At 41.0% G+C, this 103,155-nt stretch carries 69 protein-coding genes and 1 pseudogene; 28 read left to right on the top strand and 42 right to left on the bottom strand.

What is annotated here, in order from left to right:
- Positions 1 to 55 precede the first annotated feature (55 nt).
- Positions 56 to 415 (bottom strand): annotated as a pseudogene (locus KTR06_RS24490) (HEAT repeat domain-containing protein); the annotation flags it as partial.
- A 325-nt stretch (positions 416 to 740) separates the two neighbouring features.
- Between KTR06_RS24490 and KTR06_RS11970 the strand changes: the two are divergent.
- The 3 genes from KTR06_RS11970 to KTR06_RS11960 all read left to right on the top strand — a co-directional run bounded on the left by KTR06_RS11970 (position 741) and on the right by KTR06_RS11960 (position 6,003).
- The gene (locus KTR06_RS11970; RefSeq protein WP_120067625.1) at positions 741 to 2,084 is read left to right on the top strand and encodes an LruC domain-containing protein; all 1,344 of its coding nucleotides are present in this window, start codon (positions 741 to 743) and stop codon (positions 2,082 to 2,084) included.
- Between the two features lie 115 nt (positions 2,085 to 2,199).
- A complete protein-coding gene (locus KTR06_RS11965; protein ID WP_008641726.1) occupies positions 2,200 to 2,892 on the top strand; it encodes a DUF6250 domain-containing protein in 693 nt (230 codons plus the stop codon).
- Between the two features lie 36 nt (positions 2,893 to 2,928).
- Positions 2,929 to 6,003, top strand: coding sequence for a chondroitinase family polysaccharide lyase (locus tag KTR06_RS11960; protein WP_120067623.1), 3,075 nt, complete (start codon positions 2,929 to 2,931; stop codon positions 6,001 to 6,003).
- A 427-nt stretch (positions 6,004 to 6,430) separates the two neighbouring features.
- Here KTR06_RS11960 and KTR06_RS11955 read toward each other — a convergent pair whose 3' ends face one another.
- From KTR06_RS11955 to KTR06_RS11925, 7 genes are all read right to left on the bottom strand, one after another.
- Positions 6,431 to 7,690, bottom strand: a complete 1,260-nt coding sequence (locus KTR06_RS11955) for a DcaP family trimeric outer membrane transporter (RefSeq protein WP_120067621.1) — start codon at positions 7,688 to 7,690, stop codon at positions 6,431 to 6,433.
- A gap of 55 nt (positions 7,691 to 7,745) precedes the next feature.
- Entirely contained in the window at positions 7,746 to 8,690 is a 945-nt protein-coding gene (locus KTR06_RS11950) for a tRNA-dihydrouridine synthase family protein (RefSeq protein ID WP_120067619.1), read from the bottom strand.
- A gap of 210 nt (positions 8,691 to 8,900) precedes the next feature.
- Positions 8,901 to 9,944 carry a DUF5017 domain-containing protein gene (locus KTR06_RS11945; RefSeq protein WP_004310354.1) on the bottom strand — a complete coding sequence of 348 codons (1,044 nt, stop codon included), beginning with the start codon at positions 9,942 to 9,944 and terminating at the stop codon, positions 8,901 to 8,903.
- A gap of 30 nt (positions 9,945 to 9,974) precedes the next feature.
- The gene (locus tag KTR06_RS11940; RefSeq protein ID WP_149952765.1) at positions 9,975 to 11,747 is read right to left on the bottom strand and encodes a RagB/SusD family nutrient uptake outer membrane protein; all 1,773 of its coding nucleotides are present in this window, start codon (positions 11,745 to 11,747) and stop codon (positions 9,975 to 9,977) included.
- 27 nt (positions 11,748 to 11,774) lie between these two features.
- Positions 11,775 to 14,933, bottom strand: a complete 3,159-nt coding sequence (locus tag KTR06_RS11935; RefSeq protein ID WP_217290377.1) for a TonB-dependent receptor — start codon at positions 14,931 to 14,933, stop codon at positions 11,775 to 11,777.
- Between the two features lie 159 nt (positions 14,934 to 15,092).
- On the bottom strand, positions 15,093 to 16,628 hold the full coding sequence (locus KTR06_RS11930) for a sulfatase-like hydrolase/transferase (RefSeq protein WP_217290376.1): 1,536 nt from the start codon (positions 16,626 to 16,628) through the stop codon (positions 15,093 to 15,095).
- Between the two features lie 292 nt (positions 16,629 to 16,920).
- Positions 16,921 to 20,979, bottom strand: coding sequence for a two-component regulator propeller domain-containing protein (locus KTR06_RS11925; protein ID WP_120067610.1), 4,059 nt, complete (start codon positions 20,977 to 20,979; stop codon positions 16,921 to 16,923).
- Between the two features lie 112 nt (positions 20,980 to 21,091).
- On the opposite strand from KTR06_RS11925, the gene KTR06_RS11920 reads away from it, so the two are divergent.
- A complete protein-coding gene (locus tag KTR06_RS11920) occupies positions 21,092 to 21,733 on the top strand; it encodes a carbohydrate-binding family 9-like protein (RefSeq protein WP_118195138.1) in 642 nt (213 codons plus the stop codon).
- A gap of 162 nt (positions 21,734 to 21,895) precedes the next feature.
- On the opposite strand, the gene lpxA is transcribed toward KTR06_RS11920, so the two are convergent.
- The 5 genes from lpxA to KTR06_RS11895 all read right to left on the bottom strand — a co-directional run bounded on the left by lpxA (position 21,896) and on the right by KTR06_RS11895 (position 32,000).
- Positions 21,896 to 22,666 (bottom strand): acyl-ACP--UDP-N-acetylglucosamine O-acyltransferase, encoded by a 771-nt coding sequence (gene lpxA, locus KTR06_RS11915; protein ID WP_117811115.1) that lies wholly within the window; start codon positions 22,664 to 22,666, stop codon positions 21,896 to 21,898.
- A gap of 18 nt (positions 22,667 to 22,684) precedes the next feature.
- Complete coding sequence (locus KTR06_RS11910; RefSeq protein ID WP_120067599.1) at positions 22,685 to 24,076, bottom strand: TolC family protein; 1,392 nt, start codon at positions 24,074 to 24,076, stop codon at positions 22,685 to 22,687.
- 11 nt (positions 24,077 to 24,087) lie between these two features.
- Positions 24,088 to 27,519, bottom strand: a complete 3,432-nt coding sequence (locus tag KTR06_RS11905; RefSeq protein WP_128859161.1) for an efflux RND transporter permease subunit — start codon at positions 27,517 to 27,519, stop codon at positions 24,088 to 24,090.
- 16 nt (positions 27,520 to 27,535) lie between these two features.
- Complete coding sequence (locus KTR06_RS11900; protein WP_004316811.1) at positions 27,536 to 28,711, bottom strand: efflux RND transporter periplasmic adaptor subunit; 1,176 nt, start codon at positions 28,709 to 28,711, stop codon at positions 27,536 to 27,538.
- Positions 28,712 to 28,892: 181 nt separating this feature from the next.
- On the bottom strand, positions 28,893 to 32,000 hold the full coding sequence (locus KTR06_RS11895; RefSeq protein ID WP_151936311.1) for a glycoside hydrolase family 2 TIM barrel-domain containing protein: 3,108 nt from the start codon (positions 31,998 to 32,000) through the stop codon (positions 28,893 to 28,895).
- Positions 32,001 to 32,485: 485 nt separating this feature from the next.
- On the opposite strand from KTR06_RS11895, the gene KTR06_RS11890 reads away from it, so the two are divergent.
- From KTR06_RS11890 to KTR06_RS11875, 4 genes are read left to right on the top strand one after another with little or no spacing between them, the layout of a single operon-like run.
- Positions 32,486 to 35,611 (top strand): TonB-dependent receptor, encoded by a 3,126-nt coding sequence (locus tag KTR06_RS11890; protein ID WP_008776101.1) that lies wholly within the window; start codon positions 32,486 to 32,488, stop codon positions 35,609 to 35,611.
- An 11-nt stretch (positions 35,612 to 35,622) separates the two neighbouring features.
- Positions 35,623 to 37,419 (top strand): RagB/SusD family nutrient uptake outer membrane protein, encoded by a 1,797-nt coding sequence (locus KTR06_RS11885; protein ID WP_217290375.1) that lies wholly within the window; start codon positions 35,623 to 35,625, stop codon positions 37,417 to 37,419.
- Between the two features lie 27 nt (positions 37,420 to 37,446).
- Positions 37,447 to 40,218: a SusC/RagA family TonB-linked outer membrane protein gene (locus KTR06_RS11880; RefSeq protein ID WP_217290374.1), complete on the top strand. Its 2,772-nt coding sequence runs from the start codon at positions 37,447 to 37,449 to the stop codon at positions 40,216 to 40,218.
- An 8-nt stretch (positions 40,219 to 40,226) separates the two neighbouring features.
- Entirely contained in the window at positions 40,227 to 41,882 is a 1,656-nt protein-coding gene (locus KTR06_RS11875) for a RagB/SusD family nutrient uptake outer membrane protein (RefSeq protein WP_004310401.1), read from the top strand.
- 96 nt (positions 41,883 to 41,978) lie between these two features.
- Here the strand turns inward: KTR06_RS11875 and KTR06_RS11870 are convergent, their stop codons facing one another.
- Complete coding sequence (locus KTR06_RS11870) at positions 41,979 to 42,455, bottom strand: HU family DNA-binding protein (protein WP_032847419.1); 477 nt, start codon at positions 42,453 to 42,455, stop codon at positions 41,979 to 41,981.
- Between the two features lie 298 nt (positions 42,456 to 42,753).
- Here KTR06_RS11870 and KTR06_RS11865 point away from each other — a divergent pair, with 298 nt between their 5' ends.
- Positions 42,754 to 43,734: an Rpn family recombination-promoting nuclease/putative transposase gene (locus tag KTR06_RS11865; RefSeq protein ID WP_120067537.1), complete on the top strand. Its 981-nt coding sequence runs from the start codon at positions 42,754 to 42,756 to the stop codon at positions 43,732 to 43,734.
- 124 nt (positions 43,735 to 43,858) lie between these two features.
- On the opposite strand, the gene KTR06_RS11860 is transcribed toward KTR06_RS11865, so the two are convergent.
- Entirely contained in the window at positions 43,859 to 44,470 is a 612-nt protein-coding gene (locus KTR06_RS11860) for a DsbA family protein (RefSeq protein ID WP_004316803.1), read from the bottom strand.
- Between the two features lie 337 nt (positions 44,471 to 44,807).
- Here KTR06_RS11860 and KTR06_RS11855 point away from each other — a divergent pair, with 337 nt between their 5' ends.
- Positions 44,808 to 46,724, top strand: coding sequence for an Ig-like domain-containing protein (locus KTR06_RS11855; protein WP_217290373.1), 1,917 nt, complete (start codon positions 44,808 to 44,810; stop codon positions 46,722 to 46,724).
- Positions 46,669 to 47,544: a DUF3108 domain-containing protein gene (locus tag KTR06_RS11850; protein WP_008770449.1), complete on the top strand. Its 876-nt coding sequence runs from the start codon at positions 46,669 to 46,671 to the stop codon at positions 47,542 to 47,544. Before KTR06_RS11855 ends, KTR06_RS11850 begins: the two co-directional genes overlap by 56 nt.
- 170 nt (positions 47,545 to 47,714) lie before the next feature.
- Here KTR06_RS11850 and KTR06_RS11845 read toward each other — a convergent pair whose 3' ends face one another.
- Positions 47,715 to 48,125: a PaaI family thioesterase gene (locus KTR06_RS11845; RefSeq protein WP_004315530.1), complete on the bottom strand. Its 411-nt coding sequence runs from the start codon at positions 48,123 to 48,125 to the stop codon at positions 47,715 to 47,717.
- Between the two features lie 205 nt (positions 48,126 to 48,330).
- On the opposite strand from KTR06_RS11845, the gene KTR06_RS11840 reads away from it, so the two are divergent.
- From KTR06_RS11840 to KTR06_RS11830, 3 genes are all read left to right on the top strand, one after another.
- Entirely contained in the window at positions 48,331 to 49,533 is a 1,203-nt protein-coding gene (locus KTR06_RS11840) for a glycoside hydrolase family 88 protein (RefSeq protein WP_212133914.1), read from the top strand.
- A gap of 157 nt (positions 49,534 to 49,690) precedes the next feature.
- Positions 49,691 to 51,241 (top strand): sulfatase, encoded by a 1,551-nt coding sequence (locus tag KTR06_RS11835; protein WP_055235786.1) that lies wholly within the window; start codon positions 49,691 to 49,693, stop codon positions 51,239 to 51,241.
- Positions 51,242 to 51,371: 130 nt separating this feature from the next.
- On the top strand, positions 51,372 to 54,233 hold the full coding sequence (locus tag KTR06_RS11830; RefSeq protein ID WP_217290372.1) for a chondroitinase family polysaccharide lyase: 2,862 nt from the start codon (positions 51,372 to 51,374) through the stop codon (positions 54,231 to 54,233).
- Positions 54,234 to 54,372: 139 nt separating this feature from the next.
- Here the strand turns inward: KTR06_RS11830 and cysS are convergent, their stop codons facing one another.
- The 5 genes from cysS to KTR06_RS11805 all read right to left on the bottom strand — a co-directional run bounded on the left by cysS (position 54,373) and on the right by KTR06_RS11805 (position 64,841).
- Positions 54,373 to 55,854, bottom strand: coding sequence for a cysteine--tRNA ligase (gene cysS, locus KTR06_RS11825; RefSeq protein ID WP_211146500.1), 1,482 nt, complete (start codon positions 55,852 to 55,854; stop codon positions 54,373 to 54,375).
- Between the two features lie 230 nt (positions 55,855 to 56,084).
- Positions 56,085 to 56,897 (bottom strand): Cof-type HAD-IIB family hydrolase, encoded by an 813-nt coding sequence (locus KTR06_RS11820; protein ID WP_004315541.1) that lies wholly within the window; start codon positions 56,895 to 56,897, stop codon positions 56,085 to 56,087.
- Positions 56,898 to 57,229: 332 nt separating this feature from the next.
- Positions 57,230 to 59,227 (bottom strand): PL29 family lyase N-terminal domain-containing protein, encoded by a 1,998-nt coding sequence (locus KTR06_RS11815; RefSeq protein ID WP_217290371.1) that lies wholly within the window; start codon positions 59,225 to 59,227, stop codon positions 57,230 to 57,232.
- Between the two features lie 21 nt (positions 59,228 to 59,248).
- Positions 59,249 to 61,855, bottom strand: coding sequence for a DUF4955 domain-containing protein (locus KTR06_RS11810; protein WP_217290370.1), 2,607 nt, complete (start codon positions 61,853 to 61,855; stop codon positions 59,249 to 59,251).
- 145 nt (positions 61,856 to 62,000) lie between these two features.
- Positions 62,001 to 64,841 (bottom strand): DEAD/DEAH box helicase, encoded by a 2,841-nt coding sequence (locus KTR06_RS11805; RefSeq protein WP_074705756.1) that lies wholly within the window; start codon positions 64,839 to 64,841, stop codon positions 62,001 to 62,003.
- 53 nt (positions 64,842 to 64,894) lie between these two features.
- On the opposite strand from KTR06_RS11805, the gene mnmA reads away from it, so the two are divergent.
- Positions 64,895 to 66,034, top strand: coding sequence for a tRNA 2-thiouridine(34) synthase MnmA (mnmA, locus tag KTR06_RS11800; protein WP_074705758.1), 1,140 nt, complete (start codon positions 64,895 to 64,897; stop codon positions 66,032 to 66,034).
- Between the two features lie 241 nt (positions 66,035 to 66,275).
- On the opposite strand, the gene KTR06_RS11795 is transcribed toward mnmA, so the two are convergent.
- A complete protein-coding gene (locus KTR06_RS11795; RefSeq protein ID WP_015532109.1) occupies positions 66,276 to 67,802 on the bottom strand; it encodes a GH3 auxin-responsive promoter family protein in 1,527 nt (508 codons plus the stop codon).
- Positions 67,803 to 67,939: 137 nt separating this feature from the next.
- Between KTR06_RS11795 and KTR06_RS11790 the strand changes: the two genes are divergently transcribed.
- The gene (locus tag KTR06_RS11790) at positions 67,940 to 68,950 is read left to right on the top strand and encodes an ATP-dependent 6-phosphofructokinase (RefSeq protein WP_004315551.1); all 1,011 of its coding nucleotides are present in this window, start codon (positions 67,940 to 67,942) and stop codon (positions 68,948 to 68,950) included.
- Here KTR06_RS11790 and rnc read toward each other — a convergent pair.
- The 3 genes from rnc to KTR06_RS11775 are packed head-to-tail and all read right to left on the bottom strand — an operon-like array spanning position 68,892 to position 71,427.
- Positions 68,892 to 69,947: a ribonuclease III gene (gene rnc / locus KTR06_RS11785; RefSeq protein ID WP_055235806.1), complete on the bottom strand. Its 1,056-nt coding sequence runs from the start codon at positions 69,945 to 69,947 to the stop codon at positions 68,892 to 68,894. The genes KTR06_RS11790 and rnc overlap by 59 nt on opposite strands.
- Complete coding sequence (gene fabF / locus KTR06_RS11780; RefSeq protein WP_008024013.1) at positions 69,913 to 71,175, bottom strand: beta-ketoacyl-ACP synthase II; 1,263 nt, start codon at positions 71,173 to 71,175, stop codon at positions 69,913 to 69,915. Before fabF ends, rnc begins: the two co-directional genes overlap by 35 nt.
- 15 nt (positions 71,176 to 71,190) lie before the next feature.
- The gene (locus KTR06_RS11775; protein ID WP_002558672.1) at positions 71,191 to 71,427 is read right to left on the bottom strand and encodes an acyl carrier protein; all 237 of its coding nucleotides are present in this window, start codon (positions 71,425 to 71,427) and stop codon (positions 71,191 to 71,193) included.
- Positions 71,428 to 71,525: 98 nt separating this feature from the next.
- Here KTR06_RS11775 and purN point away from each other — a divergent pair, with 98 nt between their 5' ends.
- Positions 71,526 to 72,152, top strand: a complete 627-nt coding sequence (purN, locus tag KTR06_RS11770; protein WP_008024015.1) for a phosphoribosylglycinamide formyltransferase — start codon at positions 71,526 to 71,528, stop codon at positions 72,150 to 72,152.
- 84 nt (positions 72,153 to 72,236) lie between these two features.
- Here the strand turns inward: purN and pdxB are convergent, their stop codons facing one another.
- Entirely contained in the window at positions 72,237 to 73,277 is a 1,041-nt protein-coding gene (gene pdxB / locus KTR06_RS11765; protein WP_074705794.1) for a 4-phosphoerythronate dehydrogenase PdxB, read from the bottom strand.
- Between the two features lie 117 nt (positions 73,278 to 73,394).
- On the opposite strand from pdxB, the gene KTR06_RS11760 reads away from it, so the two are divergent.
- Genes KTR06_RS11760 through KTR06_RS11750 form a run of 3 tightly spaced genes read left to right on the top strand, consistent with a single transcriptional unit; the run spans position 73,395 to position 76,171 of the window.
- A complete protein-coding gene (locus KTR06_RS11760; RefSeq protein ID WP_004315555.1) occupies positions 73,395 to 74,000 on the top strand; it encodes a DUF4254 domain-containing protein in 606 nt (201 codons plus the stop codon).
- A gap of 3 nt (positions 74,001 to 74,003) precedes the next feature.
- Positions 74,004 to 75,035 carry a glycosyltransferase family 9 protein gene (locus KTR06_RS11755; RefSeq protein WP_009039118.1) on the top strand — a complete coding sequence of 344 codons (1,032 nt, stop codon included), beginning with the start codon at positions 74,004 to 74,006 and terminating at the stop codon, positions 75,033 to 75,035.
- Between the two features lie 59 nt (positions 75,036 to 75,094).
- Positions 75,095 to 76,171: a glycosyltransferase family 1 protein gene (locus KTR06_RS11750; RefSeq protein WP_032851058.1), complete on the top strand. Its 1,077-nt coding sequence runs from the start codon at positions 75,095 to 75,097 to the stop codon at positions 76,169 to 76,171.
- Here the strand turns inward: KTR06_RS11750 and KTR06_RS11745 are convergent.
- Entirely contained in the window at positions 76,154 to 77,212 is a 1,059-nt protein-coding gene (locus KTR06_RS11745) for a glycosyltransferase family 9 protein (RefSeq protein ID WP_074705762.1), read from the bottom strand. The genes KTR06_RS11750 and KTR06_RS11745 overlap by 18 nt on opposite strands.
- Positions 77,213 to 77,443: 231 nt before the next feature.
- On the opposite strand from KTR06_RS11745, the gene KTR06_RS11740 reads away from it, so the two are divergent.
- Positions 77,444 to 78,355, top strand: a complete 912-nt coding sequence (locus KTR06_RS11740) for a lipopolysaccharide kinase InaA family protein (protein WP_009039121.1) — start codon at positions 77,444 to 77,446, stop codon at positions 78,353 to 78,355.
- Here KTR06_RS11740 and KTR06_RS11735 read toward each other — a convergent pair whose 3' ends face one another.
- From KTR06_RS11735 to KTR06_RS11710, 6 genes are read right to left on the bottom strand one after another with little or no spacing between them, the layout of a single operon-like run.
- On the bottom strand, positions 78,356 to 79,168 hold the full coding sequence (locus KTR06_RS11735; RefSeq protein ID WP_009039122.1) for an FkbM family methyltransferase: 813 nt from the start codon (positions 79,166 to 79,168) through the stop codon (positions 78,356 to 78,358).
- A complete protein-coding gene (locus KTR06_RS11730; protein WP_008641786.1) occupies positions 79,165 to 80,298 on the bottom strand; it encodes a glycosyltransferase family 1 protein in 1,134 nt (377 codons plus the stop codon). The genes KTR06_RS11735 and KTR06_RS11730 overlap by 4 nt, the downstream gene beginning before the upstream one ends.
- A 29-nt stretch (positions 80,299 to 80,327) precedes the next feature.
- A complete protein-coding gene (locus KTR06_RS11725; protein ID WP_009039123.1) occupies positions 80,328 to 81,140 on the bottom strand; it encodes a phosphorylcholine transferase LicD in 813 nt (270 codons plus the stop codon).
- A 16-nt stretch (positions 81,141 to 81,156) separates the two neighbouring features.
- A complete protein-coding gene (locus tag KTR06_RS11720) occupies positions 81,157 to 81,888 on the bottom strand; it encodes an NTP transferase domain-containing protein (RefSeq protein WP_009039124.1) in 732 nt (243 codons plus the stop codon).
- Positions 81,885 to 82,934 (bottom strand): histidinol-phosphate transaminase, encoded by a 1,050-nt coding sequence (locus tag KTR06_RS11715; RefSeq protein WP_004298294.1) that lies wholly within the window; start codon positions 82,932 to 82,934, stop codon positions 81,885 to 81,887. The genes KTR06_RS11720 and KTR06_RS11715 overlap by 4 nt, the downstream gene beginning before the upstream one ends.
- A gap of 1 nt (position 82,935) precedes the next feature.
- Entirely contained in the window at positions 82,936 to 83,745 is an 810-nt protein-coding gene (locus KTR06_RS11710) for a glycosyltransferase family 2 protein (RefSeq protein ID WP_009039125.1), read from the bottom strand.
- Between the two features lie 196 nt (positions 83,746 to 83,941).
- On the opposite strand from KTR06_RS11710, the gene KTR06_RS11705 reads away from it, so the two are divergent.
- Positions 83,942 to 84,925: a glycosyltransferase gene (locus KTR06_RS11705; protein ID WP_009039126.1), complete on the top strand. Its 984-nt coding sequence runs from the start codon at positions 83,942 to 83,944 to the stop codon at positions 84,923 to 84,925.
- A gap of 25 nt (positions 84,926 to 84,950) precedes the next feature.
- The gene (locus KTR06_RS11700) at positions 84,951 to 86,048 is read left to right on the top strand and encodes a glycoside hydrolase family 99-like domain-containing protein (protein ID WP_009039127.1); all 1,098 of its coding nucleotides are present in this window, start codon (positions 84,951 to 84,953) and stop codon (positions 86,046 to 86,048) included.
- 7 nt (positions 86,049 to 86,055) lie between these two features.
- Here the strand turns inward: KTR06_RS11700 and KTR06_RS11695 are convergent, their stop codons facing one another.
- Positions 86,056 to 87,177, bottom strand: coding sequence for a glycosyltransferase (locus KTR06_RS11695; RefSeq protein ID WP_032851059.1), 1,122 nt, complete (start codon positions 87,175 to 87,177; stop codon positions 86,056 to 86,058).
- Between the two features lie 171 nt (positions 87,178 to 87,348).
- On the opposite strand from KTR06_RS11695, the gene KTR06_RS11690 reads away from it, so the two are divergent.
- From KTR06_RS11690 to KTR06_RS11680, 3 genes are all read left to right on the top strand, one after another.
- On the top strand, positions 87,349 to 88,350 hold the full coding sequence (locus KTR06_RS11690; protein ID WP_009039129.1) for a glycosyltransferase family 2 protein: 1,002 nt from the start codon (positions 87,349 to 87,351) through the stop codon (positions 88,348 to 88,350).
- A gap of 154 nt (positions 88,351 to 88,504) precedes the next feature.
- Positions 88,505 to 89,440, top strand: coding sequence for a glycosyltransferase family 8 protein (locus KTR06_RS11685; RefSeq protein ID WP_009039130.1), 936 nt, complete (start codon positions 88,505 to 88,507; stop codon positions 89,438 to 89,440).
- Positions 89,437 to 90,180 carry a glycosyltransferase family 32 protein gene (locus KTR06_RS11680; protein ID WP_009039131.1) on the top strand — a complete coding sequence of 248 codons (744 nt, stop codon included), beginning with the start codon at positions 89,437 to 89,439 and terminating at the stop codon, positions 90,178 to 90,180. Before KTR06_RS11685 ends, KTR06_RS11680 begins: the two co-directional genes overlap by 4 nt.
- A 98-nt stretch (positions 90,181 to 90,278) precedes the next feature.
- Here KTR06_RS11680 and KTR06_RS11675 read toward each other — a convergent pair whose 3' ends face one another.
- The 7 genes from KTR06_RS11675 to KTR06_RS11645 all read right to left on the bottom strand — a co-directional run bounded on the left by KTR06_RS11675 (position 90,279) and on the right by KTR06_RS11645 (position 99,099).
- The gene (locus KTR06_RS11675) at positions 90,279 to 91,265 is read right to left on the bottom strand and encodes a glycosyltransferase (RefSeq protein WP_009039132.1); all 987 of its coding nucleotides are present in this window, start codon (positions 91,263 to 91,265) and stop codon (positions 90,279 to 90,281) included.
- A gap of 15 nt (positions 91,266 to 91,280) precedes the next feature.
- The gene (locus KTR06_RS11670) at positions 91,281 to 92,288 is read right to left on the bottom strand and encodes an NAD(P)-dependent oxidoreductase (protein WP_009039133.1); all 1,008 of its coding nucleotides are present in this window, start codon (positions 92,286 to 92,288) and stop codon (positions 91,281 to 91,283) included.
- A gap of 14 nt (positions 92,289 to 92,302) precedes the next feature.
- Complete coding sequence (locus KTR06_RS11665; protein ID WP_009039134.1) at positions 92,303 to 93,418, bottom strand: acetyl-CoA carboxylase biotin carboxylase subunit family protein; 1,116 nt, start codon at positions 93,416 to 93,418, stop codon at positions 92,303 to 92,305.
- A 1-nt stretch (position 93,419) separates the two neighbouring features.
- A complete protein-coding gene (locus KTR06_RS11660) occupies positions 93,420 to 94,631 on the bottom strand; it encodes an acetyl-CoA carboxylase biotin carboxylase subunit family protein (protein ID WP_009039135.1) in 1,212 nt (403 codons plus the stop codon).
- Positions 94,624 to 95,739, bottom strand: coding sequence for a DegT/DnrJ/EryC1/StrS aminotransferase family protein (locus tag KTR06_RS11655; RefSeq protein ID WP_009039136.1), 1,116 nt, complete (start codon positions 95,737 to 95,739; stop codon positions 94,624 to 94,626). The genes KTR06_RS11660 and KTR06_RS11655 overlap by 8 nt, the downstream gene beginning before the upstream one ends.
- Positions 95,740 to 95,978: 239 nt before the next feature.
- Positions 95,979 to 98,264, bottom strand: coding sequence for a hypothetical protein (locus KTR06_RS11650; protein WP_254306421.1), 2,286 nt, complete (start codon positions 98,262 to 98,264; stop codon positions 95,979 to 95,981).
- Positions 98,265 to 98,613: 349 nt separating this feature from the next.
- Positions 98,614 to 99,099 carry an acyltransferase gene (locus KTR06_RS11645; protein ID WP_009039138.1) on the bottom strand — a complete coding sequence of 162 codons (486 nt, stop codon included), beginning with the start codon at positions 99,097 to 99,099 and terminating at the stop codon, positions 98,614 to 98,616.
- A 571-nt stretch (positions 99,100 to 99,670) separates the two neighbouring features.
- Between KTR06_RS11645 and KTR06_RS11640 the strand changes: the two genes are divergently transcribed.
- Together KTR06_RS11640 and KTR06_RS11635 are read left to right on the top strand one after the other, a co-directional pair.
- Positions 99,671 to 100,168 carry a DUF4143 domain-containing protein gene (locus KTR06_RS11640; RefSeq protein WP_230297202.1) on the top strand — a complete coding sequence of 166 codons (498 nt, stop codon included), beginning with the start codon at positions 99,671 to 99,673 and terminating at the stop codon, positions 100,166 to 100,168.
- A gap of 45 nt (positions 100,169 to 100,213) precedes the next feature.
- Positions 100,214 to 101,767: an ATP-binding protein gene (locus KTR06_RS11635; RefSeq protein WP_055236638.1), complete on the top strand. Its 1,554-nt coding sequence runs from the start codon at positions 100,214 to 100,216 to the stop codon at positions 101,765 to 101,767.
- A gap of 169 nt (positions 101,768 to 101,936) precedes the next feature.
- Here KTR06_RS11635 and KTR06_RS11630 read toward each other — a convergent pair whose 3' ends face one another.
- Positions 101,937 to 102,548, bottom strand: a complete 612-nt coding sequence (locus KTR06_RS11630) for an HU family DNA-binding protein (RefSeq protein ID WP_217290369.1) — start codon at positions 102,546 to 102,548, stop codon at positions 101,937 to 101,939.
- Positions 102,549 to 103,155: the final 607 nt, after the last annotated feature.

The raw sequence follows: 103,155 nt of genomic DNA, 5'->3' as shown, positions 1-103,155 counted from the left end.
TTGCTGTTCTTGAACAGTGAGAAGTATCAATATGACTTTATACCTGAGTAGTTACTACACTCTTGATTTCTGTTAATAGTTGAGTGATAATACGTAATTCATTAGGCTTGGGACGTTTTTTCGTATCATACTGTAATCTGTCTGCGATTTCCTCTTCACTTAATGTGTTAGAATCTAGCGAGATAGATTTCATTTCCTCGTAATATTTGTCGAAAGCTTTGTTGTATCTTCGCTTCTCTTTCCGCCTTTTGAATATACCATATATAATATGGAATAGGAGAAACAAGTACGCAATAATACAAAACATTACCGCAATTGAGCATATTCTTATGATTAAAGGATAGCCAATAAACTTGTAATATATCCAATAGAAATAATATTCTATGTAATCTATACCATACAGTACTTGATCCATTTCCCTTGATATTTAATCTATAAAACTTGTATATTCAAAACAAAAGTTCTATATTTGTTGTATTGAATGTTCTGTCTGATGCAAATATACTAAATAACTTGTATATATTATCCATTGTTTATGAACAGGGCTTTTGAGCTATATTTGAGCTCTTGTGATTATTTTCGATGGAAAGGATTGAAATTACGAATAAGGACGTCTAAAATACTATTAAGCGTTAATTATTTTTTCGATAAGTTAACATATAGGGTTCGGATATGGGTGTGATAAGGTAGAGCTTTCATGGGAAACTAAAACAAACAATAAATTTAAAAATTAGATTAAGATGAAAATTAAAAGTTTGATGTATGTCCTTATGGGGACGATGTTGGTTGTTGCTTGTACAGACAGTAACAATGAAGAGGGGATAGTGGATAATGGAGGAGGAGATGATTACCCACAGTATGTTATTCCGGCAGGGTTTGATTTTGCAACTAGTCGTACTGTCTCTGCTAAAGTTTATTCAAGTAAGCCTGTAGCGGTTGATTTGTATTGGGATTCAGAAAATCAGGAAAGAAGTTTGTTGGTGAGTGGCCTGCTTGTTGATGGAGAGAAAGACTTGGAATTGAATGTGCCTATTCACTGTGCCAATATTTATTTGAAGTATTCTGATGGAACAGATAAAACAGCATCATTTCCGATAAATAGCGTGACTCGGAGTGGCGAGACTGTAGCAATAACTGTACCTGAAGATGCGGTGGCGGTAACTAGTGAGGAAGATGATGGATGGTTTTTCTATCATAATACAGGCGTTGCTATGTTTGAAGACAATTGGCCGATTGAACCAGGTCAAGACAATGATTTGAACGATGTTGTTTTTGAGTACGATTTGAAAGTAACCGAATGTCAGGCTGAAAAATGGTTCGAAGCTGGTCAGGGATATAAAGAAGGATTGAAGTTGACTTTGGATATTCGTGCTAAAGGCGGTAGATATCCTATTAAATTAGGTGTAGTATTAGGTGGCTTGGATAAAAAGTATATAGAGACTGTTGCAACCCGTATTCTTTTGAAAGAAGGACAAGGAAAAGAAACCGAACTTGCTACTGGGGAAATGAAAGCAGAAATGCCTCAACAGCAACTCTTTGGAAAATCGCAATTTTGTAAAGTTACGGTAGACACGGAACACGGTAGTCCGGTTATCATAATGGATGGTTTGAGTGCTTTGGGTGATAATACTAATTTCTTCCAGACTACAAAAGGTTTTATAAATCCGGGACAAGGCATGTTGCGTGCAGAAATTATTTTGGGAGCTAAGGTTCGTACTAGTCTTACTGAAGATTTGGATCAATTGAAAGCTTATCGTGCTCTTATTACTGATACTCATAATCAGAATTTCTTTATTGTGACAAATACGAATAAAGAGATTCACATGAAAGGCTATAGACCTTCTTATCTTTATACTAATTACGAAGCTGATTCAGCCGGTGAAATGATGGAAGGTGTTCCATATTGTAATAAGAATGGTTTTGTTTGGGGAATTAAAGTTCCTGTTGGCGTAAAACATGCTTATGAAAAGGTGCTTTTTGATAACGCTTATCCTGAATTCCGTGCTTGGGTGACTAGCAATGGAGCTGATAACAAGGATTGGTATTTGCATCCGGCTGCTGAAAAAGTGGTAGAAGCTTGGTAATACAAAATCCCGGTCAATACATTATTTGAGATATTTTGTACAATTTGAGCCCCTCTTTTTTCGAAAAGAGGGGTTTCTTTGTATCCGGAAGAATTATTTTTAAACTAATACCGTAATGACGAAGCGATTTTTTATTAGCTACAGTTTGATTACTTTATTTCTCTTGGATAGTGTAGTGCTGTTTGCACAATGCGAAAATGCGTTTGCACAACAATGGAAGATAGAAGATGCATCCCATGCCTTGCAGGTGATAGAACGTACAGATACGTTAGAATTGATCGTGCCGGATGGATTGACTATGTGGTATCAGCAGCGATTGGCGGGGAATTATGAGGTTAGTTACCGCACTTGTATGGTGATGCAAGGAGGGAAGTACGATCGCTTGAGTGACTTGAATTGTTTTTGGGCTGCCAATGACCCTAAATACCCAGATGATCTTTTCACTCGTAGTCAGTGGCGCGACGGCATCTTTAAAAACTACAACACATTAAACCTTTTCTACGTTGGATACGGGGGAAATGATAACTCGACGACTCGTTTCCGTCGTTACAGAGGAGAATATTATGGAGTAGCAGATGACAAGGTGAAACCCTTATTGAAAGAATATACTGATGCCTCTCACTTGCTTGTTCCCAATCAGTGGTATCAGATTCGCATTAAAGTGGAAAAAGGAATCACGACTTATTCTGTGAATGGTGAAGAACTGTTCCGCTATGTTCTTACAGGCGGCGAAGGTGACGGACACTTCGGTCTTCGTCTCTTGCAGAATCATGTCCTGTTTACAGATTTTAAAGTGACTACTCTCTGACTTATATACTGAAAAACCTAATAAGACGATATATCCATGATGAAACAACCTTTTATTAAATTTGGAGTGACAACTCTATTTTCTCTTTTGTGTTCAACATTCCTTCATGCGCAAGTCGTAACAGATGAGCGGATGTTTTCTTTTGAAAAACCGCAAATACCGGATTGTATCACCGCTACCCATTCCCGCCTGTCGGTATCAGATCTGCATTATAAAGATGGAAAACATTCGTTGGAATGGACATTTGAACCGGGTGGTATATTGGAATTCAAGAAAGACCTGAAGTTTGAGAAGAAAGATCCGACCGGCAAGGATTTATATCTTTCGGCTTTTATTGTGTGGGTTTATAATGAAGTGCCTCAGAATGCGACTATTGAGTTTCAGTTTCTGAAAGACGGCAAACGATGCACATCTTTCCCTTTTGGTATTAATTTCAGTGGTTGGCGCGCTGCATGGGTCTGCTATGAACGTGATATGCAAGGCACACCGGAAGAAGGCATGAATGAACTCCGAATTATTGCTCCAAATTCAAAAGGAACCCTTTTCATCGATCATTTGATTACGGCTACTAAGGTTGATGCACGTCAACAGACGGCCGATCTGCAAGTCCCTTTTGTCAATGCCGGAACCACCAACCATTGGCTGGTGATTTATAAACATTCTCTTTTAAAGCCGGATATTGAACTAACTCCTGTAGGCAACAAGCAACGGGAAGAGATGCAACTGTTAGAGAAGCGTTTTCGTGATATGATCTACACGAAGGGCAAGATCACAGATAAAGAGGTTGAGAATATTCGCAAGAAATATGATTTCTATCAGATCACTTACAAAAACGGTCAGGTTTCGGGAGTACCTATCTATATGGTACGTGCCGCCGAAGCTTATGAACGAATCATTCCGGATTGGAACAAGGATATGCTCACTAAGATGGGTGTGGAAATGCGTGCTTATTTCGATCTGATGAGAAAAATAGCTGTTGCATATAATAATAGTACGGCGAAACCGGTGATTCGGGAAGAAATGAAGAAGAAGTTCTTGGCAATGTACGATCACATAACCGATCAGGGCGTGGCTTATGGTAGTTGTTGGGGAAATATCCATCATTACGGGTATAGTGTTCGCGGCCTGTATCTGGCATATTTCTTGATGAAAGATGTGCTTAGAGAAGCAGGCAAACTCCAAGAAGCCGAACGGACATTACGCTGGTATGCGATTACTAACGAAGTGTATCCCAAACCGGAAGTTGACGGAATTGATATGGACTCTTTCAATACGCAGACCACAGGGCGTATTGCCAGTATTCTAATGATGGAAGATACACCGGAGAAATTGCAATACTTACGGTCTTTCTCTCGTTGGATTGATTATGGTTGCCGTCCTGCACTGGGGTTGTCCGGTTCATTTAAAGTGGACGGAGGTGCTTTCCATCATCGCAATAACTATCCGGCTTATGCCGTAGGCGGACTGGATGGGGCAACAAACATGATTTATCTTCTTAGCCGGACGGAATTTGCTGTTTCCAAGTTGGCTCATGAAACGGTGAAGAATGTATTGCTGACCATGCGCTTTTATTGCAATAAACTGAATTTCCCTCTTTCTATGTCCGGTCGTCATCCGGATGGAAAAGGTAAACTGGTTCCTATGCATTTTGCCATGATGGCTTTAGCCGGTTCTCCCGATGGAAAGGCGGAATATGATAGTGAAATGGCTTCTTCTTATCTTCGTTTGATTTCAAATTCGGGCGTTGAGAATGATGCTCCCGAATATATGCCCAAAGTTTCAAATGCTGAAGAACGCAAAGCGGCAAAGCTTCTGATAGAGAAAGGTTTCCGTCCGGAACCGGATCCGCAGGGGAATATAGCAATGGGCTATGGTTGTATCTCTGTTCAACGTCGCAGTAACTGGTCTGCCGTGGCCCGTGGACATTCCCGTTATTTATGGGCGGCTGAACATTATTTGGGAGCGAATTTATATGGTCGCTATCTGGCACACGGCAGTTTGCAGATATTGACTGCTGCACCGGGGCAGACAGTGACTCCGGCCACTAGTGGTTGGCAGCAGGAAGGTTTTGACTGGAACCGTATCCCGGGAGTTACATCTATTCATTTGCCGTTGGAACAATTGCAGGCTAAAGTACTCAATGTAGACCGTTATTCGGGAATGGAAGAAATGCTTTATTCGGATGAAGCTTTTGCAGGCGGATTGTCTCAACAGAAGATGAATGGTAACTTCGGAATGAAGTTGCACGAGCACGACAAGTATAACGGATCGCACCGGGCACGTAAATCTTACCATTTCATCGATGGAATGATTGTCTGCCTTGGATCGGATATTGAAAATACAAATACGGAATTCCCCACTGAAACGACTATCTTCCAATTGGCAGTCACAGATAAGGCGGGACATGACTATTGGAGAAATTATCAGGGAGATAAGAAAGTATGGGTAGATCATTTGGGAACAGGTTATTATGTTCCGACAGCCATTCGGTTTGAGAAGAACTTCCCTCAACATTCGCGAATGCAGAATACGGGAAAGGAAACAAAGGGTGATTGGGTTTCTTTGGTTGTAGATCATGGAAAGGCACCAAAAAACGGAAGGTATGAATACGCTGTTTTGCCTCAAACGAATGAAACCGCGATGAAGAAGTTTGCAAAAAAGCCAGCTTATAAAGTATTACAGCAAGATCGGAAGGCGCATATTGTAGAGTCCGCTTCTGAGCAGATTGTTTCTTATGTATTGTTTGAAACTCCTGAAACAACGTTGCCGGGTGGTCTGTTGCAACGTGTGGATACTTCCTGCCTGGTTATGACTCATCAAGAATCTGCTGATAAGATTAAACTGACGGTAGCACAACCTGATTTGGCTTTGTATCGCGGTCCAAGTGACGAAGCGTTTGACAAAGACGGGAAGCGGATTGAACGTAGTATCTACTCTCGTCCGTGGATTAATAATGGAAGTAGTGAAATACCAGTGACTGTGACCATAAAAGGCCGATGGAATGTGGAAGAAACTCCCTATTGTAAAGTAGTCTCTTCCAATGAAAAGCAAACAATCTTGCGATTCAGTTGCAAAGATGGCGCTAGCTTTGAAGTGGAACTGAAGAAATAAGAGTTATACAGTTAGGAGATATCCTGTTTGCCTTTGTAGAAACAATAGTTTCAAAGCTTTGAAACTGTTGTTTCCAGCCGCGGAAACTTTGGTTTCTACAAGGAGAAACTTTGGTTTCAAGCGTATGAAACTTTAGTTTCAAGGCTTGAAAACAAAAGTTACGTGCCTTGAAACAAAGGTTGTATATTAATGAAATAAATATAACTGCTTGAACTCTCGGAATGAATGTCTCCGGTTTATGAAATGTAGTTAGTCTGTTTGTAAGCGTCTCCGCAATGCCGTCTTGCCTTTATTTCCAGTGACAGCAATATTGCTGTCATAATGCTGTCACCGATTGCTGTCACAATGTTAATCGTTTATAATCAAATTATTAGGCAGTGATCGGTGACAGGTGACAGATATATAATCAAAATATTTGTGTAGAGGGTTAGAACATAAACATGGCAACAGCAACAATACGGTTGTTGCATACGGCATGAGTATCTCTGATTTTTCCATTGGAGGCATTAAGTGAACCATACCATGCAGAGCTTAAGGTATATTCCAATCCGAATTTCCAATGGGGAACATTGTAGGTCAGTTCAGCGCCTGCTGTTACTAACTGGTCGAGGTTTGTTCCCGTTCCATACACTTGAGCGTCAGTTCCGTTCGGGGCATATAGTGCATCGCTTGTTCCCAGATTTTTAGCATATCCTACAAAAATACCAGGTTTCCATTTCTGTCCGTAGACAACATTCAACCAAGAGCTGGAGAAACGTATTGGAGTATATTTCTGTTCTCCGGTGTGCTCGTTGACTGACTTAATGCCGAATCCGCCTAATCCGGAAGCTTGTGTAAGATTGGAACCCAATACACTTTTTGCGGCAATGAACCAGGCTTTATGGGTGTATTTCGCATGGGCCTCGTAAGAAAGGGTAGTTATGCGTTCGTCTATTTTATATTTATCTCCGTTTGCTCCCAAGGCATTTGTGCGTGGCTTTAATGATAACAATTCAATGCCGACACCTGCCAATAAACCGTCTTTCTTGTAGTCAGCTCCTACATATATCTCCGGAATGCAACCATTTTTCAAGTATTCATGACTTTTTTTGCTTTCTTTCGGTTTGTCAGGATTGATACCTTGTGAGGTGTATTGTGATTGCCACACTGCTGCTCCGGTAAGTTGGAAATTTTTGTTTGTATAGCGATAACGAATTTGTGGCGCACGGCTGAAAGGTTGGAACGGTGCTCCTACGGAAAGATTAAGAATCTGCGGCGATACATCTCCAAATAACGGATGCCAAGTTTGCCCGAGCAATACAGCCGATTTTCCCCAATCCAGATTCAAATAAGCATGGCGGAGTCTAATGACCGAATAAGAAGTCCCTGTACCACGGAAGTCGACCTCTACTTTGGCAGATGTCTTGGCTGTTCCCAGCTTCGGACCGGCAACGTCTACTCCGAGACGTGAATACAAGGTATAGAAGTTACTGTTAGGAGTTGAGTTCAAATCATTCCCGTCCGGATCACGTACCTTATCTTTCGGGTACATATAGAACAACCCGTCTACGGTCTCTTCATTGGCACGACTATTGTAATAGAAATCAGTACGAATTTGTCCGTAGAATTTGAACTTGAAATCCTTCATTTGTGCGAAACTGCCTGATACAGTTATCAGACAAAGAAATAATAGAATGTATTTTTTCATAATGTGCTTGTTTATAAACGGGCGCAAAATTACATAAAATTACCGGTTTATCAGTTTATCGTTGATTAAAAAAGGCTAGAATCGCCTGATTATATTTATTGAGACTTCCGCTTTTATGAATTGCTTTCAGTAATTTTCTGTCTGCTTGTGGCGTCAGATATTCCCAGAAAGTTTTCATCTTGTTTAGAAGCTGTTCGTCTCCTCCTTCCAACTGTTCTGCATATTGAGTGTATACAGATGTATGCATCGAATGAAATTTTTCCCTCATTTCATCGGCGGTTAAGATTCGATTCTCTTTATACTCCAAAGCCAGAGCCGGATTGGCAAGCAGTCCCCGCCCAATCATAATGCCTGCCAATGCCGGAAATTGTTTCTGGATACGTTGGATATCCTCCAAAGAATGAATGTCTCCGTTATAGATAAGCGGATGCTTGCATACCTCCTGGAAGGCGGAGAATCCTTCCAGGTTTACTTCCCCTTTATATTGCTGTTTCCCTAATCGGGGATGCATGGTTACTTGCCGCAAAGGTAAGTCGTTGATGATAGGTGCCAAGTGAAGACATTCATCCGGATTTTCCCATCCTAATCTCATCTTTATTGAAAAGCTGATTTCCGGATACTTCAAAACAAGATTGAGCAATTCCTTCACTTCTTCCGGATAAGGAAGAATGCCGGAACCATTGTGGCGTTTGGTTAATATGGGAAAAGGACATCCCATATTAATGTCGGCTTCCTTATATCCCTTTTCAATGAATAGGGATAAAATCTTCTCAGCCTTTTCAGTAGAAGGGGCTATCAGCTGGGGAATCAGATGCGAAACCTGATTATTCCCGGGTTCGATTCCCCGGATGTCTCTATGGCGGAAGCTGCCTTTTTCGAGTCGTACAAATGGAGTGTAATAAGTGTCTATACCTCCAAAGCAGGCAGCATGAGCATTACGGTAAATTACGTCGGTGTAACCTTGTAATGGGGCAAAATGAATAGGAAGAGTCTTTTGCATTGTTTTTATTTTTGTGCAAACTTATATATAAATGTTGATTTATACGCCAGTTGAATAAAGAAAAATATTTCTCTGTGAAGAATGAAGATATGGAAAAAGTAAAAGAGAGGAACCTCGCGGACCCTCTCTTTTTAATGTTAAATTGATTAAAGTCTGATTTTTATAAACGTTTTCTATGATTGAAGGTTAGAAAAATTGGGGGATATACTATTATTCTACAACGTTTATAGTCAGTTCACGTACTACTTGACCACCTTGATGGACGTAGTTTGCATTGTTGGCTACGAAGGTAGCGGTGTATGTTCCGGCCTCCTCGTAGGTATGTGAGTATATCTCTAATGATTGCGAGATATTCTTGATGGCTACACCGGCGTCAGGATCGCAGGAACCATTGAGTAAGAGTGGTTCGGAGATTAGCCAACTATTTTTTAGTGTAGTTCCAGCCGCAGAGCTGGATACTATTATTTCCGTCGGTATAACTGTTTTCCAAAATCCGGGTACACCACCATCAACTGCTCCATACTCTCTGTCTTTAACTTTGTCCGATTGCTGGTCACTTTCATTATTTACAATGTTTAGTGGTGTGAAACCTAGATTTTTTGCATAGACAGTTTCTGATTTATTATTATTAAAAGCCAGTTCTATGCGTATATTGTTAAAAGTAAATTTAGGTTGTCTAACAGTACCGTCCTGACCGCCTTTGTAATGGAAAGCAATGGTGATTTGTTTTCCAAGATAAGACGCTAGATTTTTAGTGTATGGATATGATTTAGTATTGCTTTCTACTTTCACCGGCAATTCGTCTGTTGGTATTAAATATGTCCAGTCAAATCCTTCTACAAGTTGCTTATCTGCTTCAAAGTTATTCTTGGCCATTCCCGGAAAATTATCGGAAATGAAAATGTCTAATGCAGTTTGCGGGGTGTTTTTGGGTGGTGCGTCATATTGGGCGATCATATCGAAATTAATTTCACATTTTTCAATATCCTCTATTTGCATCTCTGTCCGATTGCGGAATCTATATTCATGGTCAATTTCTCCACTGAAGAATGTTATAAAATCAGGGTCACCATCAAAGCTGAACGTTACAGGGCTTCCTTTCTTTACAGTCACAGTTTTGCCATCGAAGCTGACATTGCTGTCTGTCACCACACCCACTTCCATTGCTGTTTCTTCTTTTAATTCCTTGTCGCATGAAGCCAGGGATAGTCCGGCAAAAGCGATAGTCATCAAACTTTTATATATTGTTTTCATGTCCTTTTCTTTTTAAAGTTATTAAGAGAATTACCAACCCGGATTATTCGTCTTGATAGCACCGTTTGATCCTATTTCATTGGCAGGAATCGGGAAATAATTGTAAGACTTCGGAATATTGAAGTAAGTATATACATTGATTCCGAACTTCCAGGATTCGTCAGCCTGTGCCTTGTCCACTTGTTCTTGCATCAGTTTGTAATAGTCTCCCCAACGGATCAGGTCGAAACGGCGTGTGTACTCGAAACAGAGTTCCATTGCACGTTCGTCTTTGATAGCTTTGCGGAAGCTCTCTTCATCCAGATTTGCTGCAAGTTTTTTGATTCCTGCACGTTCTCTTACTGTATTGATACATTCATAAGCCAGATCATTAGGACCATGGTTGACTTCATTTTCAGCTTCTGCAATCATCAGCAAAATGTCAGAGTAACGGAGAAGAGGGAAGTTGATGGAAGTATCGTTTTTACTCTTCTTGTCTGCTTCATATTCTCTACGATATTTGGCGGCAGCCCTGTTGCGGTTCTTATTGGCATCGTTCTTCGATTCACGATCACCGTAAGTAGACCCCGGCTCTGTTTTACCATAGCTGAAGGATTTATCCCAGTATTGTTGTTCCACTTCATCTCTTTTTCCCTTTACAAATTCACGACCGTCCACCGGAGTACCTTCTCCTGCTGACTGGGTGTAAGTGAATGGAGCAATATTCCAGTTGCAACGGTCAATGTCATCGTTTGCTTCATACAATTCCAGCAGTTTAGGAGTATTCCAGATAAAAGCGTATGCATAGCCCGGATCACCTTTACCAGTGATGGATGCTTTGGAAGAAAGGTCCTTACCCTGAATGCCGATAATATTACCGATTCTACCTTCTGCACGTACATCCGTCGAACGGTTACCTGCAAATTCTACTTCCCAAATACTTTCATTAGCCTTGGCACCATCCTTATTGAGAGCAGTGTTATACTTATCAGAACAAATGTCGATAAAGAAGTCCCAATATTTGGCAGTTAGTGAATGACCCTCATTCTTGACTAACTGTGCATAGTAACTTGCTTTTTTGAAATATTCTGTAATCTCGGCACTAGTCGTGTTGTTAGCCAAACCCACTTCCTTGTCACGTTTAGGTTCACCGGCCCGGAACATATATACACGCGCCAACATTCCCCAAGCAGCCGATTTGGAAACACGTCCCGGTAAATAGTTCAAATCTTGAGCAGATTTGAGATCCTCGGCAGAACCATACATCTCTTTGATGATAAAATCATAAATCGTCTGTTTGTCCGTACGTGGAATGGAGAGGTTATAGGCATCTTCTGTAGAAGTAGTCTTGAAAGGTACATCTCCCCAACATTCTACCAAAGTAAAATAATAGAATGCGCGTAAGAAACGGGCTTCGGCTTTGTACTGCTTGCGGGTATCGTCGTTCATATCGGGCACTGCATCAATATTTTCCAGGAAAATATTGGCTCTGTTGATGCCGGAGTATAATGTGTACCACAATGCTGCAACGGCCGGATCACTTGTGTTGGCATTGTTACAGATCAACCCACTTTTGTTAGGTCCGCGGTTGGCACCACCATAGTGTCCCAGATCGTCACCTCCTACAAGGTATAAGAACTCATTTCCGTAGAAGGAACTTTGTCCCAGAATGGCATAGGTTCCTGTCAGCCAAGAGGTAGCGTCCGCTTCATTTTTGAAGAAGTTTTCAGGAGTGGTGTATGTCGGGTCTTTTTCCAAGAAATCGCAGGAAGTCAGGTTAAGTCCGACAAGAAGTGATATGATGATTATTTTTATTGTTTTCATATACGTAATTGTTTGAAGGATGATTGATTAGAAACCTAAGTTTATACCAAAACTGATAGAGTAGGCTCTCGGATAAGCGGAGAAGTCCAGTCCCGGAGTCAGTGCGCCTTCACGGATAGATACTTCCGGGTCGTAACCGGAATACCCTGTACATGTCCATAGATTCTGACCGGCAACGAATACGCGTGCATTGTCTATCTTCCATTTCTTGGTCAGTTGTTTCGGCAGTGTATATCCTAAAGACACGGTCTTCAGACGAAGGAACGAACCATCTTCGATAATACGTGTAGAGAACACTTTGTTAGAACCGGAGTCGGTAGCTCTCGGAATATTACTTTCCGGATTTTCCGGTGTCCAGCGGTCTGCGTAACTTGCGTATTGGTTCAAGTCACGTGTTTTATTGCTGTTCTCGAAGAACAGGCGGTTGGCATTCAATACATCGTTTCCATACGACCATTGGAAGAAGATGCTCAAGTCAAATCCTTTGTATTCGAAATTGTTGGTAAATCCGCCCGTATGTTTCGGCATACCGTTACCGATCATAGTGCGGTCGTTATCGTCGATGATACCGTCACCATTCAGGTCTGCGTATTTCGGCATACCCGGTTGTGTATTACTTTCGGAAGAGAAATACGGAACATTGCGTTTCAGTGTATATGTATCACCTACTTTGTCGAAATCTTCGTATTTGTATGTACCTTCGTAGATGAATCCGTACATCATTCCCATCGGATAACCCACTTTGGCAATGTAGCTGTATTGAGAGTTATAGTTCTGGTCAAATTTGGCTGCACTCAACAGAGAAGATTGGTTTTCGGCCAATTCTAATACTTTGTTCTTGTTGAATGCGATATTAAAGTTAGTAGTCCATGAGAAATGACGGTTCTTGATATTGGTTGTGTTCAATGTGAGCTCGATACCTTGGTTGCGTACCTTTCCTACATTCTTCATGGCACTGAAATAACCGGAAGAGGTGGGAAGTGCAGTATTCAGCAACAAATCACGAGTCGTTTTACGATACCAGTCTACGGTTAATCCGATGCGTTCGTCCAGGAAGCCTAAGTCCAGGCCTAGGTTCCACTGTTCGGTAGTCTCCCATTTCAGTTTTCTGTTTCTTAAGGAAGTGGGCACTGTACCTACACTTGTCAGGCTGTTTTCGAACGGATATACACCACTCGGTAGGCTACCGATCGAAATAAAATCTCCAACTTTATCTTTTAATATCTGATATAAAGCATACGTATCATACTCGCCTACACGGTTGTTACCGGTCAATCCCCAGCTTGCTCTTAATTTACCTGAAGAAACAACAGACTTCAATGGTTTCATAAAATCTTCCTCCATGAATCCCCATGCCAATGAACCGGAAGGGAAGTAGCCGAAACGGTTATCACCACGGAACTTGGAAGAACCGTCGGAACGGAAAGAAACCGTTGCATAATACAATGATTTATAGTTATAGTTCAAACGTCCCAGGAAAGAAAGCATAGACCAGGAACTCTTTAATGATTTAGTCGTACTGGGAGTTCCTTCACTCATTCCCGCCATGCCGAGTGCTTCGTTCGGAATCTGTACCGTTTTGTATGAATAGTATTCATAGTCGGAATTCTGCAGGGTTACACCTACCATGCTATTGAAGAAATGCTTCCGTTTGATATTGGTCTGATAGGTCAGAATATTTTCGTTCAACCATGTTGCACGTTGAGAATGGTAGATTTCTGCATTTACCTTATCGGATGATTTCGGATTACCATAACGGGTCTTCGAGTTGTTGAATGTTTCCCCTTTGCGGGTATCGAATGTGTAGCCGCCTGAAACTTTCAACTTCAATCCTTTGATAAATTCATATTCTGCAAATCCGTTGAACTGAATGTAGTTCGCATACGTCTTGCGATATTCGTTTTTCAAGGACATGATAGGATTGAAACGATAATCGTTGGTATTGTTTATCGCGTCGTCCATGATGTTATCCATCAATGAGTTTAATGGTCTGTCCGGTTCAGTCACGGGGCGATATCCCCATACACTATAGAACAGGTTATTCATACCACTGTATGAGTTCTGGGAAGGAGAACCACCAGTGGTTGTAGTGCTTGAATAGTTGGTTGTCAGATAGATTTTCAGTTTCTTCTTTTGGATGGTAGTACCCATACGGCCTTGTACACGTTTGTAGTTTGATTCCAATAAGATACCGTCCTGGTCATAATAAGATAAAGAAGCATTGTAGCGAACTCCTTCCGAACCACCGGTCAGGCTAACATTGTGGCTTTGCATCCATGCGCTGCGGAAGATTTCATCCTGCCAGTTATATTGCGGGATATTCCTATAATCTTCCAGTCCCCATTTCTTACCGTCATAATTCATGAAGTAGGTAGTTTCCATATCTTTGGGACTACGTTCTGCCTGTAGTTTGACGAACTCGTATGCATCCATCATCGGAATCGTTTTGGTGATATGCTGAATACCGAAACTTCCGTCATATTTAATTTTAGGCTGGCCGATTGTTCCTTTCTTGGTTGTAATCATCACGACACCATTGGCACCACGGGCACCGTAGATAGCGGTAGCAGAGGCATCCTTCAGGAAATCGAGTGACTCAATATCGTTCTGATTGATGGCTGCGGCTATGGAGGGGTCTTCCACCGGGAAACCGTCAATGACATAAAGAGGAGAGTTGTCCTGTGTCAAAGAGTTGTTACCACGGATGACGATGTTCATCTGTCCGCCCGGCATACCTTCGCCCGAACTTACGTTGACACCGGCAATACGTCCGCCTAATGTCTCGCCGAAAGAAGCAGTCGGAGTGCTAAGAAGTTCTGCCATGCTGGCTTTGGCAACAGAACCCGTCAGGTCTCTTTTGCGTATTTCCTGATAGCCGACTACTACCACTTCGTCCAATGTCTTTGTGTCTTCCTTCAATGTGATAACCATTGGCTTTTGAGTATCCGCCTTTATTTCTACAGTGACATAACCAATGAAAGAAATAACCAATATTGAATTCTTATTGGGCACGTTAAAAGCAAATTTACCGTCAAGGTCAGTGATTGTTCCTTGCGAAGTACCTTTTACCTGAACACTGGCTCCCGGCACTCCTTCTCCTAAGTTATCCTTCACTGTACCTTTAACAAGTACCTGTGCAAGTACAAAAGAAACAGAAAACAAGATCAGTCCGATGGAGGAGAGCATCCTTTTTCTAGTTTGAGTGGATAAATGTTTTTTCATATATTAAAAATTAAGTGATTTTATTGAATCTACGCTTGCAAAGATAGACGGATTGAATATTCTAATATGGATAGAATTATTCAAGATTGGTGCAAAATCATACAATTTTTCTGTTCTCATAAACTATTTTTCTTTTACGGATTCCAGTAATTCAGATAATTCTTTCACTATGTCGGGATATTGTTTTGATACATTCGTTTTCTCCGATGGATCGGAAGATAAATCATATAGTTGAGGCTGTTTGTCGTTGCCTAACTCCATTTTTGTCCAATGTTCGATAGCAGGGCCGTCGCTCGGTTCGATGTATTTCCATTGACCTTTTATGATGGCAAGTGTGTTATTGAGATTCTGTTGAACGACATACTCACGGTTTGTATTATTTTTGCCGAGGAGAACGTTCAGATGCTCCTGACTGTCGGGGGCAGCTCCCTTGCGTAAAGGTTGCTCCAAAAGTGAAGCGAGCGATGCATACACATCTATTTGAGAGAAAAGAGCTTGTTGCTTGTTCGGCTTCACCCGGGCAGGCCAACGGACAATAAATGGAACGCGTGTACCCGCTTCGTAAGCGCTGTATTTTCCACCACGGTAGATTCCCATCGGAGTATGTCCGTTGAGAAGTTCGTAAGCTTGGTCTTGATAGCCGTCGTCGATAACAGGACCGTTATCGCTGGTAAAGATCAGGATGGTGTTGTCTGCGATGTGGAGGCTATCCAGTGTGTGCATGATTTCACCTATGGTCCAGTCCAGTTGCAGGATGACGTCGCCACGAGTGCCGAGTCCGCTTTTGCCTGCGAAACGTGGGTGGGGGATGCGCGGTACATGTACGTCTTGCGTACCCATATATAAGAAGAAGGGTTCTTCCTGATGGGATGCAATGAAATTCTTAGCCTTATGAGTGATGATATCGGCTATGTCTTCATCTTTCCAAAGGGCGGATTTTCCTCCGGTCATCCAACCGATGCGGGGAATGCCGTTGATAATTGTATTGTTGTGTCCCTGGCTGGGCTTTAAAGTGACGAGCTCCGGATTCTCTTCTCCCGTAGGCCAGTTGCCTACTTTGTGGTTGTAGCTTACGGTGATAGGGTCATTGAGGTCAAGTCCTACGACATGTCCGTTTTCTACAAATACACAAGGTACACGGTCTACGGTAGCCGGAATAATAAATTCGTAGTCGAAACCGATGCTTTGCGCGTTAGGGGTAATTGGGTTGTTAAAGTCGGTTCCACCTTTCGGACCGAGTCCCAGATGCCATTTCCCAACTGCACCGGTTGCGTATCCTGCATCTTTCAGCATATCTGCCATGGTGACGCAGGTAGTGTCGATAATGAGTTCGGAGTTACCGGGAGCGATTCCTGTGTTTTCCTGTCTCCAGGGATACATACCTGTCAGGAGTCCGAAACGGGAAGGGGTGCTGGTGGCAGAAGTTGCATAAGCATTGGTGAATTGTACTCCTTGTCCTGCCAACCGGTCAATGTTGGGAGTGCTCACTTTCGTTGCTCCATAACAACTTAAATCACCAATGCCGAGATCATCTGCAAATATATAAATAATGTTAGGCTTTTGGCTATTCTGCCCATTGTTCTTTTGGGGTGCATGATTGCATCCTGACAGCGTGACGATGCCAGACAATAGGGGAAGTAGACGCGAAACGTTTTTCATAATGCTGAATGTTTTAGGAAATAATGTAATGAACACAAAGATAAGCGAATGGAAGAAAAAGAATGAGTAGGAATGTACAAGTGAAGTACAAAATAGTACACTTAAGAAGTTACCTTCTTTATTCGGGCGAAGATGTCCGGACTAAGAAACCGTTTATATCATAAATTTAGGCACGGATTACACGGATTAACGCTGTTGTTTTCATACTCATCGTTTTTTAATCCGTGAAATCCGTGTGATCCGTGCCTAATAATATAAGATTATTTTGCAAGAGTGCTTGTATAGTTGCCTGCTAATCTGTTTCTTCTCCGTCCCCTTCTTCTTCGCTCTCTTCTCCTTTACGATAAGCCAGCGGACTGACGTGATAAATCTCCTTGAAACATTTACTGAAATAGCGGGAGGAGGAGAACCCAATCCGGTCAGAGATCTCCGTGATATTCAGCTCCGGGTTATTCCTTAACATGACAGCGCCTTTTTTGAGACGTATGCTTAGGATGAAATCATTCGGGGTCTGGCCTGTAACTGCTTTCAGTTTAGTGAATAGGTTCGTACGTGCCATACCCATTTCGCGGGCGAAGATATTAACGTTGAAATCCGTATTGTCCAGATGACGTTCGATAATGGCCATCGCGCGGTCGAGCATCTCCTTATCCATCGGGTTGGTAGCCAACATTTGGGCAAAAGCCTGTGGTTGTTTGCTGAACTTCTCTTGCAATAGCCGGCGGGAATTAACCAGGTTATTGCAGCGGGAAATCAGAAGATTGGTATTAAACGGTTTCGTGATATAATCATCCGCACCAATCTTCAAACCTTCGATATTGTGCTCTATAGCAGTACGTGCGGTTAATAATACCACCGGAATATGGCAAGTGTTAAAGTCCGTCTTGATCTGTTTGCAAAGTTCCGTACCCGACATGCGTGGCATTACGACATCACTTAAAATGATGCTCGGCATATCCTTCTGTATCATCTCTAATGCTTCTACTCCGTCGGAAGCCGTACTAACTTGATAGAATGTTTCGAAAATACCGACTAACATCTGCTTGATAGATTCATTGTCTTCCACTATCAGCATTTTGGCGTCTTCGATACGCTTGTTATCTTCTTCTTTCCATTCCGAATCAGGGATTATTTCTACTGAAGGAACAATAGTCTCTGTTTGCTGGATGGTTTCCGTATCATCTTTCGCTATTTGCTCTTCTGTGAAGTGTTCCTTGCCTAGTTTGAGGGTGATAATGAAACTGCTTCCTTTGCCCGGCTCGCTTTCCACCCGGATTGTGCCGTGATGAAGTTCCACAATACCTTTCGTCAGTGCCAGTCCGATGCCTGTACCGGCTCCGGTATTCAGCGAGTTGAGATGCTCGGTCTGATAGAAACGGTCGAATATCTTATCAATTTCGGCTGCGGCGATACCTGTACCGGTATCTTTTATTTCAATGATGACATGGTCTTTCTCCTGCGATACATTAATCGAAATCGTATCTTCGGCCTTGGTATGCTTCACTGCATTAGACAGCAGGTTGTTTATTACTTTCTGCATCTGCTTTTGGTCATACCACACTTCAATGTCATCCTTTTGTTTGTTGAACTTGAAGTTGATTTGTTTACTGCTGGCGTATTCGAGGAAGAGCAGATAATTCTCATACAGGAAGTTAACCAGGTTGTGCTGGCTTACTTTGATCTTCATGTGTCCCTGTTCCTGTTTACGGAAATCAAGAAGTTCCGTAATCAGTTCCCGTAATTGGAGACTGTTCTTGTAGATTCCCAACACCTTATTATATATATTAGGCGTAAATGTCTGCACCTGCAACAAAGTTTCCACTTGTCCCACGATCAGCGTTAACGGTGTGCGGAATTCGTGCGAGATGTTAGTGAAGAAACGGAGTTTTGACTGGTTCAATGCTTCAAGGTCTTCAATATGCTTCTTTTCGTACTTCAAAGACTCACGGAGTTTGATGCGCGAATTATAGTTCTGAATAAGATACCATAACAGACTGATAGTGACAATGGTATAAATCAGGTAAGCCCACCATGTCTCATACCATGAAGGGAGTACGATAATCAGCAGTCTGGCCTCTTTTATTCCTTCCCTCTGTGATTTGATGACAAGGGTATATTTACCCGGATTCAGGTTTGTATAAGTAATCAGCGTTTGCTTCCGGTAAGTATGGTTCCATTCGTCCGAGAAACCCTCCAGGCGATAGAGAATTTCATCTCTGTTGGCAGGGATGAAGTTGGAAGTGGCATATTCGATGCTAAACATCGATTGATTCGCTTTCAGACTGATTTCCGGAGTATGACAGATCGACTGTTCCAGGATGCCGCTTTCATCTCCCGGAACTACTTCTTTTCCGTTGACAAGCAGGCGGGAAAGAATGATATTATACGATTTAGGAGTGAAATGTAATTTCTTCTCCCAGAAAGAAATCATTCCCTGAATACCGCCAAGGAATACTTCTCCGTCATGTGTCACAAATAGTGCGTTTTCATTGACGGCAGTCAACGGGAATCCATTTTCCGTACCGTAATTATAGAATTTCTTGCTTGGATAGTTGAACTGTGAGAATCCCTGATTGGTAATCAGCAATAAGTCTCCTTGCTGTATGGACGATTCGCATACTTCGTAGATGCAGTCACTGGATAAACCGTCTTTCTGTACGTCAAAGTTCTCGAAGTCATCACTTTCCTTGCGGTAACGGTCGAGACCACTTCCGGAGGTACAGAACCACAAATTGCCGTCGCTGTCCTGCATGATGCTGTTGACATTGTTGTTGCTTAGACTGTTCGGATTGGCAGGATTATGCGGGTAATTAGTTAGTTTATTGCTATCGAACTGATAGGAGTAAACGCCCTCTCCGGTGGCTGCAATCCATAATGTGCCGTCTTTATCAATGCAAAGGCTGGCTACCATGCCAATGCCTCTCCCTTCTTTTGTCTCTTTGAAGAGTTGCTGACAAGTCCCTGTTGCCGGATTGAAAAGACAGACACCATTTTGTGTGGCAACGACCAGTTTATTTTTATATGGCACAATGTCGCGGACAATATCTGAAGGCAGTGAGGTTGGATCTCCCGCTTTCATTCGGTAGGCTGTGAAACGATTGGTACGCAAGTCGAGTTTGTTCAGACCTCCCAAATGTGTACCTACCCACATAATTTCATTATCCTGGTCATAATAGATCGCTTTTACATTATTATGGGAAATACTATTCTTTCCTTCTTCGTGGCGATACCACCGATAGGTGTTATCCTTCCGGTTATACACATTCACGCCGCCGCCTTCGGTACAAATCCACAGGTTCCCGTCCTTATCTTCAGTCATTCTGCCGACGATCGGGCTACTTAAACCTTCTTTTTCTGTATCTCCCGTTTTGTAACGGGTATAGATTTCATATTCCGGGTTGAAGTAATTGACGCCTCCGAAGTAAGTTCCCAGCCAGATTGTACCTTGTTCGTCTTTCACGATGCACCAGATAGAAGAGTGGGTGAGGCCGTCGGGTTTGTCATTATTGGCGGTATAAAGATGGAATTTACCTGTGCTTTTGTCGTATCGGTTCAGACCGTGAAATGTTCCTATCCACAGGTTACCTGCGTTGTCTTCGCAACAACTTCTCACAAAGTCGGAGCAGAGGCTGTTCGGGCTTTTCGGATCGTGGCGGAAGTTTTCGATGCTTCCGTCTTTCTTTATGTGGTAAAGTCCTTCTTCCCAACTGCCGATCCATAACTCCTTGGCAGAATCTTCATAGATGCTGGCGATATTTCCTTTAGTAATAGGTTGTGAAAGCTCCTTGCCCTCCGACAGGCAATAAAGCCCGTTTCTTGTCGTTCCCATCCAGAGGTTCTTCTTTTTGTCCAGATGGATGCAGGATAAAGAGATATTCTTTCCGGCGAGATGGTAGTAAAGATCAAAGTTGCCTGTGCTTTCGTTCAACACGAACACATCTTCTCTTTTACTTATATATAATCTCTCATTATAATAAATAGCATCCACATTGCCTTGCAGCAACGTCTTGAATTTTTGTGTCGTCAGATCAAATTCTGCCACCCCGTCCGTACAGAGCAAGTATACTTTCCCGTTTTTGTTTCCGGTGATGCGCAACACAGTATTGCTGAACAAGCTGTTCGGGTCGTTCTTATTGAGTTTGAAACTTTTAATATCGTTACCGTTATATCGGTTAAGTCCTTCACGCGTACCGATCCATATAATTCCCCGTTCGTCAATATAAAGGCTATTAACAGAGAACTGGGAAAGCCCGTCGTCCGTGGTCAAATGACTGAAAGTGATGTTTTGACCTTGTGTGCGGACTGCGGCTACGCTTAAAAATAGCAGAAATAAAAGGATTGCTTTTCTCACTAATTTATTTTTTAAGGTGTTTACATCTATGCAAATATATTGTTTTTATTCGATTTCAGTGAATCTTATTAGAAGAAAGTAACTATATTTGTATCATTCAAACGAAAGATATATGAAAGTAAAGAAAATTAGTGCGGCTAACGTGGAGGCTTGTTCGCTTCCTAAATTATTCGATGAAGAAAAAATAGATTTTCAGCCGGTTCAGTGTGTCAATTGGGCTGAATATCCATACAAACCCAAAGTGAACTTTCGCATTGCTCATACGCAGAACTCAATTTTGCTACACTTTAAAGTGAAAGAGGAGAGTGTACGTGCCAAATACGGCGAAGATAACGGTTCTGTATGGACTGATTCCTGTGTAGAATTCTTTTCTATACCTGCAGGTGACGGGATCTATTATAATATAGAATGTAATTGCATCGGAACTATCCTGGTAGGTGCCGGTCCTGTTCGTAACAACCGGGAACATGCACCGAAAGAAGTGACTGCTCTCGTGCAACGTTGGTCTAGTCTGGGTAATCAGCCTTTTGCAGAACGTGTCGAGGAGACAGACTGGGAAGTTGCTCTCATCATTCCGTATGCTGTATTCTTTAAGCATCAGATTGAATCACTCGATGGAAAGGAGATAAAAGCTAATTTCTATAAGTGTGGTGATGAGTTGCAGACTCCTCATTTCCTTTCATGGAATCCAATAGAGATTGACCAACCGGATTTCCATCGCCCCGATTTCTTCGGTACTTTGGAATTTGAATGATGAATTGAATCTCTGGATTTGAAGATGAATCACTAATGTCGCTGAATCACTGAAATATCCTCCATTTGTAAAAATATTATCTATTGCGTCATCCATCTATAAAAAAGAAGGGTGACGCTTTTCTTTAAGCATCACCCTTTCTTCTTATAGATATTACATTGTTTATTTCACAATACCTCTTTCCGAGTTCTTCACGAAATTTACAATATTCTCGATTTCTTCACTCATAGGAACCTGATCGATAATTTTCTGTACGGCATCCTGAACACTGAAATTACCCTGATAAATCAAACGGTATGCATTAGCGATGTGACGAAGGATTCTTTCTGATGTATTGCGATGTTGAGAAAGAACTACGGCGTTTACGCCATGATATGCTACCGGATTTCCTGACATGATAACGTACGGAGGTACATCTTTAGATATACGGCAGCCGCTTTGTACTAATGTCCAGCTACCTATGTGGCAATACTGATGCAGGGTAACGTTTCCACTTAGAATAGCACTGTCATCCAACGTACATTCACCAGCGATAGTAGTGCCGATGCCTACTACACAGTTATTGTTGATTTGTACATCATGGCAAAGATGTACTTTGTCCATCAGGTAGTTTCCGTTTCCGATTTTGGTAGCATTGCCGCCAAATGTAGCGCGGCTGATTACTACATTCTCACGAATATCGTTATTATCTCCGATAATCAGGCTGCTTTCTTCACCGGTATAGTGGAAATCTTGTGGTTCCGCTCCGAGGACAGCATTCTGATGTACCTTGTTTCCTTTTCCCATTTTAGTACCTTGCAGGATACTAGCGTAAGACATGATGACGCAGTCATCCCCGATCTCTACATTCTTTTCAATGTAGGCAAAAGGCAGAACAGTTACATTCTTGCCCAGCTTTGCTTCGGGATCTACGTAAGCTAACGGACTAATCATAATAGTATATGTTTAAAGTTATTCTTCTCTTCCACCACCCAGTGCCTGGTAAAGGCTTACTACGGCCTGCATCCGGTCAAAGCAATCAGAAACCTGTGAGATTTGTGCGCTCAAGTAAGCCTGCTGTGCAGACAATACTTCCAGGTAGGTTGAAGTCCCTAAGTTAAACAATTCTTTTGTATCTTCCGAAGCTTTTTTTGCAGATTCTACTTGCATTTGACGAGATTCTACCTTTTCACTCGTCTTTTGGTATAAACTTAGCGCATTGCTGACTTCACTACCGGCATTCAACAAGGCCTGCTGGAAAGATAACTTCGCAGATTCTTCCTGGGCTTTGGCAGCTTTCAGACGAGCAATGTTTTGTCCCCGGTAGAACAATGGCTGTGTCAGCGAACCGACAACAGAAGCCAGTAATTTACCAGGATTAACGATGCCGGCTCCGGAATTATTAGTCCATCCTGCCGAACCGCTAAGCGTGATTTGCGGATAGAAAGCGGCACGTGCGGAGTTGGTGTCATAATAGCAGCCTGCCAATGACATTTCTGCTGCTTTTACGTCCGGACGATTGGATAATAACTGGATGGGTACACCAGCCGAAAGTTCGGTCGGAAGCACTTGTGCTTCCAATACACCACGTTTGATGGCGTGGGGAGCTTCGCCTAAAAGAGTAGACAATGCGTTTTCCGTTTCGCGGATGCTCTGTTCGATATCGGGGATGCTGGCGAGTACCTGCGCATAAGCAGCTTTGCTTTGTTCCACGCCGGCAGAATTGATGTTGTACATGGCAGCGTCCTTCATGGCTTCCATTGTTTCGGCATTCTTTTTCAGGATTTCTGCCGTAGCTTTGGTTATTTCCAACTGGCGGTCCAACATCATTAATGTATAATACATATTGGCGATGTTAGAGATCACCTGTGTCTGTACTGCCTGGCGATAAGCCTTTGTTTGCTTCAGAGCAACTTGGGCACCTCGTTTGGCGTTCAGCAACTGACCGAATAAATCGATTTGCCAACTGGCTGTGACAGGTAATGAATAAGTTTTTGTAGCTGCATTCTTGTCAAAGCTGCTGATCGTTCCTTGCGGAGACAATCCTAATGACGGGGCATAAGCCAGGCGTGCCGACATGAGGGACGCTTCTGCTGCTTTCACATTTTGAGCGGCGGACAAGAGGTCTGTATTTTGTTTCAGTCCCGTTTCGATGAGAGACTGGAGTTGCGGGTCGGTGAAGACTTCTCTCCACGGCAGATTACCGAAGTTGGCTGTATCCGAAACCAGTGTATCATTATCCGCTACCGGATCGCGATACAGGCCGGAAGTAGTGATGTCTTCGGGTCTGTCATACGACTTATAGATGTGGCAGCTGCTCAAGAGAGCAGTTGCGCACAACATATATAGAATCTGTTTCTTCATATCGAATTTCATTATTTAGCGTATTGTTCAATCTCTGTTACGGCATCTGTATTGTCGATATCTTCCCATTCCATCGGTTTAACCTTCTCTTGTAAGTACTGGAAGACTACAAACAGTGCAGGAACGATAAAAATCTGGCAAATCATACCGATTAACATACCACCGATAGAAGCTGTACCTAGTGTACGGTTACCGTGAGCACCTACACCGAAGGCAAACATCAACGGAAGCAAACCGACTACCATAGCCAATGATGTCATCAAAATCGGGCGGAGACGGGCACCGGCACCCAATACGGCTGCCCAAGTGATACTCATACCCATCTTACGACGGTCGAGGGCGAACTCTACAATCAAGATGGCATTCTTTGCCAACAGACCCATCAACATGATTAACGCGATCTGCATATAGATATTATTGGACATCGTACCCAGAATCATCTTCAATGCCGAAATATTACCGATAGCACTTACACCGTTCACAAACAGGAAGCTTCCTAACAGACCGAACGGAACGGATAACAATACAGCCAGCGGAAGAATGTAACTTTCGTACTGTGCACTCAACAATAAGTAAACGAATACGAAACAGAGCACAAAAATCAGTCCGGTAGCACTTCCGCTACTTTGAGCCTCTTCACGCGCCATACCTCCTAATTCATACGTATAACCGGTAGGCAGGTTTTCTTGGGCAACCTCGGCGAGGGCAGTCAATGCCTGACCGGATGTATAACCACTTGCCGGAGCTACCATTACTTTCATAGAGGTATAAAGGTTGAAACGGCTGATAATATCCGGACCATATACTTTCTCCACAGAGATGAACTGGGCAATCGGGGCCATCTCACCTGCACTATTACGCACCTTGATATTCTTCAAAGATTCCAAGTTTTTGCGTGACAATGGATCTGACTGAATCATAACACGATACATCTTACCGAAACGGTTGAAGTTGGATGCATACAAACCTCCGTAATATCCTTGCATGGTAGTGAGGATATCGCTCGGGCTGATACCTGCTTTTTTACAAGCTGCTGCATCGATGTCGATCATGTATTGCGGGAAATTCGGGTTGAAGGAAGTCTTTGCCGAATTGATTTCCGGACGTGCTTCCAATGCTGCCGTATAATCATTAACCACATCGAAGAATTTGTTCAGGTCACCACCGGTCTTATCTTGCATATTTACCTCAATATCCGTAGATGCCGAGTAACCCGGGATCATAGGAGGAGCGAAGAACAATACCTGTGCTTCTTTGATAATCTTTTGTGCACGCATATACAAGGAACCGACTACAACGTCTGAATTCTGTATCATGGAACGTTCGTCCCAGTCTTTCAGTTTGATGATGAAAGAACCGTATGACGGTCCCTGCCCACCGATAAAGCTGAATCCGGAAATCATGGTACGTGACAATACCGCAGGATCGGAAGCGATCAGACTGTCTACACGTGCCAGGATTTTTTCAGAACGGTCTTGGGAAGTACCCGGAGGCAATGTCACTGCTCCCATCAGCGTTCCGGTATCTTCATTAGGCACCATACCTGTCGGAGTGGTGTTCATGAAGAATACAAGTATCGCAATGGAAGCGACAACTAATCCCATAGACAACCATTTCTTCTGGATAAAGAACAGTACTCGTTTCTTATAACGTTTCAGGATTGATTCGTATGTATCGTTGAATCTGTTTTTAAACTTCTTCGTACTCATTCCGATCAGTGCCAGAATACTAAGCACTACGAAAATTGCAGTAACTATCGGATTGATACTGAACAAACCGAAGATCATGCCGAGAATGGCAATAAGCGTGAAAGTAAGTGTAATTCCCGGATGCAACATCTTTCCGATAGCCTCGGTATATCTGTTGATCATGGTTGTATGGGCTGCCGTATAGGCTACTTTCATACGTTCTTTCAATGTGGAGTCTTCTGTTGTTCCGTCTTCTTTTTTGTGAGGTTTCAGAAGAACGGCGCACAAAGCCGGACTCAAAGTCAATGCGTTCAATGCGGACAGACCGATAGCGATAGCCATAGTCATACCGAACTGACGATAGAATGTTCCTGCTGTACCTCCCATGAAACTTACCGGAACGAATACGGCCATCATGACCAGCGTAATAGATACGATAGCACCACCCAATTCATTCATAGCATCGATAGAAGCCAGACGGGCAGATGTATAACCTTGGTCAAGCTTGGCATGCACACCCTCGACGACCACAATCGCATCGTCGACCACAATCGCGATAGCAAGCACGAGCGCACATAACGTCAACAAGTTCAAACTGAATCCTACCAGGGACAGGATGAAGAAAGTACCGATCAGAGCTACCGGAATGGCGATAGTCGGAATCAATGTGGAACGTAAATCCTGCAAGAAGATATACACTACGATAAACACCAGAATAAATGCTTCGATCAACGTCTTCAACACTTCATGGATAGAAGCGAAAAGGAAGTCGTTGGCATTCATGGAGATGTTCAGCTTCAATCCGGTAGGCAACGTTTTTGATGCTTCATCCAACAATGCCTCAATATCACTGATGGTCTGTGTCGCATTGGTTCCTGCCATCTGGTATACGATACAAGTCACAGACTTGTGCCCGTCTACCCGGTTGGTAAAGTTATATCCCAAGCGGTCCAGCTGAATTTCTGCTATATCTTTCAGACGGAGTACTTCACCGTCAGGAAGAGATTTGATAACGATATTTTCAAACTCTTCAGGCTGTTGCAAGCGTCCTTTATAACGGATGGTGTATTGGAAAGTCTGGTTACTGCGTTCACCGAACTGTCCTGGAGCAGCTTCGACATTCTGTTCTGCCAGAGCAGCGGAAACATCACCGGGAACGAGCTTGTATTGTGCCATGACGTCCGGTCGTAACCAGATACGCATAGAATAATCCTGACCCAAAACGTTGGCGTCACCTACACCCTGTACACGTTGAACTTGAGGAATCAGGTTGATCTTAGCATAGTTTTCAATAAACGATTCGCTATATGTATCTGTCTCATCATAGAGAGAGAATACTACCAGCATGGAAGTCTGGCGTTTTTGAGTGGTTACACCGACTCTAGTTACTTCGGCAGGCAGCAGACCTTGTGCCATAGAGACACGGTTTTGCACGTTGACGGCAGCCATGTCCGGGTCTGTTCCTTGTTTGAAATATATGGATATATCACCGGAACCCGTGTTTGACGCAGTTGAGGTCATATACATCATGTTTTCTACACCGTTGATTTGTTCCTCCAATGGAGCAATTACGGAATTCAATACGGTCGATGCACTGGCTCCCGTATAGGTGGCTCTTACCGAAACGGTAGGAGGCGCGATGTCCGGATACTGCGTGATAGGCAGTGTCGCCAATCCGATAGCCCCCAGGATGACTATCAGGATAGAAATAACGGTTGATAGTACCGGACGGTTAATAAATCTATCTAATTTCATAATGATTATCTGATTATTAGTTGAAGGCTGTGGCTAAATTACCGTCGTGTTGGTCTTTCAAATGTTGTTGATAGTTTGCTTCTTTTTGCGCCGGTGTGATAGGCTGAACCTTCTGACCGTCTTTCAGGTTTTGTACTCCTTCGATTACGATTTTATCTCCTGAATTCAAACCGGAAGTAACCAAGTACTCTTTTCCGTTATCCAGATTGAAGATTTTGATTTCTGTATATTTTACCGTGTTGTCCGGTTGCAAAACGTAAACGAACTTCTTATCCTGGATTTCTACTGTTGCAGACTGCGGTATAGTGATTACATTCTCCATGGTATAAGGAATCAGGACGTTTGCAGTACCTCCGCTACGCAATACATGTTCCTTATTCGGGAAGATAGCACGGATGCTTACCGAACCGGTGGATTGGTCGATAACCCCTGTGATAGCATCTACTTTACCCTCTATATCGTATGTGGAACCATCAATTAATTGCAGTTTGATAGTCGGTATTTTGCTGATTTCTTCTTTGATAGTGCTACCGGACTTGGTCATTGCCAGCAATTCCTTTTCTGTCATTGAGAAGTATACATATACTTCGTCAATCTCGGAAACAGTAGTCATCGGTGTAGCGATAGAAGGGCTTACCAATGCTCCTACACGATAAGGGATATTGTTGATAACGCCATCTGACGGACTTTTAACCTGTGTGAATGACAAGTTCTGTTGAGCAGTGGTCAGTTGTGCTTTTGCTTGTGCCAGCTGGGCTTTGGTCTGTGCCAGGGAATTTTCTGCCATTGCCAGGTCATAGTCACTGATGATTTGCTTTTTGTTCAACTCTTTCTTATTGTCATACGTCATCTGTTGGGTGCTCACTGCTGCTTCTGCTGTAGCCACTGCTGCTTTGGCAGTGCGTACAGCTGCTTCGTATTGAGTCGGATCAACAATGAACAACACTTGTCCTTTACGTACAGCTGCTCCTTCGTCTACACAGAGTTTCGTGATGAAGCCCGATACTTGGGGGCGGATTTCTACATCTTGTTTTCCTTTAATTGTAGCCGGATAGGCAGTTGTTAAATTAGCAGTCGTTTTTTGTAACTCTTGTACTGCATATTCAGGAACCTTTCCTGTGTCATTGCCCTTATTGCCACAACTAGACAAGAGGGCTACGCAAAATGCAAATAAAACAATTCTACTTTTCATACTTATAAATATCTGTTTTTTAATTTAATGCGTTTGTTGCCAGTGTGCTGTTCATCCATATAGATAAGGGGGTTAAGGAAGAAAAACCGGAAACTAAATTCCTTAATTTAGTTTCCGGTTGCAAAAGTACTTTAAATTCGGTATTCTTGTTCTCTGATACCGTGTTTTTTAACTATGTTTTTTACTTTATTTTATGATATACAGGAGTCATAATAAAACTTAACTCATAATCCTGATAAGGAAGACGATATTTTTCCAGTGCAATAGCTCCCCAACTGTTGACACAGGCAAGTCCGGTTTGTGCTTTGTCGATACAGAAGTTGGTGAAGTCTGCCTTTTCTACTTCCGGTGAGTGACGCTGGTCTTTGCCGTCGCCGTCATCCAATGACTCGATGGTGTAATTCAGGGCAGAAGCGGAGAAAGGAGCACTCGATACGAATTGCAGTCCGTTGCCACTGATGTTCAGAAGTCTCCACCAGCGGATATCCGTTTTTGTTCCGGTTTCCTGCGGGCGGATGTAAGGATAGAATTGTTCTTCCACAGTTTGGCGATATTTTCCTAACATTGCCGCGTGGTTGCGGTCGGCATAGTTTTCTCCCGGACCACGGCCGTAATATTCTATCTCGTTGAAGTTGACCGGCATACGCATTTGCATACCGAAACGGAACATGTCAGAAACTTTCTTGCTTTTGTCTGCCGCCATCTTTTGGGTAATTTTCACTGCTCCCTTGTTGTTAATGGTGTAAGTCAGCGATAATGTTCCGCCAATCGACTTCATATCATATTCGGCACGAACCACTGCCTGATCGTTTTCAATAGCATGTTTCAGAGAAGTCAGTTTCAGTTCCGGATTCTTCCAGGCGGCATATTTGTGTTGCAGTCCGGCTCCGAAGTCATTGTCGGTCGGTGCACGCCAGAAGTTAGGAGTCAGTGCGCTGCCATCTTCCATCAGTTGCATGCCGTTGACGTCGTAACGGCAGAGATAACCGTTGTGTTTGTTGAAATCCATAGAGAAGTTTTCACCTTTCACAATCAGGAAGTTGCGGTCGTTGTCCAAAATGGTGGGCACGATGACCGGAAGGTTAGATGCCTGTTGGTTTTCCAGTTTCAGTTCCGGTGCTTTGTAGTCACGGATGCTTAGTTGGTCGTAAGCGATGGTGGTTCCGGCCGGCAGCAGTGTTTCGGCGGCTTTCAGTTTGTAGCTCACGTTGAGCAGCAGTTCTTTGCAAGGACAGATGTTCTTTGTGTCAAATGGAATTTGCACTTTCACAGTTTGTTGGGGCGCTACTTTCAGGTCGGATACGATGCCTGTTTGCACTACTTCTCCGTTTGCCAGTAATTGCCATTCCATGTAATAAGCAGATAAGTCGCGGAAGAAATACTCGTTGAAGATGTTGATTTCGCCTTTGGCAAGATCAGCAGGAGTCGTCCATATATCCTGATAGAAATAAGCTACTTCGTATGCATGCGGATTGGGTACGCGGTCGGGGCTAATCAAACCGTTGTCGTTGAAGTTATTATCCGAAGCGTCGTATTTGTTGAAGTCGCCGCCATAGCCGTAGATGCTTACTCCGTCTTTGTTTTTCCAGTGGCAGGACTGGTCTACGAAGTCCCAGATAAATCCGCCCTGATATTTCGGATATTTGCGGATGATGTCCCAGTATTCTTTGAATCCGCCTTCGGAGTTACCCATAGCGTGCGCGTATTCACATTGGATTAACGGCTTTTGGATATTGCCTTCGCTATATTTGATACATGCGTCGTAGTCATAGTACATCGGGCAGAAAATATCGGTGAATTCGCTGGTTCCTGCTTGTTCGTACTGTACGGCACGTGTCTTGTCTTCATTCTTGATCCAGGTGTAGCATTTCTCAAAGTTTGGTCCCATGCCGGCTTCATTACCCAGTGACCAGAAGATGATGGACGGATGGTTGTAACCGCGTTGTACGTTGCGTTGGTTACGTTCCATGTGAGCTTTGGCGTAACTTGGGTTCTTTGCCAGTGTCTGGTCGCCGTAACCCATGCCGTGAGATTCTACGTTTGCCTCGGCTACTACATATAGACCGTATTGGTCGCACAGGTCATACCAACGGTTGTCGTCCGGGTAATGGCAAGTACGCACGGCGTTGATATTGAGTTCTTTCATCACTTTGATATCCTGCAACATACGTTCGGTAGAAACCACATAACCGCCGTCCGGATCCATTTCGTGACGGTCGGCTCCTTTGAAGAGTACCGGTTGTCCGTTTACGAGTATCTGTCCGCCTTTCAATTCAATCTTGCGGAAACCTACTTTAACAGGGATTACTTCTACTACGTTGTTGCCGTTTTTCAGTGTAGCGGTCAGCGTGTAGAGATTAGGCGTTTCAGCAGTCCATTTCGCCGGATTGGAGACGGATAGGGTCGTGTTTAATTTGCCCGAACCTTTCAGGTCGGCAGTCGCTACGCTGTTGCCTTGAACATCTGTCAAGTCCAAAGCTACTGTGCCGCTTCCTTTCAGGTCAACGGCTATATTTAATGTACCGTCTTTATATTGGCTGTCCAAATCGGGAGTGATGCGAATATCCTGGATGTATTTCTTGTCGCGTGCGTAAAGATAACAGTCGCGTCCTACGCCGGAGTAGCGGAAGAAGTCCTGATCTTCCAGGTAACTACCGTCGCACCAGCGGAAAACTTGAAAGGCGATGACGTTCTTACCCGGTTTCAGGTAGTTAGTCAGATTGAATTCAGCTTCCAGTTTGCTGTCTTCGCTATATCCTACGTAGCGTCCGTTCACCCAAAGGTACATATTGGACGTTACCGAGCCGAAATGTGCGAAAATTTCTTTACCTTTCCAGTCGGGAGGAAGGATGATTTCTTTGCGGTAAGAGCCTACGTGGTTGTTTTCTGTCGGCACTAGCGGAGGGTTGTTTTTGAATTGGCTTCTCCAGGCATATCCCACGTTGACATAGATAGGGTCACCGTAGCCGTTCAACTCCCAAACACCGGGAACTTGAAGGTCATCCCAACCTTTGTCGTTGAAATTAGTCTGATAAAAGTCGGTTGGGCGCGCGTCTGCGTGTCTCACCCAGTTGAATTTCCAAAGACCGTTCAAGGTCATGAAATTCGCGGAATTTTCTTTAATGCCGGCTTTAGCTTCATCAGCCGATGCGAAAGCAAAGTAATTAGTGTGCATAGCGGAGCGGTTTACGGAATTCACTTCCGGGTCTTTCCACTCGTTGAAGCTTTGCGCTTGAATTGCTGTCAGTCCCAATGCAGCCAAGCAGCAAGAGAGTAGTTGTTTCTTCATGGGTTTTTTGTATTAGGTTTGAATTTCTGGAGTCAAAGATAGGGAATAATTTGATTAATAAAGGAGAATAATAAGTCTAATAGGTATGTCAATAGTTCAATTTTAATTTATTTATGAACTATTCAATGGAGTCTGGTAATGGTATGTGAAGTTGGCATAGATTTATGATGAAAGAAGAACTTGGTAAATTAACTTTTTGAGTATCACCTCTCGAGTATGGTAAAGTCAGGAAGAAACGATGAATAGGCTGTATTTTTCTAACGTGACATCCTGATACTATGAGTAATACAGCTAATTTTAATGCTTTTTATTTCTTGTTTTGTACTATTTTGTCCCTTTTTAGTATGATAATTGTATCTTAAAAACTGTTATATTCACTTATTTTGCGGCGAGTGTTTTTAACAAACCTATTTCAAATTCTTAAATTTATTATTATGAACAAACTAACGAGACTAAAAAGATGCAAGAGGTGCATTAGTACGTTAATGCTTATGTGTTGTTCGCTCTTGGCATGGGCGCAAAATACAGTAACGGGAACTGTATTGGATGAATCCAACTTAGAGGTGATTGGTGCCAATGTAAAGGAAAAAGGCACGGCTAACGGTGCTATTACTGACATGAATGGTGTTTTCCATTTAAAAGTAAGCAATCTTCAAAAAGCAGTTCTGCAAATTTCGTTCATGGGATATGAACCTCAAGAAGTGCCATTAAATGGACGCAAACAACTGAAAATTATTTTAAAAGAAACGGCCAATGAACTTCAGGAAGTTACAGTTGTGGCCTATGGTACACAAAAGAAAGAAACTCTGACAGGAGCTATTTCTGCTGTAAACAATGAGGCGTTGATACGTTCGCCGAATGCAAGTGTGGCCAATTCGCTGGCGGGCCAGATTACAGGACTTTCATCCGTTCAGACTAGCGGTCAGCCGGGGCAGGAGGACCCTAAGGTATTTATTCGCGGAGTGGGTTCCTTAACAGAAAGTGCTTCCTCTCCTTTGATTTTGGTGGATGGTATAGAACGTTCGTTTTATCAAATGGACCCGAATGAAATAGAGAGCGTGACGGTTCTGAAAGACGCTTCTGCTACTGCCGTGTTCGGTGTGCGTGGTGCAAATGGTGTAATTTTGGTGACTACACGTCGTGGTAAAGAAGGTAAAGCGAAAATCTCAGTGAATTCTTCAGTTGGTATCCAGATGCCTACCCGAATGCTTAAAATGGCAGATAGCTATACGTATGCTACTTTGAGAAATGAGATTATAACAAATGATAAGCCAAATGCTACCGAGAACGATTTGGTGTTTAATAATTATGCAGTTGAACGGTTCAGATTGAATGATGAACCTATTATGTACCCCAGTATCGACTGGAGAAAGTACCTGCTTAATAAAACATCTGTGCAAACGCAGCATAACCTTAATATTTCCGGAGGAACAAAGGATATACGTTACTTCATATCTTTAGGTTTCTTATATCAGAATGGCTTGCTGAAACAGTTTGAAGGAGTGGGGTATGATAATAATTATAAATACAAAAGATATAATTATCGCGCGAATTTAGACTTTAATGTAACTAAGACTACCACGCTGAAGATCGGTATCGGCGGGATTGTAGGTAACCGAAATGAGCCGATGATTAATGATGCGACTAATTCGATTTGGACACTGATTAATCAGACAACTCCGTTCAGTAGTCCGGGTGTGATTGACGGACAACTCATAGTTACCCCCGAAGAACGTTTTGATAATAAAATCAATCTGGGCAATAGTGCTTTGCCTAAGTGTTATGGGACAGGTTACTCAACAGCTATTAATAATACGATGAATCTGGACCTTCTGTTGAATCAGAAGTTAGACTTCATAACCAAAGGGTTGTCGGCGGAAATAAAAGGTGCTTATAATACGAGTTATGGCTTTACCAAAAAACGTAAAGGGCAAGTGGAACAATTTATGCCTTTCTATCAATCTTCTTTGGAAGATCCGTCACTTGGTTATGATTCGCCGGATTTCAACAAGAATATTGTTTATAAGATCAAAGGAGAAAATAAGAACTTGCAATATGAGGAAACTTCTTCGCGGGCACGAGACTGGTATCTGGAAGCAAGCTTGAGATATAACCGTAAGTTTGGTTTTCATAATGTCGGGGGATTGTTCTTGTACAATCAGAGTAAGAAATACTATCCCGCTCAGTGGGTGGGAGTACCGTCTGCTTACATCGGTTTTGTAGGCCGTCTGACGTATGATTACAAATCTCGTTATATGGCAGAAGTTAACTTCGGTTATAATGGTTCTGAGAATTTTGCTCCGGGTAAGAGATTCGGTGCGTTTCCTGCCGGTTCCATCGGTTATATCCTGTCGGAAGAGGCCTTCATGAAAAAACAGAAGGTGGTTGATTATCTGAAATTCCGTGCTTCTGTCGGCTTGGTCGGAAATGACAATCTTGGAAATAACCGCTTTTTGTTCTTGCCGGATTCTTATGATGTGAATCTGAGCGGAGTAGACGGGTGGAATAACAATAAGTATGGATTCAACTTTGGTTATAACAGTAAGGCGTTAATTTTGGGTGCATTGGAGAAGCGTTTGGGCAATCCGAATGTGACTTGGGAAACTGCGCTGAAACAGAACTATGGATTGGACGTTCATTTCTTGAAGAGCCGTCTGAAAATCTCTTTGGACTATTTCCTCGAAGAACGTAAGGATATTCTCATCAATCGTAAGACAGTACCTTTATTAACGGGATTGACTTCATCTATTCTACCTGCTGTAAATATGGGTAAAGTGAAAAACCGTGGATATGAGGTAGAAGTGAGGTGGAATGACAAGATCGGGCAGGTTCAGTATAATGTTCAGGCAAACGTTTCCTATTCAAAGAATAAGATTATTTTCCAAGACGAAGTTGAGCCTAATGAACCTTATATGTGGCGGACAGGAAATCCGGTCGGAACACTCTTCGGGTATGTGGCGGACGGTTTCTATACAGAAGCGGACTTCGGAGAGAACGGCAAACTGGTGGCAGGTCTGCCCGATCCGGGTGTGTCTGTGAAGCCGGGTGATGTGAAATACCGGGATTTGAACGGTGATGAGGAAATTACTTCCGACGACCAGACTATTATTGGAAACCCGACTCGTCCGGCTTATACATTCGGATTGAATTATGGTATCAATTACAAAGGCTTTTTCCTGACGATGAACTGGACTGGTGCTGCACAACGCTCTTTGTTGCTGGACGGAGCTTTCAGAGAACCTTTTGGTAATGGTAAAATCCGTGGTTTGATGCAGTTCCATGCAGATACGCGCTGGACACCGGAAACAGCTAATACAGCTACTACACCGCGGTTTACAGAGACAAATGCAGTCTATAATATGCGTTCCTCCTCTTTGTGGGTGCGAGACGGTTCTTATTTGAAGCTGAAGAATGTGACAATAGGATATAACTTCACAGATAAGAAGATGTTGAAGAAACTGGGTATCCAGCAGTTAGGCATAAAACTGACAGGCTATAATCTGCTGACTTTTGATAAGTTTGACATCATGGACCCTGAATGTAATCCGAATAATGCGGATTCTTACCCTATCATTAAAATATATAATTTAGGTATTAATCTAACCTTTTAATAGTGCTGACAATGAAAAACTATAAAAAATATATAGGTTGTCTTTCTCTCTCTGTATTGACACTGATAGGGTGCGAAGACCTTAAATTTGGAGAGAAATTTCTGGATAAGCCGATAAGTAACGAACAGAATATCGATTCTGTTTTTAACAAAAAGGTATATGCTGAGCAGGCACTGGCGGAAACTTATCATTCCCTGCCGGATTATCTGCCGATGCAAGGACGTCTGGGATATGGCGTTCTGGAAATGCTAACCGATCTGGGTGACTGGACGAAAAAGGGAGCGCCTAAATTCTATACAGGAACAGTGGACGGAACAAATACATATCTGGAACATCTTCCATATCGGTTGGATGTCGCCAATACTACGATAGGAGTAGGGCCGGTTTATGGTATTCGAAGAGCCTACATTTACATTGAGAATGTGGATAGAGTGCCGGATATGACTGCGGATGAGAAAGCGATAGGAAAAGCGGAAGCGCAAGTAATCATTGCCTATCATTATTCTCAAATGCTCCGTTATTATGGTGGTATGCCGTGGATAGACCATGCATATACGGCAGAAGATGCGATGAAATTTCCCCGTATGACAGTAGAAGAAACCGTACAGAAGATTGTTGGATTACTGGATGCGGCAGCCTCTGTACTGCCTTGGCAGGTGAATGCAGATAATGACGGACGAATGACGGCTGCTTCTGCTTTAGCGTTAAAGTCCAGAGTGCTTCAGTTTGTGGCGAGTCCTTTATTTAATGCTGAAAAGCCCTATCTGGAAGGAGATGCTTCGTCTCAGTTCCTTACTTGGTATGGCAACTATTCACCGGACAGGTGGCAGAAGGCGTTGGATGCCGGATTAGAATTTATGCGGGCTAATAAAAAGAACTCAGACGCTTATCAACTGGTGAATACAGGTAATCCCCGCGATGATTTTGCAGCAGGATATTTCAATCGCCATAACAGTGAAGTCTTGATTTCTTCCAGAAGATTCACCACTTATGCTACGGGAAAGCTTCCGTTTGCCCAGGTACGTTATGGAGTTGCTTCTCCTACATTGACTTATGTCGATATGTTTCAGATGAAAGACGGAACAGAATTCGACTGGAACAATCCGGACCATAAAAAATTCCCTTTCTTTGATAAGGACGGAAACCCCAGAAGAGACATCCGCTTATATGAAACGGTTGCTGTGAATGGAGATAAGTTTAGGGGCGCCCAGAAAGTGCAAATTTACGAAGGAGCCACCCAGGCGCCTTATAAAGACGGACGAATGAGTTACAATGGGGTTGCCATGAGAAAATTCATACGGAACTTCAATGACGAAGTGAATGGTAAATTTTATTCTTGTCCGTTGATCCGCCTTCCGGAGGTCTATTTGAATATGGCCGAAGCGATGAACGAATTGAATAAGGCGGAAGTCCGTGATGAGTTTGGTAATACGGCTTATGATTATCTGAATAAAACCAGACTGCGTGCGGGTATGCCTGCGATTTCGGCAACAGATGTTCCGGCCGGCAAACCGTTGCGTGAAGCAATATTACGCGAAAGAGCCATTGAATTCGGCTATGAAGAAGTACGTTATTTCGATCTGGTACGTTGGAAACGCTCAGATATATTTACCGGACAATTGTCACGTCTGATTATTAAAAAAGCGGCCGGTGAGCCAAGCGGCTTTTCTTATACCGTATCTCATGCAATGGCGGAAACGCGTCAGTATGCAAAACCTGAAAAGTGGAACGACAAGTATTTCCTGTTGCCTCTGCCTATAGATGAGATAAACAAGAAATATGGATTGATTCAGAATCCGGGTTGGTAATAATCAAATCGTTGAACAATAAGAAGAATGATTATGAATAAATCACTTTATATCGTAGCTTTCTCGTTGGCGTTTGCCACTACGGGTATAGCGCAAAATAATGAAGGACAAGATAAGGTAATCGATCTGGGCACACAGACGACCACCGAATTACGGAAGACACAGGCTGTCTCTACCATTTATTCGAATGAATTAGATAAAAATGCTGCCACTAGTCCTTACAATGCCATTTATGGCTTGTTGCCGGGATTGAGTGTGATGCAGAACACTAGCTGGGGCACAGATAAATCTCGTCTCAATGTGCGGGGACGCGGTTCTTTGAATGGAGATACACCTTTATTTGTAGTAGATGGTTTTGCACGCCCTCTCGAATATATTAACCTTTCGGAAATAGAATCAATATCCGTTTTGAAAGACGGTGCTGCTACTGCTCTTTGGGGAGGCAGAGGCGCCAACGGAGTGGTATTGATAACTACCAAACGCGGTATATATAGCCAGAAGGATATAAAAGTAGACTACAAGTTTGGTTTAGGCTTCCCTGTTAATCAGCCGGAATTTGCCGATGCTTATACCTATGCCAAAGCCCGTAATGAAGCATTGAGATATGATGGCTTGCAACCGGACATGGATGAGGCTGCTTTCCTGTCCGGAGGCAATAGCGATCTTTATCCGAATGTGGACTGGCAGAAAGAAGCGTTACGCAATCATACAACCAGTCATCAACTGGACATCACTTTCCGCGGAGGTGGCAAGCGGCTTCGTTATTTCAGTGTCCTCAATTACAAAAACGATATGGGACTGCTGAATAGCAAGTACACTGATTATACAGATCGCTATAACTCCCAGATGAAGAAATACTTCCTCAATCTTCGCATGAATCTGGATGTGGATATTACGGACGCGACAAAATTGAAATTGAGTATGCTCGGTATGCTGCGAGAGACCAAGCGTCCCACCACGTCGGAAGCTACTTTGTTTGAACAGATTTTCAACACCCCGTCCGCCGCATTTCCCGTGCAGACACAGAATGGATTCTGGGGCAGTAACAATGTGCTGAAAACAAACCCGATAGCCAATCTGGCGGACGTAGGTTATTATAAACTGAATCAGCGTATGTTGCAGGCGGATTTGCGGTTGGTGCAGGATTTGTCTGTATTGACTCGCGGGTTGAGTGCGGAACTCGCTATTGCTTATGATAATAATGCGACCTATCAGGAAACAGCCAAGAAAAGTTTTATGTACCAGACCATTGAAAAAGGCACAGACGGAGAACCGATTTACACGAATTACGGAAATCCTAACGATGAACTGGAAATCAGCAACAAAGGATTGGCCAATCAATACATACATGCCAATTTTGAAGCGAAGGTCAATTATCACCGGACATGGGATAAACATGATTTTACGGCCAGTGCTATGTTTCGTCAAGAATCAATGACGTTGACAGGGGCTAATAACAGTCGTTACCGTCAATACATCATCGGAACCGCAGGTTATAATTTTGACAACCGTTATATGGTGGATATCGTAGCCAACTGTTTTGGCAGCAGCGTATTGGGGAAGAACGACAAGTATCGTGCATATCCCGCCATTTCTGCCGCCTGGATACTTTCGAACGAGAATTTCATGAAAGAAATTTCCGCTTTTGATTATCTGAAACTTCGTGCTTCTTACGGACGCTCCGGATATGATATTTATGATTATGACATGGATAAGCAATATTGGGTAGGAAGCGGTGCTTACTATTTTCAGGCCGGAAATACTTCTGCCGGAAGTAGCCTGAAGGAAGGAGTGTTGGCAATGGAACAACTGGATTTGGAAGTTGCGGATAAATATAATATCGGTTTGGATATGAGCCTGTTCAAGGGACTGACTTTTTCTATTGACGGCTTTTATGACAAGCGCACTAATATCCTGATTGACGGAAGTGGGCTGATTTCATCGGCAATCGGGGTTACTATTCCGCAGATGAATGCAGGAAAGGTGGAAACAAAAGGAACGGAACTCTCTGCCATGTGGAAAAAGGAATACAAGGACTTCAACTATTATATCGGAGCCAACTTCTCCTATGCCAAAAGTAAAGTCGTAGAAAATGGTGAGGGATATCAGCCGTATGGCTATTTGTCTAAAAAAGGTTACCCTGTCGGGCAGTGTTTTGGCTGGGAGGCTATCGGTTATTTCAGAGATGAGGCGGACATAAAGAGCAGTCCGGTGCAGAAATTCTCGGAAGTACGTCCAGGTGATGTCAAGTACAGGGATCTGAATGGCGATAACGTGATTGACAACAATGACCAGAAGGCGATAGGATATTCCACTGCCATACCGGAGATTTATTATGGCATTAATTTGGGATTTGAATATAAAGGTTTCGGCGTGGATGCTCTTTTTCAAGGAGTAGCCCATTATAGTGTGATGTTGAACACTGCCAGCGTATACTGGCCGTTGAGAAACAACACGAATATTTCCAACTGGTATCTGAATGACAGAATCCGCTGGACGGAAGAAACGAAAGACATCGCAAATGTCCCCCGCCTGACCACGCTGGATAATGCCAATAACTTCAGAAACAGTACACAGTGGTTGGAGAACGGGAGCTATTTCAAACTTCGTAACCTGAATGTCTACTATAACCTTCCTTCCTCTTGGGCGAAGAAAGTGAAAATGGAGAAGATTCAGGTATATGCGAGAGCTAACAATCTTTTTTCGCTCGATCATGTGAAGTATATGAACTGTGAAGATCTGAAAATCAATTATCCGGATATGACTTCTGTTTATTTCGGGTTGAATATTAACTTCTAAAATGTGAGATGACCATGAGAAAATATATCCTATTATATACAGGTTTGCTATTATCCGTATCGGGGTGTAGCTTGCTCGAATTGGACGAATCGACAGGCTTGGACAGGGAAGAGGCCTATTCCTACTTTAGCAATGTGAAAGGTTTGGCTACCTACGTTTATAGCCAGTTGCCCGGAGATCTCGGAGTGCTCGACGGGGCTTTGAGGGAATCTGCAACGGATAATTCTGTTTATGTCTGGAGTGATAATAGTGTTCACGACTTTTATAACAATGCCTGGAGTCCCAACAATGCAGTCGATAATATGTGGTCGAAGTGCTATGGAGCTATCCGTTCCGTCAATTCATTCCTTGAAAACTATTCACAGGAAAAACTGGAGCGTTTCCGCTGGAACGACACGTATGAAGAAGACATTGCCAAAGCTACCATGTATCGTGAAGAATTACGGGTGTTGCGAGCTTTTTATCTGTTCGAACTGGCTAAACGATACGGTGATATTCCACTTTTGACACGTACGTATGCTTTGGATGAAATCAACGGCGTGGAAAAGACTTCTTTCAATGAAGTGATAAAATATATCTGTGACGAATGTAGTGACGCGGCCAAAACTCTGCCTGTCAGTCATCAGGACTTTTGGGCGGAGACGGGACGTGTGACCAAAGGTACAGCGTTGGCATTGAAATCCCGTGCTCTTCTTTATGCGGCGAGTTTGTTGCATAATCCCGCACAGGATGCCGATAAATGGAAAGCGGCTGCCGATGCGGCTTATGCTATCATAAAAGAGAACTGGTACAGTTTGCCGAAGACGAATGTAGATCCTCTGTATGACAAGAATGGTGGAAACGATGTATTGAAATCTCCGCAATTAATTTTTGAACGTAGAAATGGGGAAAGCTTTGATTTTGAAGCTAACAATTTGCCCATCAGTTATGAAAAGGGGAAAACAGGCAACGTGCCCACCCAGAATCTGGTGGATGCCTTCCAGATGACTAATGGAAAAGACTTTGACTGGGAACAGATTACACCGGGGCAGAATCCGTATGAAGGCAGAGACCCAAGATTCTATAAAACGGTGCTTTGCAATGGCGATACATGGATGAACTCGACCATCCAGTCTTATGAAGGAGGAAAAGACGGTGCCGGAACAACCGGAGCGACTACCACAGGTTATTATTTGAAGAAGTATATGAATGAGACTGTTTCTCTAGCTCCTTCCAATGAGAAAAAGAAGCCGCACCATTTCATCATATTCCGTTATGCGGAAATTCTCCTGAACTATGCGGAAGCAATGGATGCCTGGAAAGACGCTGATTATACGGATAATGACCATCCGTTGTCTGCACGTGCGGCACTGAATCAGGTGCGTGCTGCTGCTGATATGCCTGCCATTACAACAAGCGGCGATGCGTTTACTGAAAGCGTCCGTCGTGAAAGACGAGTGGAACTTGCGTTCGAAGACCATAGGTTCTGGGATATCCGCCGTTGGAAAATCGGTGATAAAACCAAAGCTATTTATTGCATCAAGATCACTATGGAAAACGGCTTGCCTGTTTATAAGAAAGAATTGCTTGAAACACGTAACTGGGATGATAAGATGTACTTATATCCTATACCACAGACTGAATATTATAAGAATCCTAATTTAGGTCAAAATACAGGCTGGTAACTATGACTAAGCGAACCCTAAAAGTTTTTGTCTAACTTTTAGGGTTCATTTTTATGGGAAGAAGTCCTTTTCTATGTGTGGTCCCTTGTTCCAGTTTTATGCTGCAGGATCCGGGGCCTCACCGCTACCGCCTTCGTCCGGATTTTCCGGTTTATTTCCCCCTCCATTTCCGGAAGAGGTGCCGCCGTTTCCTTCCGTCTTGTAGATACTTACATTATCCAGCATATCCTTAAATTTATATCCCGGAGTAAATACAATTTTCACTCGTCGAACGGTATCGGCATCTACATCTTTTTCCTCTTTCTGGCTTTTACAGTTCATGCCCGGACGGAAACATCCGAAGTCACCTAATTGCACAGACAATCCTTTGTTTAGGTTCGTGTTCAACGCATCAATCAGTGCGTCAATCACGTGTTTCACTGCGCCTTCGGGAATCATACCGAACATGGATACTTCCTTGCATAAATCTCTGAAATTTACCGTATTGGTAATTACATTCTGTGCTACATACTTTTCAGTCTTTGTTTTGTCAAAGCCGAAAACTCTTTTCTTGACAACATACTTTAATGCCATAGTCTTTCTTCTTTTAATAGTTAGTTAATCTGTTTTATTGTTGTTTTGTGATCACGATGCAAAGATATGGTTTCCGAAATTCATGACCAAGCTGAAAAAGAATTGTGCGTTAATAAATTAGTTAATAAGTAGAATGCTGCTGTATTGGGGAATTTTATGTAAAAAAGATGGAACGGAAGGACTACTTTCACAAGTAATTTCTATATATACTGATAAGGGTTATGATTCTATAATACTTTTGGCTGAAATTTATCCCTTTTATCAATATAATGCTTACCTTTGCTAAAAACGTATTCTTATGGAACAGAAAGACAAATATATTCGTTTTGACTGGGCAATCAAGCGCCTTTTACGCAATAAGGCTAACTTTGGCGTGCTTGAAGGTTTCCTCACAGTATTATTAGGTGAGGAGATCCATATTCTTGAAATTTTAGAAAGTGAAGGTAATCAGCAACGGGAAGATGATAAATTTAATCGTGTTGATATTAAAGCCCGCAATAGTAAAGATGAAATAATTCTTGTCGAAGTTCAAAATACTCGTGAACTCTATTATCTGGAGCGAATCCTGTATGGAGTAGCTAAGACTATTACCGAACATATTGATCTGGGCGAAATCTACTCTAATGTGAAGAAAGTATATTCTATCAGTATTCTTTATTTCGACATTGGACAAGGAAGTGATTACCTTTATCATGGACAGAATACATTCTTAGGTGTACACACGGGCGATCATCTGAAAGTTACTACCAAAGAACAGGGAGCTATTGTTCGTAAGTTGCCTGCTGAAATCTTTCCAGAATATTTCCTTATCCGTGTGAATGAGTTTAATAAAGTAGCTGTTACTCCTCTGGAAGAATGGATCGAATATCTGAAGACAGGGTGCATACGTCCCGATACAAAGGCACCCGGACTTGAAGAGGCTCGTAAGAAACTGGTTTATTATAATATGGATAAGGCTGAAAAGCTGGCATACGATCGCCATATAGATGCGGTAATGATACAGAATGATGTGTTGAGTACTGCTAAATTAGAAGGGCATGAAGAAGGACACCAGCTTGGACTTGAAGAAGGACGACAACGAGGACTTGAGGAAGGCATTAAGGAAGGCATTGAAAAAGGTATTGAGCAAGGCATTGAGCGAGGCATTGAACGAGGTATAGAAAAAGGAATCGAAAAAGAAAAAACAATCACTGCCCGTAAGTTGAAATCTCTCAATCTCCCCGTTGATACTATTATACAGGTTACCGGTTTGTCGTCAGAAGAAATAGAGAAACTCTAATTGTTTTTTGCTATTTTCTTATTTAAGAACTCCTCTTTCTATAGAATATATAAAAATAATTCTGCACTGAACAATTGTTTTTTGTCCAGTGCAGAATTTTGGTCATTCCGCTAATGATTGTAATTTATTCTTCACTTTTCTTTGCGTAAACCACCAGTTTACCCGCTCCATAACGGATCAATAATCCACGTTCGATAAAGGTGTTTAACTCATTGATCGCCCGTTGTTTGTCATGTCCTGTCATTCGGCAATAATCTGCACGGGTCAGGCAGGGAAATTGTTGGAGATGTTTATTGATTAGCTTCAGACATTCTTCTTCACTGCGTCCTTTCCCGTGAGGGCGGGTGAACGATGCTCCGCGCTCCGGTCTCATTTGTTGGGCCACTTCTTTCTTGAACTGTTTGCCTGCCCTGAAATTGATATTTTTCAAGCTGATGGATTGTGCATGCACGTCTTTCTTTTTCATTACGGGAGGTCCTTGTAGAGATACGGAAAAATATCCGATGTCACCCAGTTCTACAATCCATCCGTTTGCAAGCAAATCTCGCAATTCATTTTGGAAAGACTGCATGGCACCTACCAGTAGGCTACGGCTTATTCCCGTGAATTTGTGAACACGATCCAGAAATTCTTCCTGATCGATCGTTCCGTTGAAAACAACACGGGGATGAAGCGGTTGTTCTTCGCCTTTCTTCTGAATGTCGGGCGTGTCGTAAAGGTCGTAATGTATACTCATAATCAGAATTGTTTTATATCGGCACTTTTATCTATCCGATTGCCTGCGCGGATTTGTTTCATTCGTTATTCTTACTTCGTTTGACTATAGTTTCCCTTTCGTATGATTATAGTTATACGAAAGGGAGACTATGGTTATCTTTGCGGAACACTATAGTGGAACGAAAAAAGATTAAGCAACAAAGGTAATCTCTTTAGGCAATAAAACTAATTATATTAGCAGGAAAAAAATAAAAACGTCGCAAATATTGTTTATTACCTTAAGTCACCCTTTCCTTTTTTAATAAATTAGCTAGAAAGTGTGGTATTTATTGAATAAGAACGCTTATTTTTGCAGCATGTTACAATTTGAGAATCAAAAGATAAAACAAATAGTTCGCAAGGTGCTTCCGGTAGTAACGCTGGGGGTGATGTTATATTCCTGCGCCAGTATTGGACGGCCGGACGGTGGACCATACGATGAGACGCCGCCCCGTTTCATCGGCAGTACTCCGGAGGCAGGGGCTTTGAATAATAAAAGGACTAAAGTCTCTTTGATGTTCGACGAGTTTATTAAGCTGGAGAAAGCGACCGAGAAAGTCGTTGTTTCCCCTCCCCAAATACAGCAACCGGAAATCAAGGCTTCCGGCAAGAGAATACAAGTCAACCTGCTCGACTCTCTGAAACCTAACACGACCTACACGATTGACTTCTCGGATGCAATTGTCGACAATAATGAAGGTAATCCGTTGGGTAACTTTGCATTTACGTTCTCTACCGGTACGGAAATCGATACGATGGAAGTAGCAGGTACGATGCTCGATGCCTCTAACCTGGAGCCTATTAAAGGTATGCTTGTCGGACTACATTCCAACCTGAACGATTCGGCTTTCAACAAATTGCCTTTCGACCGTGTGGCACGTACGGACAGCCGTGGACGTTTCTCCATCCGTGGTGTAGCTCCCGGCAAATATCGCATCTATGGATTGATGGATGCCGACCAGAACTTTGCCTTCAACCAGAAAAGTGAGATGATCGCTTTCCACGATTCGTTGATTATCCCCCGCATGGAAGAACGCATCCGCATGGATACGGCTTGGGTGGACTCGTTAACTTACGACACGATTGTTGAGAAGAAATATATGCATTATTTGCCGGATGATGTCATTCTCCGTGCTTTTAAGGAACTCAATTATTCACAATATCTTATCAAGTCGGAAAGACTGGTTCCTCAAAAGTTTACGTTCTATTTCGCCGGTAAGGCAGATACTCTGCCTGTTTTGAAAGGCTTGAACTTCGATGAAAAGGATGCTTTTGTCATCGAAAAGAATCAGCGGAATGACACCATCCATTATTGGGTAAAAGACTCCCTGCTCTTCAAGCAGGATACGCTGGCCATGAGTTTGACTTATCTTTATACGGATACCTTGAATCAGCTAGTGCCCCGTACGGATACGCTGAACCTCGTTTCGAAACAGAAATATAAGAAAGAGGAGCCGGATAAGGACAAAAAGAAAAAGAAGAAAAAGAAAGGGGAAGAGGATGAACCCGAACCAACGAAATTCTTGCCGGTGAATGTTAGTGCCCCTTCGTCAATGGATGTATATGGATCTATTTCTTTGAATTTTGAAGAACCGATAGCCAGTTTCGACACTGCCGCCATACATTTGCGGCAAAAAGTAGATACGCTCTGGAAAGATATACCATTCGAATTTGAGCAGGATTCAGTGAATCTGAAGAAGTTTAATCTGTATTATGATTGGGAACCGACGTTGGAGTATGAATTCTCGGTAGACTCGACTGCCTTCCACGGAATATATGGATTATTTACCGATAAGATAAAACAAGGATTCAAGGTGCGTAGTGAAGATGAATATTTCACGCTTCATTTCAATGTGACGGGAGCGGATTCACTGGCCTTTGTCGAATTGCTTGACGCCCAGGACAAAGTGGTCCGTAAGCGGAGAGTGGAAGAGGACGGAATGGTCGATTTCTACTTCCTGAATCCGGGAAAATATGCAGCCCGACTAATCAATGACACAAATGGAAATGGTGAATGGGACACGGGAGACTTTGCTAAAGGCATCCAGCCAGAGGCTGTTTACTACTATCCGACGATATTGGAATATAAAGCGTTGTGGGATGTGACCCAACCGTGGGATATTCATGCGACTCCTGTGGATAAGCAGAAACCGGACGAACTTAAAAAACAAAAACCAGATGAAGACAAGAAAAAGAAAGATAGGGATCGAAATAATCAGAACCGCCGTCGTTGACGCTCGACGTAACCTTATTATTGGATTGGTGGCATTACTGACGGGAATCTTCGCCCTCCCTGCCAGTGCCCAATGTGAAGCGAAGAATGATGCGTTTCAATCCGGCGAACATGTAATGTATGATTTATACTTCAACTGGAAGTTTGTCTGGGTGAAAGCCGGACTCGCCAGTCTGACAACGAATGCGACTACTTATCATTCGCAACCAGCCTACCGGATTAACCTGCTCGCTTTAGGCAGCAAACGGGCGGACTTCTTTTTCAAGATGCGCGATACGCTGACTTGTGTGATCGGTGAAAAACTGGAACCGCGCTATTTCCGCAAAGGTGCCGAAGAGGGAAAACGTTACACGGTCGATGAGGCTTGGTTTTCATATAAGGACGGTCTTTGCCTCGTAAACCAGAAACGTACTTACCGGGATGGAGCGTTTGATGAATCTGAAGCTAGCGATAGCCGCTGTATATACGATATGTTAAGCATTCTGGCGCAGGCACGTTCTTACGACCCTGCGGATTATAAGGTGGGAGACAAAATTAAGTTCCCGATGGCTACGGGCCGTAAAGTGGAAGAGCAAACGCTTATCTACCGTGGGAAAGAAAATGTAAAAGCGGAGAATGGAGTTACTTACCGTTGCCTGATCTTCTCATTGGTAGAATATGATAAGAAAGGAAAAGAAAAGGAGGTGATAACTTTCTTCGTAACGGACGACTTGAACCATCTTCCTGTCCGCCTGGATTTATTCCTGAACTTCGGTTCGGCAAAAGCATTCCTGAATAATGTGACGGGTAACCGGCATCCGCTGACTTCTATCGTTAAATAGATATAGAGAAAAAACGAAGGCATATCAGAAGTAAATTGACCTGCCAACCTGTTATTTTTTAGACGCGGATAACGCGGATGACACGGATTTATTATCTTCTTATCCGTATCATCCGCGTTATCTGTGTCTAAAAGGTATACTTTTAAAAGTGTTGATGCACCTTCCTGTTTTTATTCCTGAACTTCGAAAGGCACTTTTTGATCCTTTCGGAATACGCTGGATTCAAAAGTTGCAATCAACTCTCCGTCTTGGTTTGTTATATCTACCTGATAGCAACCTGTGCTTCGGCCGATATAGCGTTCGCGTGCTTCGGCAAAGAGAGTGTCTCCGGGGCCGCTGGCACGCAGGAAAGTAATAGTGGACGAGAGAGAGAAAGCTAGTGTGCCGTGCGAGTTAGCAGCTGCGGCAAGCGCAAGGTCTGCCAGCGTAAAGATGGCTCCTCCTTGTGTGCGGGCACCTGCATTAAGATGTTCGGCTTTTATTTCTAACTTGGCTTTACTATACCCTTTTCTTACTTCCAGCAGAATTATACCTGCATTTTTGGCAAATATGTCATTCTTAAAGAATTCTTGTGGTGTCATGATGATTTATAATTTATGATTTATGGGGTGGATTCTGATTTATGAAAATGTCATTCAGGCATAAATCATAATTCATAAATCCAAAATCTTTTGCAAATGTACCAAAATAGTTCCTCATTTGGATTATTTGGGTCGGTCTATTCTCTTTAAATGCACTATTTTTGCAATCAAGAAAATTAATCACTTAATAAACAATCCATGTATTATGAAAACAATTCTTAGCGCATTAGGACTTTCCCTTTTGATCTTAACGAGTTGCGGTGGACAAAAAAAGGTTGAAGTAGACTTTATTCAGGACAACATCGACAACGCAGTTGCACAAAACACGATTCAAACGGACATTATTGAAAAATCCGGTAAGATCCTGAATCCAAGAACGATCAACAAAGACGGTAGTATATCCTATATACCTATCGAAGACTGGTGTTCCGGCTTCTTTCCCGGCAGTATGTGGCTCACATATAATCTGACCGGAGATCAGAAATGGTTACCATTGGCCGAAAAATATACAGAAGCTCTTGATTCGGTAAAACATCTGAAATGGCATCATGACGTAGGGTTTATGATCGGTTGTAGTTATCTGAACGGATACCGTTTGGCGGACAAGAAAGAATATAAAGATGTAATTATTGAAACAGCTAAGTCGCTTTCTACCCGTTTTCGCCCGAATGCAGGCGTTATCCAGTCATGGGATGCCGATAGAGGCTGGCAGGGAACGCGTGGATGGAAATGTCCGGTGATTATTGATAATATGATGAATCTCGAACTCTTGTTTGAGGCAACCGCTCTTTCAGGTGATTCTACTTTCTATAATATTGCAGTGAAACATGCCGATACGACAATAGCTCACCACTTCCGTCCGGACAATAGCTGCTACCATGTGGTAGATTACGATCCGGAGACAGGTGAAGTGCGTAAGAAACAAACTGCACAGGGATATGCGGATGAATCTTCTTGGGCCCGTGGACAAGCTTGGGCACTCTACGGATACACTACTTGCTATCGTTACACGAAAGACAAGAAATATCTCGACCAGGCACAAAAAGTATATAATTTTATATTTAATAATAAGAATATGCCGGAAGATCTCGTTCCTTACTGGGATTATGATGCTCCGAATATTCCGAACGAACCGCGTGATGCTTCTGCTGCCGCTTGTACAGCTTCTGCCCTTTACGAACTGGATGGCTACCTGCCGGATAATCACTACAAGGAAACCGCTGATAAGATTATGCAGAGTTTAGGCTCGCCTGCTTATCGTGCAAAGGTTGGAACAAATGGAAACTTTATCCTGATGCATTCAGTAGGTAGTATTCCTCACGGTCAGGAAATTGATGTCCCTCTGAACTATGCTGACTATTACTTCCTGGAAGGACTGATGCGTAAAAGAGATTTGGAAAAGAAATAAGGAATAATAAAAAATAATGAACGGTAAACAGTGAACGATGAATGCTTTAAGGATTCTAACGTAACATGTTTACCGTTTATCATTCAGCATTGATTGTTTATTATTCCCCTCTCATTATTTATCACTAACCTGTTTAAATCATTTATCGTAAACTATCATGAATAAACCTATTAACCTTCTTGTAGGAGGTCTGACGCTGTTTGCCGCACAGGGTTGCAAGGCTCCGAAGCAAGTGCCCCAACAAGCAGAACATCCCAATATAATCTATGTATTTCCCGATCAATACCGTAATCAGGCGATGGGCTTTTGGAATCAGGACGGATTTCGGGATAAAGTAAATTTTAAAGGAGACCCCGTGCATACTCCTAATTTGGATGCGTTTGCGCGTGAATCGATGGTACTGTCGTCTGCACAGAGTAACTGCCCGTTGAGTAGTCCTCATCGTGGAATGTTACTGACCGGTATGTACCCGAATAAAAGCGGTGTACCATTGAATTGTAACTCCTCACGTCCGATCAGCTCCTTACGCGAAGATGCGGAATGTATTGGCGATGTATTCAGTAAGGCAGGTTACGACTGTGCCTATTTCGGCAAACTTCATGCCGACTTCCCAACTCCGAACGATCCCGAACATCCGGGACAATATGTAGAAGAGAAACGTCCGGCATGGGATGCTTATACTCCGAAAGAACGTCGTCATGGTTTTAATTACTGGTATTCTTACGGTACATTTGATGAACACAAGAACCCGCATTATTGGGATACGGATGGCAAGAGGCATGATCCGAAAGAATGGTCGCCCCTGCATGAAGCAGGCAAGGTTGTTTCTTATCTGAAAAATGACGGTAACGTACGCGATACCAAGAAGCCTTTCTTTATTATGGTAGGTATGAATCCTCCTCACAGCCCGTACCGTTCTTTGAATGACTGCGAGGAACAAGATTTCAATCTTTATAAAGACCAGCCTTTGGATAGTCTGTTGATTCGCCCGAATGTAGATTTGAAGATGAAGAAGGCAGCATCCGCCCGCTATTATTTCGCCTCCGTAACCGGTGTGGACCGTGCTTTCGGTCAGATTCTGGAAACATTGAAAGAGATGGGATTAGATAAGAATACAGTTGTCATCTTTGCTTCCGATCATGGTGAAACGATGTGCAGCCAGCGTACCGATGATCCGAAGAATTCCCCTTATTCCGAATCTATGAATATTCCGTTCCTGGTTCGTTTCCCCGGTAAGATTCAGCCGAGGGTGGATGATTTATTGCTTTCCGCTCCTGATATTATGCCTACAGTGCTTGGCCTGTGCGGACTGGGTGATTCTATCCCGGCAGAAGTGCAGGGACGTAATTTTGCTCCTCTTTTCTTCGATGAAAAGGCGAAAATTGTTCGTCCTACCGGTGCGCTGTACATTCAGAATGTAGACGGTGATAAAGATGAAAATGGATTGGTGCAAACTTACTTCCCTTCTTCAAGAGGTATCAAGACGGCTCAATATACATTGGCTTTATATATCGACCGCAATACGAAGGAGTTGAAAAAAAGTCTTTTGTTCGATGATGTAAAAGATCCATATCAACTGCATAACTTGCCTTTGGAAGAAAATAAGGAGATTGTGGCACAACTTTGCGGTGAAATGGGAGCCATGCTAAAGGAAATTAATGATCCTTGGTATACGGAAAAGATTCTGTCGGATCGGATTCCTTATTAACGATTTATGTATTCTTATATAATCATTTAGGCACAGATCACGCGGATTCACGGTCTTTAGTGTTGTCATTGTTGCAAAGTAACCGCGTTCATCCGTGTAATCCGTGCCTAAAAAAGATAACAATTCAGTAATGAAAAGCAGTTGTTTTATAATATTATTCCTTTTGGGAATTATTCCTTCAACTTTCGCCCAACTCATCGGATTTGAAGAGAAAGTGCCCGAAGCATTTAAAGTTTCCGGAAAGGGAGAAGTGAAAATCTCTTCTCTTTTTTACAAGGAGGGTGAAAGTAGTCTGGAATGGGACTTTCAGCCTGGTTCTACGCTGGACATTCAAATTGCTCCTTTATCGTTGAATGCGAGAAATGAGAAGCAATTCGGCATTACCTTGTGGATTTATAATGAGAAACCGCAGCAGGATTCTATTCGTTTTGAGTTTCTGAATAAGGCAGGAGAAGTCTCTTATTGGTTCTCTTATCGTTTACAGGCAGCAGGCTGGCGGGCTTGCTGGATCTCTTTTGAGTATATGCAGGGCGACAAGAAAGATAAGAAGATCGTAGCCTATCGGCTGGTTGCCCCGCAACGGAAGGGACGTATCTTTCTTGACCGTCTGATTTTTCCGGAAAAGAAAATGAATCTTCGTACCACTCCCGACCAACAGTTGCCTACCAATAATGGGCTGTCTAATCGTGACCTGTGGCATTGGTGTCTCGTGTGGAAATGGGAACAACAGTCGTATGATATTCCTCTGCCTTCTAAATTGACAAGCGAACAAAAGAAGGAGCTGAAGACTATCGAACAACGTTTGACTGACTTTCTGGAAGTGAAAAAGGCTCCGCAAGGACCGATTAATGCTGCCTATAAAACATTTGAGAAAGCGGCTATCAGTCCATCCATCGCTGGGACGGGATTTATAGGAACTCCTATTGTTGCTCCTGATGAACAGGACAAGAAGAAAGGAGAAATGTCATGGAACGATATTGAAACGATGCTTTCCGGCTTTGCCTATGATGCTTATTATAACCAGAACGAAACATCAAAGAAAAACTACTTTACCGTATTCGACTATGCTATCGATCAGGGATTTGCATACGGTAGCGGTATGGGTACCAATCATCATTATGGTTATCAGGTACGTAAGATATATACAACTGCCTGGCTGATGCGTGATGCTATCTATAAACATCCTCATCGGGATGCTTATCTCTCCACATTGCGTTTTTGGGCGGCTCTGCAAGAAACTCGTCAGCCATGTTCTCCAACACGTGATGAATTGTTGGATTCCTGGCATACGTTATTGATGGCGAAATTTATTTCCGCTATGATGTTTCCCGATGCAAGGGAACAGGCGCAAGCTTTGAGCGGCTTGTCACGTTGGCTATCTTCTTCTTTGCGTTATACTCCGGGAACGATCGGTGGTATAAAGGTAGACGGTACGACTTTCCATCATGGCGGTTTCTATCCGGGATATACCACTGGAGTACTTGCGACTGTAGGAGAATATATTGCATTTACCAATGGTACAAGTTTTGAACTGACCGAAGATGCGCGCAAACACATGAAATCAGCCTTTATTGCTATGCGCAATTATTGCAATTTCTATGAATGGGGCATCGGAATCAGTGGCCGTCATCCTTTTGGAGGGAAGATGGGAAGCGATGATATCGAAGCATTTGCCAATATCGCTTTATCCGGCGATTTGTCCGGTCAGGGAAATACGTTTGATCGTGGTCTGGCTGCCGACTATTTACGTCTGATACGCAATAGTGATACTCCGAATGCGCGTTTCTTCAAGAAGGAAGGTATTCAACCGGCACAGGCTCCACAGGGATTCTTCGTTTACAACTATGGTTCGGCAGGCATTTTCCGTCGTGCGGACTGGATGGTGACATTGAAAGGGTATACCACTGACGTATGGGGCTCTGAAATTTATACGAAAGATAACCGTTACGGACGTTATCAGAGTTATGGCTCCGTGCAGATTATGGGGAAAGGAAATCCCGTGTCACGTGCCGGAAGCGGTTTTGTGCAGGAGGGATGGGACTGGAACCGTTTGCCGGGCACAACTACCATTCATTTGCCTTTCAACTTGCTTGATAGCCCATTGAAAGGAACGACTATGGCACGCTCCAAAGAGAATTTCTCCGGAAGCAGTTCTTTAGATGGTAAAAATGGAATGTTCGCTATGAAATTGGCAGAACGGGATTATGAGAACTTCACACCAGACTTTGTGGCCCGTAAATCCGTTTTCTGTTTTGATAACCGGATGGTTTGCCTGGGAACAGGTATTGCGAACTCCAATGCGGATTATCCTACGGAAACGACTCTTTTCCAGACAAAATATAATGGTAAGGAGCCCAAAGTAGGAGAGGATAACTATTGGCTTCATGATGGTTATGACAATTATTATCATGTAGTGGACGGAACCGTTCGCGCACAGGTGGCAGAACAGGAATCACGGCATGAAAAGACGCGTGAAATAACCAAAGGAAAATTTTCTTCTGCCTGGATAGAACATGGCAAGGCGCCGAAAGAGGGGACTTATGAATATATGGTATTGATACAGCCTTCTGCTTCCGATCTCGACGAACTGCGCAAAACTCCTGCATACGAGGTGTTGCAACGCGATCAGACTGCTCACGTTGTTTATGATAAAAAGACAGGTATCACGGCGTATGCTGCTTTTGAAGCTTATCAGCCTGCCGCTGATAAAGTGTTCGTGGCTATTCCTGCGGAAACAATGGTGATGTATGCAAAGGAATCTGATAAGGGTATCCGTTTAAGCGTCTGTGATCCGAATCTGAATATAGAAGAGAAGACGTATACAACGAAAGAGCCCAGTCGTCCTATTACTAAGGAGATACGGCTTAAAGGACATTGGAGATTGACAAGCCCGATGGAAAATGTCCGGTTGGAACAGCAGGGAGACCAGACCGTACTGACGGTAACCTGTCAGCATGGACAGCCGGTTGAAATGCTCATGGAAAATAAATAATTAGTGAATAAGATAAGAGAAAACAAGAATTTAAAGAGAGGTATTAGTTATCATGTTTCTATGAAAAAAGAGAAGACCGGTTCGTGGTGAGCCGGTCTTCTTTGTATTTGCACGGTGCGTTGAGCACTTTCTTTTCTTATTACTTATTCAGCCTCCATTCGAAACCGTCTTTAGTATCTTTGATTTCAAATCCGAGTGCTGTCAGTGTGTTGCGGATTTCATCGGAAGTAGCCCAGTCTTTGTTGGCTTTCGCTTTCATACGTTGTTCCAGTAGCATATCTACTACCTTACCGTAGGCTGCTTCACGGCCATCAGAAGAACCTTTTTCTTCTTTCAATCCCATGATGTCGAAGCTGAACAGATGGAATGTTTCTTTCAACTCTTTCAGGTCTTCGGCGGATATGGTGGCATTGCCGGCAATGATATTGTTAATAATGCGGGCACCTTCGAAAAGCTGTGCGATGACAATCGGTGTATTCAAGTCGTCATTCATTGCTTCATAGCACTTAGCGCGCAGTTCTTTCACGTTGATTCCCTCTGAAGTTGCCGGTGCGGGAGTAATCTTATCCAATGCGTCAATGGCTTCCATCAGACGTTGCAGCCCTTTTTCGGATGCTTGCAGTGCTTCATTGCTAAAGTCTACCGTGCTGCGGTAATGAGCTTGCAGGATGAAGAAACGGATTGTCATTGGTGTGTAGGCTTGTGCCAGCAGCTTATGAGTACCGTTGAAGAATTCGTCCAAAGTGATGAAGTTGCCGAGTGATTTACCCATCTTGGTTCCGTTGATGGTAATCATGTTGTTGTGCATCCAGTAGTGAACCATGTCATCACCTTGTGAGGCTACCGATTGTGCGATTTCACATTCGTGGTGAGGGAAAATCAAGTCCATTCCTCCTCCGTGAATATCGAAGTGTTCGCCTAGGTATTTGCGTCCCATAGCGGTACATTCGGCGTGCCATCCGGGGAAACCGTCGCTCCATGGAGACGGCCAGCGCATGATATGTTCAGGTTGTGCCTTTTTCCAAAGGGCGAAGTCGGCGGGATTGCGTTTTTCGCTTTGTCCGTCGAGGTCACGGGTGGTATTCAATACGTCGTCCAAATTACGTCCGGAAAGTTTTCCGTAATGGTGATCTTTGTTGTATTTGGCTACATCGAAATAAACGGAGCCTTCGCTTTCATAGGCGTATCCGGCATCCAAAATCTTCTGTACCAGTTGGATTTGTTCAATGATATGTCCTGAAGCATGTGGTTCGATGCTCGGAGAAAGTACATTCAGTGCTTCCATTGCTTTATGATAGCGGTTCAGGAAATATTGAACAACCTCCATTGGTTCCAACTCTTCCAGACGTGCTTTCTTGGCAATCTTGTCTTCTCCGTCATCGGCATCATGTTCCAGATGACCTACATCGGTAATATTTCGTACGTAGCGTACTTTATATCCTAGGTGGGTGAGATAGCGGAATAACACATCGAAGGTTATAGACGGGCGGGCGTGTCCTAAATGGGCATCTCCGTAAACAGTCGGTCCGCACACATACATGCCTACATGAGGTGCATGAAGCGGTACGAACAACTTTTTCTTTCTATCTAAGGTGTTGTAAATGGTAAGTTGATGTTCCATAACATTTTATATTTGTTTTATTGGAACTGCAAAGTTAGTATAAAATCTGAATATGCGCTCTATCTTTGATGAGTTGATTTTAGCTCTTGAGCTGTTTTACTGGTAATATTATTAGTTTCCCGGTATGAAACTAAAAGTTTCACACCGGGGAACCAATGGTTTCATTACGGGAAACCAAAGGTTTCTCACCGAGAAACTAAAATTTTGTCGGCATGAAAGTAAATGTTTGGTTATTGTTGACTGCAAAACTTATCAATAGCTTCTGCTACACCGTCTTCTTCGTTGCTTAGAGTGATGTAATTTGCTGCTTTTTTTACAGGTTCTTGTGCATTTCCCATAGCAATTCCCAGTCCTGCAAACTTAATCATGGATAAGTCATTATAGCCATCTCCCATTGCTATGACTTCTTCTCGTGCTACTCCTATTTCTTTCAATAAGACAGCAAGAGAAAGAGCTTTGTCAATTCCTTGCGGAACTAATTCGAGGAAATAGGGTTCTGAACGGAAAACGTTAATATGTCCTTGTAGCCGGAGACTAAGTTCTGCTTCAAGCGGAATGAGTTTATCTGCGTCTCCCACGATGAGGCATTTGGCTACAGGAAGCGTGATCTCTGTGAGGAAGTCGTTTGTTTCCCGTACTGCCATTTTATTGAGAAAGGCCTCTTTCTGTACGTATGGGTCTTGAGAGTTTTCTGTTATTATATCTGCTCCGTCATAGGTTAATATACTTAGTTGGTGGGTACGGGCACATTCATAGAGCATCGGAACAACTTCATTAGGTAACACATTTTCATATACCATCTCTTTTGTTTCCCAATTGATAATTTCACCTCCGTTATAGGAGAGGATGAAACCTCCGAATTCATTCATCCGTAATTCGTTGGCTAATGGTACAATACCATAAGTAGGTCGTCCGGAAGCTAATACGAGTCGTATTCCTTGCTCTTGTATACGTATTAGAGTTTCCCTGTTGCGGGGAGTGATTTCTTTTTTAGAATTGGTGAGTGTGCCGTCAAGGTCGAGCACGATAAGTTTGTATTTCATGTAGCGTTGTTTTGGGTGCAAAGATAGATTAAAAAAGTTTTTCCGCAAGGTGGTGGGGGAAAAGATGTGGCTTTAGCTAAGCCAGCCATCGTTTGTTCAACTTGGCAGATGTTTTTGTAAAGTATTGAATATTAATAAAGGAGCTTCAGATCTGAGTCGTCGTGCTGTCATGCATCAGATGCAGGGACTTTCTTTTTGAACCAGACTCGTATTTTTCGGATGTAGTAGCTTCTCCTGTTTCTGATTTCTTGATTGATGATATGACATTTAGATAAATAAAAGCCGCATAACGAAAGTTATGCGGCTTTTATTATTAAACTGGTAAAAGAGTTTTATTCAATTGTTGCTCCATAACCAGCTACATCGCTAGCTAATGTAAATATACCATTTACATAATCATATTGAGTAATAGGAGCTGTTGCGTGCTTGGTTATGTTATTACCGCTTGTTGGTTCTTTAACTAAAGAACTTGTATGATAATAATTCCAATTTTTGGTTAAGCCATATACGATATTGTCGGTTACATCTATTTGAGGTGTGCAACTTTCTAAGAAAGAATAATAGTAGGAACCGAATTCTGCTTCCGGACTTACGTCAAAGATATTCTTGCTTATAGTCAATGATGTTCCTTTTTGATATCTGAAGAATATATTGCTACCTATCATGTTGACAAAAGTATTATTTATAATTTCGGCAGAAAGTACACCATCTGATAAAGGTATATTACCAGTAGCCCAGTTTAATATTTGCACGCCTTCTTGAGGTGTCTGGCTATACACTATATTGTTCTTGAAGTTGAAAGTTTTATAATCTCCTAAATTGAAGCCTTTATATATATTTATCAAGGCAATTTTGATAGCATTAACTTCAATACGAGTGTCTTGAACAGAGATGTTGTCTATACCAAAGTAAGTCTTTTGTGCTGCATCGTAATAAATTGGTTTCAAGACATTCGCAATCAGACAGTTGTCAATGCAGATGTCAGTAAAGTCTCCCTTGCTGATAACGCCTGCATTATTTATAAAATAACCAGCATTGCTACCTCCATTGAGATCACTTAAATCTATTTTTATATTCTTAAAAAGTAGCTTTCCTTTGCATGATTTCCAGCAATTAATAGGACGAAGTGTTACTTGCTCGTCATCATATCGACCGATGATAATAACATCATTGCTGATTGATTTTACTCCGGTTGTGGTAAAATTGTGTGCTGTACCTGTGAGGAACAGTATAACAGGTTTACTCATTGTAGCACTAAAGTAAGTGTCAAGTGCCACATCGGCATCTGTTGCATCCAATATTTGTATGTCAGCATCTGAATAAATTTGGTTGTTGATGGTGATGCCGCCGATAGTAATGTCTTTACCATGATCAAAATCGGCTTTATAATCCGTACGATTCTTAATACTAACCTGAATCTTTGCAATCATAGCATACTTTCCACTTGTTGCCAATATCGCAATATCAGTACTGTTATCAGCTGTTGCACGAGTCATCATCTTTGCGCTTGATGCAGGGGCAGTAACAATCAATACATTTTCTTTTCCAGCTTCCTTAGAGAATTTAGCACTCCATCCTTCCGGAGCAGTAATCATTGTATTTTTTACTCCTCTCATGGTCATGGTAAATTCTTTCGTTTCACCTGCAGAAAACTCTTGTATTTGTTCTAAATCTTCAGCCGCAAAACTACATTCAAAGTCGCTGATGATAGGGATACGTATGGTTGGAGCATCCTCACCCGCAAGTACTAAGACCAGTTCGTTGTTTTCTACTGTTACACTCTTGAAGTTTTTGTCTTCTGCCGGAGCGGAACCGTCACCAGTTGCGCTGACTTTGTCAGTAGTTCCTTCTTTGTATATATATTCATAATTTTTTCCTCCGTCATAGCTAACTTGCCAGTAACCTTCGCTATCTACATTGAATGTGGGAGTTTTACCACTCTCTCCATTAGCCTTCACAGGTTGTCCGTTTACAGTCAGACGCTCCGGAGTTTCATTTTTGTTGTAAAGAACAGTCCAGTAGCCTTCTGAATCGATACCGATAATAGGGCATAACAGGTTATTATCGTTTTTCATATATAGATTTACTGTCTTTCCATTGCTCAAAGTGAGTGTGTAGGAATCAGACTTTTCCTCTATATTAGTAATAAATGTTCCTTCATTATAAAGTTCGCGAAGAGCTTCTGTGTTACTATTTATATCACGTACTTGTGTCTCGAGTGCGGTAACGCGCTTTTTCAGTGCGTCTACATCATCTTCCAAATCGTCAATGTTGGTACATGCTACCAGGCATACAGCCAATAACATGAACATACTCCATACTTTTTTCATGATTATATTGTTTTAAAGTTATTATTTTAAAGAGGATAGCCAGGAAGGAACATATCCCAAACGTTTACGTAATTGAGCCTCATAGAGTGAATATGGTTCCACAGCAGTTCCGTTACTTTCGAGTCGCTTCATTTGAGTAGCATCAAAATCTAAAGGACTTCCGTGGAAACCGACAATGATAGGAGGCATAAATTTCCACCAAAAGCCGTTACTATCCCACCAGGTAAATTTACCTTCTGTATCGATGTCCTGATCTGTTTGTACATTTGTTGCATAGAAATTCCATATTGTCAGATTCTCCATGTGATTTGGCATTTGAGCAGAGTCTCCTCCTTGTCTCCAATGCATGAAACCGCCAGTACAGCAGTCAATTAATGTTGCACGTGGCTGTGTGGCATGTGATTCAAAGCAAGAATCATCTCCCCATTTCACATTCCATATTACAGCACCCATGCTTTGCTTTGAAACACCGCAAGCGTGATATTGACCAACGTTTGTTTTATATTCCATCAATGTGCTTTCACCTTCTCCTTTTCTAAGTGTGTAGCCATTGCTGCTTTCAGTTACTTTTCCAATAAAGATACGGGAAGAAGCTTGCGAGCGGATAGAAGCATGTCCACGATTACCACCAATAGTGATGTCATAAGCAGAACAATTGGCAGAACTTGTGATTGACATGGCTTCACTAACACTTTCAAAATTAACCCGGCGCATCCATGAATTGGTCAGACGTACAAAATCGATAAGCTTAAAACCACCGTCATCTATGTCAGAGCCGTGATGAATAAACTTCTCTTTGGCATGTCCTTTAAATGTAAGGTCTTCTACGCCAACATTGGCATAATTGGCGAATTTATGTACATTCCATCCCCAATCTTTATTAATAGCATGCATGATGGGTTCTTTAAAGGTAATACTGTTACCACTAATCTTTTCAATCTGATGGTATTCGAATATTTGAATACCATTTGTTTTGATATTGGGAGTAATGCCTTGTTGTACCTTAATATCTTGCCATTGATAAGGCGATAGTTCGGAATTAATAACATCATTATCCGTGTTTCCCAACTTGGGGGTTCCCAGTACGAGACATACCCAACTGCCCGCACTTACTCCTGTTAAACTGGCCGTTATGGTTTTGCTGCCTATGGGAGCGTCTTCAGTGATAGCACCAATTGATTCTCCTAATCCTGTATTATGTTTGAACTCCATCATAACAGGAGCATTCCACATTTCCTCAGTAGGTTTGGGAGAATTATTTGCAGCAGTCATTTCGAGTGTTGTTTTGTTTCTTCCGGCTCCTTTTAAAACAATATCACTCATCGATATACGAATCCTGCGATCCTTAGAATCCTCATCTTGTAGAATATAATTCCCTTCTGGGAAGTAGATAATAGCTTTAGCGTTTTCCTTAATATATCGATCTGTCATATTATTGAGATCTTCTTGCTTTGTTTCTCTTGCTATTTTTTCCAGTACCTTCATGAAAGCTGCTCTGTCAGATTTGCCGTCGTTGGGGATAGCCCCATATTGGGGATCTGTAACATCGTATACTTTATATCCTTGTGCTATTAATGTTTCTATTTCAGGAGGAGCTATTTCACCATGTTTATATCCGGCGTATGAAAAGTCCAATAATACATTTTGTTGATCTGCGTTTACAAATTGTTGCCAGGCTTTTGCTCCGGTTTCATTGGAAAGTTGTTTCACTTCAATAGAAACAATACGGATATAATTCTTTGATGAAGTAAGTACAATCTTAATTGTTTCTTCTACGTCTTTTACAACAGTTGCTTGTGGTGTGATAGTTAATAAGTTCTCGGATAAAAGAACATCCCATCCTTTAGGAGCTTGTATTGCAGCTTGTTGCACGTCATTCTGTTCTACTTTATACTCTTTATGGTTTTCATTGGGGGCAAAAACTTGCACAGCTTGTTCACTTTCAGCGTCATTGAGACCATAAATGATCAGTCCGAAGCTGTCGTCTACTGGGAAAGTATATGTTTTTTCACCATCAGCCAGGGTGAATGAGAAAGTATGGTTTGCTTCATTATATTCTACCTTGCTGAATATGCTGGTTCCTCCCTGACTTCCACCTTCGGCCTTAGTTCCTAAGCTTGTATATGTTTGTCCATTATCGTAGCTCACTTGCCAATATCCACTGGAAGATACGCTGATTAATGGAGTTGCCACCACATTGCCTTCTCCATCACGGGGCCATGCTGATACTTTCTCTCCATCGACTCCTGGCAGGTATTTGAAATCTGTATCATTACTTGTTTTATATATCCAGTAGCCTTCTTCGTCTACGGAAAATTCAGGGACAGACGCTTGTACAGCTTCACTCTCCATGACTTTAATACTTGTTCCGTCACTAAGTTCCAGCAAATATCCTAAACCATCTTTGGTCGGAGTAATTCCGATAATGATTTTGTTTTTTTGCATAAGGGCTTGCAGACTGGCAAATGAAGTATTCAGTCCTTCCGTTGCTTTTTCCAAAGCAGCGACACGGTCTTTCAGAGAATTGATGTCTGCTTCCAGGTCGTCTGTTTTTTGGCATGATTGCATGATTGCCAACATGCTGCAAATACCAAATAGTAATAGGTAGGTAATGCTCCTGTTTTTCATACATTTATTATTTCGGGTTATTTATAATTTTCACAGTGGCAAAGGTAACCGGATAAAATAAGAGTATATGGATAAAAAAATTCAGGAATACGATGAAATAATACATTTTACACACCTCTGTGATAGATTGAGGCTTAATGTATTATTAGAGCAGGTCTACCCATTGCTCATTGCTTAATATAGGCAATGACTCACTGTCGGCAACAAATGTTTCTGCCAGTTTTCGTTTCTCATCTTGCAGATGCAGAATCTTTTCCTCGATACTGTTTTGTGTAATGAAGCGATAGGCAATCACTTGCTTATCCTGACCGATACGATGGGCACGGGCGATGGCTTGCGATTCGGCGGCAGGATTCCACCAGGGATCTATGATGAATACATAGTCGGCTTGTGTAAGATTGAGCCCCACACCCCCTGCTTTTAGTGAAATAAGGAATGCCTGAACATCTTTTTGCTCGGTGAAATGGGCGATTTCGGAGGGCCGGTTGTTGGTTGCTCCTGTTAATAGGGCATATTTCCAGCCTCGTTCTCGGAAAGCTTCAGCCAAGACCTCCAGATGTCTGACGAATGAAGAGAAAATTAGGACTTTGTGTCCTTCGCTTTGTAATGTATCGAATGTTTCGATTATCTGTGCGGTTTTTCCGGATGTTCCGGTATAATCAGGAAGAATGAGTTGCGGATGACAAGAGAGTTGTCGTAAACGCAAAATGCCATTTAGTACACTAAACGAATGGAGCCTGTTCGTACTTTGAGAGTGCTGGAGAAGTATGTTTCGCAGGCTGTTTTTCTCCTGTTCGTAACACGTGTTCTGCTCTTCAGTCATGTCGCAGTAGATTGTTTCTTCGGTAAGTTCAGGAAGTTCCGGAGCTACCTCTTTCTTGCTTCTGCGGAGGATGAATGGGGCAGTCAGTTGTTGCAACTGCACTCCTACGCGTTCGTTTCCCTGGCGAATCGGCATTATGAACTGCTTTTGGAAAGCACTTTCCGTGCCCAGTAAGTCCGGTTGTATAAAATGAAATTGAGCCCACAGGTCCTTTAATGAGTTTTCGATAGGAGTACCTGTCAGTGCGAGTCGGTGTTTGCTTTGCAGTTGAATTGCCGACCGGAAGGTGAGCGATTCGCTATTCTTGATATTCTGGCTTTCATCGAGCACAACGTATTCGAAACGGTAGGAAGAGAGTATATCAATGTTATTTCTCATCATGCCATACGTAGTAAAGATCAAGTGAAAATGACCGAAGAATTTTTCCGGACGTTTCTTGTCTATAGCCACGGTGTTGTTGTATTCCATCATTGAGAGCCCTGTGAAGCGCTTGGCTTCCCGTCGCCAGTTGTGAAGTAGCGATGTGGGGACTACAATTAGGGTAGCGGGTTGTTTGGGAGCGGATGGCTTATATATGTACTGTAGCAGGGTAAGAGTCTGAAGCGTCTTCCCGAGTCCCATGTCATCTGCCAGGCATCCGCCAAATCCTTGTTTATGGAGGTGTACCATCCACGAGAATCCTTTCTGCTGATAGGGGCGTAACGTTGCTTTAAGCGTTCTTGGTACGGCAACGTTATGTATTTGCTGCTTCGCGGGGAATTTTTTCACTCCATCCTCACCCAAAGCTGTCTGTACGGCACCTATAAATGCATGTTTCAACCGAATTCCTTTTTCTGTTTGTACTCCCATCTCCAGTAAGTTCGCATATTTGCTGAACCACTCTTCAGGCAGGAGAATCATACGCCCGTCAGGTAGCAGATATTCCCGCTTTTCTTCGAGGATATGTTTGCGGAAACGTGAAAAAGGAATGCGTAGATTACCGATAACAACAGTGATGTGCAGTTCAAACCAGTCAACCTCATCGTCGCAGCTTTGCTCGATGCGTATCTCATCCAGACAATACAACGCATTCCCTACATTACTGGTAAGGTGAAAGGATTGCTGCAACATCTCCCGATGATTGTTGATCCATTCGACAATTGTCTTTTCCGGAGCTTTGGCAGATAGTTGGAAGTGTGTGGCATTGAGTTGTTGCAGACCGGCATTCGTTAAGAGTTGGACTGCTTGTTCTTCCACTGTAATATTACGCCGGAAAAAGCCGATTTCACCGGATGTTTTCCGATAAATGATTTTCTTCATTTCATTAGCACTATCTGGTGCAAATGTCTGGTCTCCATAGCGGAAGACAAGTTGCAATGCTTGTCCGTTGTATGTGGCATCTTCGAATGAGAGAACAGCCTCACAGGCACATTCTTCTTCAGTAATATTCAAACCGTGAGTCTCGATATCGTGATAACGCGCAATTGGAATAACGATGTTGTCTATGTATTTTTCAATCTGTAAAGCGTCTACGCTAATCGATCTTTTCTTTGTGAAAGGTAAGATACGTGCGCTTTCAATGTGCGGAAAGAAATATAACTCCATTCCCAATAATAGAGTGGCCGGCGAGGAGGTCAGTACAACTACCGGTTTTAACTCACTCAAAGAGAACGGTTGCCCTTCATAATAACACTGCAATTGATAACGGAACGTTTTACTATCAACATGAAACGTTACGCGAATTTCTACGTCGTGAGGGTTGATATGATAAATATGATGGGCGTATAAGATTTTGCTACCGGCTTGTTTCTGATAAAAAGGCAGTCCGTTTTCCCGTATCAACGCCAGCATCTCCAACAGCTTCTTTTCGATAAACGGGCGAATGTTATTTTTAATTCGTTCCGGATCTTCGGATAGCTTATGTAGAAAGCGTGATACTGTTTTTTCACGGGAGTAGAGACCCATCAGATACTTTTCTGTATAGTATGAAGCGATATCGATAGCTTGTCTTTCCGCTTCGCTCATTATGCTCATAGCTTCCGGAGAGGCGTGAAACGCTTGCTCCACTAATTGCAAGGTGCCATCGTTCAGCCTTTCCGCAATATACGGAATCAGTAATATGCCGAGTATCGGATGCTCTGTGAAAACGATTATAACTTGTCCGTTAGTTGGTCTCTCTTTCATTCTCTTTTAGGCTTTAACTGACAAAGATACGGGAAAATACTTAATTTTGCAGCATGATAGAGGAAAACAAACGCGTATTGCTTGGGATGAGTGGCGGTACAGATAGCTCTGTTGCTGCTATGCGATTGCTGGAAGCCGGTTATGAAGTAATCGGGGTAACCTTCCGTTTTTATGAATTGAATGGTTCGACAGAATACCTGGAAGATGCCCGTAATTTGGCAGAACGTTTAGGAATACGGCATATAACATACGATGCCCGTGAGATATTTGCCCAGCAGATTATTGAATATTTTGTGCAGGAATACCTGGCAGGACGTACTCCGGTTCCCTGTACCTTGTGCAATAATTATCTGAAATGGCCTTTACTTGCTAAGATTGCCGATGAAATGGGAATTTTTTATATTGCTACCGGACACTATGCGCAGAATATACAACTAAATGAAACCTTTTATATAACATACGCCGCCGATTCAGATAAGGATCAAACCTTCTTCTTATGGGGATTGAAACAGGATATTCTTAATAGGATGCTGTTGCCGATGGGCGATATTACGAAAGCTGAAGCCCGTGCCTGGGCTGCTGAACATGGTTTTCGAAAGGTGGCAACCAAAAAGGATAGTATTGGTGTCTGTTTTTGCCCGATGGACTATCGGACCTTTTTAAAAGACTGGTTGGTCAGAAATGGTCAGATGTCGGTCAGTAATAGTGAGGCATCAATCAACAATAGTCAGACATCGGGCAGCGATAAACAGACTTGGTCTGACAGAATCAGAAGAGGAAGATTTGTCGATGAAAAGGGGAATTTTATTGCCTGGCATGAGGGCTATCCCTTTTATACTATTGGGCAGAGACGCGGTTTGGGCATTCATCTGAATCGTCCTGTATTTGTGAAAGAGATTGATCCTGAAAATAATGAAGTAATGTTGGCTTCTCTTTCATCGTTGGAAAAAACAGAAATGTGGTTGAAAGATTGGAATCTTGTAAATCAGGAGCGTACTTTAGGACGCTCTGACATAATTGTGAAGATACGCTATCGCAAGCAGGAAAACCATGGTACGATTACCGTCACATCGGATCATTTACTGCACGTGCAGCTTCATGAACCATTAACAGCCATTGCTCCCGGACAGGCTGCTGCATTCTATGGAGACGGATTGCTACTAGGAGGAGGAATCATAGTCAATGCCCGTTAATCTTACATATTGGGAAGATGAACGCTCTGACGCAAGTTTTTTAAAACAAAACTTAGCTTGCTAATCGATATAACTAAGGCACGGATTACACGAATTACATGGATAAGTTTATTCTCTTTCCTTGTTTATTCGTGTAATCCGTGCCTGAAAGAAATCGGAGAGTTGTTTTGACGCTCTCTCCTTATACAAGTAACCTCTGTAATGGAAAAAAAACTTGTAGTGGTTATGTTTTGGTTTTTGGTTATTCTTCCGGATGAGCGCTATTATTCAGCACCAGCATTGCTTCTATATATTCGCGTGTATTGCTTAATCTGGGTACTTTGTGTTGTCCTCCCAGTTTTCCTTTCTGTGCCAGCCAGTCATGGAACAATCCCTGACGCGCAACGATCACTTCCAATGGTTGCAAAGCAATATCTTTCCATCGTTTGGCTTCATAGTCAGAGTTAACCTCTTTCAATGTAGCGTCAAGTATCGCGGCGAACTTTTCTACGGAATCCGGCATTTTGGCAAATTCTATCAGCCACTGGTGCCTGCATTTTGCGTTCTCATCCATAAACACCGGCGCCGCAGAGTATTCGCAAATTTGTGCTCCGGTTTCGGCGCAAGCCTTTGCCAATCCTTTTTCAGCATTATCGACAATCAGCTCTTCACCAAATGCATTGATGAAATGCTTCGTTCTTCCCGTGATGACAAACTTATAGGGATTCTTGCTGGTAAACTTCACAGTATCACCAATCATGTATCTCCACAAACCACAGGAAGTAGAAATAACCATTGCATAGTTCTTGTTGAGCTCGACTTCTTCAAGACAATAAGCCCGTGGATTTTCTTTTCCCACTTCCTCCAACGGAACAAATTCGTAGAAAATTCCATAGTCGATCATTAATAACATGGCAGGATCGGAAAGGTCGTTCTGGGTTCCGAAATATCCTTCCGAAGCATTGTAGGTCTCTACATAATGCATTTTAGGTGTTGTAATCACCTGTTTATATTGCTCACGATACGGTGTGAAAGCCACTCCGCCATGGAAGAAAACTTCCAGATTGGGCCATACTTCTTCCAGTGCCTGCTTTCCTGTCTTTTCAAGGATACGTTTGATAAGTACCAGCATCCACGACGGCACACCGGATAGGCTTGTCACATTTACCGGAATAGTGCTGTTGGCGATTGCTTCTATCTTGGTTTCCCATTCGCTCATCAATGCAATTTTCTTGCTTGGTACGCGAATGAAATTGATAAGCGGATTTACGTTTTGAATCAGAATAGCGGATAAATCTCCTACTAAACTATGATTGGAATTGAGGTTCGGGCTATGGCTCCCTCCTAGAATCAGTCCCTTGCCGGAGAAAAAATGGCTATCCGGATTGATGCGGAAATAAAGAGCTGCTGCGTCTTTTCCTCCTCTGTAATGAATATCTTCCAGCGCTTCCTTGCTGACAGGAAGGAATTTACTTTTATCATTAGTCGTTCCGGAAGATTTTGCAAACCAGCGTATCTCCGATGGCCAAAGCAGATTCTGTTCCCCAGCTCGCAAACGTTCTACATAAGGCTTAATTTCTTCGTATGTCTGGATAGGAACACGTTTACGGAAATCTTCATAGTTACGGATAGAGGAATAATCGTACTTTCTTCCCCATTCTGTTTGAGCGGCCTGGCGTGTTAAGCGGCTTAACACACGATGCTGTATCTCACTAGCCTGACTAGCATATAGGTCTATCTGTTTTAAACGGGAATCGAAAGTCTTACTAATAATTTTTGTAATATTCATTTCTGCTTTAACATAATAATGTTTAGTCGTGCAAAAGTAACTTATTTATCTTTTTTTTCTATCTTTACGACGGAAATAATCGTTAAAAATTGACGACTTCCATATAAATCCCGAGTTTTAGACTAAAAAATGCGACAATGAGAATTGGAATCTTAACATCCGGCGGGGACTGTCCCGGTATTAATGCCACGATTCGTGGCGTGTGCAAAACTGCCATCAATTATTACGGGATGGAAGTAGTAGGTATTCACAGCGGTTTTCAGGGCTTGCTGACTAAAGATGTCGAATCTATTACAGACAAGTCGCTCTCCGGTTTGCTCAATCTGGGTGGAACGATGTTAGGGACCTCTCGTGAGAAGCCTTTCAAAAAAGGAGGCGTTGTCTCTGATGTTGACAAACCGTCTTTAATCCTTCAGAATATCCGGGAAATGGAACTCGACTGTGTCGTTTGTATCGGCGGAAATGGAACACAGAAGACAGCGGCGAAGTTTGCTGCGATGGGAGTGAATATCGTATCTGTTCCTAAAACCATTGATAATGATATTTGGGGCACAGATATTTCTTTCGGTTTCGACTCGGCAGTAAGTATTGCTACCGATGCCATCGACCGTTTACATTCCACCGCAAGTTCTCACAAAAGGGTGATGGTGATTGAAGTGATGGGGCACAAGGCGGGTTGGATTGCCTTGTATTCCGGTATGGCAGGAGGAGGGGATGTGATTCTTCTCCCTGAAATTGCTTATGACATTAAAAATATTGGTAATACGATTCTGGAAAGACTGAAAAAGGGCAAGCCTTATTCTATTGTAGTGGTAGCAGAAGGTATTAGGACAGACGGGCGCAAACGGGCTGCTGAATATATTGCGCAGGAGATTGAATATGAAACTGGTATAGAAACTCGCGAAACAGTTCTGGGGTATATTCAGCGTGGTGGTTCGCCTACTCCTTTCGACCGCAATCTTTCTACCCGTATGGGCGGCCACGCGACAGAATTGATCGCCAAGGGTGAATTCGGGCGTATGGTAGCTTTAAAAGGAGACGATATTGCATCTATCCCTCTTGAAGAAGTTGCAGGAAAACTGAAATTAGTTACTGAAGATCACGATTTGGTGATTCAGGGGCGTCGCATGGGGATTTGCTTTGGCTAGTCTCCTCGGCTTCCATAGTAGGTTGTACCGTAGAAATTTCATTATCGGAGGTGTTTTCTTCTAAAACATTCTCCAGTTTTGTCTCGGGAATTACATTCAGTTCGGCTTCAAGTTCATTCTCAAATTCAGTTGACAATTCAGTTTCAGAGTTAGTTGCAAGTTCAAACTCCGGTTCTGTTGTAGTTGCTGAATGTTGTGCTTTGATCTCTTCGACAGTTGACATAAATACGGGTTCCTTTACTTTCTTTATAGCCATTTGGGCAGCATTCTGTTGAGACTCTTTCTTGGAATATCCCGTACCTGTTCCTGCCGGAAGTCCTTCAATGCGTACTTCGGTTTGGAAGACAGGGTTGCTGTCGTGATCGAGAAATTGCTCGATTAACTCAAAGGAAACCTCCATCTTATTTTTTTGGCTCCACTCAATAAGTTTGGATTTGAAGTTAACCTCTTTTCGGGATATTTTATCCAGGTCGATATAACGGTTGATGATCCGTTGCTCCATAAACTGTTTGCAGCGTTCATACCCCTGATCCAGATAAATAGCTCCGATAAATGCCTCAAAAGCATTTCCGTACATATAACTGTTGTGAGAAGAAGAGCGGGTGGAATACTTTATGAGTTTATCCAAGCCGATTTCAACGGCCAACTTATTCAAAGTCTCCCGTTGTACGATCTTAGAACGTGTGTTGGTCAGGAAACCTTCCCGTTTCCCTTCAAAACGTTTATAGACAATATCTCCTACGATGGCGTCGAGGATGGCGTCACCTAAAAACTCCAGCCGTTCATTGTTGAGGGGACGTCCCTTGTCGGAGCGGACAGAAGTTGATTTGTGCAGGAGAGCCTGCTCATAAAGTTGGATATTGCGCGGGTAGAACCCGAGTATCCGGTAAAAACAAAGATAAGACTCTCTATCCTTGCGGAACAAGAGCCTTATCTTATCTATTTCGTTACGTAACACGATATTACTCTGCGTATTTCTTGAAGATAACGCACGCATTGTGACCACCAAATCCAAATGTATTGGACAAGGCAACATTAACTTCGCGTTTCTGTGCTTTATTGAACGTGAAATTAAGGTTATAGTCGATATTCTCGTCGTTGTCACCTTCTTCGTGGTTGATAGTCGGAGGAACAATGCCGTTCTTGATAGCAAGGATACTTGCAATAGATTCTACCGCACCGGCAGCTCCCAGCAAGTGACCTGTCATTGATTTTGTTGAACTGATGTTCAACTCGAACGCATGATCACCGAATACTTCCTTGATTGCTTTTGCTTCTGAAATATCACCAACCGGAGTAGATGTACCGTGTACATTGATATAATCTACTTCTTTCGGATCCATTTCCGCATCTTCCAGTGCATTTTTCATCACCAATTTCGCTCCCAGACCTTCTGGATGAGAAGCTGTCAGGTGATGTGCATCTGCAGACATACCTACACCGGCAACTTCTGCATAGATTTTTGCACCGCGAGCTTTAGCGTGTTCCAGTTCTTCCAGGATCAGGCAACCGCCACCTTCGCCCATAACGAAACCATCACGGCTTGCGCTAAACGGACGTGAAGCTTTAGAAGCTTCGTCGTTGCGTGTTGACAGTGCGTGCATAGCGTTGAAACCGCCCACACCTGCCGGGAAGATAGCTGCTTCCGAACCACCGGATACAATTACGTTTGCTTTACCCAGACGAATCAGGTTGAAGGCATCTGCAATAGCGTTGGTTGAAGTAGCACATGCTGAACAAGTCGCGTAGTTAGGACCATGGAAACCATACATGATAGAAATCTGTCCGGCTGCAATATCCGAAATCATCTTTGGAATGAAGAACGGATTAAACTTCGGACCCATTTCCTGACGAGTGTAGTAGTTGCCTACCTCTTCTTCAAATGTATGTATACCACCAATACCGGCGCCGAAAATAACACCGATTTTGTTCAAGTCTTCTTTCTCGACATCAAGACCGGAATCACTCACCGCTTCTTTGGCAACAGCGATGGCATATTGAGTATACAGGTCCATCTTTCTTGCTTCTTTGCGGTCTATGTATTTCGTTGCATCGAAGTCTTTCACTTCGCATGCGAATTGGGTCTTGAATAACGACGCATCAAAATGAGTAATAGGCCCTGCTCCACTAACCCCGTTCACAAGGTTTTCCCAAAATTCGGGAACGCTATTGCCAACGGGAGTAATGGCGCCAAGGCCTGTTACTACCACTCTTTTTAATTCCATATTGATGAAATCGAATTACTTAGCGTGTTCTTCGATATAAGATACAGCATCACCTACAGTACCAATCTTTTCTGCTTGGTCATCAGGAATAGAGATACCGAATTCTTTTTCGAATTCCATGATAAGTTCTACAGTGTCAAGAGAATCTGCTCCCAGGTCGTTAGTGAAGCTTGCTTCGGTTGTAACTTCTGATTCTTCTACGCCTAATTTATCAACGATAATCGCTTTTACTCTTGATGCAATTTCAGACATAACTTTAAGTTTTTAATTAATAATTAGTTTTATTTCTTTAAATTTGCGGTGCAAAGGAATGAATATTTATCGTTTTGCGCAAATATTTGACTAAATAAATGCAAAGTTTTGCACATTTTTCACTGTTTTGTGCATCGAAATTGAGGGTTATGAAGAAAAACATCGCAATTTTTGCTTCCGGTTCCGGTTCAAATGCCGAGAATATTATCCGGTATTTCCAAAAAAACGATTCCGTTCAGGTTTCGTTGGTACTTTCTAATAAAAGTGATGCATACGTTTTGGAACGTGCGCATCGTTTGGGAGTGCCCTGTAACGTGTTTCCAAAGGAGGACTGGATAGCCGGAGATGAAATTTTGGCTATTTTGCAGGAGTACCGCATCGACTTTGTCGTACTGGCTGGCTTTCTGGTTCGTGTGCCTGACTTGCTTTTGCATGCTTATCCCGATAAAATTATAAATATACATCCTGCTCTTCTGCCGAAGTTCGGAGGCAAAGGAATGTATGGTGACCGGGTTCATGAAGCGGTAGTGGCTGCCGGTGAAAAGGAAAGCGGTATCACTATACATTATATAAATGAGCATTATGACGAAGGAAATGCAATCTTCCAGGCTACCTGTCCTGTTCTTCCGACAGATTCTCCGGATGATGTAGCCAAGAAAGTGCATGCCTTGGAATATGAATACTTCCCGCAAGTCATAGAACAAGTATTAAGAAATAAGTATTAATTAAGTATTACTCCATGCAGATAATCGTTTGACGGAATTTCATGAAGTTCTCGGTCGCTACGGTTAATACTTAATACTTATTTCTTAATACTTGATTAAATAAGCTGTCTCTTCTCGCCGCAAAGGATAATCCCCGCGTAAGGTTTCGAATTGTTCCGGTTGATTTTTCAATCGGGTGCTATCTTCGACTGGATTATATATTTGGAGGATTGCTTCTTCATGGTTTTTGGCATGTATGATAGGAGAGGCGGGTGTCGGTGCGTTTATTTTATAATCAGCTTCTATTTGGAAGAATTTGCAAATGGCATCCAGTGACATGCGTGTGGCGTTTGCTTTTCCATCGGCAGAGTAACCCGCAATGTGGGGAGTGCCAATAAATACTTTATCCAGTAACTCACGGTTAATTTCCGGTTCATGTTCCCATACATCAATGATGGCATCTAAAATGATCCGGCTGTCTAGGGCTTTTAAAAGAGCATTGGTGTCAATGACCTCTCCTCGGGAGGTATTAATGATAACCGGTTTTCGTTTGAGTGACTGGAAGAAGTTCTCATCTGCCAAGTGGAAGGTTTTATATTTCCCTTCCTTATATAAAGGTACGTGAAAGGTAATGATATCACATTCTTCTGCTATTTTACTTAGTGAAGCGAACTGCTCTGTTCCTTCTTTTTCCTCCCGTGGCAAATCATTCAGTAAAACGCGCATGCCAAAATCCCGGGCAACTTTAGCTACTTTACTCCCTACGTTTCCCACTCCTATGATTCCAATCGTCAGTTCGTTTAACTTTTTGTTTCTGCAAGATTTCCACACCAGAAGCGATGACTGTATATATTGGGCGACAGAAGCAGAATTGCATCCCGGAGCATTTGTCCATTCTATGCCTGCCTGTTTGCAATACTCTGTATCAATGTGATCGAAACCTATGGTTGCCGTTGCTATGAATTTCACTCGACTACCTTCCAATAAATTCCGGTTGCAGTGTGTGCGGGTACGGACGATAAGTGCGTCTGCATCCCGTACGAGCTCCGGAGTAAAATCTTTCCCCGGTACATAAACCACCTCATCGGCTATTCTCTGAATCGCCTCTTTTATAAATGGTATTTTATTGTCGATAATAATTTTCATATACAATTCATCTTTAATACCCACAAAGGTAACAAATAAAAAAGTAAGAAACGGTTGCTTGTCTGAAAAATATTACATAGATTTGCCCTATTATATATCTATTAGCTAGTTAAGATTATGACATTTAGTAACCTTTGCAACGAGATTTTTTGGAAATCGACAACAGATTACCATGTAACGGATAGTGTGGATGCTCCGATGAACAATCCTTACGAGTTGAAAACTATTGAGTATTATTTATATCTAAAGAACTGGATTGATGCTGTGCAATGGCATTTTGAGGATATTATCCGTGACCCGCAGATTGATCCGGTAGAAGCATTGGCTTTGAAAAGAAGAATTGATAAATCAAATCAGGATCGTACAGACTTGGTGGAACTAATTGATAGCTACTTCTTAGACAAATACAAAGAAGTAAAACCTCTTTCTGACGCAACGATCAATACGGAAAGTCCTGCATGGGCTATTGACCGCTTGTCAATTCTTGCATTGAAAATTTACCACATGCAGCAGGAAGTGGAACGTACGGATACTACAGAGGAACACCGTCTTCAATGTCAGACTAAGCTGAATATCCTGCTAGAACAACGTAAAGACCTCTCTGCGGCTATTGAGCAGTTATTGGCTGATATCGAAGCCGGGAGAAAATATATGAAAGTATATAAACAGATGAAAATGTATAATGACCCGGCATTGAATCCGGTGCTTTATGCAAAAAAATAACGAATGGCGCGTATTCTCATTATTCGTTTTTCAGCTCTTGGCGATGTAGCCATGACAATACCGGTAATACATTCGCTGGCTGTGCAATACCCGCAGCACGAAATAACAGTGTTAAGTCGTGCTGTATGGCAGCCGCTCTTTCAGGGGCTGCCTACGAATGTAGGTTTTGTCGGAGCTGACTTAACAGGTAAACATAAGGGGCTTTGGGGCTTGAATAGCCTCTATTCGGAGTTGAAAGCGATGCATTTTGATTACATTGCTGATTTTCATCATGTGCTTCGTTCCAAATATTTATGTCTGCGATTCCGTCTTGCCAATAAACCGGTAGCTTCCATATGTAAGGGAAGGGCCGGTAAAAAGAAACTGGTTCGTCGTCACGATAAGGTGATGGAGAATCAGAAGAGTTCTTTTCGCCGTTATGCCGATGTGCTTGAGAAGCTAGGTTTACCGGTTTTATTAAATTTCTCTTCTATTTATGGCGAAGGAAAAGGCAATTTTGCGGAGATAGAGCCAGTCACAGGACCTAAGGAAGGTCAGAAATGGATTGGTATAGCCCCTTTTGCCAAACACAGAGGTAAGATTTATCCGTTAGAGTTGCAGGAGCAGGTTATAGCACATTTTGCGGCTAACCCACAAGTGAAAGTTTTTCTTTTTGGAGGTGGTAAAAGCGAGCAGGAAGTGTTTGACGCATGGATTGCTAAATATCCTTCTGTTGTTTCAATGATCGGTAAACTGAATATGCGTACCGAGCTGAATCTGATGAGCCATTTGGATGTGATGCTTTCAATGGATTCTGCTAATATGCATTTGGCGTCCTTGGTCAATATTCCGGTTGTTTCTATTTGGGGGGCCACTCATCCTTATGCCGGTTTTATGGGCTGGAAGCAATTGCCGGTTAATACCGTGCAACTTGATTTGTCATGCCGGCCCTGCTCTGTATATGGACAGAAGCCTTGTTGGCGTGGTGATTATGCCTGTTTAAGAGATATAAAGCCGGAACAGGTTATTGCAAAAATAGAAGGGATTGTAGGTTGATATTCGCAGGAATTCAATTTAGTTGTTTTTGAGCCGAAAGAGCGTAGAATCAAATAATGATGGAAAAAGAGATACAACGAAAGAAAAAGGTACTGATAGATCTTACGAATTATGGTAGTCTAACAGCTGGTTTCGGACAGATTGCGGCCAACTATGCGGCCGCTTTTTCGTCTATGCCGATAGAGGATCTTCATTTTGTATATTTGTTGAGACAGAAATATATGCAGGAATTTGGCCCGAATGTGACCTCTGTTCCGGTACGTCGTATCAATAAGTTTTTCCCTTTTACCCTTCCTAAAGTAGATGTATGGCATGCGGTGAATCAGCAGCGGAAGTTGTTGCGTATTGCCGGTGGTACAAAGTTTATCTTTACTATACATGACTTTAATTTCTTAACGGAGAAAAAGCCTTGGAAGGCTAAAATGTATCTTCGTCGGATGCAGAATAAGGTCAATAAGGCAGCAGTAGTCACAACGATTTCTCATTATGTCGCAGATGTCATTCGTCAACATATAGATTTGAAGGGGAAAGAGATCCGGGTCATCTATAATGGGGTGGAGAGGATCGATATGTTGGAAGGAACCCAGCCGTCTTTTGCGACGGGACGTCCTTTCTTTTTTACGATTGGACAGATCCGTAGGAAAAAGAATTTCCATCTCTTGGTTGACGTAATGCGCCATTTCCCGGAATATGATTTGTATATTTGTGGAGATGCCCATTTCGCTTATGCTGAAGAAGTGCGTAATCTGATTCGTGAGAAGCAAGTCACTAATGTGTTTTTGACAGATGTAATCACTCAAAGTGAAAAGATATGGTTGTATCGGAACTGTGAGGCGTTCCTGTTTCCTAGTGAAGGAGAAGGTTTTGGACTCCCTGTGGTGGAAGCTATGCAGTTTGGAAAGGCTGTATTTGCAGCTAATCGCACTAGTTTGCCGGAAGTTTGTAATGGACACGCCATCATGTGGGAGCATTTGGATACAGAATCTATGGTGCAAAGTATCCGGGAGCATTTGCCTGATTTCTATAAAGATGAGGAACGCTTGGCCAGAATGAAAGAACATGCAGCTTCATTCAGTTATGAGAAGCATATACAAGCTTATCTTGATTTATATCACGAGTTAGCCCAATTGTCTTAATGTCGAAGTTAATTGATTGTATACCTTTTCCGGGGTAATTAATGCGAAACGTTCTTCATAAGTTAATGTTGCTTGTTGTTCCGGCGGAAGAATATCGTCGGGACTAATACCTCGGGCAAGTACGGAATTTGTAGGTAACCACATTGATTTATAGGCGCTTGGCGAATAAATAGCGAATGAAGGAATTTCGAGGGCTTGCGCAATGTGTCGGGCTCCTCCTTCGTTTCCGAAATAAAACGAGCAGTTGGCGCAAAGTGCTGCCAGTTGTCGTAATGAAGAGGCTTGTATATCAATCTTGATGCGTTCCGGACATCCCAATTCCTTGTAGATATTTCTTGCATCTTCTTCTTCATACCCCGGTGCATAGTTGAAGATCATTTGTATGTCCTTGTATTCTTCCAATATTCTTTTAAGTGTGGTTATCATAAACTCCGTATTCCATTTTTTATGGAGGAGCTTGGTGGTGACTCCTATTAGGAATACAGGGCGCGCGAAATCTATCCCCTCCTTTTCCATATAATATCGAAAGTCTTTTTTCTCCTGGTCAGTGAGGTATAACCTGAATTCTTTTGTATATTGAATAGGCTTGATTTTCTCTAATGGCGCTGCAAGCAATAGGTTGCGTTCTACCATATCAGTTGTTAGACTATTGCTGTAAGTGTCTGTCCGATAATTTAATAGAAAACGTGTGTATCCCTTGATACGCCCTATCCGGAAAGGGGTTTTTAATGAAAAAAGAGAGAAAAAAAGAGTCCGGATCGTAGAACGCATATCGATGATGACATCGTATTTGTTTTGATGCGTCACTTGCCATACTTTTTTTATATAAGCAGTGAATGGTTTATTCTCATTCTTGTCAAATGTAATAACCTTATCTATGTCCGGGTGACCCTCATAGAGCGATGCTATATTTTTATTCAGCACAAAGTGTATTTCTGCATCGGGAAAACTTTTTTTCAGCGTACTGCACAATGCAACAGCCAGAATAGAGTCCCCTATTTGTCTAAATCGAATAATCAGAATTTTTTTGATTGGTTTCATGCTTGACTTCTTTATGCTTTTTATCGTGCAAACATAGCTAAAAAAAAGCATTTATGTCTAAATATAAATGAAAAGAAAAAAGAAAAAACGACTAAAGTTGTTCGCAACAGTACTTATATGTATAGAGAGTTAGCCAATCTTTGTGAGAAAAGAAAAAAATATAGTCGGAATATGCCTTAATTTCTTTATCTTTGCTCCATCTTTGTAATTAGTATTATATAGGAGAGTGTAATGAGAGTGATTGTAAATCCCAAGTACGCGCATCTGCAGAAGGAGATAGAAGAAATTCCAAGGTCCTTCCAGGAAAAAGGAGATGTGGTGTACGATGGGCGTAATGTTTTAAAACGAATTGGCTTAGGCAGCATTGATGTTGTGGTGAAGAGCTTTAAGAAGCCTCACATCATCAATCGTGTTGTATATTCGTTTTTCCGGCAATCAAAAGCAGAGCGTTCCTATATTTACTCTATGGAAATTCAACAACATGGCTTTGACACTCCGGAGCCAGTTGCTATGATCGAACAATTCCAGAGTGGCCTTCTTTCACATAGCTATTACATTTGTTGTTATGATGGTGGCGAAACAGTCCGTTCCCTGATGGATGGGAAAGTGGAAGGAAATGAAGATAAACTTTCTGCTTTTGCGCGCTACACGGCTGCTTTGCATCAGGCAGGTATCCTGCATTTGGACTATTCGCCCGGCAATATATTGATCCATCAGAATGATGCGAATGAATATAGTTTTTCCCTGGTCGACGTGAATCGCATGCAGTTACTATCGGATATTGATTGTGATACTGTGTGCCGTAATATGTGTCGTTTATGCATCTCTCGTGAAGTGCTGACTTATATAATGACAGAATACGCTTCTTTGAGGGGATGGGATGTAGAATCTACTGTCAGTCTGGCTCTTCGTTATAGCGATCAGTTCTTTACTCATTATATTTATCGTCGTGCGGCGCGAAAAGAACAAGAAAGGCATATCGTATCCCTGATTTTATTCTTCCGTTTGTACCGTTCCGTACGTAAGTTCTTTTCCTGGGAACCGCATATCTCACGTTTCTTATTGAAAAAAGAAAAGCGCATTTATGATACATACTTGTGTAAGTATGACTATTGCGAATTGCTTTCTGCTGATTATCAATGATTAACTCTTACTTCCGCGCATGACTACACTGCGGATTTTATGCCTGAAAAAACCTTTCTGATTGGTATATGTGCAGTTATGCTTATCCAAAAATGCAGAAATGACTGCTTCGTCATCATGTAGATGGTATGTGCAAATTGCAAAATCCAACTTCTGGCAATTCTGAAATAAGTTCTTGCATCCGGCCAATGCATGCCGTTCAGCTCCTTCGATATCCATTTTTAGAAATAGATGCTCATCCGTTTGATTGTTGAAGAAGTCATCCAGGGTTTGTTCTCTTGAAGAGTTATGGTCGCTTACATACTTTTGGACAATCGTAACTTTATCTTGCCATGGCTCAAAGGTCGCTCTGATGGCCTCCAACCATTGTTCGTCCTGTTCAAACAGGTAAACATGTTTAGCTTCTTCGATGATTTCCAATGAAGAATATCCTTCGGCGCAACCAACATCCACAAATACCTTTCCTGTCACTTCTTTAACGCTGTTGAAGTAATGGTGCGGTGAACGCCTGTCTTGTTCCATGCTCAAAGCCCTGTAATATTTTTGAATTTTCCTGGCCGGAGTGCTCTTTCTGAAATAGAGCCGTTTCTCTTCTTTTTGAACATAGTATAAACCTTTCTCCTCGTCTTTCTGTACGTCAACGGGCATATTTGCATATTCATCTTTGAATTCATACAGGTGTCTTGAATATCCATGTTCTTTAATATATTCATAGTATTTCAGATAAGGAGAGCCGGGCTTATATCCTTTCATGAAATAATATGGGAGAGTGCCATATATAAATTTCTTTATTGTGTGTTTAAGTATGTTCATCTCATTAATTTCTTGTAGATGTTTAAGATCTCTTCCGCTTGCTTTTCTTCAGAGAATCTTTTGGCAAATATTTGCCCTTTTTCAATCATTACTTTCTTTCTTTCAGGGTCAGAGTATATCTGTTTGAAAGCATTGGCCATTCCTTTGATATCGTCGGGATGTATATAGATTGAGTCGGGACCTCCGGCTTCTTCCAGGCAAGAACCTGTTGCGGCTACTACCGGAATTCCGGAGTATAAAGCTTCTATAATGGGGATGCCAAAGCCTTCAAAGCGTGAAGGATATACAAAAATTTCAGCTAGCTGATAAAAAGTCGGCAGATCATCAAAAGGAACATTGCTGATGATGTGCACTCTTTCTTCCAGCTTATTCTCCTTAATAAAACGTTCAATCTTATCAGTGTATTCTGTATGGCGTCCTACAATGACAAGATGAATTTGTTCAGGAAGCATCGTCAGTGCTTGTACCGCCGAAAGGGCATTCTTTCGTTCTTCAATACTTCCTACGTTGAGGATATAGTGTTCCGGTAGCTGATATTTAGCTCGGACTTCTCTTTTTTTCTCTTCTGTTACAGGGTGCGTGAATGAAGTATCACATCCCTGATAAACAACTTCTATCTTATCGGCAGGAATCCCGAAATACTCAATAATATCACGTTTGGTACATTCGCTGATAGCAATGATTCTATCCGCATTTTCGCAGGCTTTGCGGAATTTGTATGTATATATATTCCTGTCGATCGAATGATAGTATTGTGGGTATCGCAGAAATATCAAATCGTGGATTGTTACGATACTTTTTACCTTACTTTTATGGATATTCAGGGGTAATTCATTGCTAAGTCCGTGAAAAATATCAATTCTTTCTTTTTCCAATTGGCGGGTGACTCCCAACACTCGCCATAACGAACTTAACTTTTTCCAGAAAGAAGTAGTGGGGTAAGAAAGCTGTAGTTGCCGATATTGCTTCGTTAATTTGTTCAGCCTTTTATTTTCCCGTTTCTTAGGGGCATACAATACATATTCATTCTCCGGATAGAATTGGCATAGAATATCCACTATATAGCGGCTATAATTACCCAAACCGGTGAAATTCTGTACTGCACGTTTTCCGTCAAAACCTATTCTCATTTCTACTTCTTACCTTTATGTGATTATAGTTAGACTTCAAACTCCCGATAAGGTTTATTCAGGTCTAAATAATGGAAATTGTGTTGTCTTTGCCCACTTTGTTTAGGTATGGTCATGTAATCTCCGTATTTCTGTGACAGATAGACATCGTATTTCTGTACTCCCCATACTTCTTCATTTTCAAATAAGATTGGAGTAGGGGTACCCAGAATATCTTTAGACATGATTCCTTTCATTCCGTCATCATAATCACAGACCAATGTGGATTGGTCGAAATCATACTTTTTCATTACTTTCCTGATACTTTCCTGTGCTCCGGTAAGGGTAAAAAGCTTTCTGCATAATAGCGGTATCCATGAACTGGGGCCTTTTCCATGCTTGTATGGATCGCGATGAATCAGATAAAGTACACGTTTGTAGAATTCGTACTTTGCAAAATGCATTCTTTGCGCCATGCGGCTCTCCGGAACTCCGTCCAGTGGGAATATATCAATATATACGCCTCCCAAATATTTGAGATGCATACGTTCAATTAGAGTGGTATCGGCATCCTGTACTTTTGCGAATGGAAGAGGATATTCCTTGTCGTTTTCAGCACATACAGCTTCGTATGGTTTCGGTAACCATTCTTTGGCATTAGCCATTAATAAATCATAATCGGCTCTTGGCATGCCGATATCCAGATCATCATCCCAAGGGATAAATCCTTTGTGGCGGACGGCTCCCAGCATGGTGCCTGCCATGATGTAATATCGCAGATTATGTTCTTTGCAAACTTTGTCAACAGCTAATAAATTCTTTAATATGCGAAGCTGTAGAGGGCGGATATCGTAATTTGCCATTTCTATATGAATTTGATTAATAAAGACTGGCTGGAATCAGCTTCTGTGCCTGTTGAAAGTCCTCTACGGTGTCCAGTTCGGCCGAGAAGAACTCGGTGGTATCCATGACGTAAAAGCTATATCCTTGCGGAATCAGTCGCTCAAAAGCCCGTTCGTAGAATATATTGTCCAGTCCTTCAGTGGTAATCATAATGTCCAGTTCCCGGAATAGAGCTTTGGTGTATTCAGCTGACATCTTTTCGATACCGATAGACTCTCCGATAGCATCGGATATAGAACAGACTTTGCTGATTTCAACAACCTTTTGTGCATCGTCTACGATAACTTTTATTTCTTCCGCTCCAAGCTCATGGCGATTCAGTGCCAATATGTCGTCCTTATCCGAGTGAAGCAGTTTTTCTACAATTTGAGGATCAAAAACAATGTCGCTGTCTAATAACAATATTTCTTCCCCGTCTGTATACGGTCGGGTAAGCCATAATGAATAGATATTGTTGGTTGATTCATATCTGTCATTATAGATGAAAGTAATATTTTGGACTGGATAACGTGCCTGCAGAAAATCAACGATTTGTTGCTGGCGATACCCCGTGACGATAATGAATTCGTTGAATCCATTTTGTATCAGAGCATCAAAAGCCCTTTCCAGTAGGCATCGTTCTCCTATCTTGAGGAGGCATTTGGGCGTTGTATCGGTCAGCGGGCGTAAGCGTGACGCTATTCCTGCGGCTAATATTACTGCTTTCATTTGGAGGCGATTTCTTTAATTGTATCTATAACGATCCGGTTTTGCTCTGGACGTCCCAATGTGATACGCAAATGAGTGTTGATATCCGGTTCATTCATAAACTTCACTTTATAACTCTGTTCGGCAAAAGCCTTTTGTAAAGCCTCTTTTAGCTCTATCGGGTATTTGATTAAAATGAAATTGGCAACCGATTCATATACTTTGAATCCGGGTAACACGCCGATTTCCTTTTCGTAGCGCTCACGGTCTTCGTTCATCAGTTTGGCGATATTGCGGTAGTGTGCGTCCGATTTAAGAGCTGCAATGGCGATATCTTCGGATATTCGGTTGTATCCCAGATATTTATTGCTATATCTGCTGAATTTTTCCAGTTCCTTACTCATAAATCCGAATCCCATACGTAAACCGGGCAATCCATAAAATTTAGATAAGGTACGGGAAATAATCAAATTCGGATATTTATTAACCAGTTTTTTGATATAACTGGTATCAGTTGAAACAAAAGAAGCGTATGCCTCGTCTATCAGTACCACTGTTTGGCTGGGTACTTCTGCAAGCAGTTCATCCAGTTCTTTCGGAGTTAAACCGTTGCCGGTAGGGTTATTGGGAGAAGCCAGTAAAAGAATCTTCGGATTCTCTTTCTGAATCATATCTTTCAGCGTCTCAAAGTCATATTTAAAAGTGTTTCCGTCTTCGTAAAGAGGATATTGCAAAGTATGGCCATTCACCTCATCTGCAATTGATTTATAATACCACCATGAGAACTTGGGAATCAACATCGTTTTGTTTCCATCTTCTTGAGTCAGGAAGTAATGAACGGCTTGCTTCAGGATATCTTCTCCGCCGTAGCCTAGCAGGACTTGTGTTTCATCTATATCATATAATTCGGATAAGAAAACAGATAATATACTTTTCTTTCCTTCATCATAAATGCGGGTATAAAAACAAAGTTTATTTATATCGAAGTTTTTTAAAGCTTCTACTACTTCTTTTGATGGACTGTAGTTAAATTCGTTTCGATCTAAAAAGTTCAAATTCTTTTCCATATTAGTTTTGTATGATTCCTTTATCGCACCAGGTTAGTTTCCTGACTTTTGTTTCGTTCAAAATACTGCGGTTGTTGTTTAGATTATCTGTTCCGTGTAGTTCATGATGAAGATGGAACACGATTCCCGCAAATTTGATGGTACGCTTGCGTACACCGCTGTTGATAAGACGGCATACTAATTCATGATCTTCACTTCCCCATCCGGTTATAGCTTCATTGTACCCATTGACTTTTAACAAATCCTCTTTCCAAAAAGCCATATTGCATCCTCTCGAGTAAGAAACATCCCATTGACGATAATGTTGAAGTAGTGGACTCAACCAAGGTAAATGTACTCCGTTGATTGTATTTTTAGTACCTTTGTCGTGAATGGAAATGATGCAGTTTTTTTCTGCTAACATTTTTCTCGTTAAGCCTTCCCGGATTAATACACGGCTACCAGTTACGAAACTACCTCTTTTGGCAAAACGTACATGATCTTTGACGAAATCTTTGTGTAAGACGATATCTCCGTCAATTTGTATAATATATTCTTTAGATGCTTTCGCAATAGCTTTGTTGCGGATGGAGGCTAGTCTGAAGCCTAGATCCTCATGCCAGACATGAATAATGGGAACTTCGGAGGAAGCAGCCAATTGATGAATTAGCTCTCTTGTGTCTTCTTTAGAACCATCATCAGCAATGATAATTTCATCAGGAAGGAGAGATTGACGTAGCACGCTTTTAACGCATAATTCTAATGCGTCGCTTCTATTATAGGTGGATATAATTAGCGATGTACTTATGTTGCTCGCCATTGGTTTATTCATATAATTATTACTAAGTTAGTTAAATAGTTAAGGGGGCTTGTACTAAAATTCTACAAATGTATACATTTTATTTGGTTGTGACAAGCGTTAAAGGCTTTTTTGCTAAACATTAGAGGGTTAGCGTCTTTTTTAAGAATAATATCTGTATCTTTGCTATCAGTTTGTTATAATAACTAAGATAAATAGTGTATTTGTAATGGAAAATCATCCGGTGGAAGTTAGCGTAATCATCCCTAATTATAACTATGCTCGTTTTTTACAACAACGTATTGAGTCGGTATTGGCACAAACATATACGGATTATGAGATTATATTATTGGATGATGCTTCAACCGATGATAGTGTGTCTATTTTAAATCATTATAAAACAAATTCTCGTGTTGCTCATTTGGAGATTAATTCAGTCAATACAGGGAGTCCTTTTGCTCAATGGCAAAAAGGAATAAGTTTGTCTCGTGGAAAATATATATGGATTGCCGAGAGTGATGATGCAGCTGATGCTTCTTTTTTGGAGAAAGCTGTTTCTGTTTTGAATCAATATCCTCATGCTTCTTTCTGTTTTTTAGGTTCATACTGTATAGACGAGAACGGGAATAAACTATCTACAGATTTTGACCGTTGGACTTCAAAACAATTGCGTCGCCCTTGCAATATGGGTGTCTTTAATGGTGAAGATTATATAAAACATAATCTTTATTGGCGCAATTATATTTACAATGCTAGTGGCGTTGTTTTTCGTAAACAATGTTTTGAGCAAATAAAAGACTTGTCTTGCTTTTCAATGCGATATAGTGGTGATTGGCTTTTTTGGATAGAGATGGCGAGACAAGGGAGTGTTGTTGAGTTGTATGAAAAGCTAAACCTGTTTCGATTGCATTCAACAAGTACAACTGTTGAGGGTAACGCTTCAGGTAATGCGATTCTTGAAGATATTCAAGTAGTACATTATGTTGAATCATTTTCTTATCCAATAGAGTGTTATAAGCGTTTGATGCGGCATGGAATGCTTTATAAAAATGTAAAGCGTGCAAAAGTTGAACCGAAAATGAGATTGTTGTTGTTTGAAAAGCTGAAAGGATGTTTTGGAACAAGTGTGTGGACATATAGATGGGAACGGTTTAATAAATACATGAGTTTTTTGAATCCATGGCAACCAACAAGAGATAGAGAGAGGTTGTAATTAATTGTAACGTGTAAAGAAAGATATGGTTGACAAAAGAATTATAGCATTTTATTTGCCGCAATATCATCCATTTTCAGAAAATGACGAATGGTGGGGCAAAGGATTTACTGAGTGGAGAAATGTAGTTAAGGCTAAACCTCTTTATCGTGGTCATTATCAACCGCATTTACCCGCAGATTTAGGTTTCTATGATTTGCGTATTCCAGAAGTTCGTGAGCAGCAAGCTGATATGGCTAGAACATACGGAGTTAATGGTTTTTGTTATTATCATTATTGGTTTAATGGTCGTCAATTAATGGAAAGGCCATTAAAAGAAATACTATCTTCTGGTAAACCTGATTTCCCATTTATGCTTTGTTGGGCTAATGAGAACTGGACTAGGGCATGGGATGGTGGAAGTCGGCATGTTTTGATTGCCCAGAATTACTCAGAAGAGGATGATCGTGCACATATTCGTTATCTGTTAGAGAATGTTTTTAGTGATTCTCGGTATATAAGAGTGGATGGTAAGCCTGTGTTTTTGATTTATCGTTCCATGCTTTTCCCAAATATGAAAGAGACCATTCGGGTATGGCGGGAAGAAGCTGCTAATAAAGGAGTTGAATTATATTTATGTCGTGTTGAAACTATGGATTGTTATGGTGAGGAATATCTTCAAGATGGTTTTGATGCTGCTGTAGAGTTTCAACCTTTCACTCATCAAATGAATGATTTTCAAAGGAAGAGGAACCCATTGAGGAAGTTTGCTTATAATATAAATCGTCATCTTTTTAATACATGTAAGAAGAAAAAAATTGATTATTCTGAATATGTAGATTATGCATGCAAAACTCCATTCTCTAATTATAAGATGTATCCAGGGGTTACTCCGATGTGGGATAATACTTCCCGAAGAAAGCAGAAAATGTTTATTTTAGATAAGAGTACTCCAGAGAAATACGGTGAGTGGCTATATTCGGTTATGAATAAATTTGTGCCTTATAGTAAAGACGAAAATTTTGTTTTTGTTAATGCTTGGAATGAATGGGCAGAAGGTAATCACTTGGAACCCGACTTAAAATGGGGACTTCGTTATCTGGAAGAAACTAAAAAAGTAGTCCAAACCATTGCAAATGAATGATATTGTATCATATATTTGTAATCATATTTATTAGTAATTCAAAGTCCGATTGTTGTTTTTGAGTGATAGCTTGATATCTAATAATTGCTAGTTCTTTGTAGTCTTGGTAATTGTCTTTGAGGCTTTTCAGTTTCATAAAAAGATCATTTTTATAAAAAGGAGAAAACATTAATGCGCTATTGGATAAAATCGATGGCATTGAGCATACATTAGATGAAAGAACTGGGACCTGATACCCCATAGCTTCTAAAGGCGGATAACCAAATCCTTCTTGGAGTGATGGAAATATTAAGGCATACGCATGTTTATAGGTGTTCCCTAAGTCTGATGAGGATAATAGTGGAAGATTGATGTGCTGTGGAAAAAGTTTTTCTCCCCCCCCTGTGGTTACAAGGTGGAAGTCCTCATCTATAAGGAAACGTTGGAATACGTCTAATACGAATTTGGCATTTTTATCTTTACGATGGATATTTAGTAATAGGAAATAAGGCTTATGAGTGAGTAGAAATTTTTTTAAGTCTTCATTTTCTATATTATTTTTGATAGGAATATTTCTCATCGGAGGATATAGGACAGCTATATTCTTAGATGATAATTGAGGAAAATAATATAAAATACTGTTCTTGGAGTAATCGGAAACTGTGATGATATTAACATTGCTTTGTTCGCAGAAGTGAATTAAAGTATGATAATTATCAAATGGTGATTTTTTGTCTTTCTTTGGAAATAGTTTTAAATAAAAGCGTTTTTCCTTTTTCCATATAAATGATATTTTATTGTCGTAACTTTCAATATCGCCGATGTCATGAATGGTAATTGTTGTTTTGCATTTAATATTTTCGAGTGAGTAGTTGGAATAACGCTGTGCTATACCGATGAAAAATGAGTCTATATGTTCTTGCTCTATAATGCTATTTATATCTTTGAAATCTCTGATGTTTATAACTTTATGTAGGTTTTTCTGATAGTAAATGAATTCTCTTTCAATAAAAGAGAGGTTTGAATCATATAAACCTATAACTTGGATGTTTTTTAGTTTAATGAGCTCCTCAAGTACTCTAAAGGTAAATTCGGCACCTCCATTTATGCAACCTTGGATTGAAATGATATCAAATAGAATTTTTGTCATTGTGGGTATGCTTTTTATGAAGTGAAATATTTCTAATAAGTTTTTCGTTTCTAGAACAAAGATAATCATAAAAAATAGGAGACGATGCGTTTTTATAAAAATTAGTAAAAAAGTACATTGAGACTGATTTTATATCTATCTTTGTTGTATTCATTAATAGATAATTTTTGCATGGAGAATAATTATTTGATAAGTGTTATTATTCCTGTACATAATACTGCAGGCTATTTGCGTAAATGTGTAGAGTCTGTTCGCAATCAATCTTTAAAATCAATTGAAATCATATTAGTGGAGAATTTGTCATCAGATAACTCCGCTGAAATCTGTGATGAATATGTAAGACTAGATAAACGGATTAGAGTATTGCATCTTCAAGAAGCAGGATTGTCAATAGCTCGCAATGCAGGTCTTAAAATAGCTTCTGCCCCTTATGTCGGTTTCATTGATAGTGATGATTTTGTAGAGCCGACTATGTTCCAGGAGATGCTGGATGCTCTTGTAAATTATGAAGCCGATTTTGTATATTGTAATTATGTGTTTGATTATGAAGGAAAAGAAAGCATTTATCCTTTTAGGGATTCAGGCTTAGTAGAAATATACCCTCTGAGGGATTTTCTTAGAGATATGATGTGGGAGAAAATAAGTTGTTCTTTCTGTACAAAACTATTTAGAAAGGATTTTTTTGATACTCACGAGTTTCCTGTTGGTAGATTGTATGAAGATCGTCTTGTTATGCATGAGTGGGTGTTGGCTTGTAATAGGATTGTGTGGCTGGATAAATCATTTTACCACTATGTAGAGCGCTTCGATAGTATCTGCCATACCATTGTTCCAATTAATCGTTATCATTTTTTCTTATCTCAGTATGAAAGGTTGGAATTTATAAATCAGCATTCTTTATTTGAAGGAAAAGAACTTTATGATGTGCGAACTATGATTATCAGAATTTGCTTGTCTATATTTAAGGAAATCATGTTGCGAGTAAAGCCATCTGACTTCCGTGAACCATTCGAAGATATGCGGCAGAAATTTAAAAAAATACTTTCATTGAAAGAAGGAGAAATAGATGTCCGTTGTCGTAAAAGAATGAAAGGAATTGTCTATAATTGGCCTATTTACAATTTGATACATTTTGCTTTTAAAAGAAAGAAATACTCGTTAATTATCTTATAGTATGTGAAGTAAATTCTATTTTTAATCATCATAGGTACAAAATGTATTTAATGATATTATATTTGCAAACATTGTAGAATTATACTTTAGGAACTGAATGTATTCAGTATGACTAGGATGTGTCTATATAACTAATATGAATAAATTGAAATAAATGAAGAATATAATTTGTGGTATTGATGATAAGTATTACCAGCATTGTGGTGCTATGTTGGTTTCTTTATTTAAGCATAATGACGATACTTTTCATGTCTATATATTGTCTTTAGAGCTCACGGGCGAACATAAGAAGTTGTTGAAGGAACTTGTGGAGTCATATCAGAACCATGTATATATCATTGATATAGATAGGAAGCTGATAGAGAATTTCCCCATGAAAGACACTGATTATCCTTCTTTGGCAACCTATTTACGCTTATTTATTCCTCAATTATTGCCTTTGAATGTTGAAAAGGCTTTATATATTGACTCGGATATTATATTTAATGGGGATATTTCTGATTTATATAATTGTGATATAGCTAATTATGCCTTAGCTGGTATGGAAGATGCTCCTCATCGACAACCTGAAAGATTAGGATATCCCATTGAAGATTTGTATTTCAATGCTGGTTTTCTATTATTAAATATTAAATATCTGCGAGATATAAACTTTGTAGATATGGCATTGTCATATATTCGTGATTGTCATCACAAGATTGTTTTGCATGATCAGGATGTGCTTAATGCACTTCTGCATGGGCGTGTTCGTTTTGTTCCTATAAAATGGAATATGTTGGATTGTTTTTACAAAAATCCTCCCTTTATCTCAGAAAAACATAAATCAGAATTGGGTACAAGTCGTAAGTCTCCGGTCACTATTCATTTTTCAGGACCGTTGAAACCATGGCATCATGGTTGTTTGCATCCATTAAGAGAGGAATATTTTAAATATTCCAAACTGATACCATGGGGGTGTATAAAGAAACAATATGGCTATGTTTTTACAGTATATAGATTTCCTGTAAGTTTATTTGTTTGGTTAGGTGCTACACCTGAAAGAGCTATTAAAATAAGTCGCAAACTTGGTTTTAAAATGAGAGAAAAATGATACCTAAAGTAATTCATTATTGTTGGTTGAGTAATGATCCTTATCCTGAAGGAATTCAAGCCTGTATTTATAGTTGGAAGAAGTATTTGCCTGATTATGAATTTAAATTGTGGAATTTCTCGTGTTTTGATATTGAATCTTCTTTATGGGTAAAAACGGCTTTTTATGCTGGTAAGTATGCCTTTGCGGCTGATTATATTCGTGCATATGCATTGTATAATTATGGAGGTATTTATTTAGATTGTGATGTTGAAGTGTTGAAATCTTTTAACGATTTATTACATCTTCCTTATTTTATAGGAGAAGAAAGGAGTGATGATTTTGCTATTGAGGCAGCGGTTGTTGGATTTGAAAAAGGACACCTGCTATTTAAAAATATGCTAGACTATTATCAAGATAGACCATTTTATATTAAAGGTCAACCGGGAGCCATTAATAATTGGGATTTTGATATTTTAACCATGCCTATTATTGTTCTGGATCAAATAAACAAACATTTCCAGCTAAAAAGAATCCAGACAAAAGAAGAGTTTGATTTTAATCCGAATGTATTTTGTGTCTTTCCGGCGGATTACTTCAGCCCGAAATCATGGAAGACTAAAGACCTTCGCTTGACATCACGTTCTTATTCTATTCATCATTTCACGGGCTCATGGATAAAGGACTCAAAAGCTAAATTGAGACGCTTTCGATGGCTTCGCTTTTTAGGCTTATTTTGTAAAAAGTATCGTATGAGGTGATACTCTTAGATTTTATTCAATTCACCGTTTTGGGGGCTTTTGTTATTAGAGTATCGTCTGTTATTTTTAATATGAGTTAGTTGATACTATAAAGTCAACTAACTCTTTTGTTTTTTTTGTAAGCTATAATTGATGGATGAAAATAAATTCTGTAACCAAAGTTTTACGTGCTTTCGATAAAATCTTCGTTTTTCTCGCCGTATTCTGGAAGTTGTATATTTATTGTTTATGAGTTTAGCATAATGCATTGCTTTTATGTAATTTCCTGAATTTTTATAGTCGCTATATAATGCATAGTAATATTCATTTAAAGCATGATAATATAGATTAGTAGGTGATAGGTTGAATTTTTGGATAAAAAAAGAGGTGATATCAATAGTTGATAGAATAAACTTTTCATTCTTTTCTATATCTTTAGAATGACTGGCTGATTCTTCAAGTACTCGATATACGCTTGTAATATCTGGGAAGAATTTTATTTTATAATGATATCCTATCCATAACCACATGGGATAGTCTCCCATAAGCCATTTTCTTTTTTGTGGCTCTATGTCATCAATATATTCCATCATGGCTTTTGTTCTTATACAAGTCGTTAAAGTAGATATTCGGTTATATGCCAGTAGATCATCATATCCTCTATACTCTGATCCAAACAAATTCTCTTCTATTTTATTTTTGTCTTGGTTGTATATTTTGCTGAGTGTATAAACCATTCCATATTCAGGATTTTTTTCTAAAAAATCCACTTGCTTTTGAAGTTTGAGTGGATCTGTCCAATAATCGTCTCCTTCACATAGTGCAACATATTTTCCTTGAATCGCTTGGTTTACAATTCGTGCTAATGAGCCATCGTGCTTCGAATACTGATTTTCTGTTTCTAGAATAGCATGAATGTTAGGATACTTTTCGGCATATTCACGAATTATATTCGCAGTTTTATCAGTAGAAGCATCATCATGCACTATTATTTCGAATGGAAAATTAGTTTGTTGCATAACAAATCCATCTAAACACTGGCGAATATATTGTTCCTGGTTATAAGCTAAGCATCTGATACTGGCAAGTGGAAGTACGTTTGTCATTTTCTTTGTGAATAATTATTTAGTGTAGTCTTTGCTTTCGCCCCACAACTTTTTGAATGGCTGAACCTCCATATCTTTTTTGAAATCGAGTAAATACTCTTTCCAGTTATATTGAGGGGTGTATTTTAATTGTTCCATTGTTTTGCGGATATCCAGAACGAATTGTTGTGAACTTTTCTTCTCGGGACAATATATGATAGGAGATGGGTGTTCTTTTGGAGAGAATACTTCTACTATTCCCTGAATTCGTTCTTTCAAGGTTGATCCACCGCTTCCTGCATTGTAAATGCCGCCATCAAGAGGCGATTCTACGCACTTTTCTATTATTTGTAAGAAGTCCTTGACGTAGATGGTCTCTAGTAGACGTTCGGGATCTCCCCATATCTCGATCGTTTCCCCTTTTATTGCTTGTTCTATCAGGTAACGGTCCGAAATAAGGCACTTTATCCCATCTGTGTAAGTATATGGATTGGGATGAAACATGTATATACGAGGAAGCCGCAAAATAAAGCGTTTAATTCCATATGTTTGGTAATAATGCTCAATTAAATCTACTGCTGCCATTTTAGCTATAACATATATAGCATGATCTCCTGTCATTGGTGCTTTGCGAATAGCATCAGGGGATATAGGGGCTTTACTGCCAAATAAATAACTTATATCAAATAAAGATTGAGGAAATATAATTTTGGTAGCACCACATTTGCGAGTGTATTCTAAAACATTAAGAGTTCCTTTGACAATAGAGTCTATGTACTTATGTGGGGCATATCCCTTCATGGTAGCAGGAAGTGCACCTGCAAAGTGTAATACAGTGCTGATGTCTGATTGAGGAAGTTGGTCAAATTGTTCTATATCTTCTATATTTAACGAATAATATGGAATGTTATAGTCACCGAAAAAGCCATTGTCCGATTTACGGTGTCCAACTGCATATACTTGATAACCTTTTTGTTGCAAATAGATGGCTATGTGGGTGCCAAGTGTTCCTGTTGCCCCAAATACAATTATTTTTCTGCTCATATATATTTATTTTTTTATTTTTCAGATATACTGATTCGGTGATCTGTCTGATAGATGATATAGCCAGAACGATCTTGCGACTTCTTTAGTTCATGTAAAGGCCCTTCGTCGATATGATATCTAACAGTCCATTCTGCATTCTTATTGTTTTCAATAAATGTACGTATGTAAGATACTTCTTTACTTAGGAAATAAACTCCAGAATATTTCTGAAAGGCATGTTTTGGTATAGTAAATTCGTTGAGTGCGACTTCTATCATACCTCTCACATAATCATATCCTGTACTTAATTTGACTAAATCATAGGAGATGAAATCTCCACCACCGCGAGCACCAACTTCAATAAAGAAGATATTTCCATTTTGATCTATTTTAAATTCTGCATGTGAAGCACCATTGTTAATACCAATTGCATCTAGCATACTTTTTACTGCACATTTGAGCTTTTCTTGAATATCAAAAGGGAGATTTGAGGGCTGGTGATGGGCTGTCTCGACAAAATATGGAGCACCAGTAGTCTCTTTGTCTGTAATAGTTATGACATAGTGCTTGCCATGGAATGAAATGGATTCAACGGATACTTCTCTACCTTCTATATATTCTTCAATCAGTATACAATTATTGCAAGAGGCCTGTAAAGCTCTGTCTAGCGCTTGTGCAAAATCTTCTTTTCTGCTAACCTTAGTGACTCCGTTGCTACATGAGCCATCTACTGGTTTGACTATAACAGGATAAGATGAAGGCATATTTCCAGATTGGTAAAGTGTGTAATTAGGTTGTTGGCATGCTTGTTGATGGGCTACTTTCTCACGCATTTGGAATTTGTTGCGGGCATCCAAAGCAACATTATAAGGAATGCCGTTCAAACCGAGAAGATTTGATACATATGCTACAGTTGGAACAGCGATTTCTAATGCATTTGAAATGATTCCATTTATTTGTTCTTTTTGACACACTTGTGCAATCTGTTCCTTGTCTGTTATGGATATATCATAATAATGATCTGCATAGTCTTTGCAATAGGCTCCTTGATTCCATGCAAAACAATACGTCTCAAGCCCCATTTCTTTTGCTTTTAGAAATAATGGAAGATGCGGTTCGCTAGCTCCAAGTATAGCAATTTTCTTCATTTTATTCAGTGATGATTTTTACCCATGAATTGATACATGACATCATGTCATATTGTTGTTGTTCATTGTTGAATTTTACCACTAATGTCCCAATGGCATCATTGGCTCCATTGAATGAGTGAATAAGATCTCCAGGTTGTACCCATAAATCTATTTCGATAATATGATTTTCTTTTATATTTTGTTTTATTGAGATTTCCTTGAATATTCCTGTCTGATCCGCATGTAGAATGACTTCTGACCAGTAACCATTATAGATGCAAGGTTCAATTTTGGAAATAGTTTCCCCTACCGCAGCACGTACTGCATTTTTTATTAGGTCAGTATTTGTTGCATAACGCAACATTTCCGATAGACGATTACCACCTCCACGAGGAGAAACCTCCATGATATATGCTTTGTTGTCTGTCCCTATTCGCGTTTCTATGTTATATATTGAGGTATTCATATGTAACAATTGTAATAGACGTTGTATTTCAGATGCTAATTCTTCCTGTTTGTTGCAAGGCATCGAGGAAGGCCAGCTATAAGCGGAGGGGGTATAGGGATTGGCGGCTTTATTATCAAAATGTTGATCAGAAAAAGAGATGAATTTTAACTCCCCATTTATCGAAAAAGCATCTGAATCAGAAGAACATCCCTGTTGCTCAATAAATTCTTCAATAATGAAGCGGTGGGAAAGTGAATTTTTCAGAGCGCACGTTATGGCTTCTTCTAAATTAATGATTTTGTCAACCCGGGTAACTCCTTTGCTGCCGGCTGAATCTACAGGCTTTACAATAACGGGCCATTGGAATGATTTAATATCAGATAGTGCTTCATTTAGACAGTGATAACCATGAGACTTTGGGGTATTGAATCCATTTTTCTCAAGAAATGAACGAAAGAGGTCCTTGTTTTGTAGGATTTGGATAGAAGCATGTGGACTTCCCGGTAGGCCTAATTCCTCACAAACATAGGCAGCTGTTAAAACGCCGGGATCTACAGCAAAAGACATTACGCCATCTACTTTTAATTCTCTGGCTAGTTTTAACACGGCATTTTTATCTGTAATGCTTATGTTGTGGTATTCATCAGCATATTTGTGGGCGATATTATGGGGTAGATAGTCACATGTAATTACATAATATCCTAACTCGTGAGCAGCCTGAATAACGGGAATTAAATATCTTAATCCACCTAGCATGAGAACTTTTTTTTGTTTGTTAGCCATTGTCTGTAATTAATTTTAATATACGTTCAATATCGTTTTCAGTTAGCGCATGATGTATTGGTAGGCAAATAACTTTGTTGGCCATTTGGGTAGCAATAGGTAAGTTTTCCGGTTTTGCAGATTCTAGCCCCCGATAAGTTGAGAATGTGCTAATGAGAGGATAAAAGTAGCGTCTCCCCCAAATGTTTTGTTCTTTCATCTTAAAGTACAGCTCGTCTCGTGTCATTCCATAAACCTCCTCATCAATAAAAATGGGAAAGTAAGAATAGTTGTGACGAACGTTTGGCATATCTTCAAAAAAACTTAAACCTGGCACTGCTCTCAACTTTTCACGATATTTTATAGCAATTTGCTGGCGTGCAGCAATGGCATTATCTACAATTTTAAGATTAAGTAATCCGAAAGCTGAGCGCACTTCGTCCATTTTGCTGTTGATACCAGGAGCTACTACTTCTGTTTCACTTGTAAAACCGAAATTTTTTAAATAATCGATTCTCTTTTTGGTTTGTTCATCGCGTACAATAAGAGCACCTCCTTCTAAAGTGTTAAAAACTTTGGTGGCATGAAAACTTAGTGTTGACATATCACCTGCTTTCAAAATGCTTTCGCCATTAACCTCTACTCCAAAAGCATGTGCGGCATCATAAATGACCTTCAATCCATATTTATCTGCGATTGTTTGGATCCTTTTTGTATCACATGGCTTACCATATACATGTACAGGCATGATAGCAGTTGTTTTGGGAGTTATGGCTGCTTCTATTTTATTAGGATCCAAATTGCATGTTTCGGGGTCAATGTCGACAAAGACAGGTTTTATACCATTCCACCAAAGCGAGTGCGTTGTAGCGACAAAACTAAAAGGAGTTGTGATAACTTCACCCGTAATTCTCATTGCTTGTAGGGCTGTAATTAAAGGTAATGTACCATTGGTAAACAAAGATATGTAAGGAACCTTTAAATAAGCAGCTAGCTCTTTTTCTAGTTTTTTATGAAAGCAACCATTGTTTGTAAGAATTTTGCTATCCCAAATCTCTTTTAAGGATGACGTAAAATCATCTATAGATGGTAACAAGGGAGAGGTTACATATATGGGCTTATCTATCATTCTGTTACAGTATTTAATATTACATACTATGTATTTGGCAAAGATAGATAGATTCTGAGAGCTATCAAAATATATGTTTATGATTTATATCTTTGTTTTCTTTTTTTAGTTATATATTCATGTAGCTTTGTGCAAGATGGGCGACCTCTTGTCGCACGTTTTGGGAACAAAGGTAAGAAGCATTATGGAAAATTAATGGATGCAGTTAGCTGATAGCTTACGCTTGCAAATAATCGCTCCTATTTCTTTTTTGCATATACTATTCCAATTCTGATAAGGAATAGCTGCATCATATAAATATCCAAATCACTCATTTTCCTTCTATTGTCATTTCTGGAAGTGAAAGCGCACAAGAAAGCTTCCATATTCTTCAAATTGCCATTAAGTTTGATTGAAAAACAGCTTCTATTCATGTTCTTTGCGATCACTTTCATATACAAATCACGTGGTTGGGTCTTCTTGCTAATTTTAAAGTCAAAATCATAACTGTCGTGTTTTTCCAGTTCATCTTCCATGTCGATGACAGACCAGAAGTAGTCGTTGCCGGCATTAAACAAATCCAAAGGAAACCATCTTTTTTGAAAGTTCTCATCTAAGGAAGCGATTTGTACATTTTTTAGTAAATCTTTGTTCATTCTATAATATTTACTAAATGTATTAACCTGTTTTTCATCTAGTGTATTAGTAAAATCCAGTATAATATCGGAATGGATGGGTTTAGTAAAATTGTAGGAGACAATATGTCCTTTCTCTGTTTTAACAGTTAACAACAAAGATAGGTCGTCGCTGGATAGAGCATATGGTATCTTGATAAAAGACAGGCAGTTCCCGATATCTCCATTTTTTTCTGCGACATAGTAAAAGCTGATAGGATATTCTGTAAAATTAACGAATTCACGTCGGACGGTACAGAATGGGGGAGTAAGCAAATGAATGTCGGACAATTTCAGTTTTTGTCCGGAGGGACTGTTTAGCCCGAACATGATGCCATCAGCTATGGGATTTGTTTCCTTTCTTGATCCTTTGACGATTTGAGAGTGCATCGTTGACTGTAAAACTCTTACATCCCCATTCCATTGAGGAACGAAAGGTTTCAGGAATTCTCCGTAAGTAAGTTTGTGCACAGATTTATTGTTAAGTCGTTTCATTATAAAGAGTGCCAATCCTCCTAATATTAAAGAAATGATCGTACTCGTTAAATCAATCTGAGTATAATTTGTCAATAAGAAAAGCAAAGTCAGTATAATAGTAGAGTCCACTAACCATATTATGGGTATAGACGCTTCGGCGTTTCTTAAAATAGCTCGTTGATATAACAGTGTCGTAAAACTTTGCCACTGCATACAGAATTTTTCGTTGCCTGTCGTTTTATAAAAATAATCTTCATAAGCGGATGGAGACCATTTGAAAGGCAGATAAGGTACTATCAGGATATCAGCAAGTTCAAGATACTTGTCTTGTCCCGGATATAATCTCGCTTCTTCCAGCGGCATGACAAAAGAAAAGTCGACGTAACATCCTAAGCCAATCTCTCCTTCATCGGATACAATGGCAAAGTCATGGAACGATACAGATGTTTTTTTGCAGATTTCTTCCGGAATTCCTAACTCTTCCTTAATGCCGCGAAGTACGCAATGATAAGGACTATAATATTGGTCGTGTTCAACCAAATCTGTCCGGGAAAAGGATTCATTGACAGGGACGTGCAAAGTGGACCTGTTGTCGCTCTCTATATTTCCGCTTCTTGCTGCTACCAACATTTTTTTAGCTCCGCTGGCATCTCTGCCTCCGATAATTATATCAATCCCGAAAGAAGAAAACAAGAAGGCTAGCGATTCTACCAACAAAAGTTTTATGTTATCATTTGTTTTGTTGGTTCTGCATATAATTTCTTGAAAGATTCTCTTGAATCTGCGGTCCTTGAATATTTTTTTGAAAACTTTAAATGTAAAATGATCCGTTTCGTATATATCTAATAAAAGTTCGCCTTTTTCCAGTTTATAACCTCTAATTCCCACTTTATCACCAATAAAGCGGATGGAGCCATCTTTTGTGATATCTGACTGGACTTGTATAATGGCATTATAAACGTTTTCCAGAGAATATATATCCTTTAATATATCACATATAAATTCTTTGTGCCCATTTTCATTTTCTAGATAGAAAAATTGACTCCGGTCATATCCTTTTTCCCTGATTTTTTCTGTCAGACTATCATAATAGGCAACAATCTCGTTTTTTATGATTCTTTCAATGATAGATTTATCTGTTATCACCTGGCGGGTTTCGTATGATTCGTCAGTAGTGGCAAAATGAATCTTCATCATTCTGGGATTGGCAGGTATGTCTTTTACTTCCTTTAATGTGGTGGACAATATACCGACTAATCCTTTGGGGATAATTAGTGCAGCTTGTTCATATTTAAGATAGGGAAATTCTTTTATTCGTTTGAACGGTATCCGTTGTAGTATATGCTTGTAATTGGCGCAGCATTCGGTGATTACTATCCCTCCGACTGGTATCATTGCATACCACCTGTATTGGCCATCGGTTATAAAGAAAATAATTATTGTTATAACAAACAAGGTAATGTCAAATATGGCTCTTATCTTATATCGTGCCAGATCGACTTGTGACACTAACATCCAATTCAAAACTCTTAATATTACAATTTTTCTGATCCTTACAATTCTTTTGTAGATATTGAACAATGGAATGATTACTGGTATCGCGATAGATAAGAGAAAGAGAAGTTTGTTTGAAGTAATATTTGTGAAGATATCACTCCAGTCCAGATTATGAACATAGTCCACTGTCGCTTGAATTAGATTGTTTTCCATAATATTGATGTTTTGATAGGTGTTTGTTCAAAGATCAGAAATTTACAGGTCCTACAATTTTTGCAGGATTTCCAGCCACCAAGGTATATGCTGGGACGTCTTTGGTGACAACGGCACCAGCAGCAACCATGCACCATTCTCCTAAAGTTACCCCACACAAAATTGTAGCGTTGGCTCCGATAGAAGCGCCATATTTAACCACAGTCTCGCTGACGTCCCAATCTTCGGATGATTTTAATGTTCCGTCAGGATTTATGGAACGTGGATATTTGTCATTTGTGAAAGATACCGATGGCCCGACAAAGACTCCGTCTTCCAATGTCACGCCATGAGGAATCATAACATTATCTTGTATTTTGACTCTGTTTCCGATTATTACGTTTGAATCAATAAATATATTACGATGAATTTTGCATTCGTCTCCAATTTTAGCATTGGGAGCGATGACTGTAAATTCTTCAATAATAGTTCCTTTTCCTATTTGTGCGTTTGCAGCTATCTTAGCCGTTGTGTCAATCATGCTTTTCGTTTTTGTACTTCAGTCTACAAAAATAAGAATATAGAAGGACAAATGCAAGTTATTATTTAGCTCTTTGTTATTTCTTGATTATCAAGGTAAAACGTATGATCTGATTACAGATATGTCTGATCCTTATTATTTTAGCTGATGGAATAGAAACACCTTACAGGTGTAAATTGCCGATTTGGATTGTCGGCTTCCTGTATTAGCGAGGAACCTGTAGAAAATATTCATTTCTCATAATGTTTGTGGGACGTAAATAAGCGTGGATAAGCGGTTAATGGTAAGGCTTGAGTGAAATTGCCGAATGAAACCTGCAGTTTTTCTAGAAAATGCTAGTTCTATTCGGCAAATTACTCTATATTTGTCTGTATAACCCCAAAACAAGAAATGATGGATACACTTTATAGGTCATACCGGATGTTGCTTAGCAACATATCTACTGATTTTATCCGTTATCTCCATGATGAGATAGAGTGGAGTAGTAGGCTTATAGGAAAAGGGATATTTGCTTCGTTTACAAAGTATCATTAAGCAGACTTTGTAAAATGATATACCGACTTTTGCGAATATGAATATAGCAACAGCATTGAAATTGAAAAGACTGTTGTATATCATAGCGAAAAGTGTTCCGTTTAAACCTAATTTTACCAAGTTGGCGACTTTGCTTGATATGAATAGAAATACGGTTTCTGATTTGATGTGTTATCTGGAAAAGGCTGGAATAATTAATCAGCTTCGGGCAGAGACGGAAGGTGTCAGACTTTTAGGCAAAGTGGACAAGGTGTATCTGAATAATACGAATTTGGCTTATGCGCTTTCTGACAATACACCGGATATTGGTAACGTGCGTGAAACATTTTTCTTTTCTACTTTGCGAGTTGTTTGTCCGGTAACCACATCAGAAGTTGCTGATTTTACGGTGGGTGGTTATACCTTTGAAGTAGGTGGAAAGAATAAGTCGCAGAAGCAGGTGCATGATGTGGAGAATGCGTATGTTGTGAAAGATGATATTGAGTACGGAATGCGTAATGTGGTTCCTCTCTGGGCATTTGGTTTTTTATATTGAGATAATATGTATATTTGTACGATGTGAACTTAAACAGATTGAAATATGAGTGGCAAGATTTACCCTATCGGTATACAGAATTTTGAAAAAATTCGTAAAGGTGGCTATTTTTATATAGATAAAACAGCATTGGTTTATCAACTGGTGAAAACCGGAAGCTACTATTTTTTGAGTCGGCCGCGCCGTTTTGGCAAAAGTCTGCTTATTTCTACGCTTGAAGCCTACTTTCAAGGAAAGCGGGAACTCTTTGAAGGACTGGCTATGGAGAAGCTGGAAAAAGATTGGGTAAAATATCCTGTATTACATCTTGATCTTAATACGGAAAAATACGATACTCCGGAAAGTTTGGAGAATAAACTGAATGGGGCGTTGGTGGAATGGGAGAAGATATATGGCGAAGAGCCCTCGGAGAAATCTTTAGCGATGCGTTTTGAGGGGATTATTAAGCGTGCCTGTCAGCAAGAGGGGCAAAGTGTGGTGATCCTGGTGGATGAGTATGATAAGCCAATGCTGCAGGCTATTGGTGATGATGTTTTGCAAAAGAGTTTCCGCAATACATTGAAAGCCTTCTACGGCGCATTGAAAAGTCAGGACGGCTGTATCAAATTTGCTTTGTTGACGGGAGTTACCAAGTTCGGTAAAGTCAGTGTATTCAGTGATTTGAATAACCTGAATGACATTTCAATGTGGAATAAGTATATAGACATTTGTGGTGTGAGCGAACAGGAACTATACGATAATCTGGATGCCGAGCTTCATGAGTTTGCCAATGTGCAGGGAGTGACGTATGAAGAGATATGTGTCCGGTTGAAAGAAATGTATGATGGTTATCATTTCACGCACAATTCCAAAGGAATGTACAATCCCTTCAGTCTGCTTTTGGCTTTTGATAGGAATGAGTTTAAAAGCTACTGGTTTGAAACAGGTACTCCCACTTATTTGGTGGAATTGCTGAAGAAACACCATTACGACCTTCATCGGATGGCTCATGAAGAAACCGATGAACAGGTACTGAACAGTATAGATTCTGAATCTACCAATCCTATTCCGGTAATCTATCAGAGCGGGTACCTTACCATTAAAGGGTATGATGAAGAATTTGGTATTTACCGTTTAGGTTTTCCTAATCGTGAAGTGGAGGAAGGATTTATCCGTTTTCTGCTTCCTTATTATGCGAACGTCAATAAAGTGGAATCTCCCTTTGAAATTCAGAAATTCGTTCGTGAGGTACGTGCTGGTGATTACGAATCTTTTTTCCGTCGTCTGCAAAGTTTCTTTTCTGATATTCCATACGAGCTTGCCCGCGAATTGGAGTTACATTATCAGAATGTACTTTATATTGTATGTAAACTGGTCGGTTTTTATGTAAAAGCGGAATATCATACGAGTGAAGGCCGTGTGGATATGGTATTGCAGACTGACAAGTTCATTTACATTATGGAATTTAAACTGAATGGTACAGCGGAAGAAGCTCTGCAACAGATAAATGACAAGCATTATTCCCGACCATTTGAAACGGATTCACGAAAACTTTTTAAGATTGGTGTGAATTTCAGTGCTCAAACAAGAAATATAGAGAAGTGGTTGGTCGAAAATTGAACTGCCTGCGCCGGAAATAAGATATCCATTTCTCATATTCTCATAGATTTGATTTAAATGGCAGATAATTAATAAAGTAAGCTATGAGAAATACTTTTAAAATTGGTATTTCTCATAGTTTTATTCGCAAATAGACCTTGATTTGGCTTATTTCTCATACCTGTTGAACTCATTTCTCATAATGGCCCGGTGTTGGTATATAAATAGGCTGTGTGGGCTTACCTATATTCTGTAAGTTGCCTTTTGCCTTTAGGCGACGGATTTGCCTACTGGCCATACTTTGAGTGAAACAGCAGAGCGACTGCATATTACTACGGGTTAATACAGGATGAGTTGCAAAATAGGCAGTAAGTTTCTTGTCGATCTCTTCTTCAGAAAGAGAAGCGGAATGTGGCTTGTATTTTGAACGTCGTAGATGAGTGCTCATGCACAAACCTTTTAAATCTCTATCAGCTTGGAAGTTAATGGACTTAAGTTTCACTCTGTCAGCACGAGTGGTAAGCGAGTGCACGGGCTCGGTAGCTTGCAATGTAATCTGGAAATAGCCGATTCCATCCAGATGTACTCGTTCTCCCTCGCACAGATGGTTGCCCATGCATCTGCTCAATTCCATTAACATGGCTTCTACTTCTGCTTTCCCGAAAGTAGTTGCCATGTGGATTTCTCTTGCCAGCTTTTGAGTGGTCACATGTTGAAAATTAACCACCCGTGGGTGGTAACTAGGTTCTTCTCCTTCTTTTTCCGGTTGGGGATTCTTATAAAACTCGAATTGTATTGCCATCTTTGTTTTAATTTAATGGTTGTTTATATGTTATGTATTGATACTCTTAGTGTATCTCGCTTTTATTCTTTTATTATTTAACCGCCATCCTGATTGTTCCACTAGAGTGAACGGTTCTTTTCACTCTAGTAGACAGAACTTTTTACTGTAGTGAACAGGCCTGTGCACTGTAGTGGAACGATTGGGATGCTCTTTCAAAGATACGACATTATTAGGTGAAAAACAAGTAATTAACTAGTTGTTTTCATGAAAGAAATAGCTAGCTGTTTTCTAAGATAAGCTTGGCGGATAAACAGGAGAATAGTTGTGTCTGACTATGAGAAATACCCTGATAGAGTATGAGAAATAGCGGCTTTTTGAAGAAAATCGATGAGGATAGTATGAGAAATACCTATTTCAAAAACGTTTCTCATAATGTACTTCTTTGATTATATGTGCTTTATCTGAAATCTATGAGAATATGAGAAATAAAATTGAAAAATCTGGTTCTTCGTCAAATTTGGTGGTAATCTCTTTTTTATTTCAACTGTCTTCTTCTTTCTTAATCCTATTAAAAGTTGTAGATATGTTTGCTTTTTAGTAACTTTAAAGACACCACATCATTAAG

The organism is Bacteroides sp. MSK.20.12 (assembly GCF_019052435.1).
GTDB classification, from domain to species: Bacteria; Bacteroidota; Bacteroidia; order Bacteroidales; family Bacteroidaceae; genus Bacteroides; species Bacteroides xylanisolvens.
This window is presented reverse-complemented; position numbering and strand designations above follow the sequence as displayed.

Coding starts and splice junctions, on each gene's coding strand:
- KTR06_RS11795 (WP_015532109.1), bottom strand. CDS start 67,802: ATGAATATTACAAAAATTATTAGTAAGACTTTCGATTCCCGTTTAAAA.
- KTR06_RS11860 (WP_004316803.1), bottom strand. CDS start 44,470: ATGAGTATACATTACGACCTTTACGACACGCCCGACATTCAGAAGAAA.
- KTR06_RS11950 (WP_120067619.1), bottom strand. CDS start 8,690: ATGCAAAAGACTCTTCCTATTCATTTTGCCCCATTACAAGGTTACACC.
- KTR06_RS11955 (WP_120067621.1), bottom strand. CDS start 7,690: ATGAAAAAATACATTCTATTATTTCTTTGTCTGATAACTGTATCAGGC.
- KTR06_RS11680 (WP_009039131.1), top strand. CDS start 89,437: ATGATACCTAAAGTAATTCATTATTGTTGGTTGAGTAATGATCCTTAT.
- KTR06_RS11700 (WP_009039127.1), top strand. CDS start 84,951: ATGGTTGACAAAAGAATTATAGCATTTTATTTGCCGCAATATCATCCA.
- mnmA (WP_074705758.1), top strand. CDS start 64,895: ATGATAGAGGAAAACAAACGCGTATTGCTTGGGATGAGTGGCGGTACA.
- KTR06_RS11945 (WP_004310354.1), bottom strand. CDS start 9,944: ATGAAAACAATATATAAAAGTTTGATGACTATCGCTTTTGCCGGACTA.
- purN (WP_008024015.1), top strand. CDS start 71,526: ATGCAAAGTTTTGCACATTTTTCACTGTTTTGTGCATCGAAATTGAGG.
- KTR06_RS11760 (WP_004315555.1), top strand. CDS start 73,395: ATGACATTTAGTAACCTTTGCAACGAGATTTTTTGGAAATCGACAACA.
- pdxB (WP_074705794.1), bottom strand. CDS start 73,277: ATGAAAATTATTATCGACAATAAAATACCATTTATAAAAGAGGCGATT.
- lpxA (WP_117811115.1), bottom strand. CDS start 22,666: ATGATTAGTCCGTTAGCTTACGTAGATCCCGAAGCAAAGCTGGGCAAG.
- KTR06_RS11720 (WP_009039124.1), bottom strand. CDS start 81,888: ATGAAAGCAGTAATATTAGCCGCAGGAATAGCGTCACGCTTACGCCCG.
- KTR06_RS11940 (WP_149952765.1), bottom strand. CDS start 11,747: ATGAAAACAATAAAAATAATCATCATATCACTTCTTGTCGGACTTAAC.
- KTR06_RS11665 (WP_009039134.1), bottom strand. CDS start 93,418: ATGAAGAAAATTGCTATACTTGGAGCTAGCGAACCGCATCTTCCATTA.
- KTR06_RS11910 (WP_120067599.1), bottom strand. CDS start 24,076: ATGAAGAAACAGATTCTATATATGTTGTGCGCAACTGCTCTCTTGAGC.
- KTR06_RS11850 (WP_008770449.1), top strand. CDS start 46,669: ATGAAGACAAGAAAAAGAAAGATAGGGATCGAAATAATCAGAACCGCC.
- KTR06_RS11640 (WP_230297202.1), top strand. CDS start 99,671: ATGAATATAGCAACAGCATTGAAATTGAAAAGACTGTTGTATATCATA.
- KTR06_RS11805 (WP_074705756.1), bottom strand. CDS start 64,841: ATGAAAGAGAGACCAACTAACGGACAAGTTATAATCGTTTTCACAGAG.
- KTR06_RS11875 (WP_004310401.1), top strand. CDS start 40,227: ATGACCATGAGAAAATATATCCTATTATATACAGGTTTGCTATTATCC.
- KTR06_RS11645 (WP_009039138.1), bottom strand. CDS start 99,099: ATGATTGACACAACGGCTAAGATAGCTGCAAACGCACAAATAGGAAAA.
- rnc (WP_055235806.1), bottom strand. CDS start 69,947: ATGCGTGCGTTATCTTCAAGAAATACGCAGAGTAATATCGTGTTACGT.
- fabF (WP_008024013.1), bottom strand. CDS start 71,175: ATGGAATTAAAAAGAGTGGTAGTAACAGGCCTTGGCGCCATTACTCCC.
- KTR06_RS11750 (WP_032851058.1), top strand. CDS start 75,095: ATGGAAAAAGAGATACAACGAAAGAAAAAGGTACTGATAGATCTTACG.
- KTR06_RS11835 (WP_055235786.1), top strand. CDS start 49,691: ATGAATAAACCTATTAACCTTCTTGTAGGAGGTCTGACGCTGTTTGCC.
- KTR06_RS11845 (WP_004315530.1), bottom strand. CDS start 48,125: ATGACACCACAAGAATTCTTTAAGAATGACATATTTGCCAAAAATGCA.
- KTR06_RS11735 (WP_009039122.1), bottom strand. CDS start 79,168: ATGAACATACTTAAACACACAATAAAGAAATTTATATATGGCACTCTC.
- KTR06_RS11655 (WP_009039136.1), bottom strand. CDS start 95,739: ATGATAGATAAGCCCATATATGTAACCTCTCCCTTGTTACCATCTATA.
- KTR06_RS11715 (WP_004298294.1), bottom strand. CDS start 82,934: ATGGAAAAGAATTTGAACTTTTTAGATCGAAACGAATTTAACTACAGT.
- KTR06_RS11870 (WP_032847419.1), bottom strand. CDS start 42,455: ATGGCATTAAAGTATGTTGTCAAGAAAAGAGTTTTCGGCTTTGACAAA.
- KTR06_RS11970 (WP_120067625.1), top strand. CDS start 741: ATGAAAATTAAAAGTTTGATGTATGTCCTTATGGGGACGATGTTGGTT.
- KTR06_RS11755 (WP_009039118.1), top strand. CDS start 74,004: ATGGCGCGTATTCTCATTATTCGTTTTTCAGCTCTTGGCGATGTAGCC.
- KTR06_RS11830 (WP_217290372.1), top strand. CDS start 51,372: ATGAAAAGCAGTTGTTTTATAATATTATTCCTTTTGGGAATTATTCCT.
- KTR06_RS11630 (WP_217290369.1), bottom strand. CDS start 102,548: ATGGCAATACAATTCGAGTTTTATAAGAATCCCCAACCGGAAAAAGAA.
- KTR06_RS11815 (WP_217290371.1), bottom strand. CDS start 59,227: ATGAAAAAAGTATGGAGTATGTTCATGTTATTGGCTGTATGCCTGGTA.
- KTR06_RS11880 (WP_217290374.1), top strand. CDS start 37,447: ATGATTATGAATAAATCACTTTATATCGTAGCTTTCTCGTTGGCGTTT.
- KTR06_RS11710 (WP_009039125.1), bottom strand. CDS start 83,745: ATGAATAAACCAATGGCGAGCAACATAAGTACATCGCTAATTATATCC.
- cysS (WP_211146500.1), bottom strand. CDS start 55,854: ATGGAACATCAACTTACCATTTACAACACCTTAGATAGAAAGAAAAAG.
- KTR06_RS11660 (WP_009039135.1), bottom strand. CDS start 94,631: ATGGCTAACAAACAAAAAAAAGTTCTCATGCTAGGTGGATTAAGATAT.
- KTR06_RS11670 (WP_009039133.1), bottom strand. CDS start 92,288: ATGAGCAGAAAAATAATTGTATTTGGGGCAACAGGAACACTTGGCACC.
- KTR06_RS11725 (WP_009039123.1), bottom strand. CDS start 81,140: ATGGCAAATTACGATATCCGCCCTCTACAGCTTCGCATATTAAAGAAT.
- KTR06_RS11685 (WP_009039130.1), top strand. CDS start 88,505: ATGAAGAATATAATTTGTGGTATTGATGATAAGTATTACCAGCATTGT.
- KTR06_RS11650 (WP_254306421.1), bottom strand. CDS start 98,264: ATGATACCAGTCGGAGGGATAGTAATCACCGAATGCTGCGCCAATTAC.
- KTR06_RS11790 (WP_004315551.1), top strand. CDS start 67,940: ATGAGAATTGGAATCTTAACATCCGGCGGGGACTGTCCCGGTATTAAT.
- KTR06_RS11960 (WP_120067623.1), top strand. CDS start 2,929: ATGATGAAACAACCTTTTATTAAATTTGGAGTGACAACTCTATTTTCT.
- KTR06_RS11690 (WP_009039129.1), top strand. CDS start 87,349: ATGGAGAATAATTATTTGATAAGTGTTATTATTCCTGTACATAATACT.
- KTR06_RS11775 (WP_002558672.1), bottom strand. CDS start 71,427: ATGTCTGAAATTGCATCAAGAGTAAAAGCGATTATCGTTGATAAATTA.
- KTR06_RS11890 (WP_008776101.1), top strand. CDS start 32,486: ATGCTTATGTGTTGTTCGCTCTTGGCATGGGCGCAAAATACAGTAACG.
- KTR06_RS11635 (WP_055236638.1), top strand. CDS start 100,214: ATGAGTGGCAAGATTTACCCTATCGGTATACAGAATTTTGAAAAAATT.
- KTR06_RS11865 (WP_120067537.1), top strand. CDS start 42,754: ATGGAACAGAAAGACAAATATATTCGTTTTGACTGGGCAATCAAGCGC.
- KTR06_RS11905 (WP_128859161.1), bottom strand. CDS start 27,519: ATGAAATTAGATAGATTTATTAACCGTCCGGTACTATCAACCGTTATT.
- KTR06_RS11705 (WP_009039126.1), top strand. CDS start 83,942: ATGGAAAATCATCCGGTGGAAGTTAGCGTAATCATCCCTAATTATAAC.
- KTR06_RS11730 (WP_008641786.1), bottom strand. CDS start 80,298: ATGAGAATAGGTTTTGACGGAAAACGTGCAGTACAGAATTTCACCGGT.
- KTR06_RS11935 (WP_217290377.1), bottom strand. CDS start 14,933: ATGCTCTCCTCCATCGGACTGATCTTGTTTTCTGTTTCTTTTGTACTT.
- KTR06_RS11885 (WP_217290375.1), top strand. CDS start 35,623: ATGAAAAACTATAAAAAATATATAGGTTGTCTTTCTCTCTCTGTATTG.
- KTR06_RS11930 (WP_217290376.1), bottom strand. CDS start 16,628: ATGAAAAACGTTTCGCGTCTACTTCCCCTATTGTCTGGCATCGTCACG.
- KTR06_RS11695 (WP_032851059.1), bottom strand. CDS start 87,177: ATGACAAAAATTCTATTTGATATCATTTCAATCCAAGGTTGCATAAAT.
- KTR06_RS11840 (WP_212133914.1), top strand. CDS start 48,331: ATGAAAACAATTCTTAGCGCATTAGGACTTTCCCTTTTGATCTTAACG.
- KTR06_RS11965 (WP_008641726.1), top strand. CDS start 2,200: ATGACGAAGCGATTTTTTATTAGCTACAGTTTGATTACTTTATTTCTC.
- KTR06_RS11675 (WP_009039132.1), bottom strand. CDS start 91,265: ATGACAAACGTACTTCCACTTGCCAGTATCAGATGCTTAGCTTATAAC.
- KTR06_RS11855 (WP_217290373.1), top strand. CDS start 44,808: ATGTTACAATTTGAGAATCAAAAGATAAAACAAATAGTTCGCAAGGTG.
- KTR06_RS11740 (WP_009039121.1), top strand. CDS start 77,444: ATGAGAGTGATTGTAAATCCCAAGTACGCGCATCTGCAGAAGGAGATA.
- KTR06_RS11895 (WP_151936311.1), bottom strand. CDS start 32,000: ATGAAGAAACAACTACTCTCTTGCTGCTTGGCTGCATTGGGACTGACA.
- KTR06_RS11745 (WP_074705762.1), bottom strand. CDS start 77,212: ATGAAACCAATCAAAAAAATTCTGATTATTCGATTTAGACAAATAGGG.
- KTR06_RS11900 (WP_004316811.1), bottom strand. CDS start 28,711: ATGAAAAGTAGAATTGTTTTATTTGCATTTTGCGTAGCCCTCTTGTCT.
- KTR06_RS11920 (WP_118195138.1), top strand. CDS start 21,092: ATGAAAGTAAAGAAAATTAGTGCGGCTAACGTGGAGGCTTGTTCGCTT.
- KTR06_RS11810 (WP_217290370.1), bottom strand. CDS start 61,855: ATGAAAAACAGGAGCATTACCTACCTATTACTATTTGGTATTTGCAGC.
- KTR06_RS11820 (WP_004315541.1), bottom strand. CDS start 56,897: ATGAAATACAAACTTATCGTGCTCGACCTTGACGGCACACTCACCAAT.